Annotated in this window: 109 protein-coding genes, 1 tRNA gene, 1 other RNA gene and 1 pseudogene (2 of these 112 only partly in view); 73 read left to right on the forward strand and 39 right to left on the reverse strand. The window is 63.3% G+C overall.

Annotated elements, in window-relative coordinates; genetic code table 11:
• Positions 1-931, reverse strand: partial view of an acetate--CoA ligase gene (acs, locus tag AC0NIL_RS05925; RefSeq protein ID WP_013529021.1) — the 5' portion only. Its footprint begins 1,025 nt before the window's first position; the window shows 931 of its 1,956 coding nt (coding positions 1-931); the start codon lies at positions 929-931; the stop codon falls past the left edge of the window.
• A 302-nt stretch (positions 932-1,233) separates the two neighbouring features.
• Between acs and AC0NIL_RS05930 the strand changes: the two genes are divergently transcribed.
• The gene (locus AC0NIL_RS05930) at positions 1,234-1,506 is read left to right on the forward strand and encodes an usg protein (protein WP_013529022.1); all 273 of its coding nucleotides are present in this window, start codon (positions 1,234-1,236) and stop codon (positions 1,504-1,506) included.
• Between the two features lie 240 nt (positions 1,507-1,746).
• On the opposite strand, the gene AC0NIL_RS05935 is transcribed toward AC0NIL_RS05930, so the two are convergent.
• Together AC0NIL_RS05935 and AC0NIL_RS05940 are read right to left on the reverse strand one after the other, a co-directional pair.
• Positions 1,747-2,781 carry an aldo/keto reductase gene (locus tag AC0NIL_RS05935; RefSeq protein WP_024504215.1) on the reverse strand — a complete coding sequence of 345 codons (1,035 nt, stop codon included), beginning with the start codon at positions 2,779-2,781 and terminating at the stop codon, positions 1,747-1,749.
• Positions 2,782-2,832: 51 nt separating this feature from the next.
• Positions 2,833-4,014 (reverse strand): MFS transporter, encoded by a 1,182-nt coding sequence (locus tag AC0NIL_RS05940; RefSeq protein WP_024504216.1) that lies wholly within the window; start codon positions 4,012-4,014, stop codon positions 2,833-2,835.
• A gap of 119 nt (positions 4,015-4,133) precedes the next feature.
• Between AC0NIL_RS05940 and AC0NIL_RS05945 the strand changes: the two genes are divergently transcribed.
• Positions 4,134-5,042: a LysR family transcriptional regulator gene (locus AC0NIL_RS05945; RefSeq protein WP_473572919.1), complete on the forward strand. Its 909-nt coding sequence runs from the start codon at positions 4,134-4,136 to the stop codon at positions 5,040-5,042.
• Positions 5,043-5,086: 44 nt separating this feature from the next.
• Here the strand turns inward: AC0NIL_RS05945 and AC0NIL_RS05950 are convergent, their stop codons facing one another.
• Both AC0NIL_RS05950 and AC0NIL_RS05955 read right to left on the reverse strand, forming a co-directional pair.
• Entirely contained in the window at positions 5,087-6,136 is a 1,050-nt protein-coding gene (locus AC0NIL_RS05950) for an aldo/keto reductase (RefSeq protein WP_024504218.1), read from the reverse strand.
• A gap of 110 nt (positions 6,137-6,246) precedes the next feature.
• A complete protein-coding gene (locus AC0NIL_RS05955; protein ID WP_027163466.1) occupies positions 6,247-6,909 on the reverse strand; it encodes a YggS family pyridoxal phosphate-dependent enzyme in 663 nt (220 codons plus the stop codon).
• A gap of 155 nt (positions 6,910-7,064) precedes the next feature.
• Here AC0NIL_RS05955 and leuS point away from each other — a divergent pair, with 155 nt between their 5' ends.
• The 3 genes from leuS (at position 7,065) to AC0NIL_RS05970 (ending at position 13,237) form a co-directional block, all read left to right on the forward strand.
• On the forward strand, positions 7,065-9,689 hold the full coding sequence (gene leuS / locus AC0NIL_RS05960) for a leucine--tRNA ligase (RefSeq protein WP_224674627.1): 2,625 nt from the start codon (positions 7,065-7,067) through the stop codon (positions 9,687-9,689).
• Positions 9,676-10,254, forward strand: coding sequence for an LPS assembly lipoprotein LptE (gene lptE, locus AC0NIL_RS05965; RefSeq protein WP_013529029.1), 579 nt, complete (start codon positions 9,676-9,678; stop codon positions 10,252-10,254). Before leuS ends, lptE begins: the two co-directional genes overlap by 14 nt.
• A gap of 301 nt (positions 10,255-10,555) precedes the next feature.
• Positions 10,556-13,237 carry a DNA translocase FtsK gene (locus AC0NIL_RS05970; RefSeq protein WP_473572920.1) on the forward strand — a complete coding sequence of 894 codons (2,682 nt, stop codon included), beginning with the start codon at positions 10,556-10,558 and terminating at the stop codon, positions 13,235-13,237.
• A gap of 103 nt (positions 13,238-13,340) precedes the next feature.
• Here the strand turns inward: AC0NIL_RS05970 and AC0NIL_RS05975 are convergent, their stop codons facing one another.
• Both AC0NIL_RS05975 and fsa read right to left on the reverse strand, forming a co-directional pair.
• Positions 13,341-13,724 carry a hypothetical protein gene (locus AC0NIL_RS05975; protein WP_473572922.1) on the reverse strand — a complete coding sequence of 128 codons (384 nt, stop codon included), beginning with the start codon at positions 13,722-13,724 and terminating at the stop codon, positions 13,341-13,343.
• Positions 13,725-14,069: 345 nt separating this feature from the next.
• Positions 14,070-14,726 carry a fructose-6-phosphate aldolase gene (gene fsa / locus AC0NIL_RS05980; protein WP_473572923.1) on the reverse strand — a complete coding sequence of 219 codons (657 nt, stop codon included), beginning with the start codon at positions 14,724-14,726 and terminating at the stop codon, positions 14,070-14,072.
• Positions 14,727-14,816: 90 nt separating this feature from the next.
• Here fsa and AC0NIL_RS05985 point away from each other — a divergent pair, with 90 nt between their 5' ends.
• The 8 genes from AC0NIL_RS05985 (at position 14,817) to AC0NIL_RS06020 (ending at position 23,667) form a co-directional block, all read left to right on the forward strand.
• Entirely contained in the window at positions 14,817-17,000 is a 2,184-nt protein-coding gene (locus AC0NIL_RS05985) for a primosomal protein N' (RefSeq protein WP_275953504.1), read from the forward strand.
• Between the two features lie 54 nt (positions 17,001-17,054).
• Positions 17,055-17,750: an aspartate/glutamate racemase family protein gene (locus AC0NIL_RS05990; RefSeq protein WP_275953505.1), complete on the forward strand. Its 696-nt coding sequence runs from the start codon at positions 17,055-17,057 to the stop codon at positions 17,748-17,750.
• A gap of 95 nt (positions 17,751-17,845) precedes the next feature.
• On the forward strand, positions 17,846-18,241 hold the full coding sequence (locus tag AC0NIL_RS05995) for an AGROH133_08824 family phage infection protein (RefSeq protein WP_013529034.1): 396 nt from the start codon (positions 17,846-17,848) through the stop codon (positions 18,239-18,241).
• 246 nt (positions 18,242-18,487) lie between these two features.
• Positions 18,488-19,048 (forward strand): F0F1 ATP synthase subunit delta, encoded by a 561-nt coding sequence (locus AC0NIL_RS06000; protein ID WP_013529035.1) that lies wholly within the window; start codon positions 18,488-18,490, stop codon positions 19,046-19,048.
• Complete coding sequence (atpA, locus tag AC0NIL_RS06005) at positions 19,048-20,577, forward strand: F0F1 ATP synthase subunit alpha (RefSeq protein WP_013529036.1); 1,530 nt, start codon at positions 19,048-19,050, stop codon at positions 20,575-20,577. The genes AC0NIL_RS06000 and atpA overlap by 1 nt, the downstream gene beginning before the upstream one ends.
• Before the next feature lie 32 nt (positions 20,578-20,609).
• The gene (locus tag AC0NIL_RS06010; protein ID WP_013529037.1) at positions 20,610-21,494 is read left to right on the forward strand and encodes a F0F1 ATP synthase subunit gamma; all 885 of its coding nucleotides are present in this window, start codon (positions 20,610-20,612) and stop codon (positions 21,492-21,494) included.
• Between the two features lie 70 nt (positions 21,495-21,564).
• Complete coding sequence (atpD, locus tag AC0NIL_RS06015) at positions 21,565-23,157, forward strand: F0F1 ATP synthase subunit beta (protein WP_024504228.1); 1,593 nt, start codon at positions 21,565-21,567, stop codon at positions 23,155-23,157.
• 102 nt (positions 23,158-23,259) lie between these two features.
• Positions 23,260-23,667 carry a F0F1 ATP synthase subunit epsilon gene (locus AC0NIL_RS06020; RefSeq protein WP_013529039.1) on the forward strand — a complete coding sequence of 136 codons (408 nt, stop codon included), beginning with the start codon at positions 23,260-23,262 and terminating at the stop codon, positions 23,665-23,667.
• A 51-nt stretch (positions 23,668-23,718) separates the two neighbouring features.
• On the opposite strand, the gene AC0NIL_RS06025 is transcribed toward AC0NIL_RS06020, so the two are convergent.
• Positions 23,719-25,239, reverse strand: a complete 1,521-nt coding sequence (locus AC0NIL_RS06025; RefSeq protein WP_275953508.1) for a mannitol dehydrogenase family protein — start codon at positions 25,237-25,239, stop codon at positions 23,719-23,721.
• A 95-nt stretch (positions 25,240-25,334) separates the two neighbouring features.
• Between AC0NIL_RS06025 and uxaC the strand changes: the two genes are divergently transcribed.
• From uxaC to AC0NIL_RS06065, 8 genes are all read left to right on the forward strand, one after another.
• A complete protein-coding gene (uxaC, locus tag AC0NIL_RS06030; RefSeq protein ID WP_275953509.1) occupies positions 25,335-26,795 on the forward strand; it encodes a glucuronate isomerase in 1,461 nt (486 codons plus the stop codon).
• A gap of 32 nt (positions 26,796-26,827) precedes the next feature.
• Complete coding sequence (locus AC0NIL_RS06035) at positions 26,828-27,805, forward strand: TRAP transporter substrate-binding protein (protein ID WP_024504231.1); 978 nt, start codon at positions 26,828-26,830, stop codon at positions 27,803-27,805.
• Positions 27,806-27,864: 59 nt separating this feature from the next.
• Positions 27,865-28,392: a TRAP transporter small permease gene (locus tag AC0NIL_RS06040; RefSeq protein ID WP_013529043.1), complete on the forward strand. Its 528-nt coding sequence runs from the start codon at positions 27,865-27,867 to the stop codon at positions 28,390-28,392.
• Positions 28,393-29,673, forward strand: a complete 1,281-nt coding sequence (locus tag AC0NIL_RS06045) for a TRAP transporter large permease (RefSeq protein WP_013529044.1) — start codon at positions 28,393-28,395, stop codon at positions 29,671-29,673.
• A gap of 104 nt (positions 29,674-29,777) precedes the next feature.
• Positions 29,778-30,551, forward strand: coding sequence for a FadR/GntR family transcriptional regulator (locus AC0NIL_RS06050; RefSeq protein WP_013529045.1), 774 nt, complete (start codon positions 29,778-29,780; stop codon positions 30,549-30,551).
• A gap of 22 nt (positions 30,552-30,573) precedes the next feature.
• A complete protein-coding gene (kduI, locus tag AC0NIL_RS06055) occupies positions 30,574-31,425 on the forward strand; it encodes a 5-dehydro-4-deoxy-D-glucuronate isomerase (protein ID WP_013529046.1) in 852 nt (283 codons plus the stop codon).
• Positions 31,422-32,180 carry a 2-dehydro-3-deoxy-D-gluconate 5-dehydrogenase KduD gene (kduD, locus tag AC0NIL_RS06060; protein WP_127367430.1) on the forward strand — a complete coding sequence of 253 codons (759 nt, stop codon included), beginning with the start codon at positions 31,422-31,424 and terminating at the stop codon, positions 32,178-32,180. The genes kduI and kduD overlap by 4 nt, the downstream gene beginning before the upstream one ends.
• A 66-nt stretch (positions 32,181-32,246) precedes the next feature.
• On the forward strand, positions 32,247-32,582 hold the full coding sequence (locus tag AC0NIL_RS06065) for a cupin domain-containing protein (RefSeq protein WP_013529048.1): 336 nt from the start codon (positions 32,247-32,249) through the stop codon (positions 32,580-32,582).
• Between the two features lie 271 nt (positions 32,583-32,853).
• Here AC0NIL_RS06065 and AC0NIL_RS06070 read toward each other — a convergent pair whose 3' ends face one another.
• On the reverse strand, positions 32,854-34,275 hold the full coding sequence (locus tag AC0NIL_RS06070) for a coniferyl aldehyde dehydrogenase (RefSeq protein ID WP_473572925.1): 1,422 nt from the start codon (positions 34,273-34,275) through the stop codon (positions 32,854-32,856).
• A gap of 447 nt (positions 34,276-34,722) precedes the next feature.
• Between AC0NIL_RS06070 and AC0NIL_RS06075 the strand changes: the two genes are divergently transcribed.
• Positions 34,723-35,385, forward strand: a complete 663-nt coding sequence (locus AC0NIL_RS06075; protein ID WP_224674615.1) for a sulfotransferase family protein — start codon at positions 34,723-34,725, stop codon at positions 35,383-35,385.
• Complete coding sequence (gene recQ / locus AC0NIL_RS06080; RefSeq protein ID WP_063169445.1) at positions 35,385-37,226, forward strand: DNA helicase RecQ; 1,842 nt, start codon at positions 35,385-35,387, stop codon at positions 37,224-37,226. The genes AC0NIL_RS06075 and recQ overlap by 1 nt, the downstream gene beginning before the upstream one ends.
• Positions 37,227-37,502: 276 nt before the next feature.
• On the opposite strand, the gene AC0NIL_RS06085 is transcribed toward recQ, so the two are convergent.
• Positions 37,503-38,399 carry a LysR family transcriptional regulator gene (locus tag AC0NIL_RS06085; RefSeq protein WP_275953512.1) on the reverse strand — a complete coding sequence of 299 codons (897 nt, stop codon included), beginning with the start codon at positions 38,397-38,399 and terminating at the stop codon, positions 37,503-37,505.
• Between the two features lie 277 nt (positions 38,400-38,676).
• On the opposite strand from AC0NIL_RS06085, the gene AC0NIL_RS06090 reads away from it, so the two are divergent.
• Both AC0NIL_RS06090 and AC0NIL_RS06095 read left to right on the forward strand, forming a co-directional pair.
• Positions 38,677-39,411, forward strand: coding sequence for an SDR family NAD(P)-dependent oxidoreductase (locus tag AC0NIL_RS06090; RefSeq protein ID WP_275953513.1), 735 nt, complete (start codon positions 38,677-38,679; stop codon positions 39,409-39,411).
• Positions 39,412-39,485: 74 nt separating this feature from the next.
• A complete protein-coding gene (locus AC0NIL_RS06095) occupies positions 39,486-40,085 on the forward strand; it encodes an NADPH-dependent F420 reductase (protein WP_275953514.1) in 600 nt (199 codons plus the stop codon).
• On the opposite strand, the gene AC0NIL_RS06100 is transcribed toward AC0NIL_RS06095, so the two are convergent.
• Both AC0NIL_RS06100 and AC0NIL_RS06105 read right to left on the reverse strand, forming a co-directional pair.
• Entirely contained in the window at positions 40,069-40,461 is a 393-nt protein-coding gene (locus AC0NIL_RS06100; RefSeq protein ID WP_275953515.1) for a hypothetical protein, read from the reverse strand. The two genes, AC0NIL_RS06095 and AC0NIL_RS06100, sit on opposite strands and share 17 nt — an antisense overlap.
• A gap of 273 nt (positions 40,462-40,734) precedes the next feature.
• A tRNA-Ser gene (locus tag AC0NIL_RS06105) sits at positions 40,735-40,824 on the reverse strand.
• Positions 40,825-41,228: 404 nt separating this feature from the next.
• On the opposite strand from AC0NIL_RS06105, the gene AC0NIL_RS06110 reads away from it, so the two are divergent.
• The 4 genes from AC0NIL_RS06110 (at position 41,229) to AC0NIL_RS06125 (ending at position 43,536) form a co-directional block, all read left to right on the forward strand.
• Positions 41,229-41,909 (forward strand): 50S ribosomal protein L21, encoded by a 681-nt coding sequence (locus tag AC0NIL_RS06110; RefSeq protein WP_013529062.1) that lies wholly within the window; start codon positions 41,229-41,231, stop codon positions 41,907-41,909.
• Between the two features lie 97 nt (positions 41,910-42,006).
• Positions 42,007-42,276 (forward strand): 50S ribosomal protein L27, encoded by a 270-nt coding sequence (gene rpmA / locus AC0NIL_RS06115; protein ID WP_013529063.1) that lies wholly within the window; start codon positions 42,007-42,009, stop codon positions 42,274-42,276.
• A gap of 120 nt (positions 42,277-42,396) precedes the next feature.
• Positions 42,397-42,984, forward strand: a complete 588-nt coding sequence (locus AC0NIL_RS06120) for a GNAT family N-acetyltransferase (protein WP_024502874.1) — start codon at positions 42,397-42,399, stop codon at positions 42,982-42,984.
• Between the two features lie 3 nt (positions 42,985-42,987).
• Positions 42,988-43,536 (forward strand): GNAT family N-acetyltransferase, encoded by a 549-nt coding sequence (locus tag AC0NIL_RS06125; RefSeq protein WP_473572926.1) that lies wholly within the window; start codon positions 42,988-42,990, stop codon positions 43,534-43,536.
• A 7-nt stretch (positions 43,537-43,543) separates the two neighbouring features.
• Here the strand turns inward: AC0NIL_RS06125 and AC0NIL_RS06130 are convergent, their stop codons facing one another.
• A complete protein-coding gene (locus AC0NIL_RS06130) occupies positions 43,544-44,413 on the reverse strand; it encodes an endonuclease/exonuclease/phosphatase family protein (protein WP_013529066.1) in 870 nt (289 codons plus the stop codon).
• A gap of 134 nt (positions 44,414-44,547) precedes the next feature.
• Here AC0NIL_RS06130 and obgE point away from each other — a divergent pair, with 134 nt between their 5' ends.
• The 5 genes from obgE to AC0NIL_RS06155 all read left to right on the forward strand — a co-directional run bounded on the left by obgE (position 44,548) and on the right by AC0NIL_RS06155 (position 50,168).
• Positions 44,548-45,579, forward strand: coding sequence for a GTPase ObgE (obgE, locus tag AC0NIL_RS06135; protein WP_013529067.1), 1,032 nt, complete (start codon positions 44,548-44,550; stop codon positions 45,577-45,579).
• Positions 45,580-45,583: 4 nt separating this feature from the next.
• Complete coding sequence (proB, locus tag AC0NIL_RS06140) at positions 45,584-46,774, forward strand: glutamate 5-kinase (protein WP_127368023.1); 1,191 nt, start codon at positions 45,584-45,586, stop codon at positions 46,772-46,774.
• A gap of 3 nt (positions 46,775-46,777) precedes the next feature.
• Complete coding sequence (locus AC0NIL_RS06145) at positions 46,778-48,064, forward strand: glutamate-5-semialdehyde dehydrogenase (protein WP_013529069.1); 1,287 nt, start codon at positions 46,778-46,780, stop codon at positions 48,062-48,064.
• A 164-nt stretch (positions 48,065-48,228) separates the two neighbouring features.
• A complete protein-coding gene (locus AC0NIL_RS06150) occupies positions 48,229-48,816 on the forward strand; it encodes a nicotinate-nucleotide adenylyltransferase (protein WP_013529070.1) in 588 nt (195 codons plus the stop codon).
• Positions 48,817-48,884: 68 nt separating this feature from the next.
• A complete protein-coding gene (locus tag AC0NIL_RS06155) occupies positions 48,885-50,168 on the forward strand; it encodes an MFS transporter (RefSeq protein ID WP_224618790.1) in 1,284 nt (427 codons plus the stop codon).
• 9 nt (positions 50,169-50,177) lie between these two features.
• Here the strand turns inward: AC0NIL_RS06155 and AC0NIL_RS06160 are convergent, their stop codons facing one another.
• Positions 50,178-51,029: a mechanosensitive ion channel family protein gene (locus tag AC0NIL_RS06160; RefSeq protein WP_473572929.1), complete on the reverse strand. Its 852-nt coding sequence runs from the start codon at positions 51,027-51,029 to the stop codon at positions 50,178-50,180.
• 242 nt (positions 51,030-51,271) lie between these two features.
• Between AC0NIL_RS06160 and rsfS the strand changes: the two genes are divergently transcribed.
• From rsfS to AC0NIL_RS06210, 10 genes are all read left to right on the forward strand, one after another.
• On the forward strand, positions 51,272-51,649 hold the full coding sequence (rsfS, locus tag AC0NIL_RS06165) for a ribosome silencing factor (protein WP_013529073.1): 378 nt from the start codon (positions 51,272-51,274) through the stop codon (positions 51,647-51,649).
• Between the two features lie 27 nt (positions 51,650-51,676).
• Entirely contained in the window at positions 51,677-52,159 is a 483-nt protein-coding gene (gene rlmH, locus AC0NIL_RS06170) for a 23S rRNA (pseudouridine(1915)-N(3))-methyltransferase RlmH (protein ID WP_013529074.1), read from the forward strand.
• A gap of 124 nt (positions 52,160-52,283) precedes the next feature.
• The gene (locus tag AC0NIL_RS06175; protein WP_024502880.1) at positions 52,284-53,621 is read left to right on the forward strand and encodes a murein hydrolase activator EnvC family protein; all 1,338 of its coding nucleotides are present in this window, start codon (positions 52,284-52,286) and stop codon (positions 53,619-53,621) included.
• On the forward strand, positions 53,622-54,953 hold the full coding sequence (locus tag AC0NIL_RS06180) for a S41 family peptidase (protein WP_024502881.1): 1,332 nt from the start codon (positions 53,622-53,624) through the stop codon (positions 54,951-54,953). It abuts the gene before it with no gap.
• A gap of 212 nt (positions 54,954-55,165) precedes the next feature.
• Positions 55,166-56,344 (forward strand): divergent polysaccharide deacetylase family protein, encoded by a 1,179-nt coding sequence (locus AC0NIL_RS06185; protein WP_013529077.1) that lies wholly within the window; start codon positions 55,166-55,168, stop codon positions 56,342-56,344.
• A gap of 30 nt (positions 56,345-56,374) precedes the next feature.
• Positions 56,375-56,896 carry an RNA pyrophosphohydrolase gene (locus tag AC0NIL_RS06190; protein WP_013529078.1) on the forward strand — a complete coding sequence of 174 codons (522 nt, stop codon included), beginning with the start codon at positions 56,375-56,377 and terminating at the stop codon, positions 56,894-56,896.
• 103 nt (positions 56,897-56,999) lie between these two features.
• Positions 57,000-58,139: an alanine racemase gene (gene alr / locus AC0NIL_RS06195; protein ID WP_275954411.1), complete on the forward strand. Its 1,140-nt coding sequence runs from the start codon at positions 57,000-57,002 to the stop codon at positions 58,137-58,139.
• Positions 58,140-58,413: 274 nt separating this feature from the next.
• A complete protein-coding gene (rnk, locus tag AC0NIL_RS06200; protein WP_275954410.1) occupies positions 58,414-58,836 on the forward strand; it encodes a nucleoside diphosphate kinase regulator in 423 nt (140 codons plus the stop codon).
• Positions 58,837-58,838: 2 nt separating this feature from the next.
• Complete coding sequence (locus tag AC0NIL_RS06205; RefSeq protein WP_013529081.1) at positions 58,839-59,393, forward strand: GreA/GreB family elongation factor; 555 nt, start codon at positions 58,839-58,841, stop codon at positions 59,391-59,393.
• Between the two features lie 120 nt (positions 59,394-59,513).
• Entirely contained in the window at positions 59,514-60,770 is a 1,257-nt protein-coding gene (locus tag AC0NIL_RS06210) for a D-amino acid dehydrogenase (protein WP_275954409.1), read from the forward strand.
• Between the two features lie 4 nt (positions 60,771-60,774).
• On the opposite strand, the gene AC0NIL_RS06215 is transcribed toward AC0NIL_RS06210, so the two are convergent.
• The 3 genes from AC0NIL_RS06215 to AC0NIL_RS06225 all read right to left on the reverse strand — a co-directional run bounded on the left by AC0NIL_RS06215 (position 60,775) and on the right by AC0NIL_RS06225 (position 64,469).
• Positions 60,775-62,931, reverse strand: coding sequence for a phospholipase D-like domain-containing protein (locus AC0NIL_RS06215; RefSeq protein ID WP_275954408.1), 2,157 nt, complete (start codon positions 62,929-62,931; stop codon positions 60,775-60,777).
• On the reverse strand, positions 62,928-63,371 hold the full coding sequence (locus AC0NIL_RS06220) for a hypothetical protein (protein WP_013529084.1): 444 nt from the start codon (positions 63,369-63,371) through the stop codon (positions 62,928-62,930). Before AC0NIL_RS06220 ends, AC0NIL_RS06215 begins: the two co-directional genes overlap by 4 nt.
• Positions 63,372-63,587: 216 nt before the next feature.
• A complete protein-coding gene (locus tag AC0NIL_RS06225) occupies positions 63,588-64,469 on the reverse strand; it encodes a LysR family transcriptional regulator (protein WP_013529085.1) in 882 nt (293 codons plus the stop codon).
• Between the two features lie 218 nt (positions 64,470-64,687).
• Between AC0NIL_RS06225 and AC0NIL_RS06230 the strand changes: the two genes are divergently transcribed.
• Together AC0NIL_RS06230 and AC0NIL_RS06235 are read left to right on the forward strand one after the other, a co-directional pair.
• The gene (locus tag AC0NIL_RS06230; protein WP_013529086.1) at positions 64,688-66,184 is read left to right on the forward strand and encodes a CoA-acylating methylmalonate-semialdehyde dehydrogenase; all 1,497 of its coding nucleotides are present in this window, start codon (positions 64,688-64,690) and stop codon (positions 66,182-66,184) included.
• 315 nt (positions 66,185-66,499) lie between these two features.
• Positions 66,500-66,799 (forward strand): hypothetical protein, encoded by a 300-nt coding sequence (locus tag AC0NIL_RS06235; protein WP_024502890.1) that lies wholly within the window; start codon positions 66,500-66,502, stop codon positions 66,797-66,799.
• A 52-nt stretch (positions 66,800-66,851) separates the two neighbouring features.
• On the opposite strand, the gene AC0NIL_RS06240 is transcribed toward AC0NIL_RS06235, so the two are convergent.
• Positions 66,852-67,544 (reverse strand): GntR family transcriptional regulator, encoded by a 693-nt coding sequence (locus tag AC0NIL_RS06240; RefSeq protein ID WP_050596296.1) that lies wholly within the window; start codon positions 67,542-67,544, stop codon positions 66,852-66,854.
• A 69-nt stretch (positions 67,545-67,613) separates the two neighbouring features.
• Here AC0NIL_RS06240 and AC0NIL_RS06245 point away from each other — a divergent pair, with 69 nt between their 5' ends.
• The 13 genes from AC0NIL_RS06245 to AC0NIL_RS06305 all read left to right on the forward strand — a co-directional run bounded on the left by AC0NIL_RS06245 (position 67,614) and on the right by AC0NIL_RS06305 (position 82,889).
• The gene (locus AC0NIL_RS06245; protein WP_024502892.1) at positions 67,614-68,507 is read left to right on the forward strand and encodes a dihydrodipicolinate synthase family protein; all 894 of its coding nucleotides are present in this window, start codon (positions 67,614-67,616) and stop codon (positions 68,505-68,507) included.
• Between the two features lie 61 nt (positions 68,508-68,568).
• Positions 68,569-69,888: an NAD(P)/FAD-dependent oxidoreductase gene (locus tag AC0NIL_RS06250; RefSeq protein ID WP_198327565.1), complete on the forward strand. Its 1,320-nt coding sequence runs from the start codon at positions 68,569-68,571 to the stop codon at positions 69,886-69,888.
• 32 nt (positions 69,889-69,920) lie between these two features.
• Positions 69,921-70,922, forward strand: a complete 1,002-nt coding sequence (locus AC0NIL_RS06255; protein WP_473572935.1) for a 4-hydroxyproline epimerase — start codon at positions 69,921-69,923, stop codon at positions 70,920-70,922.
• 334 nt (positions 70,923-71,256) lie between these two features.
• Positions 71,257-72,159, forward strand: coding sequence for a branched-chain amino acid ABC transporter permease (locus AC0NIL_RS06260; RefSeq protein WP_013529092.1), 903 nt, complete (start codon positions 71,257-71,259; stop codon positions 72,157-72,159).
• A 4-nt stretch (positions 72,160-72,163) separates the two neighbouring features.
• Complete coding sequence (livM, locus tag AC0NIL_RS06265; RefSeq protein ID WP_013529093.1) at positions 72,164-73,759, forward strand: high-affinity branched-chain amino acid ABC transporter permease LivM; 1,596 nt, start codon at positions 72,164-72,166, stop codon at positions 73,757-73,759.
• Positions 73,759-75,315 carry an ATP-binding cassette domain-containing protein gene (locus AC0NIL_RS06270; protein ID WP_063173264.1) on the forward strand — a complete coding sequence of 519 codons (1,557 nt, stop codon included), beginning with the start codon at positions 73,759-73,761 and terminating at the stop codon, positions 75,313-75,315. The genes livM and AC0NIL_RS06270 overlap by 1 nt, the downstream gene beginning before the upstream one ends.
• Positions 75,315-76,043: an ABC transporter ATP-binding protein gene (locus AC0NIL_RS06275; RefSeq protein WP_013529095.1), complete on the forward strand. Its 729-nt coding sequence runs from the start codon at positions 75,315-75,317 to the stop codon at positions 76,041-76,043. Before AC0NIL_RS06270 ends, AC0NIL_RS06275 begins: the two co-directional genes overlap by 1 nt.
• Before the next feature lie 111 nt (positions 76,044-76,154).
• The gene (locus AC0NIL_RS06280) at positions 76,155-76,502 is read left to right on the forward strand and encodes a DUF6867 family protein (protein WP_013529096.1); all 348 of its coding nucleotides are present in this window, start codon (positions 76,155-76,157) and stop codon (positions 76,500-76,502) included.
• Between the two features lie 137 nt (positions 76,503-76,639).
• A complete protein-coding gene (locus tag AC0NIL_RS06285) occupies positions 76,640-77,758 on the forward strand; it encodes a branched-chain amino acid ABC transporter substrate-binding protein (RefSeq protein ID WP_013529097.1) in 1,119 nt (372 codons plus the stop codon).
• A gap of 291 nt (positions 77,759-78,049) precedes the next feature.
• Complete coding sequence (pyc, locus tag AC0NIL_RS06290) at positions 78,050-81,508, forward strand: pyruvate carboxylase (protein ID WP_473572938.1); 3,459 nt, start codon at positions 78,050-78,052, stop codon at positions 81,506-81,508.
• Between the two features lie 159 nt (positions 81,509-81,667).
• The gene (locus tag AC0NIL_RS06295) at positions 81,668-81,928 is read left to right on the forward strand and encodes a DUF2312 domain-containing protein (protein WP_013529099.1); all 261 of its coding nucleotides are present in this window, start codon (positions 81,668-81,670) and stop codon (positions 81,926-81,928) included.
• Positions 81,929-82,129: 201 nt separating this feature from the next.
• Entirely contained in the window at positions 82,130-82,570 is a 441-nt protein-coding gene (locus AC0NIL_RS06300) for a hypothetical protein (RefSeq protein ID WP_013529100.1), read from the forward strand.
• Positions 82,571-82,577: 7 nt separating this feature from the next.
• On the forward strand, positions 82,578-82,889 hold the full coding sequence (locus tag AC0NIL_RS06305) for a hypothetical protein (RefSeq protein WP_024502896.1): 312 nt from the start codon (positions 82,578-82,580) through the stop codon (positions 82,887-82,889).
• A gap of 91 nt (positions 82,890-82,980) precedes the next feature.
• On the opposite strand, the gene msrB is transcribed toward AC0NIL_RS06305, so the two are convergent.
• The 5 genes and pseudogenes from msrB to AC0NIL_RS06330 form a co-directional block, all read right to left on the reverse strand.
• Positions 82,981-83,385 carry a peptide-methionine (R)-S-oxide reductase MsrB gene (gene msrB / locus AC0NIL_RS06310; protein ID WP_013529102.1) on the reverse strand — a complete coding sequence of 135 codons (405 nt, stop codon included), beginning with the start codon at positions 83,383-83,385 and terminating at the stop codon, positions 82,981-82,983.
• A 196-nt stretch (positions 83,386-83,581) separates the two neighbouring features.
• The gene (locus AC0NIL_RS06315; RefSeq protein WP_024502897.1) at positions 83,582-84,379 is read right to left on the reverse strand and encodes an MBL fold metallo-hydrolase; all 798 of its coding nucleotides are present in this window, start codon (positions 84,377-84,379) and stop codon (positions 83,582-83,584) included.
• Between the two features lie 19 nt (positions 84,380-84,398).
• Positions 84,399-85,589, reverse strand: a complete 1,191-nt coding sequence (locus tag AC0NIL_RS06320; RefSeq protein ID WP_473572940.1) for a vWA domain-containing protein — start codon at positions 85,587-85,589, stop codon at positions 84,399-84,401.
• A gap of 6 nt (positions 85,590-85,595) precedes the next feature.
• Positions 85,596-86,041, reverse strand: a pseudogene (locus AC0NIL_RS06325) (GNAT family N-acetyltransferase).
• A 64-nt stretch (positions 86,042-86,105) separates the two neighbouring features.
• The gene (locus AC0NIL_RS06330) at positions 86,106-86,969 is read right to left on the reverse strand and encodes a LysR family transcriptional regulator (RefSeq protein ID WP_084016371.1); all 864 of its coding nucleotides are present in this window, start codon (positions 86,967-86,969) and stop codon (positions 86,106-86,108) included.
• Positions 86,970-87,105: 136 nt separating this feature from the next.
• Here AC0NIL_RS06330 and AC0NIL_RS06335 point away from each other — a divergent pair, with 136 nt between their 5' ends.
• Entirely contained in the window at positions 87,106-88,674 is a 1,569-nt protein-coding gene (locus AC0NIL_RS06335; RefSeq protein ID WP_473572942.1) for an MFS transporter, read from the forward strand.
• Between the two features lie 15 nt (positions 88,675-88,689).
• On the opposite strand, the gene AC0NIL_RS06340 is transcribed toward AC0NIL_RS06335, so the two are convergent.
• A complete protein-coding gene (locus AC0NIL_RS06340; protein WP_013529106.1) occupies positions 88,690-89,529 on the reverse strand; it encodes an AAA family ATPase in 840 nt (279 codons plus the stop codon).
• 148 nt (positions 89,530-89,677) lie between these two features.
• On the opposite strand from AC0NIL_RS06340, the gene ssrS reads away from it, so the two are divergent.
• From ssrS to AC0NIL_RS06360, 4 genes are all read left to right on the forward strand, one after another.
• A non-coding RNA gene (gene ssrS / locus AC0NIL_RS06345) (6S RNA) lies at positions 89,678-89,833 on the forward strand.
• 96 nt (positions 89,834-89,929) lie between these two features.
• Positions 89,930-90,517, forward strand: coding sequence for a 5-formyltetrahydrofolate cyclo-ligase (locus AC0NIL_RS06350; RefSeq protein WP_024502903.1), 588 nt, complete (start codon positions 89,930-89,932; stop codon positions 90,515-90,517).
• 70 nt (positions 90,518-90,587) lie between these two features.
• Complete coding sequence (locus AC0NIL_RS06355) at positions 90,588-91,412, forward strand: TIGR00282 family metallophosphoesterase (RefSeq protein ID WP_024502904.1); 825 nt, start codon at positions 90,588-90,590, stop codon at positions 91,410-91,412.
• Between the two features lie 74 nt (positions 91,413-91,486).
• Positions 91,487-92,248, forward strand: coding sequence for a TerC family protein (locus AC0NIL_RS06360; RefSeq protein WP_013529109.1), 762 nt, complete (start codon positions 91,487-91,489; stop codon positions 92,246-92,248).
• Positions 92,249-92,413: 165 nt separating this feature from the next.
• On the opposite strand, the gene AC0NIL_RS06365 is transcribed toward AC0NIL_RS06360, so the two are convergent.
• Complete coding sequence (locus AC0NIL_RS06365; RefSeq protein ID WP_473572944.1) at positions 92,414-92,881, reverse strand: SRPBCC family protein; 468 nt, start codon at positions 92,879-92,881, stop codon at positions 92,414-92,416.
• A gap of 16 nt (positions 92,882-92,897) precedes the next feature.
• On the reverse strand, positions 92,898-93,380 hold the full coding sequence (locus tag AC0NIL_RS06370) for an SRPBCC domain-containing protein (protein ID WP_013529111.1): 483 nt from the start codon (positions 93,378-93,380) through the stop codon (positions 92,898-92,900).
• A gap of 52 nt (positions 93,381-93,432) precedes the next feature.
• On the opposite strand from AC0NIL_RS06370, the gene AC0NIL_RS06375 reads away from it, so the two are divergent.
• The 3 genes from AC0NIL_RS06375 (at position 93,433) to AC0NIL_RS06385 (ending at position 95,054) form a co-directional block, all read left to right on the forward strand.
• Positions 93,433-93,756 carry an ArsR/SmtB family transcription factor gene (locus AC0NIL_RS06375; RefSeq protein WP_024502907.1) on the forward strand — a complete coding sequence of 108 codons (324 nt, stop codon included), beginning with the start codon at positions 93,433-93,435 and terminating at the stop codon, positions 93,754-93,756.
• Positions 93,757-93,969: 213 nt separating this feature from the next.
• On the forward strand, positions 93,970-94,719 hold the full coding sequence (locus tag AC0NIL_RS06380) for a YebC/PmpR family DNA-binding transcriptional regulator (RefSeq protein WP_013529113.1): 750 nt from the start codon (positions 93,970-93,972) through the stop codon (positions 94,717-94,719).
• Positions 94,720-94,757: 38 nt separating this feature from the next.
• Entirely contained in the window at positions 94,758-95,054 is a 297-nt protein-coding gene (locus AC0NIL_RS06385; protein WP_127218697.1) for an Rdx family protein, read from the forward strand.
• A gap of 18 nt (positions 95,055-95,072) precedes the next feature.
• Here AC0NIL_RS06385 and AC0NIL_RS06390 read toward each other — a convergent pair whose 3' ends face one another.
• Both AC0NIL_RS06390 and AC0NIL_RS06395 read right to left on the reverse strand, forming a co-directional pair.
• On the reverse strand, positions 95,073-95,201 hold the full coding sequence (locus AC0NIL_RS06390; protein WP_474048769.1) for a glycine zipper domain-containing protein: 129 nt from the start codon (positions 95,199-95,201) through the stop codon (positions 95,073-95,075).
• 42 nt (positions 95,202-95,243) lie between these two features.
• Positions 95,244-95,723, reverse strand: coding sequence for an anthrone oxygenase family protein (locus AC0NIL_RS06395; protein ID WP_473572946.1), 480 nt, complete (start codon positions 95,721-95,723; stop codon positions 95,244-95,246).
• 126 nt (positions 95,724-95,849) lie between these two features.
• Between AC0NIL_RS06395 and AC0NIL_RS06400 the strand changes: the two genes are divergently transcribed.
• A complete protein-coding gene (locus AC0NIL_RS06400) occupies positions 95,850-96,491 on the forward strand; it encodes a TetR/AcrR family transcriptional regulator (RefSeq protein WP_224674599.1) in 642 nt (213 codons plus the stop codon).
• Positions 96,492-96,619: 128 nt separating this feature from the next.
• Here the strand turns inward: AC0NIL_RS06400 and rpmE are convergent, their stop codons facing one another.
• Positions 96,620-96,841 carry a 50S ribosomal protein L31 gene (gene rpmE / locus AC0NIL_RS06405; RefSeq protein ID WP_013529118.1) on the reverse strand — a complete coding sequence of 74 codons (222 nt, stop codon included), beginning with the start codon at positions 96,839-96,841 and terminating at the stop codon, positions 96,620-96,622.
• A gap of 206 nt (positions 96,842-97,047) precedes the next feature.
• On the opposite strand from rpmE, the gene AC0NIL_RS06410 reads away from it, so the two are divergent.
• The gene (locus tag AC0NIL_RS06410) at positions 97,048-98,847 is read left to right on the forward strand and encodes an ABC transporter transmembrane domain-containing protein (protein ID WP_224674598.1); all 1,800 of its coding nucleotides are present in this window, start codon (positions 97,048-97,050) and stop codon (positions 98,845-98,847) included.
• Between the two features lie 27 nt (positions 98,848-98,874).
• On the opposite strand, the gene AC0NIL_RS06415 is transcribed toward AC0NIL_RS06410, so the two are convergent.
• On the reverse strand, positions 98,875-100,362 hold the full coding sequence (locus AC0NIL_RS06415) for a carboxypeptidase M32 (RefSeq protein ID WP_473572947.1): 1,488 nt from the start codon (positions 100,360-100,362) through the stop codon (positions 98,875-98,877).
• 140 nt (positions 100,363-100,502) lie between these two features.
• Between AC0NIL_RS06415 and AC0NIL_RS06420 the strand changes: the two genes are divergently transcribed.
• A complete protein-coding gene (locus AC0NIL_RS06420; RefSeq protein WP_473572949.1) occupies positions 100,503-100,856 on the forward strand; it encodes a DUF1304 domain-containing protein in 354 nt (117 codons plus the stop codon).
• Between the two features lie 79 nt (positions 100,857-100,935).
• On the opposite strand, the gene AC0NIL_RS06425 is transcribed toward AC0NIL_RS06420, so the two are convergent.
• From AC0NIL_RS06425 to AC0NIL_RS06465, 9 genes are all read right to left on the reverse strand, one after another.
• Entirely contained in the window at positions 100,936-101,370 is a 435-nt protein-coding gene (locus tag AC0NIL_RS06425) for a hypothetical protein (RefSeq protein WP_027162534.1), read from the reverse strand.
• Between the two features lie 239 nt (positions 101,371-101,609).
• On the reverse strand, positions 101,610-102,641 hold the full coding sequence (locus tag AC0NIL_RS06430; protein ID WP_013529123.1) for a peptidoglycan -binding protein: 1,032 nt from the start codon (positions 102,639-102,641) through the stop codon (positions 101,610-101,612).
• A gap of 1 nt (position 102,642) precedes the next feature.
• On the reverse strand, positions 102,643-103,668 hold the full coding sequence (locus AC0NIL_RS06435; RefSeq protein ID WP_027037204.1) for a MotA/TolQ/ExbB proton channel family protein: 1,026 nt from the start codon (positions 103,666-103,668) through the stop codon (positions 102,643-102,645).
• Between the two features lie 104 nt (positions 103,669-103,772).
• The gene (trhA, locus tag AC0NIL_RS06440) at positions 103,773-104,459 is read right to left on the reverse strand and encodes a PAQR family membrane homeostasis protein TrhA (RefSeq protein WP_063170358.1); all 687 of its coding nucleotides are present in this window, start codon (positions 104,457-104,459) and stop codon (positions 103,773-103,775) included.
• 104 nt (positions 104,460-104,563) lie between these two features.
• Entirely contained in the window at positions 104,564-105,364 is an 801-nt protein-coding gene (locus AC0NIL_RS06445) for an inositol monophosphatase family protein (protein WP_224674595.1), read from the reverse strand.
• An 85-nt stretch (positions 105,365-105,449) separates the two neighbouring features.
• Positions 105,450-106,016 carry an elongation factor P gene (efp, locus tag AC0NIL_RS06450; RefSeq protein ID WP_013529127.1) on the reverse strand — a complete coding sequence of 189 codons (567 nt, stop codon included), beginning with the start codon at positions 106,014-106,016 and terminating at the stop codon, positions 105,450-105,452.
• A 174-nt stretch (positions 106,017-106,190) separates the two neighbouring features.
• Positions 106,191-107,231, reverse strand: a complete 1,041-nt coding sequence (locus tag AC0NIL_RS06455) for a tetratricopeptide repeat protein (protein ID WP_013529128.1) — start codon at positions 107,229-107,231, stop codon at positions 106,191-106,193.
• 1 nt (position 107,232) lies between these two features.
• Positions 107,233-107,880 carry a thiamine phosphate synthase gene (locus tag AC0NIL_RS06460; RefSeq protein ID WP_473572951.1) on the reverse strand — a complete coding sequence of 216 codons (648 nt, stop codon included), beginning with the start codon at positions 107,878-107,880 and terminating at the stop codon, positions 107,233-107,235.
• A 134-nt stretch (positions 107,881-108,014) separates the two neighbouring features.
• The gene (locus AC0NIL_RS06465; RefSeq protein ID WP_027162529.1) at positions 108,015-108,932 is read right to left on the reverse strand and encodes a DMT family transporter; all 918 of its coding nucleotides are present in this window, start codon (positions 108,930-108,932) and stop codon (positions 108,015-108,017) included.
• Between the two features lie 135 nt (positions 108,933-109,067).
• Between AC0NIL_RS06465 and AC0NIL_RS06470 the strand changes: the two genes are divergently transcribed.
• The 3 genes from AC0NIL_RS06470 to AC0NIL_RS06480 form a co-directional block, all read left to right on the forward strand.
• The gene (locus tag AC0NIL_RS06470; RefSeq protein WP_013529131.1) at positions 109,068-109,547 is read left to right on the forward strand and encodes an Lrp/AsnC family transcriptional regulator; all 480 of its coding nucleotides are present in this window, start codon (positions 109,068-109,070) and stop codon (positions 109,545-109,547) included.
• 65 nt (positions 109,548-109,612) lie between these two features.
• Entirely contained in the window at positions 109,613-110,341 is a 729-nt protein-coding gene (locus AC0NIL_RS06475) for a class I SAM-dependent methyltransferase (protein ID WP_473572953.1), read from the forward strand.
• 118 nt (positions 110,342-110,459) lie between these two features.
• On the forward strand, positions 110,460-110,790 hold the 5' end (the start) of the coding sequence (locus tag AC0NIL_RS06480) for a sulfite exporter TauE/SafE family protein (RefSeq protein WP_013529133.1). The gene runs 440 nt beyond the window's last position; 331 of the gene's 771 nt are visible here — the first part of the coding sequence; its start codon is at positions 110,460-110,462; its stop codon lies off the right edge, out of view.

Consider the following 110,790-nt stretch of genomic DNA (forward strand, 5'->3'; position numbering starts at 1 on the left):
CCCAGCCGACATCGGCGGTGCACCAGTAGATGTCGCCGTCATGGTAGTCGAAGACATATTGGTGGGTCATCGAGACGTAGACGAGATAGCCGGCGGTGGTGTGCAGCACGCCCTTCGGCTTGCCGGTCGAACCCGACGTGTAGAGAATGAACAGCGGGTCCTCGGCCTTCATCTTCTCGGGCTTGCATTCGGCTTTCACCGTCGCGATCTCGTCGTGATACCAGACGTCGCGGCCTGAAACCCAGCCGGTCTTGCCGCCGGTGCGTCGCACGACCACCACCTTTTCGACTTTCGTTCCGGCTTTCGCGGCGATCTCGATCGCCCTGTCGGTGTTTTCCTTCAAAGGGATCGGCTTGCCGCCGCGCAGGCCTTCGTCAGCCGTGATAACGAAGGTCGACTTGCAGTCGTCGATGCGGCCGGCCAGCGCATCCGGCGAGAAACCGCCGAAGACGATCGAATGGACGGCGCCGATGCGCGTGCAGGCCAGCATCGCATAGGCGGCTTCCGGGATCATCGGCATGTAGATGGTGACACGATCGCCTTTCTTGACGCCGTGTTTCTTCATCACATTGGCGAGCCGGCAGACATGCTCGTAGAGCTCGTTATAGGTGACCTTCTTGTCGTCGTAGGGATTGTCGCCTTCCCAGATGATGGCGGTCTGGTTGCCGCGCTTCTTCAGATGCCGGTCGATGCAGTTGTAGGAAACGTTGGTCAGTCCGTCCTCGAACCATTTGATCGAGACCTTGCCGTCGAAGGAGGTGTTCTTGACCTTGCTGAACGGCTTGAACCAGTCGATGCGCTTGCCGTGCTTGCCCCAGAATTTGTCCGGGTTCTTGACGCTGTCGGCATACCATTTCAGGTAGGTGTCATTGTCGATCAGCGCGTTTTTCTTCCACGCCGGCTGGACGCGATGGACATGAACCTCGGACATTCCTGACTTTCCTCCCGAACCAATCGCCGGCTTGAAATGCCGGCGGGATCGCGGCGACACGGCCGCGAATTCGGCGGCATTATTACTAGTTCCGCCGTTACGGCAACATTAGACGTTGGATTCGCGCGGCGGGATGCCGCAGGGAGCTTCTCCAGGGCTGTCAGCACTCGAAGAGGTGCGCTGCTAACTGCATGTTTTCGCAAGCTAAAGCCGGTTCAGATGAAGAAAAAATCAATAGACGGTTAATCAGCGGCGCGCACAATCAGCCGTGGGAGGACAGGCGAATCAACCTGGGGACCGTCATGCGCGACCATGCCGAAATGGACCTGATGCTCAAAGGCTATGGCTTGACCACTGCCAAGATTCTTTATCACTTTCCCGATCACCCGCATCTGCTGCAGAGCTTCATCTGGCAGGACTACGATCTCGCGCCGAAGTTTCCGGTGCTGATCAAGTTCATCGAATTCTGGAAGGCCAAGCTGGACGGGCCGCTGCATTCGATCAGCTACACCCACCAGAAGCTGATCGCGCCGAATGAATGGCGCAAGGTGGATGGGGAGTTTGTGCTGCACTAGGGGCAAGTTTCGCAGCAACGGCTTCTTGAGGTCGGCGTTCTACGACGCCCCCCTCTGTCCTGCGGACATCTCCCCCTCAAGTGGGCAGATTGGCAGCTCCACCGACAACGCCGCCCCTTGTTACGCCTGCGATTGGCGAAAGTCGCCGCGACATCCGATCTCCCCCCTTGAGGGGGAGATGTCCGGCAGGCCAGAGGGGGGCGCTGGCCGCGAACCTTGCGCCATGACGGCCCGATGCGCTCAAACCACCGGCGGGTTCAACCGGGCAAAGCCTTCCTGCCGCCGATACGGGAAGTACGGGTAGGGCGCGGTGACTTCGCTTGCCGCGTCGAGCTGCCTTATCTGCTCCGGCGTCAAGGTCCAGCCGACGGCACCGAGGTTCTGGCGCAACTGCTCCTCGTTGCGGGCGCCGATGATGACCGACGATACGGTCGGGCGCTGCAGCAGCCAGTTGATGGCGATCTGCGGCACGGTCTTGCCGGTTTCCTCGGCCACGACATCGAGGGCATCCATCACTCGATAGAGATGCTCGTCCTCGACCGGCGGACCGAAGCTTGCCGTGTCGTGCAGCCGGCTCTGTTCCGGCAGGAGCTGGCCACGGCGGATCTTGCCGGTCAGGCGGCCCCAGCCAAGCGGGCTCCACACCAATGCACCGACACCCTGGTCGAGGCCGAGCGGCATCAGCTCCCACTCATAGTCGCGGCCGACCAGCGAATAGTAGACCTGATGGGCGACATAGCGCGGATAGCCTTGGCTGTCGGCTTGCGCCAACGACTTCATCACTTGCCATCCGGAGAAGTTGGAGACGCCGACATAGCGCAGCTTGCCGGCACGGATCAGGTTGTCCAGCGTCGACAGCACCTCCTCGATCGGCGTGCCGGCATCGAAGGCGTGTAGCTGCAAAAGGTCGATGTAGTCGGTGCCGAGGCGCCTCAGCGCATCATCCACGGATCTGATCAGCCGCGAACGTGACGAGCCGTAATCGCCCGGCCCATCGCCCATCGGCAGCGCGGTCTTGGTCGAAATCAGCACGGCATCGCGGCGGCCTTTTATCGCGTCGCCAAGCACCTGTTCAGAAGCGCCGTTCGAATAGACGTCGGCCGTGTCGAACAAATTGACACCAGCCTCCAGGCAGATGTCGATCAGCCGCCGCGCTTCCCTGGCGTCGCTGTTGCCCCAGGCGCCGAACAGCGGGCCGGAACCGCCAAAGGTTCCCGCGCCGAATGAGAGTGCGGGCACTTTCAAGCCCGATGCACCGAGACGTCGATAATCCATCTTTTTACTCCTGGTGGTATGAAGGGTGTCGGAAGGGTTTGCCGAGGGTAGTCACGAGCGGATGGAGGCAGGTGCGCCGAGCGCCGGGGTACGATCGAGACGCAGCGCCAGTCCGGCCACGCCGAGCGCCGTGAGCGGCAGCAAGGCGGCGACCCAGGTCAGGGCACCCAGGCCAAGCCCTTGGGCAATCACCGCGCCGCCAAGCCAGGCGCCTGCGGCGTTGCCGAGATTGAAAGCGGCGATGTTGAAGGACGAGGCGAGGCTCTGGCCGGCACCTTGCGCCTTGTCCAGCACCCACATCTGCAGCGGCGCCACGGTGGCAAAGGCGGCGGCACCGAGCAGGCCGACATAGATGACGGCCATCACCTGGCTGTGGATGGCGAAGGTCATCGTTGCGAGCACCAGGGCCAGCACCACCAGACTGCCCAGCACGGCCGGCACAAGCCAGCGGTCGGCGACCTTGCCGCCAAGCAAATTGCCGGCGATGAGACCGCCGCCGAAGACGAGCAGGATCGGCGACACGGCTGCTTCCTTGAAGCCGCTGATCTCGGTCAGCAACGGAGCGATATAAGTGAAGACGGCGAAGACGCCGGCATAGCCGAGCACGGTGGTGGCGAGGCCGAGCAGGACGGGGGTGCGGCGCAAAACGGCGAGATCGGCGCGCAGGTCGCTCTTTTCGGGCGCCGTCCGGCTGCGTGGCACCAGAGCCAGGATGACGGCGAAGGCGGCCACACCGACCACTGTCACGGCCCAGAAGGTCGCGCGCCAGCCGAAGGCCTGGCCGAGCCATGTGCCGAAGGGCACGCCGAGGATGTTGGCGATGGTCAGGCCGGTGAACATCAGCGCGATCGCCGAGGCTTGTCTGTTGGGCGCGACCAAGCCGGTGGCGACCACCGAGCCGACGCCGAAGAAAGTGCCGTGGGCAAAGGCGGTGATGATGCGGGCGCCCATCAGCGTCCAGTAGTCGGGCGCCAACGCGCAGGCGAGATTGCCGAGCGTGAAGATCGCCATCAGCGCCAGAAGCACGGTCTTGCGCGGCCAGTTGCCGGTGGCGATGGTCAGCAACGGCGCGCCGATGACGACGCCAAGCGCATAGCCCGAAATGAGCTGGCCGGCAGCCGAGATCGAAACGCCGAGATCCTTGCTGACATCGAGCAGCAAACCCATAATGACGAATTCGGTGACGCCGATGCCGAAGGCACCGGCGGCGAGGGCGTAGAGAGCAAGAGGCATGGCGGTTTTCCACTTCGATGCGAAGAGCGCCGTCCCGCGCCCCGACCCCTGAGATCGTGCTTCCCTGCATTGTGAACCAGACTTGCCTTGGGCATATTTTCTGTGAAATAGATTCATAAATGGCCAGGCCCGACATCAATCGCTCCGGCGAGATCGAAGTGTTCGTGCGCGTCGTCGAGGAAGGCAGTTTCTCCTCCGCGGCACGCGCGTTGCGCATGACGCCGTCGGCGGTGAGCAAGCTGATCGCGCGGCTGGAGGCCCGGCTTGGCGCGCGGCTGGTCAGCCGCTCGACGCGAAAGCTGCAACTGACGCCGGAAGGCACAGCATTCTACGAGAGCGGCCTGCGCATCCTCGCCGACATGGCGGCAGCCGAGCAGGAGGCAGCGGCGGGTGCTTCACCGCGCGGACGTGTGCGCATTAACAGCTACGTGCCCTTCGGGGTGCATCGGCTGGTCCCGCTTCTGCCTCGGTTCCTGGAACGCTACCCCGAGATTTCGGTCGATCTGGTGCTGACCGACAGCGTCGTCGACCTGATGGCGGAGCGCGCCGATGTTGCCATCCGTGCCGGGCCATTGAGTGGGTCACGGCTGGTGGCGCGCAAGCTCGGGCAAAGCCCGGTGGTCGTTGTTGCAGCACCTTCTTACCTCGATACGCACGGCATACCGCTGACGCCAGCCGATCTCGACAGGCACAACCGCATGGGCTTCGGCTTCGTCAGGCACCTCGATGGCTGGCCGTTCCTCGACGCGGAAGGCCGCGCCATCATGATTCCGATCACCGGCAACACGCTGGTCAGCGATGGTGAGGCGATGCGGCTCATGGCACTGGCGGGCGCGGGCATCGCCCGGCTGGCGCGCTGGCATGTGGCGGAAGACATAGCGGCCGGCAGACTGGTGCCGCTGTTGGAGGCATTCAATCCGGGTGACGAGGAGCCGACCCACGCCGTCTATGTCGGCCAGGGCCGGCATCTGCCGGCGCGGGTGCGCGCCTTTCTCGATTTTCTGGTCGAGACCGTGCGGATGGCCTGACATCTCCGGAGCCACGGCTCCCGAGATGTCAGCGTGGGCTGTATTTATGCTTTCGGCGTGAACGCCGCCGGACGGCGGCCCGCTGCCTGGCGCTCCAGCATCCAGCCTGGATATTCGGACGGCAGCGCGCTGACCTCGTCGAGGCGGGCGAGATCGTCGGTGTCGAGCTTCACTTCAGTCGCTGCGAGGTTCTGTTCAAGCTGGTCCATGCGGCTGGCGCCGATGATGACGCTCATCACGAAGGGCTTGGCCAGGACATAGCCGAGCGCCACCGTGGCGACGCTCACATCATGTTTTTTGGCTATGTCGCGCATGACGGCAACGGCCGCCCAGGCGCGGTCCTCATTGACCGGCGGGAAGTTGAAGGACGCGCGGCGGCCTTCGCCATTGCCGGGTGCGCCGGGGCCATATTTGCCGGAGAGCAGGCCGCCGGCCATCGGCGACCACACCATCAGGCCGAGTTTTTCCTCGTTGAGCAGCGGCACGATTTCGCGCTCGAGATCGCGGCCGGCGATCGAATAATAGGACTGCACGGTCTCGAAACGGGCGAAACCCTTGCGCTCGGCGATGCCGAGCGCCTTGGCGATGCGCCATGCCGCCCAGTTGGAGACGCCGACATAGCGGACCTTGCCGCTGGCAACGAGATCGTCGAGCGCTCGCAGCGTCTCGTCGATCGGCGTCACCGTGTCGGTGCCGTGCAACTGATAGAGATCGATATGGTCGAGCTGCAGCCGCTCCAAGCTGGCATCGATCGAATCCATGATGTGGCCGCGTGACGAGCCGCGCTGGTTGGGGCCTTCACCCATGGCGCCATGCGCCTTGGTGGCGATGACCACATTCTGCCTGTTGATCTTGAGATCCCTGAGCGACTGGCCGAGCAACCGTTCGGATTCGCCAAAGGAGTAGACGTCGGCCGTATCGAAGAAATTGACGCCGGCGGCAAGCGAATGGGCAACGATCTCGTTGACGCCCTTCTGGTCGAGGCTGGCGATCAGGCCCCATTGGGCATTCTGGCCGGCGGCGCCGAAGGTCATGGTGCCGAGGCACAGTTCGGAGACGAACATCCCCGTATTTCCAAGCTGGTTGTAGCGCATGGTGGCGGCTCCAGAGAGTTTGTGACGACCCAAAGCAAATAGGAACGGTACGTTTCGTTTCCAGTCCTGGAGCAACGAGCCTGTCGGATTGGCCCAAACGCCGTTGCGTCTCAGCGAGTGCCGAAGATCGCCGAACCGACGCGGACGCTGGTGGCGCCGAAGGCGATTGCTGTTTCGTAGTCGCCGGACATGCCCATCGAGAGTTTGGCGACGTCGGCTTCCTTGCTAAGCTTCTCCAACAGCGCAAAATGCGGACCGGGATTCTCGTCGGCCGGCGGGATGCACATCAGGCCTTCGATGGCGAGGCCGTGCACGTCGCGGCAGCGGGCGACGAAGGCCACGGCGTCGCGGGGCTCGATGCCGGCCTTCTGCGGCTCGGAGCCGGTGTTGACCTGGACATAGAGTTTTGGCGCGCGGCCCTGTTTGGCGATCTCCTTGGCGAGTTCGGCGGCGATCTTCTCGCGATCGACCGTCTCGATGACGTCGAACAGTGCTACCGCTTCCCTAGCCTTGTTGGATTGCAGCGGGCCGATCAGATGCAGTTCGATGTCGGGAAATGCGTCCTTCAGATCAGGCCATTTGGCTTGCGCCTCCTGCACCCGGTTCTCGCCGAAGACGCGCTGGCCGGCTTCGATGACCGGGCCGATGTCGGCGGCATCAAAGGTCTTTGAGACCGCGACCAGGATCACGGCGCCGGCTTCGCGGCCGGCCTCGCGTTCGGCGGCGGCGATCTTCGCCTTGACCGCGAAAAATTGCTGAACGGCGTCACCCATATGCAAATCCTGCTGTTTTGACCGGCGTTTTTGTCAGACGCGGTACCCATATGGTTGACGGGTTTGCCAAACCATGGTGAACACCCGGACCACATTCCCTGAACTGCCGAGCCATCGCCCGCAGTTCGCGCATGCTTTTAAGTGAAAAACGTCCCATGGCAACCGAACGATACAATCCGCGCGCGTCAGAGCCCAAATGGCAGAAGGCCTGGGACGCCAAGAAGCTGTTCGAAGCGCACAATGACGATCCGCGCCCGAAATACTACGTGCTGGAGATGTTCCCCTATCCGTCGGGGCGCATCCATATCGGTCATACCCGCAATTACACGATGGGCGACGTGGTGGCGCGCTACAAGCGGGCCAAGGGCTTCAACGTGCTGCACCCGATGGGCTGGGACGCCTTCGGCATGCCGGCCGAAAACGCGGCGATGCAGAATAAGGTCCACCCCAAGGAGTGGACCTACCAGAACATCGCCACCATGCGCGAGCAGCTCAAGGTCATGGGGCTGTCGCTGGACTGGGCGCGCGAATTCGCCACCTGCGACGTCGATTACTACCACCGCCAGCAGATGCTGTTCCTCGACTTTGTCGAGAAGGGGCTGGTGACGCGCAAATCCTCCAAGGTCAACTGGGATCCGGAGGACATGACGGTGCTTGCCAACGAGCAGGTCATCGACGGGCGCGGCTGGCGCTCGGGCGCGCTGGTCGAACAGCGCGAACTGACGCAGTGGTTCTTCAAGATCACCGACTTCGCCCAGGATCTGCTGGATTCGCTCGAAGGCCTCGACGAATGGCCGGAAAAAGTGAAGCTGATGCAGCAGAACTGGATCGGCCGCTCGGAAGGCCTGCTGATCCGTTGGCCTCTGGCCGACGCCTCCGATGGCGAGCATGAGCTGGAAGTCTATACGACAAGGCCCGACACCATCTTCGGCGCTTCCTTCATGGCTGTCGCCGCCGATCATCCGTTGGCCAAGAAGGCCGCTGCGCACAATCCGGCACTGGCGAAGTTCATCGAGGATATCGGCCATATGGGCACCTCGGTGGCGGCGCTGGAGACAGCTGAGAAGAAGGGTTTTGACACCGGCCTCCGCGTCGTCCATCCGTTTGACGACAACTGGACGCTGCCTGTCTATGTCGCCAATTTCGTTTTGATGGAATACGGCACCGGCGCCATTTTCGGCTGCCCGTCCGGCGACCAGCGCGACCTCGACTTCGCCAACAAATATGGCCTGCCGGTGATTCCGGTGGTGATGCCGGAAGGCGAGAATCCGGCGACGTTCCAGATCATCGATGAAGCCTATGTCGATGACGGCGTGATGATCAATTCGCGCTTTCTCAACGGCTTGAAGCCGGATCAGGCTTTCGACGAAGTCGCCAAACTGCTGGAGCAGAAGACGATCGGCAACCGGCCGATGGCCGAGCGCAAGGTGAATTTCCGTCTGCGCGATTGGGGCATTTCGCGCCAGCGCTACTGGGGCTGCCCTATCCCGATGATCCATTGCGAGGCTTGCGGCGTGGTGCCGGTGCCGAAGGCGGACCTGCCGGTGAAGCTGCCCGACGATGTCGATTTCGACCGCCCGGGCAATCCGCTCGACCGTCATCCGACATGGCGGCATGTGAAATGTCCGCAATGCGGCAGGGATGCGCGGCGCGAAACCGACACGATGGACACGTTCGTCGATTCGTCGTGGTATTTTGCCCGCTTCACCGCGCCGTGGGCACATGAACCGACCGATCCCAAGGCGGCCAACGAATGGCTGCCGGTCGACCAGTATATTGGCGGGATCGAGCACGCGATCCTGCATCTGCTCTATTCGCGCTTCTTCACCCGCGCCATGCGCGAGGCCGGCCATGTCGATCTGGCCGAGCCGTTCAAGGGCCTGTTCACGCAAGGCATGGTGGTGCACGAAACCTATCGCGTTGGCTCGGCATCGAACGGCCGCTGGCTGGCGCCCACCGAAGTTCGGCTGGAGGACGTCGACGGCAAGCGCAGCGCCATCGAGATCGCCACCGGCGAGACCGTCTCCATCGGCCCGCTGGAAAAGATGTCGAAGTCGAAGAAGAACACGGTGAGCCCGGAAGACATCACCGATGGCTACGGCGCCGATACGGCGCGCTGGTTCATGCTGTCGGATTCGCCTCCCGAGCGCGATGTCGAGTGGACCGACGATGGCGCCGCCGGCGCGCATCGCTTCATCCAGCGCATCTGGCGCCTGGTGTCGACGGCGGCGGAAACACTGGCCGGCATCAAGCCCGTGGCGGCCAGCAGCGGCGAGGCCGCGGTGGTTTCCAAGGCCGCGCACAAGATCCTCAAGGCGGTCGGAGAGGATATCGAGAAGCTCGCTTTCAACCGCGCCATCGCCCGCATCTACGAACTGGCCAACGCGCTGACCACGCCGCTTAACGAGGTGGCCGAAGGCAAGGCCGATGCAGCGCTGAAAGGCGCCTGCCGGCAGGCGGTGGAGATTCTCGTGCATCTGATCGCGCCGGTCATGCCGCATCTGGCCGAGGAGTGCTGGGCAACGCTCGGCGGCACCGATCTCGTTGCCGAACGGCCGTGGCCGGTCTTCGATCCGGCGCTGGTCGTCGACAACGAAGTCACCTATCCGGTACAGGTCAACGGCAAGAAGCGGGGGGATTTGACAATTGCCCGCGACGCGGACCAAGGTGCGGTCGAAAAAGCGGTATTGGCTCTCGACTTCGTGCAGAAAGCACTCGAAGGGAAGGCTCCGCGCAAGGTGATCATCGTGCCGCAGAGGATCGTCAATGTCGTTGCCTGATCGGGAAAAGACAGAGTTGAGCCATTTGCTGCGCCGCATGGCGCTTGCCGGCCTGATAGGTTCGCTCGCGCTTGTCTCGGCCTGCACGGTGCGGCCGCTCTATTCGAGCGCGCCACTGTCGGGTTCGCAGGCCAGTGCCAGTGCCGAACTGGCGTTGATCGGCATCAAGCCGGTCAATACGCGTTACGGCCAACAGGTGCGCAACAATCTCATTTTCGGGTTTGGACGAGGCGCCGGCGAGCCGGCCTCGCCGGCCTATTCGCTCAATCTCGGCGTGACCGAAGCGGTCGAGTCCGCGGCACTTGTGCAGGTCGGAACCGACGAAGACGAGCCGACCGCCGGTTCCGTGACGCTGACCGGCAGCTATACGCTGGCCGATGCGAAGACCGGCGTGGTGATCGCATCCGGCAAGCGTTCGATCACCTCGTCCTTCGACAGGCCGCGTCAGGAATTCGCCGCATACCGGGCGCAGATCGACGCCGAGAATCGCGCGGCGCGAGAGTTGGCGGAAGCGCTGCAGCTGTCCATTGCCCAGGACCTTGTCCGGCACGGCAAGACCGGCTAGCGCACCTCATCTGCTTCACGAAAACGGTCTGGCGCCCCAGGCATGACGGGATGATCGTGGGATCATGACCAGATTCCCGAACAGAGCCAGATTCTGAACAGAGATTGGCCGAAGAGACCCATCGGCCTGCCATGGCACAGCGAGTAGATCGCGCCACCGCGGTGGGTGCGGCGAGGCGACGATCGTGCCGCGTCGCTCGCGAAGATTTTGGCGCTCAGGATCGTAGGCGACCCATCCGGGAAGCAACTGTTAACCACTCGCTCCCTATTGCTCGGCAGACATTTCAGAGTGAGTCTTGAGAATGGAAGCCAAGCGTTTTTCCCGGGTCAATTTGTCGACGGCCGCACCGCCTGATGATCCCGAGGGGAAGCGCTTCGAGAGCATTGGCGACAGGGGTGATCAGCGAAGTTCTTCCGCCGCAGGCGCCCTTGATCGTATGGCTCGCAAGGAGCCGGACGGTCGGCAGCCCGCCACACGCCAGGCCGGCTATTCCGCGCCTATGGTCGATCTCGGCGGCAACAAGCGGCCCTATATGGAGCCGCGGAGTGGCTCCGACGACACGCCTTCGAAAATCGGCGATATCGAGAGCCCTGCCTGGCAGGAATATTTCTTCCTTGCACCCAACGTGCGTTTTACACGCACGCCGGATTATGAGGCCAGGAAGCATCATCCGCAGCACGAGCGTGTCGTCGAACACGGCGCGACGCGCCCGGCACAGCAAGCCGTTGCGCAACCCATGGTCGGCAGGGCGTCCTCCGCGCCCTCGCTCCTGGCATTGCCGGCGTCGGTGAAAAGCCCTGCCTCCCAGCCGCAGACCGGGCGCGCCACGCAAGAGCCATTACCGCCGGCTGCTGCCTTTGTCCCGTCGGTGCGCGCCAGGGAGAGGGCGCCAGCCGTTGCGCCGGTGCCGCCGAGGACGGTCGCAACGGGACGGGCATCCGTGCGTGCGTCCGTTGCTCCGGGCGCCCCGACCAAAACCGAAAGGCAGCGCTGGCCCTATCTTTCGGATCATGCCTTCTTTGAGGCTATGGCACCCTATCTGGTCGACGTTTCGCCGCCGGCCCGGCAAATCGGTTCAACGTCGCCTGCGCCGCTCGCCGCAGCGCCAGTCACCACTATGCCGATCGATATCCGTCCGACGACAGGGACCGATGCCACCGCATTGTTTCGCGTCATCGACTGCCTGCCGGGCCAGGCCTTGAAGCCGTTGCCGGATGTTTGGCCGGCCAATTCGAACCAGGCCGTCGCCCAACCTGACGTGCCGGCGAGCAATGCGCCGTCGCCGGTCCAGCCTGTCGCAATTCCAGCCGCCAAAAGCGTCGCCGTTTCCAAGCCGTCCGCGCCAAGTGTGAACCTCCCTGCCAAGGCCGTTGGCGCCCGCTCTGCACGCTTGCCTGGGGCTGGAAAGGTCGTGCTGTCAACCGCGGGCGATCCCTATGAGCTTCCCTCGGAAGAGCTGTTGCAGCAGCCACCGGAGGGACAAGGCTTCTACATGTCGCAGGAGCGGCTCGAGCAGAACGCGGATCTCCTGGAAAGCGTGCTCGAAGACTTCGGCGTGCGTGGCGAGATCATTCATGTTCGTCCCGGCCCGGTCGTCACGCTCTATGAGTTCGAACCGGCGCCGGGCGTCAAATCTTCTCGCGTCATCGGGCTTGCCGACGATATCGCCCGCTCCATGTCGGCGATTTCGGCGCGCGTCGCCGTCGTGCCCGGCCGCAACGTCATCGGCATCGAGCTCCCGAACGAGATGCGCGAAACCGTCTATTTCCGGGAGCTGATCGAATCGGAGGGCTTCCGCAAGACGAGCTGCAAGCTGGCGCTGTGTCTCGGCAAGACGATCGGCGGCGAGCCTGTCATTGCCGAGCTGGCGAAGATGCCGCATCTGCTCGTGGCCGGAACCACCGGCTCCGGCAAGTCGGTTGCCATCAACACCATGATCCTGTCGTTGCTCTATCGGCTGAAGCCGGAAGAATGCCGGCTGATCATGGTCGATCCCAAAATGCTCGAACTCTCTGTCTATGACGGCATCCCGCATCTTCTGACGCCCGTCGTCACCGATCCAAAAAAAGCCGTCACGGCGCTCAAATGGGCGGTGCGCGAAATGGAGGACCGGTATCGCAAGATGGCGCGGCTCGGTGTGCGCAACATCGACGGCTACAACGAGCGCGCCGCCCAAGCCCGCGACAAGGGCGAAACCGTCGTCATGACGGTGCAGACCGGCTTCGAAAAGGGCACCGGCGAACCGCTTTTCGAACGGCAGGAAGTAGACCTGGCGCCGATGCCCTACATCGTCGTCATCGTCGACGAGATGGCCGACCTGATGATGGTCGCCGGCAAGGAGATCGAAGGCGCCATCCAGCGTTTGGCGCAGATGGCGCGTGCTGCCGGCATCCACCTGATCATGGCAACGCAGCGTCCCTCGGTCGACGTCATCACGGGCACGATCAAGGCCAATTTCCCGACCCGGATTTCCTTCCAGGTGACGTCGAAGATCGACAGCCGCACCATCCTGGGCGAGCAGGGCGCCGAGCAGCTGCTCGGCCAGGGCGACATGCTGCACATGATGGGTGGCGGGCGCATTTCGCGCGTGCATGGGCCGTTTGTCTCCGACGCGGAGGTCGAGCATGTGGTGGCGCATCTCAAGGCGCAGGGCCGGCCTGAATATCTGGAAACCGTGACCGCCGACGAGGATGAGGAAGAAATCGACGAGGACCAGGGCGCGGTCTTCGACAAGGGATCGGTTGCAGCCGAAGACAGCGATGCGATCTACGACGAGGCGGTCAAGGTGGTGGTGCGCGACAAGAAGTGTTCGACCTCCTACATCCAGCGCCGCCTCGGCATCGGCTACAACCGCGCCGCATCCCTGGTCGAGCGTATGGAAAAGGAAGGATTGGTCGGCGCACCCAACCATGTTGGCAAACGCGAAATCATCATGGGCCGGCGCCAGCCGGCGACCGTGCCTGAGGATGACGGCGCGGACTGAGCGACCCCGGCCGTTATGGGATCATGCTTCAGGGGATGCTTCAGCTGCGGGTCAAGCTCGTGAATTCCATCACCTATCCCAGCCTAAACCTTAAGCATCTACACTAGCGGTTAGTGACGGCCTTTCCAATGCTGACGACCACATAGGATAACCAGCCAATGACATGCCCGAAGAAATAGATGCACAGTCCCAAATATGTAAGCAACGCAATCACAAATAGCTTCTCAACTAACGCAACATTCGTCACGAAGCCTTGAGGCAACAGGGCAAGAATCCAACCGAAGTGAAGGCCCCAGCTACACCCCCATTGACCACACGTCCGGTTGGCACTCAGCACCGTTGCGCCAAGCCACACGACCGAAATCACTATGAAACTCACCCACGAATAACGTTTGTCCCGAATGAGGCCGTAGATTGAAAATGCCTTTGCGAAAGCGAGTCCTATTGATGCAAGAACAGAAAAGGCGATTGAGATTAGAAGGCTCATGTTCGACCCAGTAGCTAAAACATCGAAGCTACAGCCAGCACCTTTACAAAGGGTTCGACCAAGTCATCGTTTTTTAAGTTCGTCGAAGGGCATCTCTCTAGCGTGATATCCAGGGTATGCTTCAGCAGCGTGTCGATCTGGTGAACTCGATCAAATATCCTGTTTTGAACTTGTCGCTCTCGATTTCAGCTGGATGCAATGCTGCGATGCAGTAAAGCCAAAAGAGCTAGTGCAAGGCACGCAAAAACAAAGACATGGAAAGTCACCCCACCCGCAGCACATAAAAAAGACCGGTTGCCCGGTCTTTTTTCACTGCAAGCGCATTGGCTTCAGCCGATCGCCATCTCAGCCAATCGATTGGCCGGTCTTGGCCCAGTCGGCGAGGAAGGCGGCGAGGCCCTTGTCGGTCAGCGGATGGTTGACCAGCGCCTTCAGGGTCGCCGGCGGCGCGGTCACGACGTCGGCGCCGATCAGTGCCGCCTGCTTGACGTGGTTCACGGTGCGCACCGAGGCGACGAGGATCTCGGTCTGGAAATCGTAATTATCATAGATCTGCCGGATTTCCTGGATCAGCTCCATGCCGTCGATGCCGATGTCGTCGAGGCGGCCGACGAAGGGCGAGATGAACGAGGCGCCGGCCTTGGCCGCAAGCAGCGCCTGGTTGGCCGAAAAGCACAGCGTGACATTGACCAGGCGGTTCATCTCGGTACGGATCGTCTTGCAGGCCTTGAGGCCGTCCAGCGTCAGCGGCACCTTGATGCAGACATTGTCGGCGATCTTGGCCAGAACCTTGGCCTGCTGCATCATCTCGGAATATTCGGTGGCGGTGACTTCAGCCGAGACCGGACCCTTGACGATGTCGCAAATCTGTTTGGTGACCTCGGCGATCTTGCCGCCGGATTTGAGGATCAGCGACGGATTGGTGGTGACGCCGTCGAGCAGCCCCAGATCGTTCAGCTCACGGATATCCTTGACGTCGGCGGTGTCGACAAAAAATTTCATGGCGGGTCTCCTGAAGATTTTCATGTGCATGCCATGCACATTTGGGGTCGGCCTTTGATCTAGACCAAAGTCAGGGCAAGGTCACGCCTCATGATCGAAGATTCGCCCTTTGTCGCAGCCGCACCGGTGCTGGTGCCGATGCCCGCCGAACGCCCCTACACCTACGCCGTGCCGGCCGGCATGCGCGTGATGCCGGGCTCGATCGTGCGTGTGCCGCTCGGGCCGCGCCAGGTCGCCGGCATCGTCTGGGATGGCGCGGTCGAGAAGGTCGACGCGAAAAAGCTGCGTCCTATCGAACAGGTCTTCGACTGCCCGCCGATCGACCGCGCGATGCGCCGTTTCGTCGACTGGGTGGCGCAGTACACGCTGTCGCCGCCGGGCATGGTGGCGCGCATGCTGCTTCGGGCGCCGGAGGCTTTCGACCCCGAACCGTGGATCGAGGGGTTGCAGCGCACGCTTCTCGCACCCGACCGGATGACGGGCGCCAGGCAGCGCGTGCTGGAGACGGCCGCAGGCGGCCTTGCCTGGACGCGCTCCGGCCTCGCTCACGCCGCCGGCGTGTCCTCGACGGTGATCGACGGCCTGAGGGCGCAAGGCGTGTTCGAGACCGTGATGATCCCGCCGCGCCCGGTGGTGGCCGCGCCCGATCCCGGCTACGCTATTCCGGAACTGATGCCGGACCAGGGCGCCGCGGCGCAGATGCTGCGCGCCAATGTCGCAGCCGGCGTGTTCAACGTCGCGCTGCTCGACGGCGTCACCGGTTCGGGTAAGACCGAGGTCTATTTCGAGGCGGTGGCGGCTGCGCTCGACCAGGGCAGGCAGGTTCTGATCCTGCTGCCGGAAATCGCGCTGACGCATGCCTTTCTCGAGCGCTTCCAGCAGCGCTTCGGCGCCAAGCCGGGCGAATGGCATTCCGACCTGCCGCCGCGGATGCGCGAGCGGGTTTGGCGGCAAGTGGCGGAGGGCGGCGTGCGGGTCGTCGCCGGCGCGCGCTCGGCGCTGTTCCTGCCGTTCAAGGAGCTCGGCCTTATCGTCGTCGACGAGGAGCACGACCCTGCCTACAAGCAGGAGGACCGCGTCTTCTACAATGCGCGCGACATGGCGGTGGTGCGCGGCCATATCGGCAGCTTCCCCGTGGTGCTGGCGTCGGCGACGCCGTCGGTCGAAAGCCGGGTCAATGCCAGCCAAGGTAAATATAACAGGGCGGTGCTTTCCGCTCGCTTCGCCGAGGCAGCACTTCCGCATCTGAAGGCGGTCGACATGCGGCGTGCGCCGCCGGCGCGTGGCGGCTTTCTGTCGCCGGTGCTGCTCGACCAGATGCGCCAGACGCTGGAGAGGCAGGAGCAGTCGTTACTGTTCCTCAATCGGCGCGGCTATGCGCCCTTGACGCTGTGCCGGGTCTGCGGTCATCGCTTCGGCTGCCCGGTCTGCTCGGCCTGGCTGGTCGAGCATCGCTTTCGCGGTCAGCTGGTTTGTCATCATTGCGGACACAATGAGCGCCGCCCCGAAGCCTGCCCGGAATGCGGCACGCTCGATCATCTGGTCGCCTGCGGACCGGGCGTCGAGCGGATCGCCGAAGAGGTCGTTACGCATTTTCCCGACGCGCGCACCATCGTCTTGTCGTCAGACCTGATGGGCGGCGTGCGGCGGCTGCGGCTGGAGCTGGAGGCGATCGCCGATGGCGAAGCCGACATCGTCATCGGCACGCAGCTCGTCGCCAAGGGACACAATTTTCCCAACATGACTTTGGTCGGCGTCGTCGATGCCGATCTCGGACTTGCCAATGGCGATCCGCGCGCCGCCGAGCGCACGTTCCAGCTGCTCAGCCAGGTCACCGGCCGCGCCGGCCGCACCGGCAAGAAGAGCCTTGGCCTTTTGCAGACCTTTCAGCCCGACCACCCGGTGATGCGGGCGATCGTCTCGGGCGACGCCGAGGCATTTTACGAACGTGAGATCGCCGAGCGCGAACGGGCTGCCCTGCCGCCCTTCGGCCGGCTCGCGGGTGTCATCGTCAGTGCGGTGACACGAGCGGAAGCCGAGGGCCACGCACGTGGCCTGCGCCGCGCCGCACCCGAGGCGTCAGATCTGTTCGTGCTGGGGCCAGCCGAGGCGCCACTGTCACTGCTCGGCGGCCGCCACCGCTTCCGGCTGCTGATCCAGGGCGAACGGCGCGCCGACATGCAAGGTTTTATCAGGGCCATGCTGGCCAACGGGCCGAAGCAACGCGGCTCGGTTCGGGTGCAGGTCGACGTCGACCCGCAGAGTTTTTTGTAAGGTTGCGCTTTCAGCGATAGGTTGCCCGCAAGCCAGCGAGATGTGGAAACTCATATGAAGACCCTTGGCCTGCTCGGCGGCATGAGCTGGGAATCGACCGCCATCTACTATCGCCTGCTCAACGAGATCGTGCGCGAACGGCTGGGTGGGCTGCATTCCGCGAAACTGCTTCTGTGGTCGTTCGACTTTGCCGAAATCGCCGAGCGGCAGCATCACGGCGATTGGGACGGTGCCGGCGTGCTCCTCGTAGAAGCGGCGCGCAAGCTTGAGGCCGGCGGCGCGGAAGGTCTGCTTTTGTGCACCAACACCATGCACAAACTGGCCGATCAGGTGCAGGCGTCGGTGTCGATCCCGCTGATCCACATCGCCGATGCCACCGCAGTGGCGGTCAAGCGTGCCGGAATGCAGCGTCCGGCGCTGCTGGCGACGCGCTTCACCATGGAGCAGGATTTCTACAAGGGCCGGCTCGCTGACAGATTTGGCTTGGACCCCGTGGTGCCGGATGCGGCCGGGCGCGACATGGTCCATCGCGTCATCTACGACGAGTTGTGCCAGGGCATGGTCAAGGAGACTTCAAAGGCGGCCTATATCGCCGAGACCGAACGCCTGCGCCGCGAAGAGGCGGCCGACAGCGTCATCATGGGCTGCACCGAGATCACCATGCTCATCGGCCAGCAGGATTTCGACATCCCGGTCTTCGACACGACGCGCATCCATGCCGAGGCGGCTGTGGAATTCGCGCTCGGTTGATGCGCGCTGCCTAAAGTACCTGGACCCATCTGGCGCGGGGGCTTTCCTCCGTTAGAATGCCCGGAATTTCAAAACAGGTATTTCGAGGGGACAAGATGGATTTTGCGCTTCCATGGCCGACGAGCCAGGGCGAATGGCTGGCGTGGTCGAGCGCCGTCTTCACGGTGCTGCTCGGGCTTTTGTTCTTCCTGGCGCCGGGTCTCGCCTTTCGTGCCCTGCGCCTGCAGGTCAAGCCAGAGAAGGCTGCGGCGATCGCCGAGGGGCGCGGCAGGATGTCGGGCTTTTATCTCGGTGTCGGCCTGTGCTGTATCCTGCTGGCGCAGCCGCTGATCTACATGGCGCTTGGCTTCTCCTGGCTGTTCACTGCCTTCGGCCGGCTGCTGTCGATGATGTCTGATGGCGCCAACACGCCTTTCAATTGGGTTTCCATTGTGCTGGAATTGGTCCTGGCGGCGTTGCCGCTCGCCTTCGCCTTCGGCTTTCTGCCTTGAATCATTGGGTATTCCGCGATGGAAGACGGGCGACTTTCGCCGGATGCGACAATAGTGCCTGAAAACCATGCGGAACGACGCATTGCGGTCTTAAAATGCCTGTGCTAGACGGCAATCGACTTTCGGCCGGGGATAGCGGAAGCCGCGCCTCCGTGCTCGAAAAAATGCAGTAAGGTCAAAGATTTAGCCAGAGTTTTTGCTCGCGCCAACAATCTACGGCCTGTCAGACAAGAGAAAAGACGGTCCGTGGCTCAATCGTCATCGCCAATCTCAGGTGTCGCAGAACGCTATGCGGGTTCGCTGTTCGAACTCGCCCTGCAGGCAAATTCCGTGGCCAAGGTCGAAGCCGACCTCAACAGTTTCGAAATCATGCTCGCGGGCAGCGCTGATCTCACCCGGCTGATCAACAGCCCGGTGTTCTCCAGCGAGGACCAGGCGAAGGCCATCGCGGCGATCGCCGACAAGGCCGGGATCACCGGCCTCACCGGAAATTTCCTGCGCGTCGTCGCCCGCAACCGCCGGCTGTTCGCCATTCCCGGCATGATCAGGGCGTTCCGCCAGATATCAGCCGAACACCGTGGCGAGACCGCTGCTGAAGTGACGTCGGCTCACGCGCTGACGGCTGTCCAGCAGACCGAACTCAAGGCGGCGCTGAAGAGCGTTGCCGGCAAGGACGTGGCTATCTCCGTCACCGTCGATCCGTCGCTGCTCGGCGGGCTGGTGGTCAAGATGGGCTCGCGCCAGATCGATACGTCGCTCAAAACCAAACTCAATTCGCTCAAGCTTGCACTGAAAGAGGTCGGCTGATGGACATCCGCGCCGCGGAAATTTCCGCAATTCTGAAAGACCAGATCAAGAATTTCGGCAAGGAGGCCGAGGTCTCCGAAGTTGGACAGGTGCTGTCCGTCGGTGACGGTATCGCTCGTGTCTACGGCCTCGACAATGTCCAGGCCGGCGAGATGGTCGAATTCCCCGGCGGCATCCGCGGCATGGCGCTCAACCTCGAAGCCGACAATGTCGGCGTCGTCATCTTCGGCGCCGACCGCGACATCAAGGAAGGCGACATCGTCAAGCGCACCGGCGCCATCGTCGACGTTCCCGTCGGCCCAGGCCTGCTCGGCCGCGTCGTCGATGCGCTCGGCAATCCGATCGATGGCAAGGGTCCGATCAAGGCAGTCGAGCGCAAGCGCGTCGACGTCAAGGCGCCCGGCATCATCCCGCGCAAATCGGTGAACGAGCCGATGTCGACCGGTCTCAAGGCCATCGATGCGCTGATCCCGGTCGGCCGCGGCCAGCGCGAGCTGGTCATCGGCGATCGCCAGACCGGCAAGACCGCCATCATCCTCGACACGATGCTCAACCAGAAGTCGGTGCACGACAACGGCCCCGAGAAGGAAAAGCTCTACTGCGTCTACGTCGCCGTCGGCCAGAAGCGCTCGACCGTCGCGCAGTTCGTCAAGGTGCTGGAAGAGCGCGGCGCGCTCGAATACTCGATCATCATCGCCGCCACCGCTTCCGACCCGGCGCCGATGCAGTTCCTGGCGCCGTTCGCCGGCTGCACCATGGGTGAATATTTCCGCGACAACGGCATGCACGCGCTGATCAGCTATGACGATCTGTCGAAGCAGGCCGTCGCCTATCGCCAGATGTCGCTGCTGCTGCGCCGCCCGCCGGGCCGCGAAGCCTATCCGGGCGACGTGTTCTACCTGCACTCGCGCCTGCTCGAGCGCGCCGCCAAGCTCAACGACGATCTGGGCGGCGGGTCGCTGACCGCTCTGCCGATCATCGAGACGCAGGCCAACGACGTGTCGGCCTACATCCCGACCAACGTGATCTCGATCACCGACGGCCAGATTTTCCTCGAAACCAACCTGTTCTTCCAGGGCATCCGTCCTGCGGTGAACGTCGGTCTGTCGGTGTCGCGCGTCGGCTCGGCCGCGCAGATCAAGGCGATGAAGCAGGTTGCCGGCTCGATCAAGGGCGAGCTCGCGCAGTACCGCGAAATGGCGGCCTTCGCGCAGTTCGGCTCGGATCTCGACGCCGCCACGCAGCGCCTGCTCAACCGCGGATCGCGCCTGACCGAACTCCTGAAGCAGCCGCAGTTCTCGCCGCTGAAGACGGAAGAGCAGGTCGCGGTGATCTTCGCCGGCGTCAACGGTTATCTCGACAAGCTGCCGGTCAACCAGGTCGGCAAGTTCGAGCATGGCCTGCTCAGCCACATGCGTGCGGCCGGCAAGGACGTTCTCGACGCCATCCGCAAGGAAAAGGCACTGTCGGACGATCTGCGCGCCAAGCTGAAGGCCGAGATCGACGCTTTCGCCAAGACCTTCGCCTGAGCGAAGCGACAAGACGGGATCAGGTTTGAAGCATGCCTTCATTAAAAGACCTTCGTAACCGTATCGCCTCGGTCAAGGCGACGCAGAAGATCACCAAGGCGATGCAGATGGTCGCTGCGGCGAAGCTGCGCCGTGCGCAAGAGGCTGCGGAAGCGGCGCGCCCCTATTCGGAGCGCATGGGTTCCGTGCTGGCGAACATCACCCAGGCGATCGGCGGCGGTGGCGATGCCCCGGCGCTGATGACCGGCACCGGCAAGGATGATGTGCATCTGCTCGTCGTCTGCACCGCCGAGCGCGGCCTGTGCGGCGGCTTCAATTCGCAGATCGCCCGTCTTGCCCGCGACCACATCCGCAAGCTTTTGGCCGACGGCAAGCAGGTCAAGATCATCTGCGTCGGCAAGAAGGGTTTCGACATCCTGCGCCGCGACTACGCGTCGCTGATCATCGATCGCGTCGATCTGCGCGAGGTCAAGACACTCGGTTTCGTCAATGCCGATGCCATCGCCAAGAAGGTCATCCATCTCTTCAACGAGGGCGGCTTCGACATCTGCACGCTGTTCTATTCGCAGTTCAAGTCGGTGATCAGCCAGATCCCGACCGCGCAGCAGATCATTCCGGCGGGCGTTGCTTCGGCTCAGGCGGAAGTGACGGATGGCGGCAACGCTGTCTATGAATACGAACCGGAGCCGGGCGAAATCCTCTCCGATCTCATTCCGCGCAACATTTCCGTGCAGGTTTTCCGGGCACTGCTCGAAAACGCGGCCGGCGAGATGGGCGCCAAGATGAGCGCCATGGACAATGCGACGCGCAACGCTGGCGAGATGATCAACAAACTGTCGATCACCTATAACCGCCAGCGGCAGGCGCAGATCACCAAGGAACTGATCGAAATCATTTCGGGCGCCGAGGCGCTCTAGGCGCGGTCCGCGGGTTTTTTGCCCGCGACCGGACCGCGTGAGAAACAAAGGACGAAAAAGGGTAAAGACGATGGCGAAAGCAGCGACCCCCCAGAAGGCAGCCCCCAAGGCCGCAGCCGCGAAGGCAGCAGCCCCCGCGAAGGCGGCAAAGGCTCCAGCAGCAGCCGCGAAGGCGGCCCCGGCCAAGGCAGCAGCACCGGCGAAGACCGCAGCTGCCAAGACATCGGCAGTGGCCAGCAAGGCAACCGGCGTTGTCGGCAAGGTCCGCCAGGTCATCGGCGCCGTCGTCGACGTGCAGTTCGGCGATCACCTGCCGGCGATCCTGAACGCGCTCGAGACGACCAATGTCGGCAACCGTCTGGTGCTCGAAGTCGCCCAGCACCTGGGTGAAAACACCGTGCGCTGCATCGCCATGGACTCGACCGAAGGTCTGGTTCGCGGCCAGGAAGTGCGTGACACCGGCGCGCCGATCACCGTGCCGGTCGGCCCGGGCATGCTCGGCCGCATCATCAACGTCATCGGCGAGCCGGTCGACGAAGAAGGCCCGGTCGACGCTATCGAAATGCGCTCCATCCACCAGCCGGCTCCGACCTATGTCGAGCAGTCGACGGAAGCCCAGATCCTGATCACCGGCATCAAGGTGCTCGACCTCCTGGCTCCCTACGCCAAGGGCGGCAAGATCGGCCTGTTCGGCGGCGCCGGCGTCGGCAAGACCGTGCTGATCCAGGAACTGATCAACAACATCGCCAAGGCGCATGGCGGCTATTCGGTGTTCGCCGGCGTCGGCGAGCGCACCCGCGAAGGCAACGATCTCTATCACGAGTTCATCGAATCCGGCGTCAACAAGAAGGGCGGCGGCGAAGGCTCCAAGGCCGCACTCGTCTACGGCCAGATGAACGAGCCGCCGGGCGCGCGCGCCCGCGTCGGCCTGACCGGCCTGACGGTTGCGGAGTATTTCCGCGACCAGGGCCAGGACGTGCTGTTCTTCGTCGACAACATCTTCCGCTTCACGCAGGCTGGTTCGGAAGTGTCGGCTCTGCTCGGCCGTATTCCTTCAGCCGTGGGCTATCAGCCGACGCTCGCCACCGACATGGGCGCGCTGCAGGAACGCATCACCACCACCACCAAGGGCTCGATCACGTCCGTGCAGGCGATCTACGTGCCCGCCGACGACTTGACCGATCCGGCGCCGGCGACCTCGTTCGCCCACCTTGACGCGACCACGACGCTGAACCGCGCCATCGCCGAAAAGGGCATCTATCCGGCGGTCGATCCGCTGGATTCGACCTCGCGCATGCTCGACCCGCTGGTCGTCGGCGACGAGCATTACGGCGTCGCGCGCCAGGTGCAGTCGATCCTCCAGCGCTACAAGTCGCTGCAGGACATCATCGCCATCCTGGGCATGGACGAGCTGTCGGAAGAGGACAAGCAGACCGTGGCCCGCGCCCGCAAGATCGAGCGCTTCCTGTCGCAGCCCTTCTTCGTCGCCGAAGTGTTCACCGGCGCGCCGGGCAAGCTGGTCGACCTCGCCGACACCATCAAGGGCTTCAAGGGCCTCTGCAACGGCGACTACGATCACCTTCCGGAAGCTGCCTTCTACATGGTCGGCGGCATCGAGGAAGCGGTCGAGAAAGCACAGCGCCTCGCGGCTGAAGCGGCGTAATCAAGCGAATAGCGAATAGGGAGTAGCGAATAGGGAATATGGGCCGGCGAATTCTTCTTCTGACTACTCGCTGCTCGCTATTCGCTATTCGCTAAATTGATCATGGCTGAAGCTTTCAAGTTCGAACTGGTCTCGCCGGAGCGCCTGCTTGTTTCCGAGCAGGTTGAATCCGTCGTCATTCCGGGCGCCGAAGGCGAGATGACCGTGATGGCGCATCACGCGCCGGTGATGACCACGATCAAGCCGGGCGTCGTCACCGTGAAGACCGCAGCGGGCGGCGAAGAGCGCTATGTGGTGTTCGGCGGCTTCGCCGACATCGTTCCGGCCGGCTGCACGCTGCTGGCGGAATCGGCTGTCGCGGTGAAGGATGTCGACCGCGCCGATCTCGCGCGCCGCATCCAGGAAGCCAAAGAAGACGCCACTGATGCCAAGGACGACGAGGCGCGCAGCAAGGCGGAACAGTTCCTTAGCCAGCTCACCACGCTGGAAGGCGCCATCCTGCCGGCTTGAAATTCGGTTCGATGAAAGAGTAAAAAGCGGGGCCTTGCCTCGCTTTTTTGTTTAAATGCCCAAGGCTGCGAAAGCCAATGTCGGGCCGTCTCGTCGCAGGTGGACGAGATGCACGGCCACGAGCTCGATCAAGGTCTGGCGCTCGGCATGGTCCCTGGCGAAGCCGGCGAGGTCGAACACCGCGGTCACGGTTTCGTTCGCCGGCAGTTGCTCGCCCAAAAGTGCCGTCAACGCCGCGTCGAGCGGATCGGTGAAATGGCCCTCCGGCAAGGTTTTTCCTCGTGCGGCGCAAGCAGCGATCCAGGCAGCCACCACCAACGTGAGATGGACCAGCTCGGTACCGGCTTCTAGACATTCGATGGCGGAAGCGACGATGCGCTGCGGCAATTTCTGGCTGCCGTCATTGGCGATCTGAGCCGTACGGTGGGCAAGTGCAGTGTTGGAAAAACGCTCAGCGAGCTCCGCGGTATAAGCGCTCGTGTCGAGTCCGGCATCCTCGGGCAGGGTCGGGATGGCTTCGGCCCACAATGCATCGACGAATTGCCGGATCGCCGGGTCGGCGAAGGCGCGGTCGACGGTGGCATGACCGCTGAGCAGGCCAAGGTAGGCGATGGCCGAATGCGAGCCGTTGAGCAGCCTGAGCTTCATGTCCTCGAACGGGCCGACGTCGCGAACCATGGTGACGCCGAACTGTTCCCAGTCCGGGCGGCCCGCTGGGAAATTGTCTTCGACCACCCATTGGCAGAACGGCTCGGTCATGACAGGCCAAGCGTCCTCGGCACCGAGTTCTTCAGCGATCCGCGCCCGATCGGCATCGGTGGTTGCCGGCACGATGCGGTCGACCATGCTTGAAGGAAAGGCGACCTGATGGGCGATGTGGTCGGCGATTCTAACGTCGCTCTTCACGCCATGCTTGGCATCGCGCAATTCGGCGAATTCGGTCAGCAGCCGATGCAGCGTGGCGCCGTTGGCCGGCAGATTGTCGCAACAGAGCACGGTAAAGGGCGGCGTGCCGGCGGCGCGTCGCCGGGCAAGCGCCTCGGTTAGGAAACCATGCGCTGTCTTCGGCATCTGCGGATTGGCCAGATCATGGGCGATATCGGGATGAGCAGCGTCCAATCCGCCGCCAGCCGCCCTCAGATAGGCCTTTTCGGTGATCGTAAGTGTGACGATGCGGGTGCGCGGATCGGTCAGCGCGGCCAGTACCGCGCCCGGATCCTCCGGCGCCACCAGCATCGCGGTAATCGAGCCGATGACCTGAAGTTTTTCGGTTCCACTGCTTCTGATCGCCAGCGTGTAGAGCCCATCCTGCGGCGTGAGTGCGTCGCGCGTGTCGGCGCTGCGCAGCGAAACGCCTGTTATGCCCCAATCCGTCTCGCCGGCCGCCAGGCAATCGTCGACATAGGCGGCCTGGTGGGCGCGATGGAAGGCGCCGACGCCAAGATGCACGATGCCCGGGACGATGCGGCTGCGGTCGTACGAAGGCGTCGCGATCGAAGCCGGCAGTGCGCGCACCGTCTTCGTGGAAAGGCGTTCGGTGGTCGTGGTGCGACTGGTCTGGTCGGATGACATGAGTGGCCTCGGCAGGGATCGGCAAAGCGGCGTAACATTCGATTTCCCGCCACACAATGGGCCGAAAAGTCATCATACAACAATCTAATTTTTGTATGTTGACATTATTCCTTGCCGCCCCTACCGATTGCGGCCCTGGGAGGATTGCCGTGCCACTGACCGATGCGGATCTGCTGTTTCCCGCCGATGCGCATTCGCGCTCGGTTGCCCGCGATCTCTATGCCGGGATCAAGGACCTGCCCCTGGTCAGCCCGCATGGCCACACGGATCCGCGTTGGTATGCGCTGAACGAGCCTTTTACGGATCCGGCGCAACTGCTCATCGTTCCGGATCACTACATTTTCCGCATGCTGTTCAGCCAAGGCATCCGCCTTGAGGATCTCGGCGTGGCGACGCTGGACGGCGCGCCTGTCGAGACAGACGGCCGGACGATCTGGCGTCGTTTTGCCGAGCACTATTATCTGTTTCGGGGCACACCGACCCGGCTGTGGTTCGATCATGTGCTTGCCGATCTGTTCGGCATCGACGAGCCGCTGACCGCAGCGACCGCCGACCGCCACTACGACGCCATCGCGACGCTGCTGCAGTGGGAGAATTTCCGCCCGCGCGCCCTGTTCGAGCGCTTCAACATCGAGGTCATCGCGACCACGGAAGGCGCGCTCGACGATCTCAAATGGCACCAGATGATCCGCGACAGCGGCTGGCAGGGCCGTGTGGTCACCGCTTATCGGCCGGATGCCGTCGTCGATCCCGACTTCGAGGGGTTTTCAACCAATCTCGACCGGCTCGGCGAGATCACCGGCTGCGACACCGGCAGCTGGGCAGGCTATCTCGATGCGCATCGCCAGCGGCGCGCCTTCTTCAAAAGCTTCGGCGCGACCTCGTCCGACCATGGCCATCCGACGGCCGAGACCGCCAATCTTTCGGATGCTGCAGCGCGGGAGCTGTTCAATCGCGTTCGCCGTGGCTCCGACGACGAGCGCGAACGGAAACTGTTCCGCGCCCAGATGCTGACCGAGATGGCCAAGATGAGCCTCGACGACGGGCTGGTGCTGCAGATCCATCCCGGCTCCTGGCGCAATCATTCGTCGGCTTTTTTCCAAAAATTCGGCCGCGACAAGGGTTTCGATATCCCGACCCGGACCGACTATGTCACGGCGCTGAAGCCACTGCTCGACTGCGTCGGACTTGAGCGCGACCTCACAATCGTTCTCTTCACGCTCGACGAAACAAGCTATGCGCGCGAACTGGCGCCACTCGCCGGTGTCTACCCGGCGCTGAAGCTCGGGCCGGCCTGGTGGTTCCACGACAGCCCGGAAGGCATGCGGCGCTTCCGCGAGATGACCACCGAGACCGCCGGCTTCTACAACACCGTCGGCTTCAACGATGACACCCGTGCCTTTCCCTCGATCCCGGCGCGCCACGATGTGGCACGGCGGGTCGACTGCGCGTTCCTGGCGCGTCTCGTCGCCGAGCATCGGCTGCGCGAGGACGAGGCGCATGAGCTGGCGCGGGAGCTTGCCTATACACTTGCGAAAAAGGCCTACCGGCTCTGAGCCGGGCGTTTTGGTTTCATAGGGAGGAAGTCATGTTGCATCTTTCGAAATTGACGGCAGTAACATTCGTTTTCGGCTCGTTGCTGGTCGGCATCGCCAACGCCGAAACCGTGCTGCGGTCGTCCGATACCCATCCCGACGGCTATCCAACCGTCGAAGCGGTCAAATATATGGGCGAGCTGATCAAGCAGCGCACCAATGGCCGCTATTCGGTCGAGGTCTATCATTCGGCGCAGCTCGGCGAGGAGAAGGACACGATCGAGCAGACGCAAACCGGCGTCATCGATCTCAACCGCGTCTCGATGGGGCCGTTCAACGGCATCGTTCCGCAAACCGCGGTGCCGTCGCTGCCCTACATGTTCCGCTCCGTCGAGCATATGCGCCATGTCATGGACGGGCCGATCGGGGACGAGATCCTGAAAGCCTTTGAGACTCACGACCTTGTCGGTCTCGCCTTCTACGATTCCGGGGCACGCTCCTTCTACAACACCAAGAAGGACATCACCTCGATGGCCGACATGAAGGGCATGAAGTTCCGCGTCATCCAGTCCGACGTGTTCGTCGACATGGTCAATGCGTTGGGCGCCAACGCCACGCCGATGGCCTATGGCGAGGTCTATTCGGCTTTGCAGACAGGCGTCATCGACGGCGCCGAGAACAACTGGCCGAGCTTCGAATCCGCCAAGCATTTCGAGGTCGCCAAGCATTACACGCTCGACCAGCACCAGATCGTGCCAGAGGTTCTGGTGATGTCGAAGGCGAGCTGGGACAAGCTCGCCCCGGAAGACCAGGCGATCGTGCGGCAGGCGGCCAAGGACAGCGTCGTCAAGATGCGTGAATTGTGGGACGCGCAGGAGAAGAAGTCGCGCGACATCGTCGAGAAAGCCGGCGTCAAGGTCAGTGAGATCGACAAGCAGCCGCTGATCGATGCGATGAAGCCGGTCTACGAGAAATATCTCTCGACCCCCGAGTTGAAAGATCTCGCCGCGCGCATCCAGGCGACCAAATAATCCGTTCGCGGCAATGGTGGCGCGAGCTTGCGCGCCACCGTCCAGGGGGAAGCGCGCATATGAAACCATTCTGGCTGGCAATAGAACGGCTGCTGTCACGGCTGGCGAGGCTTGCGCTGTGGGTCAGCGGCATCGGACTGACGCTGATGACCGTGATCATCTTCTGGCAGGTGTTCTCACGCTATGTGCTCAACAGTTCGCCAAGCTGGACGGAACCCTTCTCGGTGATTTTGATGGGGTGGTTCATCTTTTTGGGCGCGGCCGTCGGTGTCCGCGAACGCACGCATCTGGGCTTCGATGTGCTGCTCTATTTCCTGCCGCCCGCCGCAAAGGCGGTACTGCGCAGCATTTCGGATGTCGTCGTGCTCGCCTTCGGTCTCGGCATGATCGTCTACGGCGCCCAGCTCACCCGGCTGACATGGAACACGGTGATGCCGTCTCTCGCTTTCCCGGGCGGCGTCAGTTTCCTGCCGGTCATCCTGGGCGGCGCGCTTGTCTGCCTGTTTTCGCTCGAGCGGCTTGCCGGGCGGTTTGCCGGACTGCCGGTCGATGCCGATCAATACGCCACGGGCGAGGAGGGTCTCTAGATGGCATTGACGGTTCTGTTCGGCACCTTCGTCTTTCTTCTGATCATCGGCACACCGATCGCCTTCTGCCTCGGTGTCGCCAGCTTCGCCACGGTTCTGGTGCTGGGGCTGCCGCCGCTGGTGGTGTTCCAGCGCCTCAACTCCGGTGTCAGCGTGTTTTCGCTGATGGCCATCCCGTTCTTCATCTTCGCCGGTGACCTGATGGTGCGCGGCGGCATTGCCGCTCGCCTTGTTGCGCTCGCCGGGGCGTTGGTCGGCCACCTGAGAGGCGGGCTCGGCCAGGTCAACATCGCCGCCTCGACCATGTTCGGCGGCATTTCCGGCTCGGCGGTGGCCGATGCCTCGGCGGTCGGCGGGCTGATGATCCCGCAGATGAAGGCGCGCGGCTACGGCGTCGATTATGCTGTCAACATCACTTCAGTCGGCGCCATCATTGCGCTGCTGATACCGCCTTCGCACAACATGATCATTTATTCGATTTCGGCCGGCGGCCGGATCTCGATCGCCGATCTGTTCACCGCCGGCATCATACCGGGCCTGCTGCTGGCGCTATCTCTGATGGTCACGGCCTATTGGGTCGCCAGCCGCCGCGCCTATCCGACCGAGCCGTTCGCCGGCTTCGGCAGGGCGCTGCAATTGCTCGTTGCCGCAATTCCCGGGCTGATCCTGATCGGCATCATCTTCGGCGGCGTTCGCTCCGGCGTCTTCACCGCCACCGAAAGCTCCTGCATCGCCATCGTCTATGCTTTCCTGGTGACCCTGCTGATCTATCGCTCAATGAGCTGGAACGACTTCGTCACCGCGACCACCGCTGCCGTGCGCACAACCGCGATGGTGCTGATGATCATCGGCTGCGCCGCCGCCTTTGGCTGGCTGCTGGCCTATCTCAGGGTGCCGGCCGCTCTGGTCGCCTTCCTGCAGTCGGTATCCGACAACAAGCTGGTCATCCTGCTGTTGATCAACGTCGTGCTTCTCATCCTCGGCACGTTCATGGACATGTCGCCGCTGATCATCATCACCACGCCGATCTTCCTGCCGGTGGTCATGGCCTACGGCGTCGATCCGGTGCATTTCGGCGTGATCCTCATTCTCAATCTCGGCATCGGCTTGTGCACACCGCCGGTGGGGGCCGTGCTGTTCGTCAGCTGCGCGATCGGTCGGATCCCGATCTGGACGGCGATGCGTTCGATCTGGCCATTCTATGGGGCGGCTTTCGCTGTGTTGATGCTTGTCACCTACGTGCCGGAAATTTCGTTGTGGTTGCCGCACCTGTTCCACTAGAGCAGTTCACGGGAACGGCGAACTGCTCTAACCCTTTGTTTTGACGCAATTCCGGACGGAAACCGTTTCACATTTTTCCTGGAATTGCTTTAGGAGACCATCACGTGTCCGCTGCATCCGCCGATCTCAAGGTCGAGAGAAAACCCAAGCTGTCGGAGACCGTCGTTGCGGCGATCCGCAAGCAACTGCAGGCGGGCGAAATCCTGCCTGGCCACAAATTGCCGACCGAGGGCCAGCTGACCGAGACCTTCGGCGTCAGCCGCACCGTCATCCGCGAGGCGCTGGCCAAGCTTGCCGCCGACGGCCTGGTCGAGCCGCGTCAAGGCGCCGGCGTCTTCGTCACCGAGCATCTCTCGACGATGTTCGGAGCGCTTGCCGCCGACATGGGAGCCAAGGATTCGATCGCGCTCAACGTGCTCGAGGTACGCCTGGCAATCGAGATCGAGTCGGCCGGGATCGCCGCTATTCGCCGCAACGCCGCGCAGGAGGCGGCGATCCAGGAAGCCTTCTTCGAATTCGAGCGGCTGCTGCTTGCCAGCGAGCCGACCGGCCCGGCCGACCTCGCCTTCCACCGCGCCATCGCCAGCGCGACCAACAACCCATTCTATGTCGAGATGCTCGACGTGCTCGGCCGGCGCGCCATTCCGTGCGACGTGACCTCGCCCTGGTCGACCGAACTGGCGCAATCCGACAGCTACCAGCGCGGGCTGCAGCGCGAACATCTGGTGATCCTCAATGCGATCACATCGGGCGATGCCGAAGCGGCGCGCGAGGCAATGCGCGCGCACCTCACAGCCAGCCAGCAGCGCTACCGCGAGCGCCTGCATGCGCGTCAGGCTTTCTATGCCAGTTCGGTCAGGGCCGCCGCCGGCGAATGACCCATTTCAAGTCAGGACGAAAATGAGCCAGAGCCATACCGATTACACATCCCGCTTTGCCATAGACCCGGTTGCCGCCGCGGCGATGGGAACCGATGAACTCCGTCACAATTTCCACATTGACGGCCTGTTCCAGTCCGGCCGCATCAGCCTGACCTACACCCACTACGACCGCATGATCGTCGGCGGCGCCGTGCCGATAGGCTCGCCGCTCCAACTGGAGGCGATCAAGCCGACCGGCACCAAAGGTTTCCTCGACCGGCGCGAGTTGATCGCCGTCAACATCGGTGGCGTGGGCGTCATCACGACCGGCGGCCAGTCCTTCGAATTGCAGGCGCGCGACATGCTCTATCTCGGCATGGGCACACAGGATGTGTCCTTCGCCTCAGCGGACGAGGGGGCGCCGGCGAAGTTCTATCTGCTCAGCGCGCCGGCGCATCTGGCTCATCCCAGCCGGCTGATCCGCATCGGCGATGCAAAGCGCCTCGATCTTGGCAGCAAGGATGCCTGCAACGAGCGTTCGATCTTCCAGTTCATCCATGCCGATGGCGCAAAGACCTGCCAGCTGGTGGTCGGTATGACCCAGCTGGCGCCGGGCTCTATCTGGAACACCATGCCTTGCCATGTGCATGACCGGCGCATGGAGGCCTATCTCTATTTCGACCTGGCCGAGACGGCGCGCGTCTTCCACTTCATGGGCGAGCCGGACGAAACGCGCCATATCGTCATGGGCAACGAAGAGGCCGTGCTGTCGCCGGGCTGGTCGATCCACTCCGGCGCCGGCACTTCCAATTATGCGTTCATCTGGGCGATGGCCGGCGACAATGTCGACTACACCGATGTCGACCCGGTGGCGTTAGGCGATCTGCGGTGAGCGACCCCTTCAGCCTTGCCGGAAAACGTATCCTGGTCACCGGCGCCAACACCGGCATCGGCCAGGGCATCGCCGTATCGATCGCACGCGCCGGCGGCACGGTGATCGGCGTCGGCCGCTCGTCGATGGACGATACGGCAAGAAAAATCGCAACGATGGGCGGGCAATTCGAGGCGGTGAGCGCCGATCTTGCCGACACGTCAGCCGCCGGCCCCTTGCTCGACCGCGTCTGGGACAAAAGCGGCCCGCTCGACGGGCTGGTCAACAATGCCGGCATCATCCGGCGCGCCGATGCCGTCGATCTCAGCGAGGCCGATTGGGACGACGTCATGGATGTCAATCTGAAGGCGGTTTTTTTGCTCTGCCAAAGCTTTGCCAGGCGTGCCTTGGCCGCTGAGCGGAAAGGCAAGATCGTCAACATTGCCTCGGTGCTGAGCTTCCAGGGCGGCATTCGCGTGGCGTCCTACACCGCCTCGAAGCATGGCGTGCTGGGCATCACCCGGCTGCTTGCCTGCGAATGGGCGCAAAAAGGCATCAACGTCAACGCTATCGCGCCAGGCTATATCGAAACCAACAACACGCAGGCGCTGCGCGCCGATCCCGACCGCAGCGCCGCTATCCTGGCGCGCATCCCGGCCGGCCGCTGGGGCGAGGCGGGCGACATTGGCGATGCCGCCGTCTTCCTGCTGGCGCCGGCGTCCAACTACATGCATGGCGCGGTGGTGCCGGTGGATGGTGGCTGGCTGGCACGCTAGGTTTTGACGCAATTCCGAACGGAAACCGTTTCACACTTGTCCTGGAATTGCTCTGAGGAGACGACGATGACCGCAAAGATCTTCGCGCATGCCGGCGAGGGCGCCTGGACGGCGACACCGGACGGCAACAGGCGCCGCATTCTCCTGCACACTGACGAGTTGATGCTGGTCGAATTCGGCTTCGACAAGGGTGGCGTCGGCGCCCTGCATTCGCACCCGCACGTCCAGGCAAGCTATGTCGCCGAAGGCCGCTTCGAGGTGACCATCGACGGTCGGACCGAGATCGTTGGGACGGGCGGAAGTTTCATCGTGCCGTCGGGCCTGGTGCACGGCGTCAAGGCGCTGGAAGCGGGGCGGCTGGTCGACAGCTTTACGCCGCACCGGGCCGATTTCCTCGGCTAGAGCATTTCACCGTTTCACGGAAACGGCGAGCTGCTCTAACTCTTTGTTTTGACGCAATTCTAGACGGAAAACCGCTTCACACTTTTCCTGGAATTGCTCTAACGAGGGGTAAGAGATCGAGCGGGAATGACCCGCACCCCAGAAAGAGGCGCGGGTCTGTTGCCTGGGCGCTTGTGGCGCCGCGGTACTCAAGACATCACCGCAGGATGAGGACCCTGCCGCACCGTGGTGAAGATAGTCTTAATGCACCGGGGCTGCGTAGCTCGGTCGGTCAGGTGATGTGCCGCAGGAGGCTGAAAAGCCGTTCGAACGTCTTGCCGTAGGGCGGGCGCAGCAGGCTTCCCGCGCTCAGCCGCGACTGCATGAAAACCGGTTTCTCCTTGCTGAAGGTGCGAAATCCCCATTCGCCGTGATAGGCGCCCATGCCGCTGGCGCCGACGCCGCCGAAGGGCTGGTTTTCCTGTACCAGATGCAGCATGCAGTCGTTGACGGTGACGCCGCCGGCGACCGTCTCATGCAGGATGCGTTGACGGTTGCCGCTGTCGCGGCCGAACCAGTAGAGTGCCAGCGGGCGGTCGGCCCCGTTCACATGGGCGATCGCCTCGTCGATCCCGGTGTATTCTACGATGGGCAGCACCGGCCCAAAGATCTCTTCGCGCATCAGCCGCAGGCTTGCGCCGGCATTGCGGACCAGGGTCGGCGGTAGTTTCCGGCTGGTGGCGCCGAGTTCCTCGCGGGCCGGGTTGATTTCGGTGATGTCGGCGCCGGCATCACGCGCCTCAGTGATCATGTCGCGCAGGCGTTGGTGATGCCGGTCGCTGATGATGGCGGTATAGTCGGGGTTGTCGCGTAGAGTCGGGTAGAGCTTAGCGATCGCCGTTGCGAGCCTGGCAGCGACCGTGCCTGCTTGCCCCTTCGGCACCAGAAGATAATCCGGCGCGATACAGGTCTGCCCGGCATTCAACAGCTTACCGTAGGCAATGCTCGATACTGCCGCGTCGAGGTCGCATGACGGATCGAAGATTGCCGGCGACTTGCCGCCCAGTTCGAGCGTGACCGGGGTCAGATTGGCGGCCGCGGCGATCGCGACCTGGCGTCCGACCGCGGTCGAGCCGGTGAACAGCAAATGATCGAAAGGCATCGACACGAAGGCCTTTCCCATCTCCGCATCGCCGCTGATGACGCTGAGCTCATCGGCTGCGAAATGCTCGGCAACGAGTTTGGCCAGCAGCGCGGAAAATGCCGGCGTCAATTCGGAAGGTTTGATGAGCACGCGGTTGCCGGCCGCGAGTGCCGCGATGACCGGCGCGACGGCGAGCTGGAAAGGATAATTCCAGGGCGACACGATGCCGATGACACCGAGCGGCTGCGGGATGAGGCGATTTCTGCCGGGCAGGAACGGCATGGTGGTGGCAACGCGGCGTTCGCGCATCCAGCCCCTGAGGTGCGACAGCGCGTGGCGGATGCCGGCACGTACGACGAACAGTTCCGCAAGACGCGTCTCATGCGCGGAACGGCCGCCAAAGTCGGTGTCGATGGCGGTGCAGATGTCGGCTTCATGCCGCTCGGTCAGCGCGAGCAGGCGTTTGAGGCGATCCTTGCGAACGTCAAAGTTGGGGAAAGACTGCGCCTCGAAGGCGGCGCGCTGCAGGTGGAACCGCTCGCCGAGAACATTCTGTCTGGTCTGCAGCATCGCGCCCTCCCTGGCTTGCCGGACGGAGCTTACATCGTGGTGCGTGGCGGAATCCAGCGGGGTGCAGGTGTCCTAGGGGAAGCTGCTTTCGGATGTGCACGGCATCCGGCTGGCAAGCGCCGATGGCCCCATCAACGGCAGGTTCCTGCAAAGGGGGCGTTGTGGTTGGATGACGGCTGCGCTACTCCAAAGCGTCACGCCAGAGAGTCGTCTTGACCGGTTTCCACATCCTCTCCAGTCTACGAAATTCCAGCCCGGTGTCCGCCTGATGCTGATGTCGGCGACGAGCATCTTGGCCATGGACCCCAAGCGGCGCGTTCCGCGCCGCGCGGCCCAGCGGAATTGCGGATGAAGGGCGCTCACAGGCTTGAGGCTGCGTTTGGAGCGGCTGCGCGAAGGGTTGTGCGGGAGTTTCTGCGGTTCGTGCCGCTGTCTCTGAGACAGCGCATGCAAAGACGCACATATGCACGCGCGACGCCCGCCAACAGAATTTTCATTTCGGGCTGCGCACGCAGCGGGACGACGCTGACACAGCGGCTGATGAGGTGTTTCGAGGACATTTTCGTCCATCCGCCCGAAGCGCGATACGCAATGCTGGACATGTTGGACCGGCCGGAATCGAACCTCGTCGTCAAGCGCGATGCGCGCGGTTTTGCGCATCTGGCGAAGCTACCGACCTCCATCGGCTTGATCTATTGCGTGCGCCATCCATTCGACACGCTGACAAGTTCGCATCCGCAAACACGCAACCAGCGTCGGTTCCACGTCACGCCGCAACGCTGGCTGACCGAATACGACGCGCTGATCCGGCTGAAGAAGGCACAACCGCACCGGCAGATCCTTTTCGTCCGCTACGAAGACATGATCGGCGCGCCCGATGCGCAGCAGGACAGAATCGCGCAGTCATTCGGACTGACACCGCGCATTCGTTTCAGCGAGGACCCGGACAATCCGATCCGGGTGGCTTCGTTGAGAAAATGGGAACGGAATGAAGAATTCAGGACCTATCTCGGCGGCCTGCCCCCGGCATTTCTCGCCCGCGTCCAACGTTTCTGCGCCGAGTTCGGCTATGACATGCCAATAAGCACGCCGACCGTGGACGCGCGGTGATGCAGGCACCGGCGGCCCTCGCGACAGAAGAGCTGGATCCCAAGCGGCGCGTGCTGAAGGACGTGTTCGGCTTCGATGATTTTCGCCCCGGGCAGGCCGATGTCATGGACGCGTTGCTGGCCGGGCGTCATGTGCTGGCTGTCATGCCGACTGGTGCCGGCAAATCGCTCTGCTACCAGGTGCCGGCGCTTGTCCTGGGCGGGCTCACCATTGTCGTTTCGCCGCTGGTGGCGCTGATGCAGGATCAGGTCGCCGCCTTGCGGCTTGCCGGCGTGGCCGCCGATACGATCAATTCCTCGATCGACCGCGATGCCAATATTGCCGCATGGCGTCGCGTCGCCTCGGGCCAGACGCGCCTGCTCTATCTCGCGCCGGAGCGGTTGATGACCGAACGGATGCTCGAGGCGCTGGCCAGGCTCGATATCAGCCTGATCGCCGTCGACGAGGCGCATTGTATCTCGCAATGGGGGCCGGCGTTCCGGCGCGAATACGAGGACCTGTCGCGTCTGCGCGGCATCTTTCCCAGCGTGCCGATCATCGCGCTGACGGCAACGGCGGACGAAGGCACGCGCACCGACATCGAATCCCGGCTGTTTGCCGAGCGCGTCGAGACCCTGGTGCTGGGCTTCGACCGGCCGAACATCAAGCTTGCCATCGAGGCCAAGCAGGACAGCAAGCGCCAATTGCTGCGCTTCGTCGAGCGCCATCCCGGCCGCAGCGGCATCGTCTATTGCCTGTCGCGCAAGAAGACGGAGGAGATGGCGGCCTTCCTCGAGAAGAACGGCGTCACCGCGCTCGCTTATCACGCCGGCATGAGCAAGGAGGCGCGTGACGCCAACCAGAACAGCTTCATGACCTTGTCCGGCGTCGTCATGGTGGCGACCATCGCCTTCGGCATGGGCATCGACAAGCCTGACGTCGCCTATGTCTTCCACACCGACATGCCGGGCAGCCTGGAGGCCTACTACCAGGAGATAGGCCGCGCCGGCCGCGATGGGCGGGACGCCGAGGCGCATATGCTGTTCGGCCTGGGCGATATCCGCATGCGCAGGTTGTTCATCGACGACGAGGATGCGCCGCCCGAGCACAAGAGGCGCTCGCATGGCCGGCTCGACACGCTGATAGGCTATTGCGAGACGGCGCAGTGCCGCCGCCAGGTGCTGCTCGGCTATTTCGGCGAGGAAGCGCAGCCCTGCGGCAATTGCGACACCTGCCTCGACCAGGCACCGCGCGCCGATGGCGGAGCCGAGGCTCGGATCATCCTGACGGCGATCGCCCAGAGCGGTGAGCGTTTCGGTGCCGGTCATGTCATCGACATCCTGCTCGGCCATGAAACCGAGAAGGTGCTTGCCAGGAACCACCAGAGGCTCACGAGTTTCGGCAGTGGTCTGGCGCACAAGAAGGATTTCTGGCTATCGCTGATCCGGCAACTCGTCGCCGGCGGGTTCCTGATGCCGGATCCGGCCGGTCATGGCGGCCTCGCCATCGCCGAAAAGGGTCATGCGCTTGGCCGTGGCGAGGTGCCGTTCCATTATCGTGTCGAGGTACGCAGCCGCGCCTTGCGCGGCAAGATGCGCTCCGGGCAGGATCTCGGGCAGTCGGCTGTGGACACCGGGCTACTGGCCGCGCTCAAATCCTTGCGCCTGCGGCTCGCCAAGGAGCGCCAGGTGCCGGCCTATGTGGTGTTCTCGGATCGCACGCTGATCGACATGGCCGAGCGCCGCCCGCACGATCTCGACGCCTTCGCCGAAGTGAATGGGGTTGGGGCGGCAAAGCTCAAGGAATTCGGCCAGGTTTTTCTGAGTGCGATTGCCGAGCACCGGTCGGGTGAGGCGGCCTGAGGTCAGATCAGCGACTGGTCACGCGCCGTGAAGCAGAGGGATCTTCGGAGAAGGCATCCGTTCCGAAACCTCCTGTGCCGCCGCCGCCCATTCCTCCACCGCCCATGCCCCCCAGGGACCGATTAGTTCAACGTTTTCTGGCCGGCCGGTCGACAGATCAGGCCCAGACTGAGGCGTGCATCGACTTCATGGCCGAGCATTTGCAACCGCAATAGATGCCGCTGTCCGCTTGCAGGCACCTATCCACTGCAAGCGTCGCGGGCGACCCGCCGGGCGTCAGTCGCGCGATGTGGACAGTCCCGCGAGAAGCGGAGCGTAGGCGGCGAGCCTGCGGGATACGAACTCAGTGAAGAGCCGAACGCGCTTCGTCTTGCGTGTCTCCCCATGTGTGAGAAGCCAGAGCGTTCCGTACAGGTGCAGGTCGGTGCCCGGCACCCTCACCAGCAGGGGGTCGGCATCTCCGACGAAGCACGGCAGTGTCGTGATCCCGAGACCTTGCCGTACGGCAACGATCTGCGCCTCGGCGTCCGTGATCCTGAATGGAACTCCCGTGGTGCCAACCTCACCCGCGCTGGCCCACTCTGGAATTCCATGAACGCTTATGACGATCCACCGGATGGCATCAGGTGCGCCCGCACGCCACGCGGCCAGGCGGTCGCGGGACATGTAGACGCCGCCAAACACCTCCGCTCCCTTCAGGCCGTGAAGATTGAGCGGCAGGGTTTTGCGGTCGTAGACGACGCGGATCGCCACGTCGGCCTCTCGGTTGGTCAGATTTGCCAGCTCGCCGGACGACAAGATTTCCATCTCGATGTCTGGATGCAGGTGCGCGAAATCGGCGAAGTCCGGCATGAGCAGGTGCGTCGCGAGGGGCGGTGCCAGCGTCACCCGCAGAAGTCCGCGTACGCCCTGGTCGCGCCCGAAGACGCGCGTCTCCAGCTGGTGCGACGACGCTTCCATCTGGTTCGCGAGCTCGAGGACCTCCTCGCCCGCAGCGGTCAGGCGGTAGCCTGAAGGCAGCTTTTCGAACATTTGCGCCCCGAGGCGTTCCTCAAGCTGTGCGATGCGTCGCAGCACGGTCGAGTGATTCACCCCGAGCTGCGCGCCGGCAGCCCGCACCGAGCCTCCGCGTGCGACGGCTAGAAAGTAGCGAACGTCATCCCAGTCGATCATGGTGCAATCCGGCACCGCGCGGTGCGCCTTCCAAAGCCCGTATCTAACACATCCTACAGCAGTAGGGGCGGGATATCGTGGCTTGTGTCGACAAGGGCGACGCTATTCCGAACGGCGGACACGGATCGTCGCGGGCTGGCGTCAATCCTGAAAGCGGATCGATTCTGCACCACCGATGTGCGCGCTTCCGCACTCACCGCGCGACCCCGGCGGGCCCATCTAGAGGTTCTCGGGGCGTCCCCGAACGACCAAAGACAGAGCCTGGAAGGATTAAGTCATGGGAAAACTGGATGGTAAGGTTGCGGTTATAACGGGTGGTGCCACCGGCATCGGCCTCGCCGCTGCAAAGCGCTTCATCGAGGAGGGCGCCTTCGTCTTCATCTTCGGCCGCCGGCAGGAAGCGCTAGACGCCGCTGTGGCCGAGCTCGGGCCCAATGCCCGCGCGGTGAAGGGCTCGGTCTCGGATGAGGCCGACCTCGATCGGCTCTACGCGGCGGTGAAGGCCGAGCGCGGAACCCTCGACATCATCTTCGCCAACGCCGGGGTGGGAAGCCTGCTTCCGCTCGGCAAGCTCACCGCCGGGCACATTGACGAGACCTTCAACACCAATGTGAAGGGTACGATCTTCACGGTCCAGAAAGCGCTGCCGCTGATGGGCGAGGGCGGTTCGATTATCCTGACCGGATCGAGCGCCGGCACCACGGGCGCGCCCGCATTCAGCGTCTATAGCGCGAGCAAGGCGGCCGTGCGCAACCTCGCGCGGACCTGGGCGGAAGACTTGAAAGGCACCGGCATCCGGGTAAACGTGCTGTCGCCCGGGCCGACGGCGACCGAACTCGCGAAGGCAGCGATAGGCGAGGAGGGCTTGATGGTCTTCGCCTCGATGAATCCGCTTCAGCGTATGGCCGATCCAGCGGAGATCGGGGCGGCGGCTGCGTTTCTCGCGTCGCCCGACAGCAGCTTCATGACTGCCAGCGAGGTCGCCGTCGACGGGGGCTTGGCGCAAATCTGACCCGCTACGCCCCGCCGTTCATTCCATTCGATATCCCGAGCCCGCAGGGCCTGGTAAACTGAAGGAGAGTATACATGAGCTACGCAATTATCGGCTTCGGCAAGATCGGCCAGGCTCTTGCCAAGGCATTTGCCCGCAAGGGCCTCGAAGTGTCCGTGGCAACCACGCGCGACCCGGAAAGCTTTGCATCCGACGCGGCCGCGATCGGACCCACGATCATCCCGAAAACACTGGCGGACGCCGTCAAGGCGGACATCATCTTTTTGGCTGTCCGCTTTGAATCGTACCCGGATGTCGCGAAGGCGCTGCCAAGCTGGGAAGGCAAGACGATCATCGACGCGACGAACGTGTTTCCAGTCCCCGAAGAGCTGGACGGTCTGCCGTCCTCCGCCTTCGTCGCGAAGGCGTTCACCGGCGCCAAGCTCGTCAAAGGCTTCAATCACCTGATTGCGGCCACCCTGGCTGCCGATCCGATCGTCGAGGGCGGGCACCGGGTCGTCTTTCTGTCGAGCGACGACGAGGACGCGATCGCTCCCGTGGCGGCATTGGCCAAACAACTCGGGTTCGCACCGGTCAAGCTGGGGAAGCTCAACGAGGGCGGCACGCTGGTGCACGCACGCGGCCGCACTTGGGGCCAGCTGATCTTCCAGGACCTGCTCAAGAAGGAGCAGTAACGGATTTATCGTGCGCCGACAGAGTGGCAGGCGTACGATGCCGGCCACATCGTCGGCAACGAGCCAAGCGCGCGAAGTGACGTGCTTGAAAGCTTACATCTGCCTGGGATCCTTCGGCCGACATGTGCCGGCCCCCCCATGCTTCATAGTTGCAAAAGCTGATGTCCCAGCCGGCATCGCGTCTTTTGGAAGTTGCCTCACGACCGCCCGCGCGGATGGGGCCGAAGCCACCCCAACTGCCATCCGAGCCTTTGTAATTTCCCATGACGCGATAATTGCAGTTGTTCACGACGACGTTGCCGTCCATCGACACGCATGCCGATACGACAGTGGAAAGGCTGAAGAAAGCTGCGATGGCGAGAGAGGCTTTGCGCATCGTGGTCTCCTAACTGGGTTCGGCGAACCAACCGTTACGAGATCGTGGGCCGGGCCTCTTCCCCATTTGGGCTAAAGCGGCTGGTAAATTCACAGCGGCATGGCTGCGCTTGCGGACAGAAGCGATGTGCGGAGATGCCGGATGGGCCTGCCCATCGCCGAAGCTTTACGGCCTCCGCGAAGGCCAGAGTGTCCCGGCTCGAGCGGCTTTGTCCTATTGGCTGCGCGATATGCGGCAGGCGGCCCAGGAAATGTCCGGTTTTCTCGGGATCGATGGCGGAGAGGGAGGGATTCGAACCCCCGATGGGCTTGCACCCATGCCGCATTTCGAGTGCGGTGCATTCGACCACTCTGCCACCTCTCCGCGGTCATGGTCGGCCGTTGCCGGCGCGGCGCACTAGATAACGGCTGAACGGGCAGGTTACAAGGCCAATCCGTCAGTTATTTGGCTTGCCGGGCAAGCAGCGGATTCGCGACGGTTCAGCGGCGGCGAGGCCTGGGTAGGTTGGTAACCAGTCACGCGTGCTTGCCTCGACGACGGTCACGTCGTGCAGTCGTGCTGACACGCTCGATCCTTCGGCCGCCAACAACAGTCCCGACAACAGCTGTTTGCCTTGACTCGCACTCAACCTTCGGTTAGGGACAGCGCGCAATCGGCGTGGAGGGTTCTTCCGCGCCGCTTGTTTTTTGAACCCGCAGACTGACAAAAAGACGGCTGAACCGCCAGAGGCGGCTCATCAAGGCCGACCGAACAGCGAAAGGCAAAAAATGTTCGCAGTCATTAAAACGGGTGGCAAGCAGTATCGCGTTGCCGCCAACGATCTCCTGAAGATCGAAAAACTCGAAGCCGCTGTCGGCGATATGGTCGAGATCGGCCACGTCCTCGCACATGGCGAAGGCGAGAATGTCACGTTCGGCGCGCCGTTCGTCGACGGCGCGGTGGTCACCGCCGAAGTCGTCGAGCAGGGCAAGAACCGCACCGTCATCGCCTTCAAGAAGCGCCGCCGGCAGAATTCGCGCCGCAAGATCGGCCATCGCCAGCTTTTGACCACCGTGCGGATTTCCGAGATCCTGCTGGGTGGCGCCAAGCCGACGAAGACGGCAGCGGTCAAGGCGCCGAAGAAGGTGAAGGCCGAGGCCGCCACCGAGGTGCAGGCGGAAGCCGCGCCGAAGAAGGAGCCCAAGGCCAAGGCAGCCGAGACAAAGGCAGCCGAGACCGCGGCAGCGCCGCTGTTCAAGGCGCCCAAGGGTGAGCCGGACGATCTGACCGTGATCAAGGGCATCGGCCCGGTCGCAGCCAAGGATCTCAACGAGCAGGGCATCATCACCTTCGCGCAGCTCGCCAAGCTGACCGACAAGGATGTCGCCAAGATCGACGAGCACATGCCCTTCAGCGCCGACCAGATCAAGGACTGGCGCGAGCAGGCCAAGGAATTGGCGGCGAAGTAATTTTCTGGCGACCAGGTCGCCGGATCGGACTTGAAACGGAACGCGAACGCGTTCATAAGGCCTTTTAGGCGCCTTGCGGCGCAACGGAGTTAGTTAGATGGCACACAAGAAAGCTGGCGGCTCGTCGCGCAACGGTCGCGACTCGCATTCCAAGCGTCTGGGCGTGAAGAAGTTCGGCGGCGAAGCCGTCATCCCGGGCAACATCATCATTCGTCAACGCGGCACCACGTGGCATCCCGGCGTCAATGTCGGCATGGGCACGGACCATACGCTTTTTGCGCTCGAGACTGGCGCCGTGACGTTCAACAAAAAAGCCAACGGCCGAACCTACGTATCGGTCAACCCGATTGCCAAAGCCGCGGAGTAGCCGGTTCCGCACTAGAACACCGGCGCCCATCTCGGGAACCGGTGTCTGGCAAAGCCAGGAAAAGGATCAGGGGAGATGGGTTTCCATCTCCCCTTTTTCTTGTGCCTGGAGGACTTTCAAATGGTTGCCGAAGCGGAAGACTCAGAAGACGAAAGTTACGCGATAGATTGCCCGGTGCTGGTCACCGAGCGGCTGGTGATGCGGGCGCCCCACGAGGGCGATATCGCGCAGCTGGTCGAGCTTGCCGACAACCGCCATGTCGCCGAAATGCTGGCACGCATGCCGCACCCCTATGGCGAGGCCGAGGCGCGCGCTTTCCTGGCCATGACCAAATCGCGCCGGGCCGGCATTGCTTATGCCCTGACGCTGGCCGGCACCGACACCTTCGTCGGTTGCGCCGGCCTCAACACCACCGATCGCGGGCTGGAGCTCGGTTACTGGATCGGCGAGCCGCACTGGAAGAAGGGCTATGCGACGGAAGCAGCGCACGCGCTGGTCGATCTCGCCTTCCAGAGGACGTCGATCCAGGTCCTGCATGCCTCGACGCGGGTCATCAATCCGGCCTCGCGCCGCGTCATCCACAAGTGCGGGTTCCAGTATGCCGGCCAGGGCATGCTGAACTCGATCGTCGCCGGCCAGGTTCCCGTCGAGCGCTACCGGCTCGATCGCAAGACCTGGACCAGCCTGCGGAACTGGGTGCATTTCTGATGGATGACGACGGTCAAACCAATGGTCGACAGCAGCGATATTGAAACGGCCGCGATCACGCCGATGACGCCTGGGGATATCGAAAGCTTTCATCGCGCGCTCGATGTCGTAGCGCGTGAGCGAAAGTACTTGTCCTTCCTTGAGGCGCCACCGCTGGATCAAGTCAGAAGTTTCGCAATGGACCGTATCGGGAGAGGCGATCCGGGGTTCGTGGCCGTTGTTCGTGGCGAGGTCGTCGGCTGGTGCGACATCTCACGCCATGATCGGCTCATCCATGCCCATCGCGGCTCCCTCGGGATGGGGATTGTTCCTCCCTATCGGGGGCGAGGGCTTGGACTGCGGCTCATCAATGCAACCTTGGCACAAGCGCGCAGGGCCGGTTTCGTCCGCATCGAACTCTCCGTGCATTCCGACAATGCTCGCGCCATCTCTCTCTACGACAAGGTCGGGTTTGTCAGGGAGGGCGTGCAGAGCGATGCCGTCCATATCGACGGGGAATACCGCGATACGATCATGATGGCGATCGTCGAACGCGAAAACGCCGCCAGATGAAAGGCCATCAGCCCAGTTCGACCCATACCGGCAGATGGTCCGAGCCGACTGCCTTTCGGTCGACCCACAGACGCTGCAGGGATCTGGCAAGCGAAGCGCTGGTAAAGATATAATCGATGCGCTTGTGCCGGCTGGGATCGGTGGGTTGCTTGGGATCGACCCAACTGATGAGATCGTCGCCGGTGGCGTTCAGCCGCAAGGCGGCATCGACGGCGAAGTCGGCGGTCAGCGGCATGCCGAATTCATGGTCCGGCCGGCCGGCGAGTTCGACATATTCGGGTGAGCCGGCCAGCATGTTGAAATCGCCCATTCCGACAAAGGCTTCGGGATGCGGCAGTTCCGGCAGGCCGATCTCGGCGACGCCGGACAGTGCTCCGCCTTCGAGCGCATAGTTCAGCATGCGTTGGCGCAGGAACTGGATCTGGCTGGCGCGTTCGAGGGGGCTGCGGTGATCGAGATGGATGGAATAGAAGCGGATGAAACCAAGCGGCGTCTCGATCAGCGCTTCCAGCGCGCCGCGCTGGAAGTTCATCATCTCGAAGCTGCGGCTGCGCGGCAAAAGCAGGTTGCGCGACAGATGAATGGGCGTCCTAGACAGCACCATGTTGCCGAGCTGGAAGGTTTTCGTCACGGCACGGCCGTTGTCGATGTGCGAACCGATATTGGCCTCGAAATTGCTGCCATAGACGGCGAAATAGTCGGGCAGCGCCTCGCCGATCTCGGCGACCATGTCGCGGCCGCCATTCCGAGGATTGTTGCGGGTCACCTCCTGCAAAGCGATCACGTCGGCGCCGCGCACGGCATCGGCGATGCGCCCGACATCGTACTGCCCGTCGAGGCCGATGCCGTACTGGATGTTGTAGGTTACAAGCTTCATTCCGACGTCTCTCCGGCCAACCCCACATGGCCATTGTCACAAAACGGCCTCGCCCTTCGCCGCGCCTTGGTTTAGAGCAAGGGCCAAGGTTTAGAGCAATGCCGCAAAGCCACTAGTAGAAACTGTACAATCTCATGAAATTTCTCGATCAAGCCAAGGTATACATCCGCTCCGGTGACGGCGGCGCCGGTTCGGTGTCGTTCCGGCGCGAAAAATTCATCGAGTTCGGCGGGCCGGATGGCGGCGACGGCGGCCGCGGCGGCGATGTCTGGCTGGAGGCGGTCGACGGGCTGAACACGCTGATCGACTACCGGTATCAGCAGCATTTCAAGGCCAAGACCGGCGTCCACGGCATGGGCCGCAACATGACCGGCGCCAAGGGCGCCGACGTCACGCTGAAAGTGCCTGCCGGAACGCAGGTGTTCGAAGAAGACAACGAGACGCTGATCTGCGACCTGACCGTGGTCGGACAGCGCTTTCTGCTGGCCAAGGGCGGCAATGGCGGTTTCGGCAACCAGCATTTCAAGACCTCGACGAACCAGGCGCCGCGCCGCGCGAATCCCGGCCTGCCGGGGCAAGAGCTCAACATCTGGCTGCGGCTGAAGCTGATCGCCGATGCCGGGCTGGTCGGGCTGCCCAATGCCGGCAAGTCGACATTCCTGGCGGCGGTCACCGCAGCCAAGCCGAAGATCGCCGACTATCCCTTCACGACGCTGCATCCCGGCCTCGGCGTTGCCCGCATCGACGCGCGCGAATTCGTCATCGCCGACATTCCGGGCCTCATCGAAGGCGCGCATGAGGGCGTCGGCATCGGCGATCGCTTCCTTGGCCACGTCGAGCGCACGCGTGTGCTGCTGCATCTGGTTTCGGCGCAGGAGGAAAATCCGGGCAAGGCCTACAAGACCGTGCGAGCCGAGCTCGACGCCTATGGCCATGGCCTCACCGACAAGGTCGAGATCCTGGCGCTTTCCCAGGTCGACACGCTTGACGCCGATGCGCGCAAGAAGAAGGTCGCCTCGCTGAAACGCGCTGCCGGCCGCGCGCCGATGCTGTTGTCGGCGGTCACCGGCGAGGGCGTCGAGGCGGTGCAGCGGGCGCTGATGGCGGTGATTGCTGAGGCGCGCGCGCAGATCGCGGCGCCGGTCGAGACGCGCTGGGACAAATAGGGTCATGCAGTCGCTGAGAAAATATCGGCGCATCACCGTCAAGATCGGCTCGGCGCTGCTCGTCGACCGCACGACGGGCCTGAAGCGCGACTGGCTGGCTTCGCTCGCCGACGACATTGCCGGGCTGGCCCAGGGCGGCGCTGAAATCCTCGTCGTGTCGTCCGGCGCCATCGCGCTTGGCCGCACCATCCTTGGCCTCGGCAAGCGAGCCCTGAAACTGGAGGAGAGCCAGGCGGCGGCAGCCGTGGGACAGATCGCGCTGGCCGGCGCCTGGTCGGACGCGCTCGGCAAGGGCAGCCTGAAATCGGGCCAGATCCTGCTGACGCTCGGCGACACCGAGGAGCGCCGCCGCTATCTCAACGCGCGGGCGACGATCTCGACACTCTTGAAGATGAAGGCAGTGCCGGTCATCAACGAGAACGACACGGTGGCGACTTCCGAAATCCGCTACGGCGACAATGACCGGCTGGCGGCCCGCGTCGCCACCATGATGGGCGCCGATCTTTTGGTGCTGCTTTCCGACATCGACGGGCTCTACACCGCGCCGCCGGCGCGCGACCCCAACGCCAAATTCATTCCGGTGGTCGACCGCATCACGCCTGATATCGAGGCGATGGCGGGTGCGGCCGCTTCCGAGCTGTCGCGCGGCGGCATGCGCACGAAGCTCGATGCCGGCAAGATCGCGACCGCCGCCGGCACCGCGATGATCATCACGTCGGGCACTCGGCTGTCGCCGCTGATGGCGATCGAACGCGGCGAGCGCGCTACTTTCTTTCGGCCGAGCAGCAACCCGGTCAAGGGCTACAAAACCTGGATCGCCGGCCAGCTCGAGCCGGCCGGCCGGCTTACGGTCGATGCCGGCGCCATCGGCGCGCTGCTGTCGGGCAAATCGTTGCTGCCGGCCGGCGTCAAGCTGGTCAGCGGCAATTTCTCGCGCGGCGACACGGTGGCGATCCTGTCGCCCGAGGGCCGCGAGATCGCGCGCGGGCTGGTTGCCTATGATGCCGCCGATGCCGTAAGGATCGCGGGCCTGAAGACGGCCGAGATCGAAACCGTGCTCGGCTACGAGGCGCGTTCGGCGATGATCCACCGCGACGACCTTGTGGTGAGCCATTCGGGTGACCAAGTACGGGCCGGCGACCAAACAGGGGCCGGTGACCAAGTCACGGTTGGTGGCGATGTAAGCGGAGGATGAGCCATGCTGAAACTGCATGAAAAATCCGGGGATGACACTGTCGCGCTGATGGCCGATATCGGCCGGCGCGCCCGGGCTGCCGCCCGGCCGCTGGCCATTGCCACGACCGCCGCCAAGAACGCCGCACTGCTGGCCATGGCCGAGGCGATCGTGGCCCGTGAGCAGGACATTCTCGACGCCAACGCCATCGATGTTTCGAATGGTCATGAATCCGGGCTTTCCACCTCCTTCATGGACCGGCTGAAGCTCGATCCGGCGCGCATCCGCGCCATGGCCGACGGCATCCGCGAAATCGCCGCGCTGCGGGATCCGGTTGGCGACGTGATCGCGCAGTGGGACCGGCCGAACGGTCTGCATATCGAGCGCGTGCGCACGCCGCTCGGCGTCGTCGGCGTCATCTATGAGAGCCGCCCGAACGTCACCGCCGATGCCGGCGCGCTGTGCCTCAAGGCCGGCAATCCGGTGATCCTGCGCGGCGGTTCGGATTCGCTCAATTCCTCGGCCGCCATCCACGCCTGCCTGGTCGAAGGGCTGAAGCAAGCGGGCCTGCCGGAGGATGCCATCCAGCTGGTGCCGACCACCGACCGCGCCGCCGTCGGCGAGATGCTGAAGGGGTTGGGCGGCAACCTCGACGTCATTATCCCGCGCGGCGGCAAAAGCCTGGTCGGACGGGTGCAGGCCGAGGCGCGGGTCCCGGTCTTCGCGCATCTCGAAGGCATCTGCCATCTCTACATCGACCGTTCCGCCAAGCTCGATATGGCTGTCAGGATCGCCGTCAACGCCAAGATGCGGCGCACCGGCGTCTGCGGTGCCGCAGAGACGCTGCTGGTCGACCGGGCGGTTGCCTCCACGCATCTGGTGCCGATCCTTGATGCACTTCGCGCCGCCGGCTGCGAAATCCATGCCGATGCCGAGGTGCTGAAAGTGTTTTTCGACGCCAAGCCGGCGACCGATGCCGATTGGGTGACAGAATATCTCGATGCCATCATCGCGGTAAAACTGGTCGACGGTATCGGTGGTGCGATCGAGCATATCGAGACGTTTTCCTCGCATCACACCGAGGCGATCGTCGCCGAGGATGCGCAAGCCGTCGAGCGGTTTTTCAACGAGATCGATTCGGCGATCCTGCTGCACAACGCATCGACGCAGTTCGCCGACGGCGGCGAATTCGGCATGGGCGCCGAGATCGGCATCGCCACCGGCAAGATGCATGCGCGCGGACCGGTGGGCGTCGAACAGCTGACGTCGTTCAAATACCGTGTGCGCGGGTCGGGACAGGTGAGACCTTGAGCGCTGGTCTTACCCTTCCCCTTGTGGGGAGGGTGGCGAGCATAGCGAGCCGGGTGGGGGGAACGACGCTGAATTCCGCGATACCCCCACCCCGCTCCGCTTCGCGGATCGACCCTCCCCACAAGGGGGCGGGCAAGGAGGCTATCCCCTCCCACTATTTCAAAATGCCGCACGCCGAGAAAGGCCTCGCCGTCGGCCTGTTCGGCGGCTCGTTCAATCCGCCGCATGCCGGCCATGCGCTGGTCGCCGAGATCGCGCTCAGACGCCTGGCGCTCGACCAGTTGTGGTGGATGGTGACGCCGGGCAATCCGCTGAAGAACACCAGGGAGTTGGCGCCGCTGGGCGAACGGCTGCAGCTGTCGGAACAGATTGCCAAGAACCCGAAGATCAAGGTCACCGCTTTCGAAGCCGCCCATCACGTCCGCTACACCGCCGATACGCTGGCGCTGGTCAAGGCGCGCAATCCCGGTGTCGATTTCGTCTGGATCATGGGTGCCGACAGCCTGCGCGATTTCCATCGCTGGCAGCGCTGGCGCGAGATCGTCATGACCTTCCCGATCGCCGTCATCGACCGCCCGGGCGCGACGCTGTCGTTCCTGTCCTCGGTCGTCGCCAAGACCTTCGACTATGCCCGCATCGACGAGGGCGATGCGCCGCGGCTTGCCCGCATGAAGGCGCCGGCCTGGACCTTCATTCACGGCCCGCGCTCGTCGCTGTCATCGAGCGCGATCCGCAAGCTGGCGAAGGGGTGAGCCCGGCCGCCCGGCCATGTCGCTTTTATCGCTTCCTTTGCCCGTTTCATGGGCAATCCTGAGCAGGCATGTCGATTCCCAGGAAAAACCGCAGCGAAGCCGAGCAGGGCGCCGAGCCCACGCCGCTGATCGCGATTGCCAGCGTCATCGTGTCGATGGCGCTGATTGCCGTCGGCAACGGGCTGATGTTTGCCTACATCCCGGTCCGGCTTGGCGCCGAGGGTTTCGATCCGACCTGGGCCGGGCTGATCATCACCGGGCTTTCGGCCGGCGGGCTCGCCGGCTGTATCCTGACCGGACCGCTGGTGCGAAGGGTCGGCCATGCCCGTGCCTTCATGGTGTTGTCGGCGCTGATCGCGCTGGCCAACGCGGCTGTCGGCGCCGGGATCCTTCCGCTGCTGTGGATAGCCGCGCGCGCGCTCTACGGCTTTGCCATATGCGGCCTGTTCATCGTCGCGCAGAGCTGGCTGAACGATGCCGTTGCCAACGCGATCCGCGGCCGGGTGATGGCTTTCTTCTACGTCGCCTATGTCGCCGGGCTCGGCGTCGGCTACGCGACGTTGGCGCTGGTCGATATCAGGACAGCGGATGCGCCGCTGATCGGCATCGTCTTCACCGCGCTGTCGATCCTCCCTGTCGGGATGACCAAACTTGCCCAGCCGCCGGCGCCGCAGGCGGCCTCGGTGGCGCTGCGCCGTGCCTGGCGGGTTTCACCGGTCGGCGTCGCCGGCATGCTTGCCGTCGGCGGCCTGTCCATGTCGATTGCTGGCTTCGCGCCGATCCACGCCACGGCCAAGGGCTACAGCCAGGCCGACGTGGCGCTGCTGCTTTCGGCGATGCCTCTCGGCACGCTGATCCTGCAGATCCCGCTTGGCTGGATTTCCGACCGAACCGACCGCCGCTATGTGCTGATCGCCGCATCCGCGCTCGCCATGGTCGCCGGCCTGTTTGCACTCGGGTTCGATGGCGGCGCGCTGGCCGCGTTGGTTGTGATCTACATCGTGTGGGACGGCGCTTCGGAATCGATCTATTCGCTGGCCAGCGCGCACGCCGCCGACCGCGCCGGCAAGGACGACATGGTGGCGCTGTCCAGTTCGCTTTTGTTTGCCTGGTCGCTGTCGGGCTTCGTCGTGCCCGGCATCGTGACGGCGCTGTCGGCCGTCTTCGGAACGCAGGCTTTCATCTATGTGGCTGTTCTCATCGCCGCAGCCTTCTGCCTGTTCGTGCTTTTGCGTGTGTTCACGACGCGTGCGGTCCCGGTCGGCGAAACCGGCAGTTTCGCACCGATGACGGCGCAGGCGCCGTTGCCGGTCGAACTCGCCTTCGCACCGGACGATGAGGGCCGGCACTGAGCCACCCGACTATTGTCGACGGGCTTCCGGCGACGGGGCTTCCGGTGGCGGCAGCGGGATCGATATGCCTTCGCTATCGAATTCCTGCTTGGCGCGCTTGGTGAGATCGGTCTGGGTGGCGAAGAAGTCCGCCGACGATGTCCAGTAGCGCAAGGCAATCGAAACGGTGCTATCGCCCAATGTCGCGACGAAAGCGATCGGTGCCGGCTCACGCTTGACCCGCCGTTCGGCGGCGGCAATGGCAAGCAATGTCTTTTGAGCGCGGTCGATGTCGTTCCAGGAGCCGATGCTCAGCGTGATGTCGCTGCGGCGCACCCCATTGCGCGAAAAGTTGCGCACCGGCTGGTTCCACAGCGTCGAGTTGGGCGCCAATATGTAGACCCCGTCGGCCGTCCTGAGCTTGGTTGCGAACAGGCCGATCTCCTCGATCGTACCGGCAATCGAACCGACCTCGACGGACTCGCAGATGCGAAACGGCCGCAGTGCCAGAAGCATGATGCCGGCCGCGATGTTCTGCAGCGTGCCTTGCAACGCCAGGCCGATGGCGAGGCCAATGGCACCGATCGCGGCAATGATCGAGGCCGTCTGCACGCCGAACTGGCCGAGCACCATGATGGTGACGAGGATCAGGATGGCATAGCGGACGATCTTCGAGAAGAAATGCCGCAACGTCGCGTCGAAACCATGGATATGGCCGAGACCGGCGAAGATCGAACGTTCGGCAAGGCCGGCGACGATATAACCGACGATCAAGAGGATAACGGCACCGATGGCCGAGAAGGAGTAGGAAACAATCAGCGTGCTCAGTTGGGCGAGGCCAGCCTGGACGCTGAGGAAGGCGTTTTGCGGGTCGATCGGCATGGGGGAAATCCGGTTGGTCGGTGAGCCGATAACCCATGCCGACGGCGAGGGTTCCGATCTTTTCCGGTGTGCGGCGGAACCACAGGAGCGACAATACGTTCGTGCGAGGCAGGGTCCCGTCTTGAAACTGTCAGGGAACTCTGCCTATCTAAGTGGTGTCACCTGCTTCAAGGGGTGATTTGGTTGTTCTTGCTGCGAAAGGAAATACACTGAGAACAGCACTGCGGAAGAAGGCCGATATCATGCCTTCGCCGGCCAGGATCAGCGTAGACGACGCCGTGTCCCGCGCCATCAAGACAGTCCTTGCCAGTCTGGAAGACTCCAAGGCCGAAAATATTGTCTCCATCGACATCCAGGGGAAATCGAGCCTCGGCGACTATATGGTCGTCGCTTCGGGCCGATCGCACCGTCATGTCGCGGCTGTCGCCGATCATCTTCTCAAAGCGATCAAGGATGCCGGTCTCGGCACCGCGCGCGTCGAGGGGCTGTCCGGCGCCGACTGGGTCCTGATCGATTCTGGCGACATCATCGTCCATGTCTTCCGCCCCGAAGTCCGCGAATTCTACAATCTCGAAAAGATGTGGCAGGCGCCGGACCTCGAGGAAGAAACGCTCCACTAAGTCGTTCGCGCGGCTTACAAGGCAAGGATGAAGATATCAGTTCATGCCGTGGGCCGGATGAAAGCCGGCCCCGAGAAGCTGCTGGCCGACCGCTATTTCGAGCGCTTCGCCAAGAGCGGCCCGGCGGTGGGGCTTGAATTTGGCGGCATTGCCGAAATAGCCGAGGGGCGCGGCCAGACTGCCAACGAGCGCCGGCGTGAGGAAGGCCAGAAACTGCAGACGCAGTTGCAGCCCGGCACCGCCCTGATCCTGCTCGACGAACGCGGCAAAAGCTTTTCCTCGGAAGATTTCGCCGGGCGCCTCGGCCTGTTGCGTGACGGTGGCCGCAAGGCGCTGATCATCGCCATCGGCGGCGCCGACGGCCACGATCAGTCGCTGCGCGACCAGGCCGAACTGGTGATGTCGTTCGGATTGCTGACATGGCCGCATCAACTGGTGCGCGTGATGCTGGGAGAGCAGCTTTATCGTGTGGCCACTATCCTTTCGGGACATCCCTACCATCGCTCGTAAGCCGGTGAATTGGTGCGACACACCCGGATTTCCGCCCCAATGCCAACGTAACATTGCATCGAGTGGGCGGTTTCGAACATGGTTGATTGTTCGTTAACGAAGCCACGCATAGAGTCGGGCTTCAATGTCTGAAGACAGAAAATCAAGAACGGGCTCATGGCGCGCGCGCTGCGGCATCGCGGCGGCGGTGCTTGTGCTGTCGCTGCATGCGGGGCGGGCGGAAAACACGCTCGACCTGGCTCCCGATCCGGACCAGAGCCGGGCCGAATATGAACGGGTCTCGAAGGAGATCACGCTGTCGTCCGAACGATTGGCCAAGCTCTCCGCCGACATCGCGACGATCAAGAAGGATCACGCCTCGATCACCGCCGCATTGATTCAGTCGGCGATGACCGAGCAGAAGCTCGGCCAGGACATCGAGGACATCGGCGCCAGGCTGGAAGGGTTGAAGGGCCAGGAACAGAAGATCCGCGCCTCGCTGATGGCGCGGCGCGACGTTCTGGCCGAAGTGCTGGGCGCGCTGCAGCGCATGGGCCTCAACCCGCCGCCGGCGATCCTGGTCAAGCCCGAGGACGCGCTGTCGTCGGTGCGCAGCGCCATCCTGCTCGGCGCGGTTGTGCCGGAACTGCGCCAGCAGACCGATAGCCTGCTTGCCGATCTCAAGGAACAGACCAGGATTACGGCGTCGATCGAGGCCGAACGGGCGCGGCTGACGGCGGCGGTCGGCGACCAGACGGCGGAAAAGAAGCGGCTCGGCATGCTGCTGGAGGCCAAGCAGAAGCTCGAAGCCGACACGCAAACGCAAATGGCCGCGGAAAAGCAGCGATCCGAGGCGCTGGCGGCCAAGGCCGGCAGCCTGAAAGAGTTGATCGCCTCGCTCGAAGCGCAGGCCGACAAGAGCCGCAAGGCCGCCGATGCCGCCAAGGCCGCTGAGCAGAAGACGGCGGATGGCGACAAGACATCCGCGCCGGCGGAACTGGCGTCGCTGCCCGTTCCGGAAAGCAACCAACTTGCCGCCGCGGTGCCCTTTTCGGCGCTGCAGGGACAGATCGCACTGCCGGTGACCGGCCGCATCAAGCGGCGATTCGGCGCCGACGACGGTAACGGCGCGGTGATGCTAGGCGACATGGTTGCGACACAATCGGGAGCCATCGTTACCGCGCCGGCGGATGGAAATGTGCTTTATGCGGGGCCGTTTCGCTCTTATGGTCAACTCTTGATCCTGAACGCAGGCGACGGCTATCATGTCGTTTTGGCGGGGATGAGCAGAATCAGCGTCGCGACCGGTCAATCAGTGCTTGCAGGAGAGCCGATCGGTGCGATGGGAGAGGCCCGGGTGGCGAGCACCTCGGTTTCGAAGAATGGAAATGCCACGCCGGAACTCTATGTCGAGTTCCGCAAGGATGGAAAACCCGTCGATCCGGCCCCATGGTGGGCGGACCGTTTTTCTGGAAGGACGTGAATAATGCGGAAACTGTCGCTTCTGTTTGCCGGTGCGCTGATGGGCGCGTCCGCCATGAGCCTGGTCTATGGCGCACCCGGCTCGGCGGCGAACGCTGCAGGGTCGGAGACCTACAAGCAACTGGCGATCTTCGGCGATATCTTCGAGCGCGTGCGGGCACAGTATGTGACGCCGCCCGACGACAAGTCGCTGGTCGAGAATGCCATCAACGGCATGCTGGCTTCGCTTGACCCGCACTCCTCCTACATGAATGCCGAGCAGGCGCAGGATATGCGCGTCCAGACCAAGGGCGAGTTCGGCGGCCTCGGCATCGAAGTCACCATGGAGAACGATCTGGTCAAGGTGATCACGCCGATCGACGACACGCCGGCCGCCAAGGCAGGCGTGCTGGCCGGCGACTACATCGCCAAGATCGACGGCGAAGAGGTTCGCGGCCTGACCCTCAACGATGCGGTCGACAAGATGCGCGGCCTGGTCAACACGCCGATCAAGCTGACCATCCTGCGCCAGGGCGCCGACAAGCCGATCGAACTGACGGTCGTGCGCGACATCATCAAGGTCAAGGCGGTCAAGTTCCGGGTCGAGAACGACATCGGCTACATGAAGATCACCTCCTTCACCGAAAAGACCTATGACGACCTCGAGAACGCCATCGACACCATCAAGAAGCAGATTCCCGACGACAAGCTGAAGGGCTATGTTCTGGATCTCCGCCTCAATCCGGGTGGCCTGCTCGACCAGGCGGTGAGCGTGTCCGATGCCTTCCTCAACCGCGGCGAGATCGTCTCGACGCGCGGCCGCGACCCCAAGGACGTCACCCGCTTCGACGCCAAGCCCAAGCAGGTCGACGACATCAACGGCAAGCCGATGATCGTCCTGGTCAATGGCGGTTCGGCCAGTGCCTCGGAAATCGTCGCCGGCGCGCTGCAGGACCTGCGCCGCGTCACGGTGGTCGGCACGCAGTCCTTCGGCAAGGGTTCGGTGCAGACCATCATTCCGCTCGGCGAGAATGGTGCGCTCAGGCTGACGACGGCGCTCTATTACACGCCGTCCGGCAAGTCGATCCAGGGCAAGGGCATCACGCCCGACATCAAGGTCGAACAGCCACTGCCGCCGGAACTGCAGGGCAGGGATCTGACGCGTGGCGAATCCGATCTCAAGGGCCATATCAAGGGCGCCGACGAGAGCACGACGGGTTCGGGCTCTGCGGCCTATGTGCCACCGGATCCGAAGGACGATCTGCAGCTCATCTATGCCGAGCAGCTGCTGCGCGGTCAGAAGACCGATCCGTCCTTCCCGCCCAATCCGCAAAAGGCGGTTCTCAACCAGTAGGCATCTGGAGCGGCGCACGCGCCGCTCCATCTTTCTGTTTGAGCATGATGGAAGCAATGCGATGCTGCCGGGACCGAAAGGTTCCGGCAGTTTGATTCGGGGGCGAGGCAAAGCTCCCAAGGCATGGCGTGGGGGTGCGCCGGGATTGATGAATTCGCGCATGCCGTTTCGAAGTGGCTTCGCCTTCGGAGCCATGCGCCCGGGGATTACGCTTGACTGATATCGGCAAGGACATCGAACGCCCGCTCGGACAGGCAGTCCGGCCGCCGCGCGCCGCCGGCAAGCTCAGCGGCGGTGCGATCATGGCGACAGTGGCCGTGCTGGTGGTGGCAGGCATCTCCGGCGCGATCGCGCTCAGGGAAAAGCCGTTTCGTAAGCCGCAAGAGGTTGCCGTTTCAACGCCGAAAGTGACCGCTGCGGCCGAACCTGCCGCCGCGCCGCCTGCATTGGCCCCGGCGGCACCGAAGCCGGAGGCGCCGGTCAAATCAGGTGGGCCGCAGATCATCCATGTGCAGACGGAGGAGGGCGATGGGCCGCCCAAGGCAGCGATCGTCATTCGCGACCCGTCGACCGTCGGCCAGAACCTGAAGGTCGCGCATATTCCAGACAAGGCGCTGATCGAGGCCAGCGAGACCGGGCCGTTGCCGGTGCGCGCCGCCGATGGCAGGCGGCCGTTCGACGTCTATGCGCGGCCCTGGTCGGGCGGGCGCGGCGCACGGGTGGCGATCGTCATCGGCGGGCTTTCGGTTTCGCAGACCGGCACCCAGGCGGCCATCGCCAAACTGCCGGCGGAAGTGACGCTGGCCTTCGCGCCGCAAGGCAACAGCATCGGCCGCTGGATGCAGGCAGCCAGGCAGAGCGGCCACGAGATCGTCATGCAGGTGCCGCTCGAACCGTTCGATTATCCCAAGGTCAATCCGGGACGCAACACGCTGACGGTGGCGGCGAGCGCGGACGAGAACCTGAAGAGCCTGCACTGGGCGCTGTCGCGGACGACCAACTATACCGGCGTCATGAACTATATGGGCGCCCGCTTTTCCGCTGACGCGGCGGCGATGGAGCCGTTCATCGCCGAGCTCGGCAAACGCGGCCTCGCCTATATCGATGACGGCTCGTCGGCGCGCAGTCTGGCGCCGGATCTGGCGCTGAAAGACGGCGTGCCCTTCGTCGCCGGCGACATGGCGATTGATGCCGTGCAGGATCGCGGCGAAATCCTGAAGAAGCTCGACAGCCTGGAGGCGACCGCGCGGGCCAAAGGCACTGCCGTCGGCATCGGTTCGGCCTTCGACCTGACGGTCGATACCGTGTCATCCTGGGTGGTCGAGGCCAAGAAGCGCGGCATCGAGATCGTGCCGATTTCAGCGGTGGCTATCGATCCGCAAAAAGGCTAGCCCTCGGAAGACGGCTGGAAAGAGTGACTGATGCCAAAGACGAACAAAATCGACCGCGAAACGCTGCCTTATCGACCCTGCGTCGGGCTGATGATCCTCAATGCCGAGGGCCTGGTCTGGGTCGGGCACCGCATTGCCGAACCGGACAGCGAATTTGCCGGCACGACGCAGCTCTGGCAGATGCCACAAGGCGGCATCGACGAGGGCGAGGAGCCCCTGCAGGCGGCCGAGCGCGAGCTCTATGAGGAGACCGGCATGCGCGGCGTCTCGCTACTGGCCGAGGCGCCGGACTGGATCAACTATGATTTGCCGGAGCATCTCGTCGGCATCGCCTTCAAGGGCCGGTATCGCGGCCAGACGCAGAAATGGTTCGCCTTTCGCTTCCACGGCGATGTCAGCGAGATCCAGATCAATCCGCCGCCGGGTGGCCACACCGCCGAGTTCGACAAATGGGCATGGCGGCCGATGCAGGACCTTCCTGACCTGATCGTGCCGTTCAAGCGCCATGTCTATGAGGATGTGGTGGCGGCGTTCCGGCATCTGGTGCGATAGTAGGGGAGTAGGGGAGTAGGGGAGTAGGGTTGAATGTTCTGTTGCGGTCCGCGCCAATTTCTACTGACTACTGACTAACCCATCCACCACAAGAACGGTCGCCATGAACGACGCCCTCCAAAAATCGCCGCCAGAAGAGGTCACCGCCACAAGCGAAGTGGCGGCTGGGGCCATCCTCACCATCGATCTCGGTGCAATCCGTGAAAACTACCGGCGGCTGAAGGCGCGGTTGGGCGATGTTGCCTGCGCTGGTGTGCTCAAGGCGGACGGCTACGGCCTTGGCGCCGGCCAGGTCGGGGCGGCACTGCTGCGCGAAGGCTGCGATGTCTTCTTCGTTGCGCTTCTGGGCGAAGGCGTCGCCCTGCGCCGCTCGCTTGGGGCCGGCACTGCCATTTTCGTGTTGAACGGCATTCCGCCCGGTGCCGAGCCGGACGCCGTGGCAGCAAACCTTTGCGCTGTTATCAACAGCCCCGAGCAACTGGCAGCCTGGCGTTCTGCGGCCCGCCGCGCCGGCCGAAAACTGCCGGCCGCGGTCCAGGTCGACAGCGGCATGTCGCGGCTCGGCATGGCGCCCCGGGATGTGGAGCGCGTTGCCGCCGATCCGCAGGCCTTCGACGGCATCGACATCAGGTTCGTGATGAGCCATCTGGCCTGCGCCGACGAGCCGGAGCACCCGGCCAATGAGCTGCAGCGACTGGCATTCGAGCAGCTGCGCAAGATGCTGCCGGCGGCACCGGCCTCGCTGGCCAATTCCTCCGGCATCTTTCTTGGGGAGCGCTTTCACTACGATCTCGCCCGCCCCGGTGCCGCGCTCTACGGCATCAATCCGACGCCGCCAAAGCCCAATCCGATGCTGCCGGTGGTGCGGTTGCAGGCAAAGGTGGCACAGACGCGAAGCGTCGAAAAAGGCGCCGGCGTCGGCTATGGCCACACCTATCATGCGCAAGGCCCGCTCAGGCTGGCGACGATTTCGTTCGGCTACGCTGATGGCTGGCAACGCCGCGCCGCGTCCGCCGCCTGGTTCGAGGGCGTGCGGCTACCTTTCGTCGGGCGGGTGTCGATGGATTCGATCATTCTCGACATTTCCGCCCTGCCGGGCGGCAGGCTGCGCGAGGGTGATCTGGTCGAACTGCTCGGTCCCTCGCAAAGCGTCGATGACGCCGCCGGCCATGCCGGCACCATCGGCTACGAGATCCTGACCAGCCTCGGCCCGCGCTTCTACCGGCGCTATGTCGGCGGTTGAGCGGTTTGGCCGCGCTTGACAAGCGGACGCCTGTCGGCAAGGCTCCATGCATGAGCAACCCAGCTTATATCAGAACCTTGTTCAGGGTCTGCCCGATCGCGGGATCGTAGCCCCGGCGCGGTCGCCTTTTGGCGTCCGTCCGAACCGGGGCATTTCTACCTGACATTATCATTCCCGAGCCAGACAGCTTCGCGGCTGCCGGTTTTTCATCAAGCCACCGTTTGCGCGGCGGCAGGCGCGCGTCTGTTCGATGCGCCAAGTCATGAGGTTTGCCATGCAACATGCAACAGGATTGCGTCCACCGAGCCGGCTTCTGGTCACCGATGCCGACCATCATAGGCTGACGGGCCTGGCGCGGGCGTCGCTCGACCGCGTGCCCGAGACGGCCGAAGAATTGCTTTCGGAGATGGACCGTGCCGTTATCACGGCAGCGGCTTCCATGCCGGCCAATGTGGTGCGGATGGGTTCGGCGGTGACAATCCGCAACGATGGCGGCAACATCCAGCGCGTCACGCTGGTCTATCCCGGCGAAGCAGACATCAGTGAAAACAGGATCTCGGTGCTGACGCCGATGGGGACGGCGCTCATCGGCGCGACCGCTGGGCAGACGGTGTGCTGGAGCAGCCGTGGCGGCCGGGAACTGTCGGCGACCATCGAAGTGGTCGATACGCCGGCCTGCGGGCGGGAGGGGGCCTGATCATGGAGACGGTGATGACAGGCGCGAATTTCCAGCTGACGACAAAGGACTTCGCCGTCCTCGAAATCATGTTGGAGCGTCGGCGGGCTTTCGCGGATCCGATTGTTCCAATGCTTGAAGACAAGCTTTCCAAGGCCGAGGTCGTCGCGATCGATTCGGTCGGATCCGATATCGTGACGCTGAACAGCAGGCTGGTGTTCCGTGTCGATGCCGGCCCCGCCCAGACCCGGACCCTGGTGCAGAACGAGGTGCGCGGCCCGGTCGGCTCCAGCCTGTCGATCATGACAAGGCGGGGGCTTTGCATGCTCGGCATGGCCGAGGGCCAGACTGCATGGATCGAACAGGCCGACGGCAGGCGGGAGTCGGTCCTGATCGCGACCGTGCTCTACCAGCCGGAGGCCGCGCGGCGTGCCGTCAGGGAGAAATCCCAGGCCGAGGCGCGACGGCCGCATGGGCTCACCCTTGTCTACAGCGCCGCAGCCGATTGGCGGCCCCTTGGCGAAAGGGCCGGAATGCGGCAGACAGGGGATGACGACCCCGGTCCTGCGGCGGCGTGAACAGGCAACACTGCATGATCTCGAAAATCGGCATCGATTTTCGCCGGGGATCATGCGCAAATCGGAAATGCGCCGCGTCCAGGCGTCCTCAAGGGCGTGCGACGCGGCAAGGAGTGAACGATGAAGATCATGGTGCTGGGCGGCGGCGTCGTCGGAGTGACCACGGCGTACTTTCTCGCCGAGGCCGGCCACGAGGTGACGGTTCTCGACCGCCAGAAAGGCCCGGCGCTGGAAACCAGCTTCGCCAATGCCGGCGAAATTTCGCCCGGCTACGCCTCGCCCTGGGCCGGGCCCGGCATTCCGCTGAAGGCGATCAAATGGCTGCTGATGAAGCATGGCCCGCTGGTGGTGCGGCCGGCCTTCGATCCGCATATGTGGACATGGCTCATCAAGATGCTGCGCAACTGCACGGCCGAGCGCTATGCGATCAACAAGGCGCGCATGGTGCCGCTGGCCGAATACAGCCGCGATACGCTCAAGGCGCTGCGCGAAGCGACCGGCATCGCCTATGACGAGCGGACCCAGGGCACGCTGCAGCTGTTCCGGACGCAAAAGCAGCTTGACGGCACCGGCGGCGATGTCGAGGTGCTGAAGAAGTATGGCGTGCCTTACGAGATCCTCGACCAGGACGGTTGCATCGCGGCTGAGCCTGGCCTTGCCGGGGTGCGCGAAAAGTTCGTCGGCGGCCTCAGGCTGCCGCACGACGAGACCGGCGACTGCAAGATGTTCACCGACAGGCTGGCCGAGCTTTGCGTGGCGCGCGGCGTCAAGTTCGAGTACGACGTGACGATCTGGCGCGTCATCCGCAGCCGCAACCGCATTGCCAATCTCAGCACCAGCAAGGGCTGGAAGACCGCCGACGCCTATGTGATGGCGCTGGGCAGTTATTCGGCGGGTTTCATGCGCCGGGTGAAGCGGCCGATCCCGGTCTATCCGGTCAAGGGCTATTCGATCACCGTGCCGATCAAGGACGCCGCCGCGGCACCGGTCTCGACGGTGATGGACGAGACCTACAAGGTGGCGATCACCCGGCTTGGCGACCGCATCCGGGTTGGCGGCACGGCCGAGATTTCCGGCTTCGACCTCAGGCTGCACGAATCGCGGCGGCGCACGCTGGAACACTCGGTCGGCGATCTCTTTCCGGGCGCCGGCGCCATGCGGGACGCGACGTTCTGGTGCGGGCTGCGGCCGATGACGCCGGATGGCCCGCCGCTGATCGGCCGCACCGAGCTTTCCAATCTCTATCTCAACACCGGCCACGGCACGCTCGGCTGGACCATGGCTTGCGGCTCGGGCAAGGTGCTGGCCGACATCATCTCCAACCGGGTGCCTGACATCGACGTCCGCGACCTCGCGCAGGAGCGCTATCTGCGCTAGAGAGTCAGAACGCCTGCCGGACCCAGTCCTCGTCGAAAAGCAGCCGATACGCCCACGGGATCGTCACATTGGTGGCGACCGGATTGGAGTGGGCGACATAGTCGTCATAGATCGGCTTCATCCTGGTGTAGAAGGCCGGATCGAGCACCATCATGCCGTTCTCACTGTCGTGGAAGAAGCTGCGGTTGTTGAGATTGACCGACGAGATGGCGACCAGCCTTTCGTCGATCATCATGATCTTGGAATGCAGCACCACGTCAGGCGCCTTGAACTCGCGGATGTTGATGCGGTCGCCATATTTCTCGACGAACAGCTTGTTGAGCGCGGTGAGGAACTTGCCGCCGATATCGCCCTTGAGATCGATGCGGCCGACAATGTCGATCCTGACGCCGCGCGCGAGCGCCCGGTCAACAGCCTGGGCAAGCTTGGGCGTCAGGTTGAGGTAGGGATTAACGATCTGGATATGGTGCTGGGCGGCGTCGACCAACTCGACGAAATAGTCCTCCAGCGCATGGCCATCCTCGTAAGGCACCGAAATGAAGTGTCGTGCCGTGCCTGAAGGACGGGCGCCGTCGGACCGGACCGGAATGGAGAAGGGGCGCGCCAGATTGGTGTCGGCGTCGCGCAGCCACACTGTCGAAAGATGCGCGGCAAGGGTCTCGACCGTGGCCGGATCGGCGAACTCGATGTCGAAGTCGCTCCAGTTCGAATAGTAGTTCAGCGACAACCCGTCGGTCTTGCCGTATTGCTCAAGGTCTGGATAGCGCGACAGATCGATCGGCTGGTGGAACAGGAAGCCGTCATGGATGTTGCGGCCGCCGATGATGGCGCGCGACCGCCGTGGATCGTCGGCAAGCGTCGCCAGCATCTTGACGTGATGGACCTTGTGCAATTGTGAAATCTGCTCGTCGATCGGCGCGCCCCGGTCCGCCCGCCAGCGATATTCCTGCAGCCCGACATTGGGGAATTCGGCCGCCAGCCGATGCAGCATGGCGTCGTCCTTGTCGCGCTCCAGCACGTCGGTGACCAGGATGCGCACCTTGGTGCCGAGGGCTGCATGATGACGGATCAGCCGTTCGATGATGCGGCCGGAGAAGTCGGCCTTGAACTCCAGGGATGACAGATAGATCAGCTTCAGTTTTGGGGCCCTGGAGAAGTCGAGCGGCAGCTCCGGGTCGCCCTTGTCGAGGGCGCTGTCGGACAGCGGCGCTCCCATCAGCGCCTCGACCTTGGCGTTGAAGCCATCGCGCGATTTGCGCAGCAGGCGCGGCTTTCCGATCGGCAAGGCACAGGTCTGCGACAGCCAACGGCTGGCATAGAAGGCGCGGCTGAGAGGATCGAGGCCGGTTGGGTCTGGCGTCGGGCAACGCTCGTAGCGACTGTCGAAAGCGGCAAGCGCCGGATCGGCCCTCTCTTCGCGTCGGATGGTGAGCGGCGCGCCGGCCGGAGCAAGGCTGGAGCGGATTCTTGTCGCGCAGCGGTTCAGGCCGTCACTTGGAAACAGGCTGACCGTATCGTCCTCGCCGGACAGACGAAAGCGAAATGCCGTGCCGGTGGCGATGGTGCGTGAAGCGCCGCCGGCACGGATCGCCAGCGTGCCGTCGCAGACGCCTTCGATGTCGGCCGGTTGCTTGCCGGCCTGGCGCAGCACGATCTCGACGCCGCGCGCTTGCAGGCCGGAGAAATCGAAGGTCTTGGGCGCCGAAGGCCGCGCCGCCGCATCGATGTAGAGCGTCTGTCGCGACACCCGCCAGCGTCCGTCAAAATGACCCTCGCCGCTGTTGGCGTCGGCCGGCGGCAGATGCGTTTCGGCAACCGGCCCGGCCAGTTTTTGCAGCGTCCGGTAGGTCGCCTGGAAATCGCTGTTGGCGATCTCATGGCGGTCGTGGCCGAAAGGGCCGGTGCCGTTGGCGCGGTCCATGGCGCCAAGCTGATGGCGGGCGAGCAGCGCCAGGAAGCGTTTTTCGTAGTCGCTGGTGCCGGCGTCGCCGAAAAACTGCGCGGCGGCGATCCGCGGCCCAGCTGTCTCCGCGGAGAGCGCGGGTCGCGCGCAAGCGCTCTGGCCTTGCAGGAGATCGCAGGCATTGCGACCAGTACCGGCACAGCCGGCAAGGACAGCCAGCCCGAACAGAACGACGGCGATGAATGCGCGACCCTTCACCCGGCCGCTCCGGTCTTCAGGGCGCTCAATTGCGCCGGATCGCGCGGCGGCATGAAGCCCTGCGGGAAGACCTTGCAGACGGGAATGGCGAAGGTGGCGATCAGCAGTTCGGCCTCGCCGCGCATCTTGCGCGGCGTTGCGTTGTCGTCACGGATCGCTTTCGCCGAGGCGACCAGGGCGCCGTCGCAGTCGCAATGGTTGTGGCGGGCGATGTAGCAGGCATCATGCGTCTGGCAGGCCGCATCGAGGCGGTCGGCCGGCCGGGCCGATAGATCGCCGGTGCGGGTGCCGGGGCCGCAATAATTGCCGAAGACGAAAGGCGAAGGCCGCGCCATGGCGTAGCGGATCGGTTTGGGCAGTTCGGCCTCCGGAACCTTCGTCCACGGATTGGCGCAAGCGGAAACGAAAAGCAGCGGCAGGATGGCAAGAACGGCTCGCATGTCTATCCGCGCCAGCTTTCTGAAAGGTTCCCCACCCGGCGACCTGCCCGTGGCCGGCGACCGCACGCCTGATGCCACACTGGCCGGTTTTGTGGCAAGGAAAAGGCGGCACGGCCAAAGCGTATCGCGTTTGATCGGATTCATGCGATGCGCTTTAGCGTCTTAGTTTATGCATGTCGTTCGCCCAAAACCGAGATCAGTTTTGGGCGACATGCCTCAGACGAACAGGTTCCGCTCCCGCTCCACCATCTTGGTGATGAAGCTGGCGACGATCTGGACGCGGCGCAGCGGCCTGACCGATTCGTGATAGACCAGCCAGTAGGCGCGGCGGATGGGTGCCACGACATCGACCGGGACGAGTTCCGGCATCGAGCGGGCGACGAAGGTGTGCAGGATGCCGATGCCGGCGCCCGAGCGCACTGCTTCGGCCTGGCCGAGCGCCGAGGAGATGGCGAAACTGGTGCGCCAGTCCGCGCTGAATTCGGCCGCGTAATCGAGCGAAGGGCTGACAATGAGATCCGGCACATAGCCGATAAGGGTGTGCTGGCCGAGTTCGGCCGCTGTTTTGGGCAGACCATTGGCATCGACATAAGCGCGCGAGGCAAACAGGCCGAGCGAATAGTCGACCAGCTTTCCCGCCACCAGCCGGCCTTCGGTCGGCCGCTCGACAGTGATGGCGATGTCCGCCTCGCGGCGCGACAGGGAGAAGGAGCGCGGCACCGGCACCAGCTGGATCGTCAGCTCGCGGTGCAGGGCGGTCAGCGCGCCAAGGCGCTTGGCCAGGAAGGCAACGCCAAAACCGTCCGGGGCGCCGATGCGCACCGTGCCGGAAACATCGTCGCCTTCGCCTGATATGGTCGAGCGCGCGGCGATCATGTCGCCCTCCATGCGCTCGGCAATGTCGAGGAAGCGCTCGCCGGCGGGAGTCAGCTCGCTGCCGGTGGTCAGCCGGCGAAACAGCTTTGTCCGAAGCGCATCCTCGAGTGCGGCGATGCGGCGTGAGACGGTGGCGTGGTTGAGCTCCAGCCGTTTGGCGGCGCCAAGGATCTGGCCGGCACGCGCCACGGCAAGGAAGATGCGGACGTCATCCCAGTTCATGGGGATGGTCCAGATGACAATCGCTGACGCCGCGTCCTGTGGTGGGAACTCAATCTCTCAATCCCTGCTGCTATCAGACGGGGTCTCCGCATTTGCGAGAATTGATGCTCGTCCGTCAACCGCTATCTACTTTCCGCACAACGGTTGCGTTCTCCGTCGCGTTGCCATCCGCCGGCCAAAGGCGGACAATGCAGCATCACAAACAAGGGAGAGAAATCATGATCGACTATGGTCATTTCATCGGCGGCAAGCACGTCGCCGGGACCAGCGGCCGCAAGCAGGATGTCATGCAGCCGATGGACGGCTCCGTGCGCGGCACGGTGGCGCTGGCATCACAGGCGGAACTGCGCGCTGCGGTGGAGAACGCCAAGGCTGCGCAGCCGAAATGGGCCGCAACCAACCCGCAGCGTCGCGTGCGCGTGCTGATGAAGTTTCTCGAACTGGTCGCCCGCGACTATGACGAACTGGCCGACATCCTGGCGCGCGAGCACGGCAAGACGATCGCCGACGCCAAGGGCGACATCCAGCGCGGCCTCGAAGTGGTCGAAGTCTGCATCGGCGCGCCACACATGATGAAGGGTGAATTCACCGACGGCGCCGGCCCCGGCATCGACGTCTATTCGATGCGCCAGCCGCTCGGCGTCGTCGCCGGCATCACGCCGTTCAACTTCCCGGCAATGATCCCGCTGTGGAAGATCGCGCCGGCCATCGCCTGCGGCAACGCCTTCATCCTGAAGCCGTCGGAGCGCGATCCGGGCGTGCCGATGCGCATCGCCGAACTGTTCCTCGAAGCTGGCCTGCCGGCGGGCATCCTCAATGTCGTCAATGGCGACAAGGACGTGGTCGACGCCATCCTCGACGATCCCGACATCAAGGCCATCGGCTTTGTCGGCTCGACGCCGATCGCCCACTACATCTATTCGCGCGGCACGGCCGCCGGCAAGCGCGTGCAGTGCTTCGGCGGCGCCAAGAACCACATGATCATCATGCCCGATGCCGACATGGACCAGACGGTCGACGCGCTGATCGGCGCCGGCTACGGCTCGGCCGGCGAACGCTGCATGGCGATCTCGGTTGCCGTCCCGGTCGGCAACGACACCGCCAACCGGCTGATGGAAAAGCTGATCCCGCGCGTCGAAAGCCTGAAGGTCGGTCCTTCGACCGACTCTTCCGCCGATTTCGGCCCGCTGGTGACGCGCCAAGCCTTGGAGCGGGTCAAGGGCTATGTCGACACCGGCGTCAAGGAAGGCGCCAAGCTGGTCGTCGACGGCCGCGGCTTCTCCATGCAGGGCTATGAAGACGGCTACTATATGGGCGGCTGCCTGTTCGACAACGTCACCGCGGACATGCGCATCTACAAGGAAGAGATCTTTGGGCCGGTGCTGTCGGTTGTGCGCGCGCCGACCTATGAGAGCGCGATCAAGCTCGCCAACGACCATGAGATGGGCAATGGCGTCGCCATCTTCACTCGTGACGGCGATGCCGCGCGCGATTTCGCAAGCCGTGTCCAGGTCGGCATGGTCGGCATCAATGTGCCGATCCCGGTGCCGATCGCCTACTACACCTTCGGCGGTTGGAAGGCGTCTTCCTTCGGCGACCTCAACCAGCACGGCCCGGACGCGTTCCGTTTCTACACCAAGACCAAGACGGTGACCTCGCGCTGGCCGTCCGGGATCAAGGACGGTGCCGAATTCGTCATCCCGACGATGAACTAACCGGACGATTTCCTGGTTGCGCGTCCTCGCCTTCGGCTGCGGTCGCGCGGGCAGGCATCAAGGACGGTGCCGAATTCGTCATCCCGACGATGAACTGACCGGACAACAGATTGATTTTGAATTTGAGGCCCGGGCGCTCGCGCCCGGGCTTTTTTGCAGTCCGGCGACGACCCTATCTGCGTGAACGCTAATGTGATGGAACCAAGTGGGCATCTGCCGTCTTGGTTTGCAGTCCTGCCGCAAGGAGGTACGGCAGATCAAGCAACGGCGCTGGCGACAGCTTCGGGGACATCGTCTGGCGCAAGGAGGTGTCAGATGACCCGTCTTGTGGCAACGCTATTTTTCGCGGCGGTTTCCGCGTTTGCCGCCGTCCCGGCGATGGCGGAGCAATGCGCAGCCCGTGCGGATATGATCAAAGCGCTCGGGGAAAAATTCCACGAAAGCGAGGCTGCGCGCGGCCTGGTCAACCCGAGCGTCATTCTTGAGATATTCGTCTCCGACCAGGGCACCTGGACGATCCTTGCCACCGACACGCATGGTCAGAGCTGCGTCATCACGGCGGGCGAAGGCTGGGACGGTTCGTTGATGGCGGCGGCTGCCTTGCCAGGGACCTGATCCGAGCTTCGAGGAAGCACCGGCGACGAAAGCGCATCGGATTAAAAGACGTTCAGCGCGTCGCCGCCGTTTCGGCGTGGCCGCGCAGCAGCGCCATCAGGCGTTTGGCATCCTTGGCCGCGGCCTCCTCGTCGCCGGCAAGGATCGAGCGGATCAGCGCGACATGGTGCTCGGCGGATTCGGCAAGACCGGTCTCGGCCTTGTAGCGGAACCAGAAGCGGCGGCTGTGGGTCTGCAACGGGGCGGCCAAACGGGCGGCGAAGGGATTGTCGGCAGCCAGCGCCAACGCTTCGTCAAGTGCCTTGTCGGCCTGAATGAAGGCAAGCACGTTGCCCGAGATCACCGCTTTCTGCATGGCAAGCGCTGCTTCGTGAAACAGGTCGGCGGCCTCGCGGGTGACGAAGCGGGCGGCCGAGCGGGCCAGCACCACCTCGACGCCGCGACGCGCATCGAGCACGCGCAGCCAGTCGCCGGGATGCAGCGGGGCGATGGCGATGCCCGCGCGCGGCCTGATGTCGAGCAGCCCTTCCCAGGCCAGCCGCTGGATCGCCTCGCGCACCGGTGTCCTGCCAAGCCCGAGCCTGTCGATCAGGGCGCCCTCGGTGACGAAGCTTGCCGGGGCCAGTTCGAGCGTGACGATCATGTGCTCGAGCACATGGTAGGCCCTGGTCGCGGCCGGCTCCGCCGAGGTGCTTGCTGCCGTGGATATCAAATGCGCTCTCCTGATATATCTTGAATATATCATAACGGATTCCGCATTGACAGCGGGTTTGTTAATAGATATACCAGTGATATATCAGATGGAGAGATGATCATGTGGACCGGAGTTTTTCCTGCCGTCACGACCAAATTCACCGCGGATGATCGCCTCGATCATGCCGAGATGGAGCGTTGCTTCAACCTGCAGATGGAAGCTGGCTGCGACGGCATCATCGTTTGCGGATCGCTCGGCGAGGGGCCGATGCTGTCGCCCGATGAGAAGATCGAGGTGCTGAAGACCGCACAAAAGGTCGCCGGCAAGAAGCCGGTGCTGCTGACGGTCAACGAGGCCGGCACACGCGAGGCGGCCAGCATCGCCAAGCGCGCGAGCCGGGAAGGCGCCAACGGCCTGATGGTCGTGCCGAGCCCGATCTACCACACCAATGCGGAAGAGACGGTCGCGGCGCTGCGCGCGGTCGCGCAGGCTGGCGACCTGCCGGTCATGATCTACTCCAACCGGCTTGCCTACCGCGTCGACGTCAGCGTCGACCAGATGGAGGAGCTGGCGTCGGACGAGCGCTTTGTCGCGATCAAGGAATCCTCCGACGACATCCGTCGTTCGACCGAGATCATCAATCGCCTGGGCACTCGCTACGACCTGTTCACCGGCGTCGACAATCTGGCCTTCGAGGCGCTGTCGGTCGGCGCCATCGGTTGGGTGGCCGGACTGGTCACCGCGTTCCCGCGCGAGACGGTCGCCATCTACCAGCTGATGAAGCAGGGTCGCCGCGAAGAGGCGCTCGGCATCTACCGCTGGTTCCGGCCGCTGCTCGATCTCGACGTCTCGACCTATCTGGTCCAAAACATCAAGCTTGCCGAAGTGTTCGCGATCAACACAAATGACCGCGTTCGTATGCCGCGACAGCCGCTGTCTGGCGATCGCCGCAAGTCCGTCGAGAAGATCGTCAAGGATGCGCTCGCGGTGCGGCCGACACTGCCGCAGTTCTGAGGCTTCTTCTTCCTGTTCGCAGGGAGAAGATGGTGGCAGCCAGATAAGGGGCAGCGCCCACGTGCAAGGAAATTCCAAGTCGACAGAAGCGGGGCGCAGCCCCTCATCCGCCCTTCGGGCGCCTTCTCCCCGTGAACGGGGAGAAGGGTTGGACATAGCCATCGTCGGTGGCGGCATCATCGGTATCTGTGCCGCTGCTTCTCTCGCTGAGGCGGGACGCAGGGTCACCGTCTTCGATCGCACAGGCATTTGCGAGGAGACGAGCTCGGGCAATGCCGCCGCCTTCGCCTTCTCCGACGTGCTGCCGCTGGCGCACAAGGGCATGATGCGGCAGCTGCCGAAATGGCTGGCCGATCCGCTCGGCCCGCTCAGCATCCCGCCCGCCTACCTGCCGACGCTTCTGCCCTGGCTGATCCGCTTCTGGCGCGCCGGTGCGCCGGGGAAATACGAGGCGAGCCTTGCCGCTCAAGCAGGCATGATGAAGCTTGCCGAGGCGGAGTGGATGGGCTTGCTCGATCGCTCCGGCACGCGGTCGATGCTGCGCGAGGATGGCTCGCTCGAGCTTTACGAAAGCGAAGCCGAATTTCAGGCCGGGCTGCCCGGCTGGGCGGCGCGTAAGCGTTTCGGCATCGGTTTCCGCCACGTCGAGGGCGAGGAACTGGCCGCCTTGCAGCCGGGGCTGTCGCCGCGCTTCATCAAAGGCACATTCGTGCCGGGATGGAAGACGGTCGCCGACCCGAAACTGCTGGGCAAAGCGGTGTGGACCTATGCGCAGGCCAAGGGCGCTCGCTTTGAGCTGGTCCGGATCAGCCAAGTCGCGGCGGATCAGGATGGAGCGACGCTGACGTTGGCAGACGGCACGACCAGACAGGCCCGGCACCTCGTCGTCGCCGCCGGCGCCTGGTCGCATCTGCTAGCGAAGCAACTCGGCGATCGCATTCCGCTGGAGACCGAGCGCGGCTACAACACCACCTTGCCCACGAGTGCCTTCGACGTGAAGCGGATGCTGATCTTCTCCGGCCATGGTTTCGTCGTCACGCCGCTCGAAACGGGCCTGCGCGTCGGCGGCGCCGTCGAACTCGGCGGCATCGAGCGGCCGCCCAATTATGCCAGGTCGAAGGCGCTGCTGCAGAAGGCACAGAAATTCCTGCCGGGGCTCGATCTCTCGGGCGGGCGCGAATGGATGGGGTTCCGCCCCTCGCTGCCGGATTCAGTGCCCGTCATCGGCGGCGCGCCGGGAAAGCGGTCGGTGGTCTATGCCTTCGGCCATGGCCATCTCGGCCTGACCCAGGCGGCGGCCACCGGACGGTTGATCAGGGATCTTGTCCTGGGGCAGACTCCGCCGATCGATCTGGCCCCCTTCAGTCCGCAACGATTTTGATTTTTTCGGGTTTTTGATTTTCGAGGAGCGTCATGGCCAAGAAATCCTTCTTCTGCATAGACGGCCACACCTGCGGCAATCCTGTGCGGCTGGTCGCCGGCGGCGGCCCGCTGTTGCAGGGCGCGACGATGATGGAGCGGCGTGCGCATTTTCTGGCCGAGTATGACTGGATCCGCACCGGGCTGATGTTCGAGCCGCGCGGCCACGACGGGATGTCCGGTTCGATCCTCTATCCGCCGACGCGCGAGGATTGCGACATCGCCATCCTGTTCATCGAAACCTCCGGCTGCCTGCCGATGTGCGGCCATGGCACGATCGGTACGGTGACGATGGCCATCGAGCACGGACTGATCAAACCAAAGACGCCGGGCGTGCTCAGGCTCGACACGCCGGCCGGGCTGGTCGTCGCCGAATACAAGCAGGTCGGCGACTATGTCGAGGAGGTGCGCATCACCAATGTGCCATCCTTCCTCCATGCCGAGGGGCTGACGGTCGAATGCCCTGGGCTCGGTGAAATCACCGTCGACGTCGCCTATGGCGGCAACTTCTACGCCATCGTCGAACCGCAGGAGAACTATCGCGACATGGCCGATCATTCGGCGGGCGACTTCATCGCCTGGAGCCCGGTGGTGCGGCAGCGGCTCAACGAGAAATATTCCTTCGTGCATCCGGAAAATCCTGGCATCAACCGGCTGTCGCACATGCTGTGGACCGGTGCGCCGACGGTGGATGGGGCGGATGCCCGCAATGCCGTGTTCTACGGCGACAAGGCGATCGACCGCTCGCCCTGCGGCACCGGCACCTCGGCGCGCATGGCGCAGCTTCATGCCAAGGGCAAACTCAAGGCCGGAGACAGCTTCGTGCATGAATCGATCATCGGTTCGCTGTTCAAGGGCAAGGTCGAAAAGGATGTCAGCGTGGCCGGCAAGCCGGCCATCATTCCCTCGATCGGCGGCTGGGCGCGGATGACCGGACTGAACACCATCTTCATCGACGACCGCGACCCGTTCGCGCACGGGTTTGTTGTCAAGTGATGGGAATCCTGACCTTGCGGAAAGCAACGACCTGAAAAATGGATCGTGCCAAAAACGCAAGGATTCCTTTCATCACCTAATTTTGACGGCGATTTCTTCGAAACGGGGCGCATGATGCGGTCGAATCGTCAAAGACATTGCGTTATGCCAATGGTAGGTTCCGCGATAGTCCAGGGGTCGGATGATGGAAAACGGGCAATCGGGCGGCGCGCTTCGAAAACACGCATGACGATTGAAAAATGACGTTGCAATCCGGGCTCGAAACTTTACGACTAGGGGAAATACGAAAAGGAATGCGTCTGCATGGGCGACATTCCAGGGGAGCCATGTACACATGCAGTACTTTGTCCAGCAGCTTATCAACGGGCTGACGCTGGGATCGATCTATGGGCTGATCGCGATCGGCTACACGATGGTCTACGGCATCATCGGTATGATCAATTTCGCCCATGGCGACATCTTCATGGTGGGTGCCTTCACGGCACTGATCGTCTTCCTCGCCCTTGGCGCGCTGTTCTATTCCGTGCCGGTTGTGCTGGCGCTGCTGATCATGATGATCGTGGCGATGCTGCTCACCAGCCTCTACAACTGGACGATCGAAAAGGTGGCCTACCGGCCGCTGCGCGGTTCGTTCCGACTGGCCCCGCTGATCACTGCCATCGGCATGTCGATCGCGCTGTCGAACTTCGTCCAGGTGACGCAGGGTCCCCGCAACAAGCCGATCCCGCCGATGGTCAGCCAGGTTTACAACATCAACGGCATCAGCGTGTCGCTGAAGCAGATCATCATCGTCGTCGTCACGGCGCTGCTGCTGGCGCTGTTCTGGTATCTGGTCAACAAGACCTCGCTTGGACGAGCGCAACGGGCCTGTGAGCAGGACCGCAAGATGGCGGCGCTGCTCGGCATCGATGTCGACCGTACCATCTCGATCACCTTCATCATGGGTGCGGCCCTTGCCGCGGTCGCCGGCACTTTGTTCCTGATGTATTACGGCGTCATTGCCTTCTCGGATGGTTTCACGCCGGGCGTGAAAGCCTTCACGGCGGCGGTGCTGGGCGGCATCGGTTCGCTGCCGGGCGCGGTGGTCGGCGGGCTGATGATCGGCTTCATCGAGAGCATGTGGTCGGCCTATTTCTCGATCGACTACAAGGATGTCGCGGCGTTCTCGATCCTGGCCATCGTGCTGATCTTCCTGCCTTCCGGCATATTGGGCCGGCCAGAAGTCGAAAAGGTCTGAGACTATGGCCGTCACCGTATCTCCGGAGCGCGACACCGTCGCCACCCCCATGCAGCGCGCATTGCGTGAGGCGCTCTATGCCGCTGCCATATCGTTTGGCCTGTTCGTGCTGTTCATCGGCCTGAAGACCGGCCAGAACATTTCCAATGAACTGGTCCTGACGACACGCTGGGGCCTGCTTGCCGCCGTGGTTATCGCCACGGCTGTCGGGCGCTTCCTCTATGTCGCCTATGGACAGCCCTTCCTGGCCAACCAGAAGATCACCGACGTCGCCACCGGCCTGCTGCCGGCCAGCGTGGCGTCACGCTTCTTCCAGTTGCCGGCCTTCATCGTGGCCTTGGTCGCGGCGGTGGTGTTGTTTGCGGTCAACAGCTCTCTCGTCGGATGGGTGGGAGCGGAGCCGGCGGGCTATCTGCAGTTCCTGCGCGCCTTGTCGGTCATCTATGTGCTGGCCTGCGTGATCTATTATTTCCGCGGCTTCATTCATGCCAACTTCACCAAACTCGGCATTGCCGCGCTGATCCTCTATCCGATCCTGGTGGTGGCGATCCTGTCGCTGATGTCCTGGTCGTTCGTCGGCGGACTGCAAGGCTCGCTGAAATGGGTCGACAATTTCGGCATCCAGATCCTGATCTATGTGATGCTGGCCTGGGGCCTGAACATTGTCGTTGGCCTCGCCGGCCTGCTCGACCTCGGTTATGTCGCCTTCTACGCGGTCGGCGCTTATGCCTATGCGCTGCTCGGCACGCAGTACGGCCTGTCGTTCTGGATCCTTTTGCCGGCCGCCGGCGCGATGGCCGCCTTCTGGGGCGTGCTGCTCGGTTTCCCGGTGCTGCGCCTGCGCGGCGATTACCTGGCGATCGTCACCTTGGCTTTCGGTGAGATCATCCGCCTGGTGCTGATCAACTGGCGGGAGGTCACCAACGGTTCAGCCGGTATTTCCGGCATCCCGAAGGTCACCTTCTTCGGCCTGATGACCTTCAACGTGTCGGACCCCAATTACGTCGCCAAGGTGCTGCATCTGGCGACATCGAGCGCCTACTACAAGATCTTCCTCTATTACCTGATCCTGGCGCTGGCGCTGCTGACAGCCTTCGTCACCATCCGGCTGCGGCGCATGCCGGTCGGCCGTGCCTGGGAAGCGTTGCGCGAGGACGAGATCGCCTGCCGCTCGCTCGGCATCAACACCACCACCACGAAGCTTACGGCCTTTGCCACGGGTGCGATGTTCGGCGGCTTCGCCGGCGCATTCTTCGCCGCACGGCAGGGCTTCGTCAGCCCGGAATCCTTCGTCTTCCTGGAATCGGCCATCATCCTGGCCATCGTGGTTCTCGGTGGCATGGGCTCGCTGGTCGGCATAGCGGTCGCCGCAATGGTGATGATCGGCGGCACCGAGGCGTTGCGCGAACTCGACTTCCTCAAGCAGGTCTTCGGACCGGACTTCACACCGGAACTCTACCGCATGCTGCTGTTCGGCATGGCCATGGTCATCGTCATGCTGTGGAAGCCGCGCGGCTTCGTCGGCAGTCGTGAACCAACCGCCTTCCTGAAGGAGCGAAAGGCCGTCTCAAGCTCCTTCACCAAGGAAGGACACGGCTGATGAATGCGAACCCTGTTCAGAAAGCCGCTTCGGGCATGAACGACGCTATCCTTCAGGTCGATCATCTGTCGATGAAGTTCGGTGGCCTGGTGGCCATCGGGGATCTGTCTTTCGCCGCCAAGCGCGGCGAGATCACCGCGCTGATCGGCCCCAACGGCGCCGGCAAGACCACGGTGTTCAATTGCATCACCGGCTTCTACAAGCCCTCGGAAGGCATGATCACGCTCAACCGGAACGATGGTTCGACCTTCCTGCTCGAGCGGCTACCCAACCATGAAATCCCGGCGCGCGCCAAGGTGGCGCGCACCTTCCAGAACATCCGCCTGTTCTCCGGCATGACCCTGCTGGAGAACCTGCTGGTCGCCCAGCACAACAAACTGATGAAGGCATCGGGCTACACGGTGCTTGGCCTGTTCGGCTTCAGTGGCTATCGCAAGGCCTCGGCCGAATCGGTGGAGCTCGCCAAGCATTGGCTGGAAAAGGCCGATCTTGTCGACCGTGCCGACGACCCGGCCGGCGACCTGCCCTATGGCGCGCAGCGCCGTCTCGAGATCGCTCGCGCCATGTGCACGGGACCCGAGCTTCTGTGCCTCGACGAGCCGGCGGCCGGCCTCAATCCGAAGGAATCGGCGGCGCTCAATGAGCTGCTGATCGACATCAAGAACACATCCGGCGCCTCGATCCTGTTGATCGAGCACGACATGTCGGTGGTCATGCAGATCTCCGACCATGTCGTGGTGCTGGAGTATGGCCGCAAGATCTCCGACGGCAGTCCGCAGTCGGTGCGCACCGATCCGCGCGTCATCGCCGCCTATCTCGGCGTCGACGACGAGGAAGTCGAAGCGGTCCTTACCGAAGTCGGCGACGAAGATGTCATCGAACAGCTCGATACGGGGCCGGATGCCGCGCACGGTCCGGGAACATCGTCGTCCTATCTCGCCGGGCCGGTGACCGACACGGTAGGCCATAGTTCGGGCGAGCGGGTTACGGTGGCCAAGGGAGCGTCAAAGGCCGGTCAGGTCGACGCCAGGTCGCTCGCCGCGGCAAACAAGGCAGCCTCGCTGGCAGCCGTGCCGCCGGCGAAGGCAAAGCCTGCTCCGAAAGCGACGTCGAAGGCGGCAACCGGCACGGCGGCGAAGTCGACCGCATCCGCCAAGCCTGCGGCGAAGACTGGAGAGATCTCCAACCGGCTGGCTGCGCCTCGCGGCGGCAAGGCCGACAATTTGACCCGCATAAAGGGCATCGGTACGGTCAACGAGAAGAAGCTCAACGATCACGGCATCTTCCACTTCGACCAGATCGGCGCCTGGAAAAAGGCCGACGTCGAGGCCGCCGAAGCCTATCTTGCTTTTGACGGACGTATCGCGCGCGAGGAATGGGTTAAACAGGCCAGGCTGCTCGGCCAGGGCAGGGACACGGAATTTTCGCGCCGCGTCGATGCGGGCAAGGTGGCGACGAGCCATGCTTCCGCAAAGACTGCAAAGGCAGCCTCCGGAAAGACCGCGAGCAAGACCGCTGCCAAGCCCGTGGCGGGCAAGCGTGGAGGGGGCAAGTGATGGCCGCGACAACGCTGCTCGATATCAAGGGCGTGCAGACCTATTACGGCAACATCCGGGCGCTGAACGGCGTCGATGTCACCGTCAAGCAGGGTGAGATCGTGGCGCTGATCGGTGCCAATGGCGCCGGCAAGTCGACGCTGATGATGACTATTTTCGGTGCGCCGCGGGCTCGCGCCGGGACTATCACCTTTGCCGGCACCGACATAACTCAGATGCCGACGCACGAGATCGCGCGCATGCGCATTGCCCAATCGCCCGAGGGCCGGCGGATCTTTCCGCGCATGACGGTGATGGAAAACCTGCAGATGGGCGCCAGCCTCGACAACCTCAAGCACTATGACGAGGACGTCGAGAAGGTGTTCACGCTGTTCCCGCGTTTGAAGGAGCGCATCACCCAGCGCGGTGGCACGCTGTCGGGCGGTGAGCAGCAGATGCTGTCGATCGGACGCGCGCTGATGGCACGGCCGAAGCTGCTTTTGCTCGACGAGCCGTCGCTGGGTCTCGCGCCGCTGATCGTCAAGCAGATCTTCGACGCCATCCGCGAACTGAACCGCACCCAGGGGCTGACCGTGTTCCTGGTCGAGCAGAACGCCTTCGGCGCGCTCAAGCTCGCCACGCGCGGCTACGTCATGGTCAACGGCAATGTGACGATGAGCGGCACCGGCAAGGAACTGCTCGCCAATCCGGAAGTGCGCGCCGCCTATCTCGAGGGCGGACACCACTGAGTTCGAAGCGGAATGCGTGCACCGCTATTCCGCTCCAGATTGTTTGTTTGTCGCATGATCTTTGTCCGGAAAGTCCGCAACTTTTCGGGATCATGCTAGGGAGACTTCACCATGCAGGGCATTCTTTACGAGGAACCCTCGATCTGGCAGTTCTTCTTCGTCACCTGTCTGCTCGGCGGCTGGGCGGCGTGGATGACGGGCAAGGCCAGTGCCCAGACGTGGCGCAGCTTCATCCAGCTGTTCGCCTATGTGCTGGGCCTCGGCATCGCGATCCGCTTCATCCATCACGCGCTGTTCGGCGGCACCATGTTCTCGCTGCATTATTATGTCGTCGACACCATCGTGCTGATGATCCTCGGCTTCGTCGGCTATCAATACACGCGCACCAACCAGATGGTGACACAGTATAATTGGCTCTACGAAAGAGCTTCACTCTTGAGCTGGAAACCGAAAGGTTGACGTTCATCATTAACGCCGTCTCGAAATTGAATCGGCGTGACAAGTGCCTGAAAATCGGCAAACTATGCTTTCTGCGATAAGGGTGGGCATCGCATGAAAGCTTCATCCACGCCCACTCCGTTAATGGGAGCGTTTAAATGAAAAAGTCACTTTTGTCCGCCGTCGCCCTGACCGCGCTTGTCGCGTTCGGCGGCAGCGCGTGGGCTGACGTAATGATGGGCGTCGCGGGCCCGATCACCGGTCCGAACGCCGCCTTCGGCGCGCAGCTGCAGAAGGGGGCGGAAGCTGCTGTCGCCGACATCAATGCCAAGGGCGGCATCAACGGCGAGCAGATCAAGCTCGAAGTCGGCGACGACGTCTCCGATCCGAAGCAGGGTATCTCGGTCGCCAACAAGTTCGTCGGCGACGGCGTCAAGTTCGTGGTCGGCCACTTCAACTCCGGCGTCTCTATCCCGGCATCTGAAGTCTATGCGGAAAACGGCATCGTCGAAGTGACGCCGGCCGCGACCAACCCGCAATTCACCGAGCGCGGTCTGTGGAACGTGTTCCGCACCTGCGGACGCGACGACCAGCAGGGCAGCATTGCCGGCGCGTATCTCGCCGCCAACTTCAAGGACGCCAAGATCGCTGTCGTTCACGACAAGACCACCTACGGTCAGGGCCTTGCCGACGAAACCAAGAAGGCGATGAACGCCAAGGGCGTGACGGAAGTCATGTATGAAGGCATCAATGTCGGCGACAAGGACTTCTCGGCGCTGATCGCCAAGATGAAGGAAGCCGGCGTTTCCATCATCTATTGGGGCGGCCTGCACACCGAAGCCGGCCTGATCATCCGTCAGGCGGCCGACCAGGGCCTCAAGGCAACGCTGGTTTCCGGCGATGGCATCGTGTCGAACGAACTGGCTTCGATCGCTGGCGACGCAGTTGCGGGCACGCTCAACACGTTCGGCCCGGATCCGCGCCTGATCCCCGCCAACAAGGAACTCGTCGAGAAGTTCCGCGCGCAGGGTTTCGAGCCGGAAGCCTACACGCTCTACTCCTACGCCGCCGTGCAGGCGATCGCGGAAGCAGCGACCGCTGCCAAGTCGAACGACCCGCAGGCAGTTGCCAAGGCGCTGCATGAAAACGGCCCCTTCAAGACCGTTCTCGGCGACCTGTCCTATGACGCCAAGGGCGATCCGACGCTGCCCGGCTACGTCATGTACGAATGGAAGAAGGGCGACGACGGCAAGTACACCTACGTCCAGAAGATGTAAGCTCGTCAGTCTCCAGACCATTTACGGATGCCCGGCGCCTCGCGCCGGGCATTTTCTTTTGCCATCGTCATGTTCAGGGGCGGCCGGTGGAGCCGATGCTTAGCCGGGCAATGATCGTGCATTAACCGGAAAGCCGGCTCTTTTTTGGCTGTTCGGAGGAATGGGAAAGGTCCTTGGCGCAGTGATTCCATTTCAATCGGTTTAAATGCGCGTCAATTTCGTTTGCACTGCAGCATTTTCACGCTAATCATTGCGCCGATTTCTCTTCCTTCCGTCGCTGGAGCCCAGTCCTTGGCCATCACGAAGATCCTCGTCGCCAACCGGTCCGAAATCGCCATTCGCGTCTTCCGCGCGGCCAACGAACTCGGGCTCAAAACCGTGGCGATCTGGGCGGAGGAAGACAAATACTCCCTGCATCGCTTCAAGGCCGACGAGAGCTACCAGGTCGGACGCGGGCCGCATCTGACCAGGGACATGGGGCCGATCGAAAGCTATCTGTCGATCGAGGAGGTGATCCGCGTCGCCAGGCTGTCGGGTGCCGATGCTATCCATCCCGGCTACGGATTGTTGTCGGAAAGTCCCGAATTCGCCGACGCCTGTGCCGAAGCCGGCATTACCTTCATCGGGCCGAGGCCGGATACAATGCGGCGGCTCGGCAACAAGGTCGCGGCGCGCAATCTCGCCATCGAGGTCGGCGTGCCGGTGATCCCCGCCACCGATCCGTTGCCGGATGACATGGAGACGGTCAAGACACTGGCCAAGGAAATCGGCTATCCGGTGATGCTGAAGGCATCATGGGGCGGCGGCGGCCGCGGCATGCGGGCCATCCGCGCCGAAGCCGACCTTGCCCGTGAAGTCACCGAAGGCAAGCGCGAGGCGAAAGCCGCCTTCGGCAAGGACGAGGTCTATCTCGAAAAGCTGATCGAACGCGCCCGTCATGTCGAGGTGCAGGTGCTGGGCGATACCCATGGCAATGCCGTGCACCTGTTCGAGCGCGACTGTTCGATCCAGCGCCGCAACCAGAAGGTCGTCGAGCGGGCGCCGGCGCCCTATCTCGAAATGTCGCAGCGCGAGGAGCTTTGCGGCCATGCGCTCAAGATCGCCCGCGAGACCAGCTATATCGGCGCCGGCACGGTCGAGTTCCTGCAGGATGCCGACACCGGCCAATTCTATTTCATCGAGGTCAACCCGCGCATCCAGGTCGAGCACACCGTCACCGAGCAGGTGACGGGCATCGATATCGTCAAGGCGCAGATCCATATCCTCGACGGCTTTGCCATCGGCACACCGGAATCAGGCGTGCCGGCGCAGAAGGACATAAGGCTGAACGGCCACGCGCTGCAGTGCCGCATCACCACGGAAGATCCCGAGCACAATTTCATCCCGGATTACGGCCGCATCACCGCCTATCGCGGCGCGACGGGCTTCGGCATCCGCCTCGACGGCGGCACCGCTTATTCGGGCGCGGTCATCACCCGCTTCTACGATCCGCTGCTGGAGAAGGTGACGGCGTGGGCGCCGACGCCGGCCGAGACGATCGCCCGCATGAATCGGGCGCTGCGCGAGTTCCGCATCCGCGGCGTCGCCACCAATTTGACCTTCCTCGAAGCGATCATCAACCATCCGAGCTTCGCCGACAATTCCTACACGACCAAGTTCATCGACACGACGCCGGAACTGTTCCAGCAGGTCAAGCGCCAGGACCGCGCCACCAAGCTCATCAACTATCTCGCCGACGTCAGCGTCAACGGCCATCCCGAGACGCGCGGCCGGCCGCAGCCGAAGGCCGACGCCGCGGCACCCGTGGTGCCTTACCTCAACGGCAATGTGCCCGGCGGCAGCAAGCAGAAGCGGGATGTGCTGGGCCCGCAGAAGTTCGCCGCCTGGATGCGCGATCAGAAGGAGGTTCTGGTCACCGACACGACGATGCGCGATGGCCATCAATCGCTGCTGGCGACGCGCATGCGCACGCATGACATTGCCGGCATCGCCGGTACCTATGCGCGTGCCTTGCCGCAGCTTCTATCGCTGGAATGCTGGGGTGGCGCCACCTTCGACGTCGCCATGCGCTTCCTCACCGAGGATCCGTGGGAGCGGCTGTCGCTGGTGCGCGAGGCGGCGCCCAATCTGCTGTTGCAGATGCTGCTGCGCGGTGCCAATGGCGTCGGCTACACCAACTATCCCGACAATGTCGTGCAGCATTTCGTCAAGCAGGCAGCAAGCGGTGGCATCGACCTGTTCCGGGTCTTCGATTGCCTGAACTGGGTCGACAACATGCGCGTCGCCATGGATGCGGTCGGAGCCGAAGGCAAGCTGATCGAAGCGGCGATCTGCTACACCGGCGATATCCTCGATCCGGCGCGGGCGAAATACGACCTCAAATACTATGTCGGCCTAGCCAGGGAATTGCAGGCGGCCGGCGCCCACATCATCGCCGTCAAGGACATGGCCGGCCTGCTGAAGCCTTCCGCAGCACGCGTGCTGTTCAAGGCGCTGCGCGAGGCGACCGACCTGCCGATCCATTTCCACACCCACGACACGTCGGGCCTGTCTGCGGCGACGGTGCTGGCGGCGGTGGAAAGCGGCGTCGACGCCATAGACGCGGCGATGGATGCCTTCTCCGGCAACACCTCGCAGCCATGCCTTGGCTCACTCGTCGAGGCGCTGAAGGGCACCGAACGCGACCCCGGTCTCGACCCGCAATGGATCAGGAAGATCTCGTTCTACTGGGAAGCGGTGCGCAACCAGTACGCCGCCTTCGAAAGCGACCTCAAGGGGCCGGCCTCGGAAGTCTATCTGCACGAGATGCCGGGCGGCCAGTTCACCAATCTGAAGGAACAGGCTCGCTCGCTCGGATTGGAGACGCGCTGGCACGAGGTGGCGCAGACCTATCACGACGTCAATCTGATGTTCGGCGACATCGTCAAGGTGACGCCGTCGTCCAAGGTCGTCGGCGACATGGCATTGATGATGGTCAGCCAGGACCTGACCGTTGCCGATGTCGAAAACCCGGATAGGGATATCGCCTTCCCGGATTCGGTCGTCTCGATGCTGCGCGGCGACCTCGGCCAGTCGCCAGGCGGGTGGCCGGTGGCGCTGCAGAGGAAGGCGCTCAAAGGCGACAAGCCGATCACGGTGCGGCCCGGCTCGCTTCTCAAGCCAGCCGACCTCAAGGCCAACCGCAAGGAAATCGAGGAGAAGCTCGAGCGCAAGCTGTCGGAATTCGAATTCGCCTCGTGGCTGATGTATCCGAAGGTGTTCACGGATTTCGCCGGCGCGCAGGAAACCTATGGGCCGGTCAGCGTGCTGCCGACGCCGACGTATTTCTACGGCATGAAGCCGGAAGACGAGATCTTCGTCGACATCGAGAAGGGCAAGACGCTGGTGGTGCGCTGCCTGGCCATCGGCGATGTCGACGAGAAGGGCATGGTCACCGTGTTCTTCGAGCTCAACGGCCAGCCGCGCCGTGTCAAGGTGCCTGACCGGGCGCATGGCGCGTCCGCCGCCAAGGCCCGCCGCAAGGCCGAACCCGGCAACGAGGCGCATGTCGGCGCACCGATGCCGGGCGTCGTTTCTGCGCTTTCGGTGGCTGCCGGCCAGGCTGTGAAGGCCGGTGACGTGCTGCTTTCCATCGAAGCGATGAAGATGGAGACGGCGCTGCATGCCGAGCGCGACGGCACGGTCGCCGAGGTGCTGGTCAAGGCAGGCGACCAGATCGATGCCAAGGATCTGCTGATCGCTTTCAGCTAATTGATACCTTCCTGGGGATCGCTGTCCGCATCGTGGCGGCAGCATCAGTTCGATCATCGATAACAGCTTGACCCGCCGCCGCCGGTCGGGCATCGAGCCCGCTCAATTCGCCGCTGCATGCATCCCGAGTCGCGGCGCAGAAACGATGTGGAGAAAAATATGGCCGACGATATCACCGATACCAGCCAGACTGTTGCCGCCGGCCAGCTGCGTGCCTTCATCGAGCGCATAGAGCGGCTCGAGGAAGAGAAGAAGACCATTTCCGACGACATCAAGGAAGTGTTCGCCGAGGCCAAGGGCACAGGCTTCGACACCAAGGCGATGCGCACGATCATCCGGCTGCGCAAGAAGGACCAGGCCGAGCGTCAGGAAGAGGAAACCATCCTCGATCTGTATAAGGCCGCACTCGGCATGGTGTAGAGACCGTCTGGAAATTCTACTCCGGCGGCCATCTGGTGGCGTTTTCTGCGCTTCCCTAGTTCTACTGCAATGCAGTAGAACTGAGCTCACGTACTTTAAGTACGCTCCGCTCCGGTTCTCGAAACCACCACCATATGACTCGCCGGAGCGAATTTCGAAACAGTCTCCGGCCGAGCATGATGCCGGAGCGAGCATCGAGCCATGAGCGAATTCGACTTCGGCGCCCGCCGCGCCTCTGAATTCCGCCAGCGCGGCTTCTGGACGCTGTTCGCCGAGCGGCATCCGGAAGAAAGGGCTCTGATGGCGAGGCGCGGACCCTGGTTCTGGCAGCGCGGGCTGCCCGATTTCGCCTTGGTCCTTTCCATGTATGTCGCGCCGGCGCAGAGCCAGGTCGGCGTCTTCTTCGGCCGCAACGAGAAGTTCGGCGCCACGCAAGCGTGGTCGCGGTTGAAACCGTTCCAGCCTGATATCGAAGCCCGGCTGAAGCTCAGGCCGGAACAGAGTTGCGAGGATCTCGGCATCAATTCGATGTGGCGGGTGAACTGCTATGCCGAGGACAACTGGCCAGCCATGGCCGACTGGCTGGTGACCGAATGTTCGCGTTTCGAGCGCGCGGTAACCGAAGTCCTGAGGCAGGGATAGACATCCGGTGTTGCCAGAGGGTATCGGCTCCTTTTTCCGCTCACGCTGGCAAGGCCAGGTGCCGCTCGACCGGCTGTTCTGGCGCGACCTTGTTCTTGTCGGCACGGCGCTCAACGTAGCATCTCTGGTGGCCGCGATCGTCCTGCTCGGACTGAAGCTGCCGCTGGCGCTGGTTCTGGCGGTGCATTTCGCACCGGTGCCCTACAACCTCTTTCTGACCTTTTCCGTATGGCGAACCACGGAAAAGGCCGGTGGCGCCAAGGCCTCACTGATGACGCTCGGCGCCACATTATGGCTGATCCTGACGGTCGTGGTCTGAGAGCGGACACGGGCGCCCACCGCGTTCGGCCGGGGGGCAATGAAAAGGGCGGCCGCAACCGCCCTTTTCATTCATTCAATCGAATTTCGGTTCAGGCCGCCGGCTCGAATTTCAGCGCCACGCCGTTGATGCAATAGCGCAGGCCGGTCGGCGGCGGGCCATCCTCGAAAACATGGCCGAGATGGCTGCCGCAGCGGGCGCAATGGCATTCGGTGCGAACCATGCCGTAGCTGCGGTCGACGGTGTTTTCGACCGAACCCGGCACCGGGTCGTTGAAGCTCGGCCAGCCGGTGCCGCTCTCGAACTTCAGCTTGGATTCAAACAAAGGCTGGTCGCAGCCGACGCAGGAAAAGGTGCCGGCGCGCTTCTCGTAGAGCAAAGCGCAGCTTCCCGGCCGCTCGGTGCCGTGGCCGCGCATGACGGCATACTGCTCCGGCGTCAGCCGGGCGCGCCATTCGGCGTCGGTGCGGGTTACAGGGTAGGTGTGGGTGTCCATGTGATCTCCTCAGCCTTGCCGGCTCGCCACTACAGCGCCGCGCGCCCATCGGACGCGCAAAGGACGCTGTAGTACTTTGGTTTTGCGCATAATCCTTTCCGAACCGGAGGTTCGGATCATGCGCGGATTGCAACCTCATATTCGCACCAAGATAGGCATTTGTTACGCGATTTGCCCGCATTTTCGATCGTGATCTTTATGCGATCGCCCTGAGATAGCGATCGACCGAAGCAGCCAAGGCCGCTTTTGCGCCCCCGATGACACTCTGGTTCCACCATGCACCATAGATATGGTCGAACGCGAATGGCTCCAGTGCCGCCGCGATGCGGCGCACGGCCGCTGCATTGAGCGGAATGTAGTTCGGATAGCTGTACATGAAGCTGACATGGCGGCGCGTCGGCGTCACCTGCAAGATATCGCCGGCCAGCAAGACGTCGCCGACATCGCGTTTCCAGTGCAGTACCTGACCGCCGGCAAAGTGGCCGCCGCAGCGGATGAGCGTCAGCGAAGGGTTTATGGCCAGCGTCTCGCCTTCCCAACTGACGATCGCCTTGTGCGGTCGCATGATCCATTGGCGGTCATCGGCATGGAGATAAATCGGCACGCCGCCAAACGCCTCGCTCCAACTGGCCATCACCGAATAATAGTGGCAGTGCGAGATGGCGATCGCCGCCAGGCCACCGCGGCGGTTGATCTCGGCCACCGCCTCGTCGCTGACCATCGAAACGCAGTCCCACAGCACGTTGCCGTGTGGCGTCTGCGCCAGCAGCGCCCGTTGGCCGATGGCGAAGCGCGGCTCGATGCCGAAGGCGAGAACGCCGGCATCGTCCTTCATTACAAGCCGGTGTCCTTCGGCAAGTTCCTCCGGCGTGATCCACGCTTGGCCCTCCCAGCGCACATATTGGCGCTCGTCCTCGCAGATCGGGCAATGTTCTGGCGGCGTCTCTGTCGCCGCGAACTGGACGCCGCATTGCAGGCAGAGGAAGCAGGTCATCGGATCTCCTGTCGGTCTTTCAGTGCTTTCTTGAAAGCTGCTTGGTCGCGCCCTCAAGCCCGGCCAGCGTCAGCGGGAACATGCGGCCGCCGAAGATGTCGCGGATCATCGCAATCGAGTGGGTGTAGCCCCAGTTCTTGGGGTCTTCGGGGTTCAGCCATACCGCGTTCGGCCATTGCTGCAGCAGACGGCCGAGCCAGACGCTGCCCGCCTCCGGATTCCAGTGCTCGACCGAACCGCCGGGGTGAGCGATCTCGTAAGGGCTCATCGAGGCGTCGCCGACGACGATCACCTTGTAGTCCGGACCGTATTTGTGAAGCAGGTCGAAGGTCGGAATCACCTCGGCATGCCTGCGGCGATTGTCCTTCCACACGCCCTCATAGAGGCAGTTGTGAAAATAGAAATATTCGAGCTGGCGGAATTCGGCGCGGGCGGCCGAGAACAGCTCCTCGACGCCTTTGATGTGGTCGTCCATCGAACCGCCGACATCGAAGAACATCAAAAGCTTCACCGCGTTGCGTCGCTCTGGCCGCGTCCGCACGTCGAGATAGCCATGTTCGGCAGTGGCGTGAATAGTGCCGGACAGGTCGAACTCCTCCTCGGCACCCTCGCGCACCCAGCGGCGCAGGCGCTTCAGTGCGACCTTGATGTTGCGCGTGCCGAGCTCCACGGCATCGTCGAAATTTTTGAACTCGCGCTTGTCCCAGACCTTCACCGCGCGGCGGTTGCGGCTTTCATGCTGGCCGATGCGCACGCCTTCGGGATTGTAGCCATAGGCGCCGAATGGCGAGGTTCCGCCGGTGCCGATCCATTTCGAGCCGCCCTGGTGACGGCCTTTTTGCTCCTGCAGCCGCTGTTTCAATGTCTCCATCAGTTTCTCGAAACCGCCGAGCGCCTCGACCAGTTTTTTCTCCTCGTCGGTCAGGTGCTTTTCGGCGAGGCGGCGCAACCATTCCTCGGGGATGTTGGCGATATCGACTGCATCCGGCCCGCCCAGTGCTTCGATGCCCTTGAAGACATGCGCGAACACCTGGTCGAAGCGGTCGATATGGCGCTCGTCCTTCACCAGCGCCGCACGGGCGAGGTAGTAAAAACCTTCGACGTCGTAGTCGACCAGCCCGGCTTCCAGCCCTTCCAGCAGCGACAGATATTCCCTGAGCGAGACGGGAACGCGTGCAGCCTTCAGTTCAAGGAAGAAGGGGATGAACATGGCCGGTTACAGCAAATCATACTCGATGAAGCCCGTGCGGCGGGCGACGTGGTCGTAAAGCTTGCGCGCGGTGGCGTTGGTCTCGTGCGTCATCCAGTAGACATTCTTGACGCCGATCTTTGCCGCCTCTTCCTTCACTGCGTTGATAAGGGCGGCGCCGATCCCCTTGCCGCGCACATCCGGGTCGGCGAACAAATCCTGCAATAGCAGTTGTTTTTCTCCGACCAGCCGGAGCGGTGGTACAGGTAGTGCGTGAGACCGACCGCCTTGCCGTCCAGTGTGGCGATGAAGCCTTTTGGCTCGAATTCGCCCGGAGTGAACAGCCGCTTCCAGGTGACGGCGTAGACCTCTTCCGGCAGCTTCGTCTCATAGAAGGTGAGATAGTCGGTCCACAGGCGCCGCCAATCGGCGTGGTCGGACTGCGCGAGCGGGCGGACGATTATCTCGGACATTTCGTTCCCTCTGAAGTCTGGAACCCGATCCATACCAATAGAATCGGGATCAGGAACACCCTTCCTATTCGGCAGGCGAACTATATTCGCGAAAAGCGGTCGCGAGCATGTGCAGCGCCTCCCGCGCCCGCGGCGGCAGAGCGTGCGACTGCAAAACGATCTCGGACGGGGGAATTGGTGGCAGGCCGAGTTTGCGGCCCACCTCGATCAAGCCCGGGGGCACAACCCGGTAAGCGAGGGCGGAAAGGGCAAAGCCCGCCGATACCGCGATGTTGACGGCAGCGCCGCCGCCGCCGACGAAAGCCTCATTCCAGGCGATGCCTGCCCGGTCCAGCGCCTCGACCGCTCTCATACGGTCCGGGCAATTGCATCTGGTGCTTAAAAGAGCCAGGCGCAGGGGCGTGCCTGGTCGCCATTCGAAGCCAGGTGCCGCGAACCAGCCATAGTGGGTGCGCGACAAAGCTTCACCGCGTCGACTGTCATCTTCCTGGTGCACAATCACCGCATCGAGTTCGCCGCGATCGAAAGCGTCTTCCAGCATGGAGCTGGTATCGATCCGTATGTTGAGCGCGAGCGACGGATCGTGGGCATGAAGCTGGGCGATCAGCGTGGAAAGCTCAGGCCCCGCGACATGATCGACGAAGCCGAGCGCAAGCCGACATGGCGCCGCGGAAAATTCCGCGACGGCGCGTTCATGGGCGGCAAGGAATTCGCGGGCCACGGGCAGGAAGACAGCCCCCCTTTCCGACAGTGCCACGCGGCGCGGGGTTCGTTCGATCAAACGTGCGCCGAGCTTTTCCTCGAGCCGCCGCAACTTGACGCTGATCGTCGCCTGGGTGCTGCCAAGTGCTGCAGCCGCCCGGGTGAAGCTCTGCAGGTCGGCCACCATGACGAAAGTGCGCACGGCATCGACATCGAGACTGGCCATCTCCGGCATTCCATTTTGTTATCTCTGAAATAGAAATGCATAGTCTTTTTTCATGGTCAAGCCTCGTCTATGTCATCTCGACCGCAGTTTGAAGAGCCAGCCCGGTTCCAGAATGCTTCGACAGAAAGTGATCGACATGACGTTTCAAATCAACCGAAACACCGTTGCGCTTGCCGGGGCCTGCCTTGCCTCGCTGCTGTTCGGCCTCGAAATCTCCAGCGTCCCGGTGATCCTTCCGAAACTGGAAAGCGTGCTCGCCGCCGACTTCAAGGATCTGCAATGGATCATGAACGCCTACACCATTGCCTGCACCACGGTGCTGATGGCGACAGGAACGCTGGCCGACCGCTTCGGCCGCAAACGCGTGATGGTGATCGCCACCATCGCCTTCGGCCTGGCCTCATTGCTGTGCGGCCTCGCAGCGAGCGCTCCGCTCCTCATCATTGCACGCTTCCTGCAAGGCCTGGCGGGAGGGGCGATGTTCACTTGCAGCGTGGCCGTCTTGTCCCACCAGTTTCAGGACGGCAGCGAACGCGGCAAGGCTTTTGTGGCCTGGAGCGTCGTGTCGGGCATCGGGCTTGGCTTTGGTCCCGCCATCGGTGGATTGATCGTCGCATTCTCGAACTGGCAGTGGGTGTTCCTCATCCATGTGCCGCTTGCCCTCCTTGCCCTGGTCTTCATCGGTGCCGGCGTCACCGAATCGCGCGACCGCAATGCCCAGAAGCTTGACCGTGCCGGTATCCTGACGCTCTCGTTCGCGGTGTTCGGCTTCTCCTATCTGATCACGCAAGGGGCCGATCTCGGCTCTGGCGCCCGCATCGGCGTAGCAAGTGCTGCCGTGCTGGCCTTCGCCGCGTTCCTCGTTGCCGAGAAGATCAGCCCCTACCCGATGTTCGATTTCTCGGTGTTCCGGATCCGTCAATTTTCGGGAGCGATCATGGGCGGCATCGGCATGAATTTCAGTTATTGGCCGTTCATCATCTATCTGCCGATCTATTTTTCGGGTGTGCTCGGCTACGACAGCACCACGACCGGCCTGCTGCTGCTCGTCTACACGCTTCCCCTGATGCTGATGTCCTCGACCGCCGAGCGCCTGCGCGCCCGCTATCAGGCGCGGGTGGCGATCCCGCTCGGGTTGCTGACATTGGGGGTCGGCTTTATCGCCATGAGGATAGGTTCGAGCCTTGAGGGAGCCAGCTGGCTGACCATGCTGCCCGGTACGCTGATCGCCGGTATCGGTATCGGCCTCACCAACTCACCGACCACCAACATCACGACGGGTTCGGTGTCGCCGGATCGCGCCGGCATGGCTTCGGGCATCGATATCAGCGCGCGGCTGATCACGCTCGCCATCAACATCGCGGTGCTGGGCCTGCTGTTGACGCAGGGAATTGCTTCCTATCTCAAAACCGCATTGGGCACGGCCCTTGACCCGGACGAATTGCGCGCGTTGGCGGAAAAGATCGCCACCGGAAATCTCGATGGCCTCTCGCAATATTCGCCCAGGCTGGCGACCCTCGACCCGTCCGGCGCGCTTGCGCATGCCGCCTTGGTCAACGGTTTTGGCTGGGTGATGCTCTATAGCGGGATCGGCGTTCTTGCCCTTGCCGTCATCAGCTTCGTCGTCTTCGGCCCCAGAAACGTCGCGCCGCAAGAGGCAAGGGACCGTCATCGTGCTCAGGGCGCAAGCGAAGCTCGATCGTAGCCAGTGCCCGGCGCCTCACCCTTGCCTGCGCGCCATGAAGGCAAGCCGCTCGAACAGATGGACATCCTGTTCGTTCTTCAACAATGCGCCATGCAGCTTGGGCAACGCGTTCTTCGGGTCGGCGCGCAGATCCTCGGGCGCGATATCGTCGGCGACCAGCAGGCGGATCCAGTCGAGCGCCTCGGAGGTCGACGGTTTTTTCTTCAGCCCCGGCACTTCGCGGATCTCGTAGAACTGGGTGAGGGCTGCCCGAACCAGGTTCTGCTTGATGCCGGGATAGTGGACGTCGACGATTCTGTGCAGCGTGTCGACGTCGGGAAAGCGGATGTAATGGAAGAAGCAGCGGCGCAGGAACGCGTCCGGCAACTCCTTCTCGTTGTTGGAGGTGATGATGACGATCGGCCTGACGGCGGCGCGGATGGTTTCGCCGGTCTCGTAGACGAAGAACTCCATCCGATCGAGTTCCTGCAGGAGATCGTTTGGGAATTCGATGTCGGCCTTGTCGATCTCGTCGATCAAGAGCACGACCTTCCTGCCGGCGGCGAAAGCCTCCCAGAGTTTGCCGCGCTTGATGTAGTTCCTGATGTCGTTAAAGCGCTCGTCGCCCAACTGGCTGTCGCGCAGCCGCGAGACGGCATCATATTCGTACAGGCCCTGCTGCGCCCGCGTCGTCGACTTGACGTGCCATTCGATGAGGTCGAGGCCGAGTGCAGCCGCCACCTGGCGGGCCAGTTCCGTCTTGCCGGTGCCGGGCTCGCCCTTGACCAGCAAGGGCCGCTCCAGCGCGATCGCCGCATTGACGGCCACCATCAGATCCTTGTCGGCGACATAGGCCGCCGTGCCTTCGAAACGCATTCTTGCTCCTCGGTTGGTCATCGCGACCGTAAGGACGAGGCCGTGCCTGTGCAAGGGTGAGGTGTTGGCGGCGCGAGGGCCTGAACCCAACACGGAAAGAGTGCCCGTCTCACTGGCGCTTAGCCGGCCGGCAGCCTATATTGGGCGGGACGGTCTGTGCTTCCCGGCAGGAGAACATTTTCCCCGGGGCCTTAACGATCCTTAGGGAGCTGTCCCTGGGAAGACCCGTGGGTTTTCTCACACGGCGCCCACCTACTTTGTAGGTTCCCGGGATCGCTCTCTCCACCGGTTGTGTGGATCGTCACTTATTGCCACGCGTCCCGCATTTCGGTGGATGATTGCGGTGGAAAACGTCGCTCCCAACACTCCATCCAGATCTGACCTTTTCTACCCTGACTGCATGACCTCTCTCAAAGACCTCAAAAAGCAGCTTCGCCGCGAGGCCCTCGGACGCCGCGATGCGCTCGACGAATTCTGGCGGGTGGAGGTCGCGCTTGAAATGGCAGAGACGGCACGCGATCACCTCCACATTGAGCCGGGCCAGATCGTTTCCGGCTTCTGGCCGATGCGCTCGGAAGTCGACGTCAGGCCGCTGATGTTTGCCTTGCGCGAAAGGGGCGCGCGGCTTTGCCTGCCGGCCATTCTCGACAAAACCACGATCGTCTTTCGCGAACTGGTGCGCGGCGCGCCGATGGTCGAGATGGGTTTCGGCACGGTCGGCCCGCATGAAGAAGCAGAAGTGCTCGACCCCTCGGTGATGCTGGTGCCGCTCGCCGCCTTCGATGCGCGCGGCCATCGCATCGGCTATGGTGCCGGCTATTACGACCGCGCCATCGCCAAGCTGATCGACAAGGGACAGCCGCCGCGGCTGGTCGGCATCGCCTTCGACTGCCAGGAGGTGGCAATGGTGCCGGATGAGGAACATGACGTCGTCATTCCGGAAATACTGACCGAGAGCGGGTTGCGCCGCTTCGCGTCAAAATTGTAGATAAAAGGACGCATGATCTTTCACAGACGTCATGCAGCTTTTGCTTCGCTGACCTTCGGTGCGGGATCATATGAGACTTCTCTTCCTCGGTGACATGGTTGGAAAGACAGGACGGACGGCGGTGTGGGAACAACTGCCCGGCTTGATCTCCGACTTCAAACTCGATTTCGTCATCGTCAACGGTGAGAACGCCGCCGGCGGCTTCGGCATCACCGAAGATATCTTTCGCGAGACGATCGCGGCCGGTGCGGATGTCGTCACAACCGGCAACCATGTCTGGGACCAGCGCGACGCACTAGCCTTCGCGCCGCGCGAAGAGCGCTTCCTGCGCCCCTCGAACTTTCCCAAGGGCACGCCCGGGCGCGGCTCCGGCGTCTACATCGCCAGGAGCGGCGCGCGCGTGCTGGTCGCCAACATTATGGGCCGGGTGTTCATGCATCCCGAACTCGACGATCCCTTCCAGGCCGGCGAACGCGAGCTTGCCGCCTGTCCGCTCGGCGAGCAGGCGGATGCGGTGATCATCGACTTCCACGCCGAGGCGACCTCGGAAAAGATGTGCTTCGCGCATTTCGTCGACGGCCGTGCCAGCCTCGTCGTCGGCACCCATACCCACCAGCCGACCGGCGATCACCAGATCCTCAATGGCGGCACCGGTTATATGTCCGACGCCGGCATGTGCGGCGACTATGATTCCTCGCTCGGCATGGACAAGGAGGAGCCGCTCAATCGGTTCCTGTCGAAAGTGCCGAAAGGCCGCTTCGAAGCGGCGACCGGACCGGCGACCTTGTGCGGCGTCGGCGTCGATATTTCCGACCGCACCGGGCTGACCGAGCGGATCGCGCCGTTTCGTCGCGGCCCGCGGCTGGAGGAAACCGCACCGTCCTTTTGGTCATGACATTGATATAGGCACGCTTAGTACCTAACTGCCGGCGACACTGCTCTAGATCGTTAAAAGAGGGGACGACCTCCATGCAGCTCATCGAATTCCTGGCGCCGCATTTTCAATTTGTGTCCGATCCAACCGCCTGGGTCGCGCTGCTGACGCTGATTGTGCTCGAGGTCGTGCTCGGCATCGACAATCTGATCTTCATCTCGATCCTGACCAACAAGCTGCCGGAAGCACAACGGGCCCGCGCCCGCCGGCTCGGCATCTCGGCGGCGCTGATCATGCGGCTGGTGCTGCTGGCCACCATTTCGATCATCGTCCAGCTGACCACACCGGTGTTCACGGCCTTCGGTCACGGTTTTTCCTGGCGCGACCTGATCCTGATCGCCGGCGGTCTGTTCCTGGTCTGGAAGGCGACCAAGGAGATCCATCACACGGTCGATCCCGACGACCACAAGGATACGATGATGGGCGAGACGCTGCAGATCAGCCTTGCCGGCGCGATCTTCCAGATCCTGCTGCTCGACCTGGTCTTCTCGATCGATTCGATCATCACCGCCGTCGGCATGACCGACGAGATCGCCATCATGTACATCGCCGTGATCGTGGCGGTGAGCGTGATGATGCTGGCGGCCGGGCCGCTGGCCAACTTCATCGCCAAGAACCCGAGCATTGTCATGCTGGCGCTGGGCTTCCTTTTGATGATCGGCATGACACTGATCGCCGACGGCATGGGCTACCATGTGCCCAAGGGCTACATCTATGCGGCGATGGGCTTTTCGGCATTGGTCGAGGGGCTCAACATGCTGGCGCGGCGGCGCAAGAAGCCGGGCGGCGGGCATTGAGGCAAGAGCAGCAGGGACCTTAGCCAGAATCAGCGCGATCAGTTGGCCAGCTGGCTGAATTGCCTGACAGCGAGATCGATATCTTGGACATTCCGGAAGCTCCGGCCGAGAATTGGGCTCAAGCTCGTCGCGAGCAGGAAAAGCGGCGATCCCAAGCCCGCCGGTTCAGTTAGCCGGCACGCCCTTCGGGTGACGGTCGCCGATCAGGCCGAGCGTCAGGCCTTGTTCCAGCCACGCCTTGGCACCGGCCAGCACCAGCGTGAAGCCGCCGGTTGAGCCGACGGCCTCTTTCACCTGCCCGTCGCCATCGCCGGCGAAGCCAAAATTGCGAACCTCGAGAAAAGTTGTCTCGCCAGGCATTTCGGTGAAAGTCCAGACCACGGTGGTCGGTGGATCGCTCCACTGCATGACGATCTTTTCGTTCGGAACGATCTCGCTGACGTCGACCGTCGTCGAGACGCCGTACATGCGCCATTCCCAGTGGATCTGCTCGCCGCTGTCCAGCCGGCCGCTGCCATGGGTAAACCAGAATTTTGTTGTGATGGCCGGGTCGATGAAGGCCTCGAACACTTCGGCGACAGGCCGCCGGATCAGCATGCCGGCTTCGGCGGTCGGTTTTTCGTGGATGTCCATGGAATGCTCCTAATGGTCAGATATTGGTCTCGTTGGCGGGTTCGCCTTTCATCTCGCTGCGGTAGTAGCCGTCGCGCAAATTGATGCCGTACTCGACATAGGCCTTCATGCAGGCCAGCATCTGCGACCAGCCCTCGCAATTGAGGTAGGACTTCTTCAGGCCGACCGCGCCTTCCTGCCAGCCGCTCTCGGCGATGGTGACGAAGGTGCCACCATCGTCCAGCGGTTCGAAGTTCATCTCGATGCGGGTTTTGTAGGCCGGCTTGCCGTCCTCATCGGTGGCATCCCAGCGCAGCACGATGCGGCGGTCCTTGACCACTTCGTCGACCTCAACCGGCACCTTGCCCCACCAGACGACGCCGGCGCCGGCTTCCAGCGGGGCGCTGGCGCCGCCGATCGTGGTGAAATAGCCGCTCAGTTTCTTCGGATTGACGACTGCGTCGAAGACGTCGGCGACCGGCTTGCCGATGCGTCCGGAAACACTGAATCCAAGTGACATATCCACAGCTCCTTCCCTTGATCGGTCCAAAGATATGTTATATAAACATAACATGTCAAGCAGATCGCAAGACGACAATGTTTTCAAGGCGCTGGCGCATCCGCGCCGGCGCGAAATGCTGGATCAGCTGAAGGACGCGCCGAAGACGACCGGCATGCTGTGCGAGGCCTTTCCCGATATCGATCGCTGCACGGTCATGCTGCATCTGAAGGTGCTGGAGGAGGCCGACCTAATCGTTGCGCGGCGCGACGGCCGCGAGCGCTGGAACCATCTCAACGCGCTGCCGATCAAGCAGATCCACGACCGCTGGATCAGCCAGTATGCCGGCCATGCGCTCAGCATCATCGACCGGCTGAAATCCGATCTGGAGGCGTGAATGCTTGCTGCAGCCCATGGCGCGCGTCCCGTGCGCGGTGCGGCTGGACGAATTGAGCCGATTTATCTATAAGCCGGCCATTCCGACAGAGAACGCCGTGCTTCCAAGAGGTGCACCTGGGACGCTCTGAAATTTTGAATTCGGGCATTGCGGCAGACGAGGTCAGATCACTTCGCTTCGCGATGCTCTAGCCGAGAAGACGACAGGGGTGCCATGGCTGGCCATTCACAGTTCAAGAACATCATGCACCGCAAGGGCCGCCAGGATGCGGTGCGGTCTAAAATGTTTTCCAAGCTGGCGCGCGAAATCACCGTCGCCGCTAAAAGCGGGACGCCCGATCCATCGATGAACCCGCGCTTGCGGCTGGCGATCCAGAACGCCAAGGCGGTGTCGATGCCGAAGGACAACATCCAGCGCGCCGTCAACAAGGCCTCGATGGGCGATGCCGAGAATTACGAAGCCGTGCGCTATGAGGGCTATGGCCCGGGCGGCGTCGCCGTCATTGTCGAGGCGCTGACCGACAACCGCAACCGCTCGGCGTCCAATGTGCGTGCTGCCTTCACCAAGGCCGGCGGTGCGATGGGGGAAACGGGCTCGGTTTCCTTCATGTGGGACCGCGTCGGCGAGATCTATTATCCGGCATCGGCCGGCAGCGCCGACAAGGTCATGGAAGCGGCAATCGAAGCCGGCGCCGACGACGTGGAAACCGACGAGGAAGGCCACACCATCTATTGCGCCTTCGAGAATCTCGGTGAGGTGTCGAAGGCTCTGGAAACCTCGCTCGGCGAGGCAGAATCGGTGAAGCTGATCTGGCGGCCTCAGAACAACGTTCCGGTCGACGAGGAGCGGGCACAGTCGCTGATGAAACTGGTCGCCACGCTCGAGGACGACGACGACGTGCAGAGCGTCTACGCCAACTTCGAAGTCGACGACGAGACCATGGCCAAGCTCAGCGCGGCATGAGCGGAGCTCAGCCCGGCATGAGCGGAGCTCAGCCCGGCATGAGCGAGCAGATCCTCCCCGCCATCCGCATCACCTATTGCACGCAGTGCCAGTGGCTGCTGCGCGCCGGCTGGATGGCGCAGGAGCTGCTGTCGACCTTCGGCACGGACCTTGGCGAGGTGACGCTGGTGCCGGGCACCGGCGGCATCTTCACCATTTCCTGCAATGACGTGCTTGTCTGGGATCGCAAGCGCGACGGCGGTTTTCCGGACGCGGCCAAGCTGAAGCAACTGGTCCGCGATGTCATTGATCCGGACCGCGACCTCGGTCATTCCGATCGGAAGACAAAGGCGTAGAGGCCGCCGGCGCTGCCGTCACTTGCGTCGCCACGCTCCGAAGGCGGCGCCAATCGCAATACCCACGGCGACGCCCATCGGAAGGTCATCCAGAGCGGTGCCGACCGCGGCGCCGACACCAACGCCGATTGCCATGCCGAAGGCCATATTCGAATATTGATCCTTCATCGGTGGCTCCATCCATCCTTTTCAACGCGCGGCGAACCAGAAGGATGCCAGCGCGGCTATGCCGCTGATGGTGCGGACATGGTTCCACATCACCCACTCGTTGAGGTAGCGCGACCACAGGCTTGCGCCATTGCTGCTGGCCGGATCGAGGGCGGCGAGCGCATCGTTGAGCGGGACGTTGAAGATCATCGTCACCACCACGATGCCGATGAGATAGAGCAGGCTGCCGGCAACCAGCCAGAGCGAGCCTGGCTGGTTCCAGCCGATCACCGCACCGATGGCGACAACGATGCAGAAGAGAGCCGTGCCGAACAGTGCTGTCATGAACAGCGGCGTCACCGCTGTGACGTTGATGGAATTCATCGCGGCAATGCCGCTTGCGGCTGGCATGCGGGCGAGGCCCGGCATGACGAAGCTGGAGAAAGCAAAGAAGACGCCGCCGACGACGCCTGAGCCAAGTGCGGCAATGAAGATGAGAGTGGGAAGAAGTTTCGCGATCATGTCAGTTGCTCCAGATGCCCATTGTGCTTTCCTCCGCATAAACGTGATTAATCCTCACATTTGCAAAACGTGATAAACCCTCGTATTTTTCGAGTCAAGTGATTTTGGCGGCATTTGGAGTCAGGTATGGAAGACGCGGCAACCCCCGTTTCCGCACAGCAGCAGGCTGCTTCACCGCGTCGGGCGCCGAGCCAGCAGCGCAGCCGCGAGCGGGTCGAGCGCATGCTGGCGGCTGCCTCGGCGCTGATCGCCGAGCAAGGCAGCGATGCCATGCGCATGGGTGAGGTGGCGGAGCGCGCTGGGGTGTCGATCGGGTCGCTCTATCAGTTCTTTCCGGACAAGCGGGCGATCATCTGGGCGCTGGCCGAGCGCTACACCGCCGAAAGCCAGTCCTGCATTTCGGCAGCACTGGCTGGCATCAGCGACGCCGAAGGCCTGCAGTCCGCGTTTTCAGAGTTGGTCGACATCTATTACCGGCTGTTCCTGGCCGAGCCGGTGATCCGCGACATCTGGTCGGGCACGCAGGCTGACAAGGCGCTGCGCCAGCTCGAACTCGCCGACAGCCGTGCCAACGCCGAATTCCTCAGCGCGGTGCTGAAACGGCTGCGGCCGGCAGCCGATCCGGCGACACTGGAAACCACGGCGTTTCTGGTCTGGCAGATGGGCGAGGCCGCCATGCGGCTGGCGATCTCGGTTGAGCGGCAGGAGGGCGACAGGCTGGTCGCCGCCTACAAGCGCATGGCGTTAAGGGAATTGCTGGCCGAGTAGGACCGCGCCGCAACAAAAAACCCGCCACAAGGGCGGGTTTTCGATCTGTGAAAGCTCGTTTGGCTTAAGTTCTTACTTGATGCAAGTCGTTATCCCAAAACCGCTTCGCACTTTTGGGCGACATGCAATTAGATGCCGAAACCTTCGAAACGCTTCTTGAACTTCGACAGGCGGCCGCCGCGGTCGAGCAGGGTCTGCTGGCCGCCGGTCCAAGCCGGGTGGGTGGTCGGGTCGATATCGAGGTTCATCGTATCGCCTTCCTTGCCCCAGGTCGAACGGGTCGTGTATTCGGTGCCGTCGGTCATGACGACCTTGATGGTGTGGTAATCGGGATGGATGTCGGTCTTCATGGTTCGGTTCCTGGCTTGCCGGCGCTGCCGACGGGCATAAGCCTGCGTCGATGCGCCCCTTTTTAAAACTCGAAGCCGCAGCTATTGAGGAGCCACGGCTTCTAAAACGGTCGGCGAGCCTATACATCAGCCGGAATTGAATCACAAGGCCGCGGCAAGCGCATATTGAGGCGCAGACCCCAAGGACGGCTGGAGGAAACATCGGGATGGCGCAAATCACCAGCGCAGACGAGCGCCGGCGTTCGCTCAAGCCGCTCAAGCGCCTGTTCCCCTACATCACGCACTACCGCACGCTGGTCGTCGGCGCCATTATCTCGCTGGTTATCGCGGCGGCAACCACGCTGGCGCTGCCGCTGGCGGTGCGTCGCATGATCGATCATGGCTTCTCGTCGTCCAGCACGACCTTCATTGCCGAATATTTCGCAGCGCTGGTGGCTATGGCCGCCCTGCTGGCGGCAGCATCGGCCGGCCGCTACTATTTCGTCATCACGCTGGGCGAGCGCGTCGTCGCCGATATCAGGCGCGATGTGTTTGCCCATGTGACGACGCTGTCGCCTGCCTTCTTCGACACCGCCCAGTCGGGCGAGATCGTGTCGCGGCTTGCCGCCGACACGACGCAGGTCAAGTCGGCGGTCGGAGCGACGGCCTCGGTGGCGCTGCGCAATGTCATCCTCGGCCTTGGCGCGGTGGGGATGATGGTCATCACCAGCCCGAAACTGTCCGGCCTGGTCATCGCGGCAATACCCGTGATCGTGCTGCCGCTGGTCGCCTTCGGCCGTTCGGTGCGGCGCAAATCACGCCAGGCGCAGGATACGCTGGCCGATGCCACCGCCTATGCCAGCGAGCAGATCGGCGCGGTGCGCACGCTGCAGGCCTTCACCAATGAGAAGCTGGTCACCGGGCATTTCTCGGCTGCGGTGGAAGCTGCTTTCGAGGCGGCACGCTCCTCGATCTTCGCGCGCTCCTTCTTAACCTTCTTCGCCATTTTCACCATCTTCTCGTCCGTCGTGGCGGTGCTGTGGTTCGGCTCGCGCGACGTGCTCGAAGGCTCGATATCGCCAGGCACGCTCGGCCAGTTCCTGCTCTATTCGGTGTTCGCCGCCGGCGCGCTGGGCGCGCTGTCGGAAGTGTGGGGCGAACTTGCGCAAGCGGCGGGTGCTGCCGAACGGCTGACCGAGATCCTGGCCGAGAAGCCGGCGATCCAGGCTCCCGCCGATCCGAAGCCGCTGCCGGCCGTCGCCAAGGGCGCGATCGTCTTCGACAATATCTCCTTCTCCTACCCGGCAAGGCCCGACCGCGCCGCCGTGCACGGCTTAAGCTTTCAGGTCATGCCGGGCGAGACGGTGGCGATCGTCGGGCCGTCAGGGGCCGGCAAGAGCACGGTGTTTTCGCTGATCCTGCGTTTTTACGATCCCGAAACAGGCAAGATCCTGATCGACGGCGTCGATGTGCGCGAGGCCGATCCCGTTTCGGTCCGCCAGCGCATCGCCATCGTGCCGCAGGACGTCACCATTTTCGCGGCAAGCGCGCGTGACAATATCGGTTTCGGCCGGCCGGGAGCCAGCAAGGCCGAAATCGAGACGGCGGCGAAGGATGCACTTGCCGATGAATTCATCCTCAAGCTGGAAAAAGGCTATGACAGCCAAGTCGGCGAGCGCGGCGTGACGCTGTCAGGCGGTCAGCGCCAGCGGGTTGCGATCGCCCGTGCCATCTTGCGCGACGCGCCGATCCTGTTGCTCGACGAGGCCACCTCGGCACTCGACGCCGAAAGCGAAACGCTGGTGCAGACGGCATTGGAACGGCTGATGCAGGGCCGCACCACGATCGTCATCGCCCACCGCCTGGCAACGGTGCTGAAGGCCGACAGGATCCTGGTCATGGATGGCGGCTCGATCGTCGAGGAAGGCACGCATCAAAGCCTTGTCGCCAAGGGCGGCATCTATGCACGGCTGGCCAAGCTGCAGTTCGAAACCGGCGCCAGTGCTTTCAGGGGCGCGGCGGAATAGGCAGATCTGGCGCTGTGGCGACAGCCGCTATGCGGCTCCATAGCGCTGTTTCAGATGGTTCACGAAATAGGTGGCGTTGAGCTTTTCGCCTGTGGCGCGTTCGAGCAGGTCCGGCGTCGACCAGCGTGACCCCTGTGACCAGATTTTTTGGCGGCGCCAGTCGTTGATCGCCTCGAAATTGCCTTTGGCGAGATCCTCGTCGGCGGCAGGATGCTCCCGCGTCAGCGCCGCCCATTGCTGTGCCGCCATCATCGCGCCCAGCGTGTAGGAGGGGAAGTAGCCGAAAGCTGCCCCGGGCCAATGCACGTCCTGCATTGGCCCGTCGGCTGGGTTGTCGATGGTGGAAAGGCCGAGATAGTCGCGCATCTTGGCGTCCCAGGCTTCGGGCAGATCGGCCACCTCCAGCCGGGCCGAGACGAGTTCCTGTTCCAGTTCGTAGCGCAGGATGACATGCAGGGGATAGGTCACCTCGTCGGCATCGACCCGGATCAGGCCGCGTCCGACGCGATGCACGTGCGGCAGGATGTCGTCGAGCGACCAGGCTTCGCCGAGATGCTTTTCAACCACTGGCAGCGCCCAGCGCCAGAAGGCCGGGTTGCGGCCTAGCTGCTTCTCGACGAACAGGCTCTGGCTTTCATGCACGGCCATGCCGCGCGCTTTGCCGAGCGGCCAGTGCGACCATGCCTTGGGCAGGTTCTGTTCGTAGAGCGCATGGCCGGTCTCGTGCAGCACGCCCATCAGCGCCGACAGGAAGTCGGACGTCTTGTAGCGGGTGGTGATACGCACGTCGCTCGGCACGCCGCCGCAGAAAGGGTGGTGCGACACCGACAGCGACCCATGCGTCAGGTCGAAGCCGACTGCCGTCATCATGGCAAGGCCGAGCTCGCGCTGCCGATCGATCGCATAGGTGCCCGAAAGCGGCTTCAGCGGGCGCTTGCGCTGCCGTGCATCCTGGATCGCCAGCGCCTCCGGCACGAAACTTTTCAGAAAAGCCTTCAGGTCGCTGAACACAGGCGTGATGTCGGCGGTGCGGTTGCCGGGGTCGTACTGCTCCATCAGCGCGTCATAGGGGGCCAGGCCGAGCACATCGGCACGCAGCGTCGCCTCCTCGCGCACCAGCGCCACGACGCCCTCCAGCGCCGGCTGGAAGCCTGCCCAGTCGTTCTTGGCGCGCAGGCCGCGCCACAGCTGCTCGCAACGCATGCGCGCGGTCGTCTGGCGTTCGACGAATTCGACCGGCAGGCAGGTCAGGTTGGTGTATTGCCGCCGCAGTTCCGAGACGGCGGCGCGCTGCTCCTCGCCCAGCGCTTCCTGTTCGGCCGCGGCGATCCAGTCTGCTATCTCGGGCGCCGTTGCCCTGGTGTGATACATGCCGGCCAGTGCCGACATCGCCTCGGCACGCTTCTCGCCGCCGCCGACGGCCATGTGCGTGGCCTCATCGGCACCGAGGATGGCCAGCGCATGCTCGAGCGCTTCGAGCTTGTGACCGAGGTCGTCGAGTTTCTGAAAGGACATGGCGACTTCCGTGATTGGGACGCGCGAAAAGACACCAACGCAAAAGCGTTGGCAACCCTCGGATGCCGTCCGGCAAATGCACCTTGCGCAGGCGAGGCCGCGCATGAAATGCTGCCGGCAACACATCAAGGGGGAAAAAAATGATCGGCAACATCCTGGTCGGGCTGGTGGCCTTGATCCATGCCTACATCGTCTATCTGGAGATGGTGCTGTGGGACACGCCGCGCGGGCACAAGGCTTTCAACCTGACCCCGGAATTCGCCAGTGCCTCGAAAGTGCTCGCGGCCAATCAGGGACTCTATAACGGGTTCCTCGCCGCCGGCCTGATCTGGGGGCTATACCTTGGTGCGGCCGGTTTCCAGGTCAAGGTCTTCTTTCTGGCTTGCGTGGCCATTGCCGGCCTCTATGGCGCGGCAACGGTCGGGCGCAAGATCCTGTTCATCCAGACCGTGCCGGCGGTGGTTGCCCTGATCGCGGTGTGGCTCGGCTGGTAAAAAAAAAGGGCGCCCGCGGGATCGCTTTCGAAGGCGCCAGGCGGTTCCTTCCTCTTGGACCGTTTCGGGCGCTATGGCCTCAGCCGTTCGGGTAATTGCCGCCGTCGGCGCCGTCGCCGATCATGAAGCCGCTGCCGGTGTCGATCATCAGCCGCTGGTCGACATTGTCGAGACGGCGCAGCAGATCATGGTATTGCGCGGCCGGTATCCTGCCGTGATCGGAGGCGGCGACTTTCTCTGCCGCCTGACTGATGTGGGCCGTGCGCATTTCCAGGCGTTCCGCCACAGCCGGGGTGATGTTGTTGGCCTGTCTTGCGTCCACGATGCCCTGCCGGACGCCCTGCACCTGTTGGATAAGCGCCTCGACACGCGGGCCAGTCATATCGGTTGGATCGGTCGCGTCGAGAGCGCCCTTGTGATGGCCCGCGGCATAGGCGCCGGCAAGCGGAACGGCGATGAGGAGCGCCGTGAGTGTTGCAGTTCTAAGCGAGGTCTTGGGAGTAAAAGAGCGCATCACGCGTCTCCTCTTGTAGAGGGAGGCGGCGGTTGTCCGCCTGCCTTCCAGCCTTGGGCCGTCCGGTTCCGTCGCGTCGCGATGAGGGGGGATTCATCGCCGGCGGTTCTCGGCCCGGGCGGCAGGCTAGGACCGCCCTGCGACAATGTGTAATTAAAAAAAGATAATCTTTTCAGGCCTTGCCGGCCTCCGTCTGCGCCCTAAGGTTGAACCGGCGAACAAGTTCGCGTGATTTTGGATCAACGTTCGGTGAGCTTCAGTTCAATACGGCGGTTCTTGTTGCGCGCCTCTTCGGTGTCGGCGGGATCGAGGGGCTGGAACTCACCGAAGCCTGCCGCGACCAGGCGGTTGGCCGGCACGCCGTTCTCGATCAGAAATTTCACCACCGAGGTCGAACGCGCCGTCGACAGTTCCCAATTGTCGCGGTAGCGGCCGGTGCCGGAGAGCGGCTTGTTGTCGGTATGGCCGTCGACGCGCAGCACCCAGTTGATCTCGGGCGGGATTTCCTTCTGCAACTCGATGATGGCGTCGGCGAGTTTCTTCATCTCGACCTTGCCGGCATCGTTGATCACCTCAGAGCCGGTCGGGAACAGCACTTCCGACTGGAAGACGAAGCGGTCGCCGACGATGCGGATGTTCTCGCGGTCGGCGAGGATTTCGCGCAAACGGCCGAAGAAGTCGGAGCGGTAGCGGTTCAACTCCTGCACGCGCTGCGCCAGCGCGACGTTGAGGCGGCGGCCGAGATCGGCGATCTTGGTGTTGGAATCGCGGTCGCGGATTTCGGAGACGTTGAGCGCATCCTCAAGCGCGCCGATCTGCTTGCGCAGTGCCGCGATCTGCTGGTTGAGGATCTCGACCTGGCTCAGCGCCTGCTGGCTGATCTGGCGCTGGCTGTCGAGTTCGCCGCCGAGCGCCGCTGCACGCTGATTGGCGGCGTCGCCGGCACCGGCACCTTGCGCCAGCAATCGTTCGAGCCGGCTCTTTTCCGCTTGCGCGGCCGACAGCGACGCCTGCAGATTGGCCAGTGAATCATCCTTGTCCTGCGCCGTCGAGCGCTCCAGCGCCAGCAGTTGGGTCAGTTCGTTGATCTGCGAGTTGAGGCGCGAGAGCGCCGTATCCTTGCCGGAGATTTCGCGTCCCAGCAGGAACTGCGCCAGCACGAAGACCGTGAGCAGGAACATGATCGCCAAAAGCAGCGTCGACAGCGCGTCGACGAAGCCGGGCCAGTAGTCGATGCGGCGATCGGTGCGCCGGCCCCTGGCGAGTGCCACGTCAGTGCACTCCGGGCTTCTTCAGGGCATCGGCGATCTTTTCCAGCGTGTTGCGCATCGCCTTCTGCTCGTCGGACTGGGCCTCGACCCAGTCGCGCATGATCTGCTGTTCCGAGCGCATATTCTTGACCAGGCCGGAAATGCCGTCGGCGAGATTGGCCATGGCGGTGGCGACGCGCGGGTTGGAGCCGCCGCCATTCTCCTGCATCGAGCGCAGCCGTTCCGACAGCACCCGGATCTCGTCGGAGGATTCGGTTTTGGCCGGGTCGGCGACGACGATGTCCGACGACAGGTCGGTGACCGAGGAAAGCCAGTTTTCCAGTTCGGTGTAGAAGCGCGTCTGGGCGCGGCCGGCCTGCAGGTCGAGGAAGCCGAGCACCAGCGAGCCGGAGAGGCCGAACAGCGAGGACGAGAAGGCGGTGCCCATGCCGGCCAGCGGCGCCGAAAGCCCCTGCTTCAGGGAATCGAGCACTGCGGCGGCGTCACCGGTGCCGGGATCGAGCGATTCGATGGTCTCGCGGATCGAGCCGATCGTGTTCAACAGTCCCCAGAAGGTGCCGAGCAGGCCGAGGAACACCAGCAGGCCGACGAGATAGCGCGAGGTGTCGCGGCTTTCGTCGAGGCGGGTGGCGATGGAATCGAGCATGGTGCGCATCGAACTGGTCGAGAAGGCCGTCGCCGAGGAGCGGCCGATCATCGCCTTCATCGGCGCTAGCAGCACCGGTTCTGTCGTCTCCGAGCCGGCACGAAAGGAGTTGACCCAGCGCACTTCGCGAAACAGTCGCCCGACCTGGGCGAAGGCCAAAAGGATGCCGACCACCAGCACGCCGACGATCAGGCCATTGAGGCCGGGATTGCTGCCAAAGGCGGTTGAGATCTGTCGGGTGAGGATGGCGGCGATGAAGGCGACGATGACCAGGAAGATCACCATGGTCAGCAGAAAGACCTGCGGGCTCGATAATTTATGCGGGTCGTAGATCAGGACATCAGAACGTCTGCCCATGCCGAAGGATCTGAGAAAAGCCATCCGTGCCCCGTTTCCGATGCCGCCGCCGATCACGTAAACCGCGACTCTAAACGGAATTGTGACCAAATTGAATGGCGCTTGGCAATATTGCCGCGTCGATAGTGTCAGAGGCGATTGATGACCAGACAGTCGACCATGGCGGCCAGATGCAGGCTGGCGCCGGTGACGACGAAACCGTGCCACAGCGCATTGTGGAAGCGCAGCCCCTTCCAGGCGAAGAAGATGACGCCGCAGGAGTAGACGATGCCGCCGGCAACGATCAGCGCTATCGATGTCGTCGGCAGCGTCTGGACAAGCGGCTTGACCAGGATGATGCCGCTCCAGCCAATGGCGAGATAGAAGCCGATCGCCAGCCGGTCGAAACGGCCGGGAAAGAACACCTTGACGGCAATGCCCAGCGCTGCCGCGGTCCAGACCAGCACGATCATCCAGCGCGCCAGCGGCGAGCCTTCGAGCTGCGCCAGGAAAGGCGTATAGGTCGCGGCGATCAGCAGATAGATCGCGGCGTGGTCGAAACGCCGCAACACCCATTTTGCCGGCGACGAGACCGGCCACAGATTGTAGGTCATCGACACCGAGAGCACGGTGAGCAGCGAAACCACGTAGAAGGCGGCGGCGATGTATTCGCCGGGTCCGACACGAAACGCCGCCAGCGCCAGCAGCGCGGAACCGGCAGATATCGCCAGCACGATGCCGACCGCGTGGACGATACCGTCGGCGATCATCTCGGCACGCGAATAGTGCCAGCGTCCGATGAAGGGGATATCGGGGTAGGGTTCGTTGTCTCTCACTAAGCCGGGTTCCTGCGCCGCGCCCTCCAATCTGGGCGCATGCCGGCCAGTATTTCAAGCTTCCGTTGCGGTTTTGCGACTGCGGCGTATCAGCGCCGTGGCTGTCAACGAGAGGAGAGCGGCTTCTTCACGACCTTGAGCAAAGCGCGCTGGATGATCTCGTTGCCGGCGACGACCGAACCGTTGTCGAGCATGTCCTGGCCGCCATCCATGTCGGAGACGAAGCCGCCCGCCTCGCGGATCAAAAGCAGCCCGGCGGCGATGTCCCAGGCAGACAGGCCGGTTTCCCAGAAGCCATCCATGCGGCCGGCAGCGACATAGGCGAGATCGAGCGATGCGGAGCCGAGGCGGCGGACGCCGGAAACCTCGGCCATGACGTTGCGCAGCTCGACGAGGAAATTGCCGTGGTGGCCGCGGCCGAGATGCGGCATGCCGCAGCCGATGACCGTGTCGACCAGCTTGATGCGGCCGGCGACGCGCAAGCGGCGGTCGTTCATGAAGGCGCCGCCGCCGCGTTCGCAGGTGTAGAGTTCGTCCATCGCCGGATTGTAGATGACGCCGGCAACGATCTGGCCCTGGCGCTCCAGCGCGATCGAAACGGCAAAGAGCGGAATGCCGTGCAGGAAATTGGTGGTGCCGTCGAGCGGGTCGATTATCCAGCGATGCTGGCCGTCGTCGCCTTCGACCACGCCGCGCTCCTCCATCAGGAAGGAATAGCCGGGCCGTGCCTTGGACAGTTCGGCGAAGACGATGTCCTCGGCCTTGCGGTCGGCCTGGCTGACATAGTCGCCGGGGCCCTTCATCGAGACCTGCAGGTTCTGCACTTCGCCGAAGTCGCGCGACAGCGAGCGGCCGGCCTTCATTGCGGCCTGGACCATGACGTTGAGAAGGGCTGAGCGTGCCATAGTGCTTTTTCCCGGTGCTGCGCTTTAAATTCTGCCTCGATGCATGTCGGTGACCCGGACCCGGGCCACTGTTGGGGGACATGCGTCAGTCGGCGCGGCGCACGTAAGTGATTTCGTTGGTGTCGACGATGATGCGTTCGCCGGCGCCGATGAAGGGCGGCACCAGGACGCGGATGCCGTTCTCCAGGATCGCCGGCTTGTAGGACGATGCCGCCGTCTGGCCCTTCACCACCGGGTCGGCCTCGGTGATGGTCAGCGTCACATAGTCGGGCAGCGAAATGCCGATCGGCCGCTCTTCGTAGAGTTGGACCGTTACCATCATGCCGTCCTGCAGGAAGGCGGCGCGATCGCCGACGAAGTCCTTGTTCAATTCGAGCTGCTCGTAGCTCTGGGTGTCCATGAACACCAGGGCGTCTTCCTGCGCGTAGAGGAAGGAAAAATCCTTCAGGTCGAGCCGGATCTGTTCGACCGTCTCGGCCGAGCGGAAGCGCTCGTTGAGCTTGGTGCCGTTGATGAGGTTCTTCAGTTCGACCTGATTGTAGGCGCCGCCCTTGCCAGGCTTGACGGTGTTGGTCCTGACCGCCACCCAAAGGCCGCCATCATGCTCGATGACATAGCCGGGACGGATTTCGTTGCCATTGATCTTGGCCATGATGAGATGATCCGGAATGATGCCTACGGCCACGCCGTCGGTAAGGGATATTCGCTGGGAAAGCGATTTCGGGCTCCCAAGACCACAAATCGCCAGAAGAGGCAAGGGAGCGGGCAGGTTGGTGCCAGGCGAGGGCAGCCGAGGTGACACTCGCAATGACCGCGCGGGCCGCCGTCAAGGCAGCCGGTTGGCCTTCTGCAGCGCCTGCTTGGTCTGGTCGTCGTCCAGCCCCTGCAGGAAGTCGTCCATCTGCGGATCGATGAGGCCGGCGCGGCGGGCAATGATGTACCAGGCACCGGCAAGGACCAGGTCCGGATCGGTGCCGATGCCTTGCATATAGAGCTTGGCCAGGCGGTTCTGGGCGGCAACATTGCCGCCCTCCGCCGCCTGCTTCATCCAGCCGAAGGCGGATTTCAGGTCGCGCGCGCCGCCGCGGCCTTCGATCATCCAGGCGGCGAGATCGATTTGCGCGGTGTCGTAGTTCTGCCTTGCGGCCTGCGCCAGCAGGCGCCTTGCCTGGGCATCGTCGCGTGGCTTGCCGCCGACACCGTTGGCGTAGATCTGCGACATTGCATATTGCGCGTCCGCGAGGCCGGTCGCAGCGGCGCGTTCATAGTAGGAGACCGCCTTGGCCATACCGGCGTCGCCGGGGTCCTGCTGGACCAGCATCTGCGCGAAATTGAATTGCGCCAGCCGGTTGCCGGCTTCGGCTGCGGCCTGCATCAGGGCGTAGGCCTCTTTTCCATCCTTTTTGACATAGCGGCCGTCGAGCAGCATCAGCGCATACTGGAACTGCGATTCCGGCACACCCTGTTCGGCGGCCAAGGCGTACCATTTCGCCGCCTGCGCCGAATTGACCGGTACACCGAGACCTCGCGACAGGATCTCGGCCACCAGGGTCTGCGCCGCCGGGTCGCCGTTTTGCGCCCGGACCAATGCCAGATTGTAAGCTGTCTTGTAGAGGCCGCGCTGGAAGGCGCCATAGGCCGCGTCGGCGGGTTTTGCGCCGAAGCGGTCGGGATTGACGGCGTCGGCCGACGGCAGCGGCGCAGGCTCGGCCGTGGTGGCGGGCTGCGGCAACGGCTTGTCGATCGGCTTATCGGTGTGGACGCCGATTTCCGGCTTGGGCTGCGGCAAGGGGATGGTCTCCGCGGCCGCCGCCTGGACCATCAGCACCGCAAGCAGAGCCTGGAGGGGAAGCGTCGCCGATGACATTTCAGTCCTCGAAACGCGGCGCAGTCTCGTCGAGCAGCGCGTTGGCGGTGGCGACCGCTGTCCTGGGGTCGGTGCCGTCGGCGAACACGGCGCTCGACAGCGCCACGAATTCAGCGCCGGTGGCGCCCACGGCTTCGACCGAGGCGATGTCGGATCCGGCCATGACGATGCAAGGGATCTGGATCATGTCCGCCCACCATGCGCCGAGCGACAGGTTGCGCGGGTGCGGTTCGGGCTTGTTGTCGTAGCCGAAGCGGCCGAAGAAAATGTAGTCTGGCCGCGTCTCGCCAAGCTCGAGCGCGTCGTCACGCGTCTTGGCGCCTCCGGTGCCGACCGTCATCTTTGCCTGGAAATGTTCGATCGTCTCGGCGAGTTCGGCCTTGGAGACTTCGACATGGATGCCGTCGGCCTGGACGCGGCCGGCTATGCGGGTGTCGCCGGCGATGATGACAGCAACGCCGGCGGCTTGCGCTGCCGGCACGATCCGTTCGGCGAAAGCCTGGAACGAGGCTTCATCCATGCCGTTCTCGGGCAGGATCAGCGAAGCGACATCGCCACCATCGAATGCCGCGACAATACGGGCCGCCGGCACGCCGGGCGGCGCGATCAGCACGATGCGACAGCGATTGGGGGGCGTTGCTTCATTCATGGTTCTTCGGGTCCCGCGTTTCGCCTATGCCGGGCGAAGATGGTTGGATTGCGGCATAGAGCAAAGTGCCCGCCTTGAACAGGCGGGCAGCCGGGATCGCGATGTTTGATCCGCCGGGCAGCCGGCGGGCCGCTTCACTTGATCGGGTGCGGGCTCGCGACGGGCGGTTTGCCCTTCCACAGCGTCCAGCCGAGATTCATGCCGGCGGCGGCGATCAGGATGGCGGTGGCGCCGACGACCTGGCTCAGATGCAGCCGATGGCCGAAGGCGACGACGTCGACCAGGATGGCGACGACGGGATAGATGAACGACAGCGATCCCTGCAGATGCGTCGGCAGCTTCTGGATGGCGCCGTACATCAGTATGTACATCAGGCCGGTGTGGACGATGCCGAGCGTCGCCAGCATGGTCCAGCTCCAGGCATCGGCTGGAAGCCGGGATAGATTGGCGAACGGCGCCAGCATGACGACGCCGACGCAGACCTGGATCAGCGCAATCAGATGCGGTGGCGTGCCCTTGAGCTTCTTGGTGACGATGGCGGCGACGGCCCAGAAGAAGGCCGCGCCCAATGCCATGACGATGCCGGTGAAATAATCCGTGCCGGCCATGCCGGCATTGGGGCCGGCATCGGGAGCCGACTGCACGATCAGCACCATGCCGGCGAAGGCGATGGTCAGCCAGGTCAGCTTGGTCAGGCTCAGCCGCTCGGCGAAGAAGAGCGCGCCGAAGCCGACCAGCATGAAGGGCTGCGTGTTGTAGACGGCGGTGGCGATCGAGATCGACGCGCGCGAGAAAGCGCTGAACAGCAAAAGCCAGTTGACGACGATGGCGACGCCGCCGAGCGCGGCGATGCCGATGATGCGCAGCGACAGCCTGTTGCGCAGCAACCCCAGCCCGGCGCAGATGATGAGCAGCGTCAGCGCGCCGAAAGCGCAACGCCAAAACACCACATCCATGATCGGCTGGCCGGACAGGACGACGAACCATCCGATCGTTCCCAGGATGGCCATTGCGGCGGACATTTCGACCGTGCCGCGTACTGTCTCGTTCACAACAAACCTCCGTATCGGTTGAGCCGCCATAATCTCATGCGGTCGCGAAGCTTTCCATCAGATTGGAAAGGGTGTATGGCCTATTGGCCTAATTATATTAGGAGAAAGCTCCAAGCTGTCGGGAAAAGGAAAAAGATGCTGGACGATCTCGACCGAAATCTCCTTGAAATCCTGGTCAAGGATGCGCGGACCTCGCTGAAGGAGCTGGCCGCCCAGGTCGGGCTGTCGTCGCCAAGCGTTTCGGAGCGGCTGCGACGACTCGAGGAGCGCGGCGTCATCCGGGCGTTCACCGTCGAGATCGATCCGCTCGCGCTCGGCTATACCTTGCAGGCGATCGTGCGCATCCGGCCTCTGCCGGGCAAGCTGCACATCGTTCAGAAGCTGATCGAGGACATCCCCGAATTCGGCGAATGCGACAAGGTAACGGGCGATGACTGCTTCGTCGCCCGGCTGTTCGTACGCTCGATCGGCGATCTCGACGGGATTCTCGACCGTATCGCCGACAAGGCGGAGACAAGCACCGCCATCATCAAGGCACAGCCGATCCGGCGGCGGCCGCCACCGCTGGACGCGGCTGCTTCTCGGGATAGGGCAAAGGTCTTGCATGCCTCCTGATCGAGCCGGGTGGAAAGCCGGTGGCCGCTTGGTTAGTGTGCCGACCAAATGAGACCGAGACTGTCATGGCGCAGAACATATACGACCGTGAGGATTTCTTCGCAGGCTACAGCCAACTCGGCCGTTCGGTCGAAGGGCTGGAGGGTGCCGCCGAGTGGCCGGCAATGCGCGCGATGCTGCCCGATGTCGGCGGCTTGAGGGTCGTCGATCTCGGCTGCGGCTTCGGCTGGTTCTGCCGCTGGGCACGCGAGCATGGGGCGGCGCAGGTGCTTGGCCTGGACCTGTCGGAGAAGATGCTTGCCCGAGCAAGGGCCGCCGGCCCGGATGCAGGGATAAGCTATGAGACGGCCGATCTCGATCGGCTCAGCCTGCCGGAAGCCAGCTTCGATCTCGTCTACAGTTCGCTCGCCTTGCACTATGTCGAGGATGTGTCGCGTCTGTTCGGGACCGTGTATCGGGCCCTGGCGCCTGGCGGGCATTTCGTCTTTTCGACGGAACATCCGATCTTCATGGCGCCGACCAAACCCGGCTGGGTGATCGATAGCGAAGGCCGCAAGACGTGGCCTGTCGATCAGTATCTGGTGGAAGGACCGCGCAGCACGGACTGGCTGGCCAAGGGCGTGGTGAAACATCACCGCACGATCGGCACCACGCTCAACGCTCTCCTGCAGGCCGGCTTCACCATCGCGCATGTCGAGGAGTTCAGTCCGACATCAGAGCAGATTGCGGCCAAACCCGAACTGGCGGAAGAGCTCGAGCGGCCGATGTTCCTGCTGGTCTCGGCGCGTCGGTAGGCACAGGCCTGCGTCGGCCCGCATGTGCGGCCGCCACGCTCATATTTGCTGTCGCTCCGCCCGACATTCTGGGCTATTCAAGCGTCGACACGCTTTCCCTCCGGACCAGTCCCCTCCCATGTCAGGCCTGCTTCTCGATCCGTGGTTCTATGCGGCCGCCATTCCGGCGGTCATTCTGGTCGGCCTGTCGAAGGGCGGCTTTGGCGGTGCCGTCGGTTTCGTCGGCGTGCCGCTGATGGCGCTGACCATGCCGCCGGTGCAGGCGGCGGCCATCCTGCTGCCGATCCTGTGCCTGATGGACATCGTCTCGGTGTGGACGTGGTGGGGCGTTTACGACCGCAAGATGCTGGTCGACATGATGCCGGGCGCCGTCATCGGCATCGGCCTTGGCTGGCTGACGGCGGCACTGGTGACCGAAGAGGCGGTGCGGCTGATCGTTGGCGCCGTCG

The sequence above is a fragment of the Mesorhizobium sp. WSM1343 genome, from assembly GCF_055901535.1.

What these genes read in the sequence shown, in the direction of transcription:
- AC0NIL_RS05930 (WP_013529022.1), top strand. Translation starts at nt 1,234, where the DNA reads ATGCGCGACCATGCCGAAATGGACCTGATGCTCAAAGGCTATGGCTTG.
- AC0NIL_RS05935 (WP_024504215.1), bottom strand. Translation starts at nt 2,781, where the DNA reads ATGGATTATCGACGTCTCGGTGCATCGGGCTTGAAAGTGCCCGCACTC.
- AC0NIL_RS05940 (WP_024504216.1), bottom strand. Translation starts at nt 4,014, where the DNA reads ATGCCTCTTGCTCTCTACGCCCTCGCCGCCGGTGCCTTCGGCATCGGC.
- AC0NIL_RS05945 (WP_473572919.1), top strand. Translation starts at nt 4,134, where the DNA reads ATGGCCAGGCCCGACATCAATCGCTCCGGCGAGATCGAAGTGTTCGTG.
- AC0NIL_RS05950 (WP_024504218.1), bottom strand. Translation starts at nt 6,136, where the DNA reads ATGCGCTACAACCAGCTTGGAAATACGGGGATGTTCGTCTCCGAACTG.
- AC0NIL_RS05955 (WP_027163466.1), bottom strand. Translation starts at nt 6,909, where the DNA reads ATGGGTGACGCCGTTCAGCAATTTTTCGCGGTCAAGGCGAAGATCGCC.
- leuS (WP_224674627.1), top strand. Translation starts at nt 7,065, where the DNA reads ATGGCAACCGAACGATACAATCCGCGCGCGTCAGAGCCCAAATGGCAG.
- lptE (WP_013529029.1), top strand. Translation starts at nt 9,676, where the DNA reads ATGTCGTTGCCTGATCGGGAAAAGACAGAGTTGAGCCATTTGCTGCGC.
- AC0NIL_RS05970 (WP_473572920.1), top strand. Translation starts at nt 10,556, where the DNA reads ATGGAAGCCAAGCGTTTTTCCCGGGTCAATTTGTCGACGGCCGCACCG.
- AC0NIL_RS05975 (WP_473572922.1), bottom strand. Translation starts at nt 13,724, where the DNA reads ATGAGCCTTCTAATCTCAATCGCCTTTTCTGTTCTTGCATCAATAGGA.
- fsa (WP_473572923.1), bottom strand. Translation starts at nt 14,726, where the DNA reads ATGAAATTTTTTGTCGACACCGCCGACGTCAAGGATATCCGTGAGCTG.
- AC0NIL_RS05985 (WP_275953504.1), top strand. Translation starts at nt 14,817, where the DNA reads ATGATCGAAGATTCGCCCTTTGTCGCAGCCGCACCGGTGCTGGTGCCG.
- AC0NIL_RS05990 (WP_275953505.1), top strand. Translation starts at nt 17,055, where the DNA reads ATGAAGACCCTTGGCCTGCTCGGCGGCATGAGCTGGGAATCGACCGCC.
- AC0NIL_RS05995 (WP_013529034.1), top strand. Translation starts at nt 17,846, where the DNA reads ATGGATTTTGCGCTTCCATGGCCGACGAGCCAGGGCGAATGGCTGGCG.
- atpA (WP_013529036.1), top strand. Translation starts at nt 19,048, where the DNA reads ATGGACATCCGCGCCGCGGAAATTTCCGCAATTCTGAAAGACCAGATC.
- AC0NIL_RS06010 (WP_013529037.1), top strand. Translation starts at nt 20,610, where the DNA reads ATGCCTTCATTAAAAGACCTTCGTAACCGTATCGCCTCGGTCAAGGCG.
- atpD (WP_024504228.1), top strand. Translation starts at nt 21,565, where the DNA reads ATGGCGAAAGCAGCGACCCCCCAGAAGGCAGCCCCCAAGGCCGCAGCC.
- AC0NIL_RS06020 (WP_013529039.1), top strand. Translation starts at nt 23,260, where the DNA reads ATGGCTGAAGCTTTCAAGTTCGAACTGGTCTCGCCGGAGCGCCTGCTT.
- AC0NIL_RS06025 (WP_275953508.1), bottom strand. Translation starts at nt 25,239, where the DNA reads ATGTCATCCGACCAGACCAGTCGCACCACGACCACCGAACGCCTTTCC.
- uxaC (WP_275953509.1), top strand. Translation starts at nt 25,335, where the DNA reads ATGTTGACATTATTCCTTGCCGCCCCTACCGATTGCGGCCCTGGGAGG.
- AC0NIL_RS06035 (WP_024504231.1), top strand. Translation starts at nt 26,828, where the DNA reads ATGTTGCATCTTTCGAAATTGACGGCAGTAACATTCGTTTTCGGCTCG.
- AC0NIL_RS06040 (WP_013529043.1), top strand. Translation starts at nt 27,865, where the DNA reads ATGAAACCATTCTGGCTGGCAATAGAACGGCTGCTGTCACGGCTGGCG.
- AC0NIL_RS06045 (WP_013529044.1), top strand. Translation starts at nt 28,393, where the DNA reads ATGGCATTGACGGTTCTGTTCGGCACCTTCGTCTTTCTTCTGATCATC.
- kduI (WP_013529046.1), top strand. Translation starts at nt 30,574, where the DNA reads ATGAGCCAGAGCCATACCGATTACACATCCCGCTTTGCCATAGACCCG.
- AC0NIL_RS06065 (WP_013529048.1), top strand. Translation starts at nt 32,247, where the DNA reads ATGACCGCAAAGATCTTCGCGCATGCCGGCGAGGGCGCCTGGACGGCG.
- AC0NIL_RS06070 (WP_473572925.1), bottom strand. Translation starts at nt 34,275, where the DNA reads ATGCTGCAGACCAGACAGAATGTTCTCGGCGAGCGGTTCCACCTGCAG.
- AC0NIL_RS06075 (WP_224674615.1), top strand. Translation starts at nt 34,723, where the DNA reads ATGCAAAGACGCACATATGCACGCGCGACGCCCGCCAACAGAATTTTC.
- recQ (WP_063169445.1), top strand. Translation starts at nt 35,385, where the DNA reads ATGCAGGCACCGGCGGCCCTCGCGACAGAAGAGCTGGATCCCAAGCGG.
- AC0NIL_RS06085 (WP_275953512.1), bottom strand. Translation starts at nt 38,399, where the DNA reads ATGATCGACTGGGATGACGTTCGCTACTTTCTAGCCGTCGCACGCGGA.
- AC0NIL_RS06090 (WP_275953513.1), top strand. Translation starts at nt 38,677, where the DNA reads ATGGGAAAACTGGATGGTAAGGTTGCGGTTATAACGGGTGGTGCCACC.
- AC0NIL_RS06095 (WP_275953514.1), top strand. Translation starts at nt 39,486, where the DNA reads ATGAGCTACGCAATTATCGGCTTCGGCAAGATCGGCCAGGCTCTTGCC.
- AC0NIL_RS06100 (WP_275953515.1), bottom strand. Translation starts at nt 40,461, where the DNA reads ATGCGCAAAGCCTCTCTCGCCATCGCAGCTTTCTTCAGCCTTTCCACT.
- AC0NIL_RS06110 (WP_013529062.1), top strand. Translation starts at nt 41,229, where the DNA reads ATGTTCGCAGTCATTAAAACGGGTGGCAAGCAGTATCGCGTTGCCGCC.
- rpmA (WP_013529063.1), top strand. Translation starts at nt 42,007, where the DNA reads ATGGCACACAAGAAAGCTGGCGGCTCGTCGCGCAACGGTCGCGACTCG.
- AC0NIL_RS06120 (WP_024502874.1), top strand. Translation starts at nt 42,397, where the DNA reads ATGGTTGCCGAAGCGGAAGACTCAGAAGACGAAAGTTACGCGATAGAT.
- AC0NIL_RS06125 (WP_473572926.1), top strand. Translation starts at nt 42,988, where the DNA reads ATGACGACGGTCAAACCAATGGTCGACAGCAGCGATATTGAAACGGCC.
- AC0NIL_RS06130 (WP_013529066.1), bottom strand. Translation starts at nt 44,413, where the DNA reads ATGAAGCTTGTAACCTACAACATCCAGTACGGCATCGGCCTCGACGGG.
- obgE (WP_013529067.1), top strand. Translation starts at nt 44,548, where the DNA reads ATGAAATTTCTCGATCAAGCCAAGGTATACATCCGCTCCGGTGACGGC.
- proB (WP_127368023.1), top strand. Translation starts at nt 45,584, where the DNA reads ATGCAGTCGCTGAGAAAATATCGGCGCATCACCGTCAAGATCGGCTCG.
- AC0NIL_RS06145 (WP_013529069.1), top strand. Translation starts at nt 46,778, where the DNA reads ATGCTGAAACTGCATGAAAAATCCGGGGATGACACTGTCGCGCTGATG.
- AC0NIL_RS06150 (WP_013529070.1), top strand. Translation starts at nt 48,229, where the DNA reads ATGCCGCACGCCGAGAAAGGCCTCGCCGTCGGCCTGTTCGGCGGCTCG.
- AC0NIL_RS06155 (WP_224618790.1), top strand. Translation starts at nt 48,885, where the DNA reads ATGTCGATTCCCAGGAAAAACCGCAGCGAAGCCGAGCAGGGCGCCGAG.
- AC0NIL_RS06160 (WP_473572929.1), bottom strand. Translation starts at nt 51,029, where the DNA reads ATGCCGATCGACCCGCAAAACGCCTTCCTCAGCGTCCAGGCTGGCCTC.
- rsfS (WP_013529073.1), top strand. Translation starts at nt 51,272, where the DNA reads ATGCCTTCGCCGGCCAGGATCAGCGTAGACGACGCCGTGTCCCGCGCC.
- rlmH (WP_013529074.1), top strand. Translation starts at nt 51,677, where the DNA reads ATGAAGATATCAGTTCATGCCGTGGGCCGGATGAAAGCCGGCCCCGAG.
- AC0NIL_RS06175 (WP_024502880.1), top strand. Translation starts at nt 52,284, where the DNA reads ATGTCTGAAGACAGAAAATCAAGAACGGGCTCATGGCGCGCGCGCTGC.
- AC0NIL_RS06190 (WP_013529078.1), top strand. Translation starts at nt 56,375, where the DNA reads ATGCCAAAGACGAACAAAATCGACCGCGAAACGCTGCCTTATCGACCC.
- alr (WP_275954411.1), top strand. Translation starts at nt 57,000, where the DNA reads ATGAACGACGCCCTCCAAAAATCGCCGCCAGAAGAGGTCACCGCCACA.
- rnk (WP_275954410.1), top strand. Translation starts at nt 58,414, where the DNA reads ATGCAACATGCAACAGGATTGCGTCCACCGAGCCGGCTTCTGGTCACC.
- AC0NIL_RS06205 (WP_013529081.1), top strand. Translation starts at nt 58,839, where the DNA reads ATGGAGACGGTGATGACAGGCGCGAATTTCCAGCTGACGACAAAGGAC.
- AC0NIL_RS06210 (WP_275954409.1), top strand. Translation starts at nt 59,514, where the DNA reads ATGAAGATCATGGTGCTGGGCGGCGGCGTCGTCGGAGTGACCACGGCG.
- AC0NIL_RS06220 (WP_013529084.1), bottom strand. Translation starts at nt 63,371, where the DNA reads ATGCGAGCCGTTCTTGCCATCCTGCCGCTGCTTTTCGTTTCCGCTTGC.
- AC0NIL_RS06225 (WP_013529085.1), bottom strand. Translation starts at nt 64,469, where the DNA reads ATGAACTGGGATGACGTCCGCATCTTCCTTGCCGTGGCGCGTGCCGGC.
- AC0NIL_RS06230 (WP_013529086.1), top strand. Translation starts at nt 64,688, where the DNA reads ATGATCGACTATGGTCATTTCATCGGCGGCAAGCACGTCGCCGGGACC.
- AC0NIL_RS06235 (WP_024502890.1), top strand. Translation starts at nt 66,500, where the DNA reads ATGACCCGTCTTGTGGCAACGCTATTTTTCGCGGCGGTTTCCGCGTTT.
- AC0NIL_RS06240 (WP_050596296.1), bottom strand. Translation starts at nt 67,544, where the DNA reads ATGATATATTCAAGATATATCAGGAGAGCGCATTTGATATCCACGGCA.
- AC0NIL_RS06245 (WP_024502892.1), top strand. Translation starts at nt 67,614, where the DNA reads ATGTGGACCGGAGTTTTTCCTGCCGTCACGACCAAATTCACCGCGGAT.
- AC0NIL_RS06255 (WP_473572935.1), top strand. Translation starts at nt 69,921, where the DNA reads ATGGCCAAGAAATCCTTCTTCTGCATAGACGGCCACACCTGCGGCAAT.
- AC0NIL_RS06260 (WP_013529092.1), top strand. Translation starts at nt 71,257, where the DNA reads ATGCAGTACTTTGTCCAGCAGCTTATCAACGGGCTGACGCTGGGATCG.
- livM (WP_013529093.1), top strand. Translation starts at nt 72,164, where the DNA reads ATGGCCGTCACCGTATCTCCGGAGCGCGACACCGTCGCCACCCCCATG.
- AC0NIL_RS06270 (WP_063173264.1), top strand. Translation starts at nt 73,759, where the DNA reads ATGAATGCGAACCCTGTTCAGAAAGCCGCTTCGGGCATGAACGACGCT.
- AC0NIL_RS06275 (WP_013529095.1), top strand. Translation starts at nt 75,315, where the DNA reads ATGGCCGCGACAACGCTGCTCGATATCAAGGGCGTGCAGACCTATTAC.
- AC0NIL_RS06280 (WP_013529096.1), top strand. Translation starts at nt 76,155, where the DNA reads ATGCAGGGCATTCTTTACGAGGAACCCTCGATCTGGCAGTTCTTCTTC.
- AC0NIL_RS06285 (WP_013529097.1), top strand. Translation starts at nt 76,640, where the DNA reads ATGAAAAAGTCACTTTTGTCCGCCGTCGCCCTGACCGCGCTTGTCGCG.
- AC0NIL_RS06295 (WP_013529099.1), top strand. Translation starts at nt 81,668, where the DNA reads ATGGCCGACGATATCACCGATACCAGCCAGACTGTTGCCGCCGGCCAG.
- AC0NIL_RS06300 (WP_013529100.1), top strand. Translation starts at nt 82,130, where the DNA reads ATGAGCGAATTCGACTTCGGCGCCCGCCGCGCCTCTGAATTCCGCCAG.
- msrB (WP_013529102.1), bottom strand. Translation starts at nt 83,385, where the DNA reads ATGGACACCCACACCTACCCTGTAACCCGCACCGACGCCGAATGGCGC.
- AC0NIL_RS06315 (WP_024502897.1), bottom strand. Translation starts at nt 84,379, where the DNA reads ATGACCTGCTTCCTCTGCCTGCAATGCGGCGTCCAGTTCGCGGCGACA.
- AC0NIL_RS06320 (WP_473572940.1), bottom strand. Translation starts at nt 85,589, where the DNA reads ATGTTCATCCCCTTCTTCCTTGAACTGAAGGCTGCACGCGTTCCCGTC.
- AC0NIL_RS06330 (WP_084016371.1), bottom strand. Translation starts at nt 86,969, where the DNA reads ATGGCCAGTCTCGATGTCGATGCCGTGCGCACTTTCGTCATGGTGGCC.
- AC0NIL_RS06335 (WP_473572942.1), top strand. Translation starts at nt 87,106, where the DNA reads ATGACGTTTCAAATCAACCGAAACACCGTTGCGCTTGCCGGGGCCTGC.
- AC0NIL_RS06340 (WP_013529106.1), bottom strand. Translation starts at nt 89,529, where the DNA reads ATGCGTTTCGAAGGCACGGCGGCCTATGTCGCCGACAAGGATCTGATG.
- AC0NIL_RS06350 (WP_024502903.1), top strand. Translation starts at nt 89,930, where the DNA reads ATGACCTCTCTCAAAGACCTCAAAAAGCAGCTTCGCCGCGAGGCCCTC.
- AC0NIL_RS06355 (WP_024502904.1), top strand. Translation starts at nt 90,588, where the DNA reads ATGAGACTTCTCTTCCTCGGTGACATGGTTGGAAAGACAGGACGGACG.
- AC0NIL_RS06360 (WP_013529109.1), top strand. Translation starts at nt 91,487, where the DNA reads ATGCAGCTCATCGAATTCCTGGCGCCGCATTTTCAATTTGTGTCCGAT.
- AC0NIL_RS06365 (WP_473572944.1), bottom strand. Translation starts at nt 92,881, where the DNA reads ATGGACATCCACGAAAAACCGACCGCCGAAGCCGGCATGCTGATCCGG.
- AC0NIL_RS06370 (WP_013529111.1), bottom strand. Translation starts at nt 93,380, where the DNA reads ATGTCACTTGGATTCAGTGTTTCCGGACGCATCGGCAAGCCGGTCGCC.
- AC0NIL_RS06375 (WP_024502907.1), top strand. Translation starts at nt 93,433, where the DNA reads ATGTCAAGCAGATCGCAAGACGACAATGTTTTCAAGGCGCTGGCGCAT.
- AC0NIL_RS06380 (WP_013529113.1), top strand. Translation starts at nt 93,970, where the DNA reads ATGGCTGGCCATTCACAGTTCAAGAACATCATGCACCGCAAGGGCCGC.
- AC0NIL_RS06385 (WP_127218697.1), top strand. Translation starts at nt 94,758, where the DNA reads ATGAGCGAGCAGATCCTCCCCGCCATCCGCATCACCTATTGCACGCAG.
- AC0NIL_RS06390 (WP_474048769.1), bottom strand. Translation starts at nt 95,201, where the DNA reads ATGGCCTTCGGCATGGCAATCGGCGTTGGTGTCGGCGCCGCGGTCGGC.
- AC0NIL_RS06395 (WP_473572946.1), bottom strand. Translation starts at nt 95,723, where the DNA reads ATGATCGCGAAACTTCTTCCCACTCTCATCTTCATTGCCGCACTTGGC.
- AC0NIL_RS06400 (WP_224674599.1), top strand. Translation starts at nt 95,850, where the DNA reads ATGGAAGACGCGGCAACCCCCGTTTCCGCACAGCAGCAGGCTGCTTCA.
- rpmE (WP_013529118.1), bottom strand. Translation starts at nt 96,841, where the DNA reads ATGAAGACCGACATCCATCCCGATTACCACACCATCAAGGTCGTCATG.
- AC0NIL_RS06410 (WP_224674598.1), top strand. Translation starts at nt 97,048, where the DNA reads ATGGCGCAAATCACCAGCGCAGACGAGCGCCGGCGTTCGCTCAAGCCG.
- AC0NIL_RS06415 (WP_473572947.1), bottom strand. Translation starts at nt 100,362, where the DNA reads ATGTCCTTTCAGAAACTCGACGACCTCGGTCACAAGCTCGAAGCGCTC.
- AC0NIL_RS06420 (WP_473572949.1), top strand. Translation starts at nt 100,503, where the DNA reads ATGATCGGCAACATCCTGGTCGGGCTGGTGGCCTTGATCCATGCCTAC.
- AC0NIL_RS06425 (WP_027162534.1), bottom strand. Translation starts at nt 101,370, where the DNA reads ATGCGCTCTTTTACTCCCAAGACCTCGCTTAGAACTGCAACACTCACG.
- AC0NIL_RS06435 (WP_027037204.1), bottom strand. Translation starts at nt 103,668, where the DNA reads ATGGCTTTTCTCAGATCCTTCGGCATGGGCAGACGTTCTGATGTCCTG.
- AC0NIL_RS06445 (WP_224674595.1), bottom strand. Translation starts at nt 105,364, where the DNA reads ATGGCACGCTCAGCCCTTCTCAACGTCATGGTCCAGGCCGCAATGAAG.
- efp (WP_013529127.1), bottom strand. Translation starts at nt 106,016, where the DNA reads ATGGCCAAGATCAATGGCAACGAAATCCGTCCCGGCTATGTCATCGAG.
- AC0NIL_RS06455 (WP_013529128.1), bottom strand. Translation starts at nt 107,231, where the DNA reads ATGTCATCGGCGACGCTTCCCCTCCAGGCTCTGCTTGCGGTGCTGATG.
- AC0NIL_RS06460 (WP_473572951.1), bottom strand. Translation starts at nt 107,880, where the DNA reads ATGAATGAAGCAACGCCCCCCAATCGCTGTCGCATCGTGCTGATCGCG.
- AC0NIL_RS06470 (WP_013529131.1), top strand. Translation starts at nt 109,068, where the DNA reads ATGCTGGACGATCTCGACCGAAATCTCCTTGAAATCCTGGTCAAGGAT.
- AC0NIL_RS06475 (WP_473572953.1), top strand. Translation starts at nt 109,613, where the DNA reads ATGGCGCAGAACATATACGACCGTGAGGATTTCTTCGCAGGCTACAGC.